This window comes from Balneola sp. (assembly GCA_003712055.1).
Taxonomy (GTDB): domain Bacteria; phylum Bacteroidota; class Rhodothermia; order Balneolales; family Balneolaceae; genus RHLJ01.
Window position 1 is genome coordinate 1 of the sequence record RHLJ01000002.1, and the last position, 115,343, is coordinate 115,343.

Sequence of the window (115,343 nt, forward strand, 5' to 3'; positions counted from 1 at the left end):
AAATTTAAACTGGTACAACGAGCTTTCGCCGTGATAAACCGTCAAAGCCCATATGTAGTAAGCCATCAATTTGCCGCTTAATACCGTCCTATATTTTACTTGATTTTGTCATAGAATGCGCAAGCATGTAATTAAAAACTGGTTCCAGCGTCTCGCTGGGCTCTTTTTGATCTGTATCGCACCTATAGTTTCTTGGTTTTTTTTGCGAACAGAAAAAAATATCACGGCAATTGACCATATTGCGATCTTATCTCCTTTCATAATTTTAATTATAATTCCAGCTATAGTGGTGCATTTGAATCAGAGAAGAGAAGTTCAATTTGGTCAGGTAAACCAATAGGTTTCTCAGCAGAGTTACGGAACAAGATTAATAAAGCAAAAAGATGAAGATTTATTTTACAATATTGAAAGTTGTGTTCTTCTTGTTTCTATTTTTAGAAGCTTGTTTCGGGCAGGAAAAAAAAGAAAGCGCATCAATTTATTTGGAGTACCCAAAAGAGATACTTGATTTTGCAACCGAAATTGATGTAAAACCTATAAGCAATGAACTATTCCAAAATCCAAGTATATATGGTGGGCAGGGCACCCCTTATTTATTCGATATTATAACAAGATCTTATAATACAACAACGGACTATTTTGATAACACTCCGAGACCAGCGAGTTTCCTTTTTTGGGGAATAAAAGAAGAACAGAAATATCTAATATTTGTAGTCGACTCAAAAAAAGATCCTTACGATGTAGAATATGAAATAAGGAGTATGATAAGCATTACTGATTATCTTGGTATAGACTTTGAATCTCTAGGAATAGATCCTGATTATAGTGGAAGTTTTGGAATGATTGCTTACGATGGGATTTTTGGGTTTAATAAAGATTTATCCGAGTTTAGGTATTTGACTGACAGAACCAGAAAAGGTCCAGAAGGCATCTTCCCTACTATTTTAAATGGTTCAGTACCAGTTATTATTTATGGAGAAGCGGCCATAACAGTACTTTACTATTATAAGAATGAGTGGTTAATATATGAGGAAATAGATATTTAGATTGCCGATCCTCTCCTAACTAGCCAAGCTACCTTTACTGAATTTATGCTGGAGGTGGATATTAAAATGAAAGTTATAACACTTCATCTCATTCCGAAGATCCACCTTCGGAATGCGGGGTGAGAAGCTCCAGCTTCAAAAGACAAGTAAGTACATATTCCCAAGTAGGGATTTGGGAATACGTTTAAGTTGGGATGGATCAGATAGAAAGAAGTATGTGTTCTAAGCTACTTCACCAATACCATTCTTCTTACATCAGCAAATTCACCAGCAGATATACGATATAGATACACCCCGCTTGGTAGCGCAGAAGCATCAAATGAGACGGAATGACTCCCACGAGTTTTAAACCCATTTTCGAGGACAGTTACCGATTGTCCCAGCAAGGTAAATACCTCAAGTTTTACTTCGGTTGCTTTAGGAAGTACATAGCCAATAGTAGTAGTAGGATTAAATGGGTTAGGATAGTTTTGCATTAACTCAAAAGTCGCTGGTATATCAGCAGCCTCTTCACTCGAAGTGAGCAGTACCTCTACCGATTCTGAGATCAGGACTCCAATCAATTCCATAGCTTCATCCACAAGCACCATTCGAACGGAATCAACGCCTTCAAGTGGACTAAAAGGTTCATCATAAACAAAAGTTTCCAGCGGACTAACCTCTATAGGATTCGTGCTTGTAATAACCCCACCGGAGCTATCAAGGTATTCAAGTTGAGCGTAGGCTTCATGAAACACTCCAAATGCACCTGTCAATCGTCCAATAGAAGGAGAATATTCAAAGCGGGTTGCGGCTCCTGCATTCGTAACCGACAAAACAGGTCCACCTTCGATTTTAGCGGCCCACCAGTCTTCGGTAAAGGTATAGTTGCCTCCATTGGCAGAAAGAGATACAATGGGGCTTAGTACTTCCACTTCCAGGTAATAAGGATTGTTATTAATCCACACCTCTACCCGCGCACCATCGTCCGGATATTCTGCTTCTTCATCAATCTGAAAAGTTTTCGCATATACATAATTCTCTCGTTCATCTACATAAGCAATCCAACCTATATGTGAGTCAGCAAAAATTTTCTTGGCCTCGGGCTTAAACTGAACTCCGTAAATGCCATCAGCTACTTCTCCAACCCAGGCTGAGGAATTGGCACTGATTTTAACTCCGTCATCTCCAAACAGACTATTGGGATTGATTGGGAAATACACCCAGAAATTTTCAAAATCAGTTTCTCCGGGATGATTAGTTATGTTTTGAGTTACATCCCACACGCTCCATTCTTGTGAGGAACTTCCTTCGTTTATGATTATTTGCTCAACCTTAACACGGCTAGTATTTCTATACATAGTTGTCCGGCGCTGGAAGCGTAAATCGGCTGCCCGCCATTGTTCTACAGGACTTGTTACTGTGATACTTATAGAATCTGAAGTAGCAGAAGTATCTGCTTCATAAACTCCAAAATCCAAGGTAGGAGGGGGAGGCCAGTTCCATCGGCTTTGAGGGGCTGGCCAGTTCTTGAAGCCGCCGAAATTAGGCCACTCAGAATTGGATTCCGGAGTGTAAGTATTGCCCAGCTCATCCGGATTTACAAAGATAGAAGAGTGGTTGCCAAGGTCATATTCCATAATTCGAGCACCAATAGCTGGAACGGTAGAAATAGAGATTAGACCATTATCCATTACCCATGCCTCCCACCCCCAATTATTATGGTTTTCCACCAGGTTGATATGTAGGCTATCCTGAGCTATGATAGGCATAGCAAGGAGAACCGCTAAAAGTAGAGTGAGAAGATGTTTGAGCATGGAGAAGACTATAATGATTTATTTTTTCTTTGTCATTTCTAGTCACTCAGATCCCGACTGGAGTCGGGAGAAGAGTCCTCATGATTAAACAATGGCTAGTTTCAGTTTGTGTGTATCCATCGCTTTGCTCTGGATGACAACTTTTCTTTTTCAAAATGGGCAATAAACCCACTCTAAAAACTTTTATACAGGGTTATTGGATTTAAAAAATCAATTCCGTTTCTTTGACGCATGCAATTCACTCTTGCACATAACATTGTTCGAATCCCGACTCCTCGGTTTCCGCGGCGGCGGTAATAGTTTACATAAGTCATATCCAGATATGGCGCCCATCCATCTCGAACGAACAATGTTAACTGCTGTGTATCATACAGCCCATTCACTCATTCACAATCATGTCCTTTATAAATATTCAATACGCAAATTCATCTCATTTTGGCTACGCCCAAGCCATTTGTGATCTGATTGAGGTAGCTGCTAAACAACGGGGAACAGGAATAGCGAAAAGGGAACCGGAGTACATCAAAACAAAGATGGAAAACGGGAATGCTGTTATTGCCCTGGATGGGGAAAATCTCGCAGGGTTTTGCTATATCGAAATTTGGGAAAACAAAAAATACGTGGCCAATTCAGGACTAATTGTACACTGGGATTATCGTGGGCAAGGGCTAGCAAAAAAGATAAAGGCTAAAGCCTTCGAGTTATCAAGGAAGAAATATCCTAATTCTAAATTATTTGGCATAACTACCAGCCTTCCTGTGATGAAGATCAATTCCGATTTGGGTTATCGCCCTGTTACCTTTTCAGAGTTAACTCAAGATGAGACCTTTTGGAAGGGATGCCAAAGCTGCCCGAATTATGATATCCTCACCCGCAATGAGAGGAAGAATTGCCTGTGTACCGGGATGCTTTTTGATCCGTCTCAACCCAACAAAAATCCAAAGCCAGTAAGAGAACAAAACATCAAGAAGTTCTATCGCTGGGTTAAACTTAAGAAACAGGCTTTTGGAAAAGCCTTCTCTAATGCAAAAACATTATTACTACCATGAAGAAAGTTGTACTCGCCTTTAGTGGCGGACTCGATACCAGTTATTGTGCCATCCACCTTGCAAAAGACTTAGGCTACGAGGTATATACCGCAGCTGTAAATACCGGGGGATTTGATGCAGAAGAGCAGAAAGAATTGGCAAAAAAAGCCAACGATCTTGGGATCAAAAACCACATCTGTATTGATGTAGAAGAGGAATTCTACCAAAAGGGAATTAAGTATCTAATAGCAGGAAATGTGCTTAAGAATCATACTTATCCTCTATCTGTAAGTGCTGAGCGAGTATTTCAGGCAATTGCTATTGCTGAATATGCCAAAGAGATTGGAGCAGAAGCTATTGCACATGGAAGCACCGGCGCCGGAAATGATCAGGTTCGTTTTGACCTGGTATTCAATGTGCTTGCACCTGAAATGGAGATTATTACTCCTATACGTGATCAAAAACTGAGTCGCGAAGAAGAAGTAGCTTACCTGGAAAAGCATGGTATCAGCAAGGAATGGACGAAAGCCAAGTACTCCATAAACCAGGGACTTTGGGGGACTTCAGTTGGAGGGGCTGAAACCCTTACCTCTCACAAATATTTACCAGAAGACGCATGGCCAACTTCTATAGTTAATGGTCAAGAGTTAATAGTTGAGATTGGTTTCCATAAAGGAGAACCAATAACCATTAACGGAGAATCATTAACTCCTGTTGAGGTTATAAAGAAACTAAATAACCTGGCTGCTCCCTATGGTATTGGTCGAGATATCCATGTGGGTGATACCATAATTGGTATTAAAGGAAGAGTAGGCTTTGAAGCGGCAGCTCCATTGATTCTCATTAAAGCACATCAGTTGTTGGAAAAGCATGTGCTGGGCAAATGGCAGCTTTACTGGAAAGATCAGTTAGGAGAATGGTATGGAATGCTAATGCACGAAGGCCAATTTCTGGACCCGGTCATGAGAGATATCGAAGCTTTTTTGGATCATACACAGAACAAAGTAACCGGTAAGGTATTTGTAAAACTGGAAGCCAAAAAGTTTGAGCTTCAGGGAATTGAATCAAATTTTGATTTAATGGCTTCTGAGTTTGGTCAATATGGAGAAATGAACCAGGGTTGGAGTGGAGAAGACGTAAAGGGCTTCACTAAAATCCTGAGTAATGCCACCCTCATACAACAAGGAGTGCAGGATAATGATTAAAGTAGGAATCATAGGAGGAGCCGGATATACTGCAGGAGAATTATTGAGATTGCTGGTTCATCATCCAGAAGTAGAATTGGTTTCGGTTGTGAGTGGGAGTCATGCCGGAGAAGCTGTTTCCAAAGCTCATCCGGATTTAGAAGGTGAAATTGAACTCATTTTTTCAGATACGCTCGATCAAAATGTGGAGGTTGTTTTCCTGTGTTCAGGACATGGGAAATCAAAAGGGATTGTGGAAGAAGGAATCATTCCCTCTTTAGCTAAAATTATTGATCTAAGTTCGGATTTCAGATTAAAAGGAGATCACAACTTTATATATGGATTACCTGAACTCAACCATGAAGAGATAAAATCAGCTAGATATGTAGCAAATCCGGGCTGTTTTGCTACATGCATTCAATTGTCTGTTCTGCCTCTCGCATCGGCCGGGCTTATTCAAGATTCAGTGCATATTTCAGCGATCACGGGAAGCACCGGCGCTGGTCAAAATCCAACTTCAACCACGCATTTTAGCTGGAGAAGTAATAATGCTTCGGTATATAAGGCATTCACACACCAACACTTGGGAGAAATCAAACAGAGTTTAGAACAACTTCAGCAGGATTTTGATCAGAAAGTTCTTTTTATTCCGATGCGCGGAGCTTTTACGCGTGGGATTTTGGCTGTTTGTTATACGGTAACTGATGCTTCTGAGCAAGAATTAAAAGCACTCTATCAGGATTTTTATGGTATCCATCCATTTGTGCAGGTTTCTGATTCAGAACCTGACGTGAAAAGAGTAGTGAATACCAATAAAGCCATGGTTCATGTGAGAAAGGAAGGAAACCAGGCTTTTATAATTGGAGTAATTGACAATCTATTAAAAGGAGCTTCAGGTCAGGCGGTTCAGAATATGAACCTCATGTTCGGTTTGGATGAAACCACCGGACTAAAACTTAAATCATCGGCTTTTTAACTATGTGTACCAATAATCATATTGCCATTTTGGGAGCGGGCAACTTAGGTGTTGCGGTGGCCAGAGGGCTCGCCAAAGAGCATGGTGAAGGCTGCATTATCCTTACCCGCCGACATACCTCAAAGCTTAACGAGTTAAAAGAGCAAGGTTTTGAGGTTACTTCAGATAATATACAGGCTGTAAAAAGTTCGAAGTATCTCATCCTATGCGTCCAGCCCAAACAGTTGGAGGGATTATTAAAGGAAATTGAGAGTGCTTTGGATCCGGCTCATCATGTGTTGGTATCAACGATTACCGGAGTTTCGCTTGAGCTTATCCAATCCTATGTTGAAAATGAATTCCCTATCATCAGAACGATGCCTAATACCGCAGCAGCCATTGCGGAGTCGATGACATGTATTTGTGCGAATGAACCTGGTGATGAACACCTTGAGGTTATTGAATCCATGTTTAAGTCATTAGGTGAAACGCTTATTATTGAAGAACGATTGATGAAAGCTGCTACGGTATTGGCAGCCAGTGGAATTGCTTTCTTTTTGAGATATATCCGAGCTGCAACTCAGGGAGGAATAGAATTGGGTTTTGAAGCTGAAGAGGCTCAAAAACTGGCAATGCAAACAGCACGAGGAGCAGCTTCATTACTAGTAGAGGGAAGCGCTCACCCTGAGAGAGAAATCGATAAAGTTACAACTCCACAAGGGTGCACCATTGCGGGGTTAAATGAAATGGAACACCAGGGACTAAGCTCAGCCCTTATTAAAGGTATCGTGGCTTCTTTCGAAAAAATAAATAGAATTACAGAATGAAATATCAGCAACTCAAAATTTTGATACATACACAGTTATACATATTTGAGCAAGATAAATTCCTCTCCTGGGAGGGGATTAAGGGGTGGGTCAAAAAATGACCAGGAAACCAGACATAATTCCATATAAAAAAGGGTTGGTCAAAAAGGCGCGACATCTAAGAAAGAACTCGACTCCCGGAGAAATAGAATTGTGGGTGGGCTTAAAAGGAAAACAAATTCTTGGGTTTGATTTTGACAGGCAAAAACCTATTCACACCTACATTGTTGATTTTTTTTGTAAGGAATTAAGACTTGCAATCGAAATTGATGGAGACAGTCATAGCTTTAAAATTGAGTATGATAACAAACGCGAACAAGTCTTAAATGACCTTGGAGTCAATATTCTGAGATTTTCAGAAACAGATGCTAAGAATAGTACAGATCATTGTTTGCTTGAGATCCAAAATTGGATTAAAAGAAACCCACCCCTGTCCCCTCCCATGGAGGGGAACTCTTATACTATAAAAGGGACAACGAAAAGATTCTATTGAAATAAACGAATGAAATTATTTGATGTTTATCCTCTATTTGATGTAGAACCGGTTGAGGCAGATGGCTGCCTGGTATTTGATCGCCAACACAATGCATACCTGGATTTTTATGGTGGTCATGCTGTGATTTCAATTGGCCACGGGCACCCTCATTATGTAGAAAGGATCTCCAAACAACTGGGAAAGCTTGGGTTTTATTCAAATTCTGTTCCTATTGCAGTACAAAAGGAACTCGCTTACAAACTTGGGCAAGCATCAGGTTATGCAAACTGGAATTTGTTCCTGGTAAACTCAGGGGCTGAGGCGATAGAAAATGCTTTTAAAGTAGCTTCGGCTTTTAACCAACGTAAGAAAATTCTTGCTTTCGATGGAGCCTTTCATGGAAGAACATCATTGGCTGTTGCTGCTACCGATAACCCGAACATTCTATTCCCGGTTAATGAAGGAGCAGAAGTTACCAGGTTATCTTTCGAAGATTTTGAAGCAACAGAAACGGCACTAACTCAGGGAGATTATTGCTGTGTGATTATTGAAGGCATCCAGGGAGTAGGTGGCATTGTTGAGCCCAGCGCTGAATTTCTGAAGCATCTCCGAACTATTTGCGACAACACAAATACAGTACTTATCCTCGACGAAGTACAATCAGGGTTTGGTAGAACAGGTAGGTTCTTTGCTCATCAACATGCTTTTGTTCAGCCTGATGTAATTACCATGGCGAAAGGAATGGGTAATGGGTTTCCGGTAGGGGGGATATTAATCGACCCAAAATTTGAATCTAAATACGGTATGTTGGGGACTACTTTTGGAGGTAACCATTTGGCATGCGCGGCTACTATTGCAGTTCTTGAAGTGTTAGAAAATGAGAAACTGATTCAGAATGCTCGTGAAGTTGGAGAGTATCTTATTCAGCAATTGTCGCATATCACACAAATTAAAGAAATTAGAGGACGTGGATTAATGATTGGGATTGAATTTGATGCTCCTGTTGCAGAAATGAGGAAGAGGCTTTTGTATGAGCAAAGAATATTTACAGGATCATCTTCTAATAAAAATACCATCCGTTTGCTTCCCCCATTAAACATCTCTACTAAAGAAGCGGACACCTTTATTGAAAGCCTGAAGGAGGTACTGAAGTGAATCACTTTTTGAGTAGCAAAGATCTCCCAAATCTTTCGGATGCTTTGTTGGAGGTAAAAGAAGTAAAAGCGAATCCCTTTGCTTGGAGGGAGCTTGGGAAGAATAAATCAATCTGTTTGTTATTTCTGAATCCAAGTTTAAGAACGAGGTTGAGTTCTCAGCGGGCTGCACAAAATCTTGGGCTGGATACGGTAGTGCTGGATATCAACTCGGGAGGTTGGAAGCTTGAGTTTGAAGATGGTACTGTGATGGACGGTGATAGTGCAGAGCATATTAAAGAAGCTGCTTCTGTAATTGGTTCTTATTTCGATATTGTTGCTATTCGGGCCTTTGCCAGCTTGAAGGATAAGCAAGCCGATTATGCCGAGCAGACGCTAAACGCATTTGTAAGCTACTGCGGGGTGCCTGTAGTAAATATGGAATCATCAACAGGGCATCCACTTCAGGCCTTTGCCGATTTGATCACCATCGATCAATACAAAGAAACGGATCGACCAAAGGTAGTATTAACATGGGCTCCACACCCCAGGGCTCTTCCCCAAGCTGTGGCAAATTCCTTTGTTGAATGGATGAGCATAGCCAACGTAGACCTCACAGTTACACATCCTGAAGGGTATGAACTAGCTCCTGAATATATGCACGGATTAACACCAGAGTATGATCAAAACAAAGCATTTGAAGGAGCTGATTTTATTTACGCCAAGAACTGGAGCAGTTTTTCAGAATATGGTCAGGTTTTAACAAAAGATTCTTCCTGGATGGTAAGTTCGGATAAAATGAATCTTACAAATAATGCTAAATTCATGCATTGTCTTCCTGTCCGTAGAAATGTAGTTGTACAAGATTCCGTATTGGATAGTACACAAAGTATAGTTATCGAGGAGGCGGCAAATAGGATTGTATCTATGCAAACAGTACTAAAAAAGATTTTGGAGGCTTTTTAAGAATGCATTCAGTAAAAGTGATAAAGATTGGAGGTAAGATCGCAGAAGATGATGCAAGTCTGGAGCGATTCCTTTACCAAATCTCACTTATGAGAGGGAAGAAAGTATTAGTGCATGGAGGCGGAGTAACTGCAACCAGAATAGCCGAAAAGCTTGGTATCGAATCGGAAATGATAGAGGGTAGGAGAATTACAAGTGCGAAAATGTTGGAAGTAGCTACGATGGTGTATGGAGGGCTTATTAATAAAAAGATTGTAGCAAAACTTCAGCAAAAGCATGTGTATGCTGTTGGGCTTACTGGCGCGGATTTAAATATTGTTCAGTCCATTAAAAGAAGTCCTGAACCTATTGATTTTGGATGGGTGGGTGATATTTCATCGGTAAATCATCGCGTTCTTACTAATATGTTGGAGTTGGATTGGGTTCCAGTACTGGCTCCACTTACTCACGATGGTAACGGGAATATGCTGAATACCAATGCCGATTCCATTGCTTCTTATGTAGCCAGGGCGCTATCTGAAAACTTTCATGTAGAACTTATTCTCTGTTTTGATAAGCCAGGTGTTATGAATGGAGATAAGGTTGTAACAGAAATGAATTTATACCTCTATCGTCATTTAAAAGGCCTTGATATTATCAATAATGGAATGATTCCTAAACTGGATCTTGGATTTAAGGCACTGAAAGCCGGGGTGAATAGAGTGACCATCAAGCATGCCGATGATATCAAGGATAGTACAAAAGGAACAAGGCTGGTGAAATGAGAGAGTCTATGAGTTCTAAATTAGCGATAGAGTTTTTAAAAAAGCTGATTGGGATTCAATCTTACAGCGGAGAAGAGCATGAAACGGCTTCTCTTATTGAAGAATATTTAAACTCTAACGGTTTTAAATCCCAACGAAGAAAGAACAATGTATGGGTATGGGCGGGAGAAAAAGAATCATCTAAACCAACGGTGCTTCTCAATTCTCATCATGATACCGTAAAAGCCACTTCTAAGTGGAGCTATGATCCTTTTTCACCAACTATAAAAGATGGGAAATTGATTGGCTTAGGAAGTAATGATGCTGGTGGCCCGTTGACAAGTTTGCTTCATGTGTTTCTCGAACTAGCCAAAAAGGAGCAATCTTATAACCTGGTGTTTTTGGCTTCTGCGGAAGAAGAATCTTCAGGGAAAAATGGAGTCCCTATTGTATTGGAAGAATTAGGACTAATTGATGTTGGAGTAGTTGGTGAGCCTACTTCTATGGATATGGCTATTGCAGAACGGGGACTGGTAGTGTTAGATGGAGTAGCTCATGGCAAAAGCGGACATGCAGCAAGAGGAGAAGGTGAAAACGCGATCTACAAAGCTATGAAGGATATCGAGTGGTTTAAGAGCTTTGAGTTTGATAAGAAGTCGGATGTACTGGGGAAAATTAATATGACCGTTACCCAGATTGAGGCCGGAACCCAGCATAATGTAGTTCCGGATGAGTGCCGTTTTGTGGTTGATGTCCGCCCTAATGAGCATTATTCAAATGAAGAAGTAGTTCAAATCATCAGAAAGTATATTAAAAGTGAAATAACTCCGAGATCATTGAATTTGAATGCCTCCGGAATTGATCCAAATCACCCCATTGTGCAGAAGGGAAAGGAGCTGAGTATTCGCAGCTATGGTTCTCAAACAATGTCGGATCAAGTGCATATGCCTTTTCCATGTATCAAAATAGGGCCGGGTGATACTCGTCGCTCGCATACTGCTGATGAATTTATTTATTTGAATGAAATCGAAGACGGGATAGAAATTTACCTTGAACTTTTGGACGGGTTGGAAATTAAATAGAATTGGAAAGTCCCCTCTTGGGAGGGGATTTAGGGGTGGGTCTTGTAGATTCTTCGCTCCGCTCAGAATGACAATTAAGAGTTATGAGTAGTAAAAAACTGTGGGAAAAAGGAATTAAAACAGACGCTCTTATCGAGCGCTTTACTGTAGGTATGGATCGTGAATTGGATCTAGAACTGGCTAAATATGACGTTCAGGGTACCATCGCACATATCACTATGCTTGAATCTGTAGGATTGCTTGAGAAGGAGGAATTAGAAGTCTTGGTAGCAGAGTTGACAAGAATTCAGGAAGAAGTTATTAAAACAGGACACTTTGAGATAGAAGAAGGAGTGGAAGATGTCCATTCTCAGATTGAGTTAATGCTTGTAAAGGTATTGGGAGATGTTGGGAAAAAGGTGCATTCAGGGAGATCCAGGAATGATCAGGTACTACTCGATATAAAACTTTTTTTGCGTGCAGAGCTTATTCAGATTGCATCTTTAACAAAAAAATTGTTTATAGCAATGTTGAAACAGAGTGAGGCTACCAAAGAAACCTTACTTCCTGGATACACCCATACCCAAGCCGCGATGCCGTCCAGTTTCGGATTGTGGTTCGGAGCGTTCGCCGAAAACTTGGTAGATGACCTCGTATTAGTTCAGGCTACGCATACCATTGTAAATCAAAATCCTTTAGGGTCAGCGGCAGGGTATGGTTCTTCCTTTCCCCTCGACCGATCCTTGACTACCCGCCTCCTTGGTTTTGATAGAATGAACGTAAACGTTGTGTACGCACAAATGGGGCGTGGCAAAGTAGAGCAAACTATGGCATTCGCTATGGCTTCACTAGCAGGTACACTCAATAAATTTGCCTCGGATGTATGTTTATATAACAGTCAAAACTTTGCGTTTCTTAAACTACCTGATGACCTGACTACAGGATCTAGTATCATGCCTCATAAGAAAAATCCGGATGTATTCGAGCTAATCCGTGCCAAAACAAATCTTATAAAGGCGCTTCCAGGCACTATTAATTCCGTACTTGCAAACCTTACTTCAGGATATCATCGAGATTTCCAGGTCTTAAAGGAAGTTCTTTTCCCGGCGATTAAAGAACTAAAAGACTGTCTTTATATCTCCGAATATGCTATCGATAAGATTATGGTTAACGAGGAGATCCTTGACGATCCAAAGTACAGGCTTATTTTTTCTGTTGAGGCCGTAAATGAATTAGTTCTTCAGGGTATTCCATTTAGAGAGGCCTATCAACAGGTTGCAAAAGAGATAGAAGAAGGAACGTTTGAACCTCCAAAGGAAGTCAAGCATACTCATGAAGGTAGTATTGGGAATCTTGGTAATGAATTAATCAAAGAAAGAATGGAGAAGGTGTATTCCGGATTTATCTCCATTTAGTTATGCTTGTAGAAGTCAGGTAATTCGATGAACATTTTATTTAATTCCAAGGAATTTTTGCGAGGAGTTCGAAAGCAGTATACTCATTGAGTAATCGTATCGACGAAGCAATCTCCACGAATACGACTCTATCACAAGATTGCTTCAGGACTAGCTATCGCTTCGCCCTTCGCAAAGACTTTTTTCTTTGTGAGACCTGTCTAAGCTCGAGATCGGTAGCTTGTATGGTTTTTCAGTCATAGATTCTAACATCTATAGGGATGTCTTAAGAAGTAAAATTAATTAAAGAGAGAATCTTCTCATTTTCTTTTAAGACTCAATTCTACACTTTATAGGCTCAATTATTATAACACTATGCCTATGAAGTACTTAAACCATTTTATCATAGCAATTTCATCGCTAGCTATTCTTTTATCAGCATATTCTGTGTATGAACCTTCCGATAAAGAGGAAAAAAGTTATGAGTACCTGAATCAAGAACTTGAAAATGCAAAAAGCTTTACGCTCGAGGTAATGGAGGCGATGCCGGAAGAAAACTATGGGTATAAGCCCGGAGAAGAGATGAGAACTTTCAGAGCTCAGGGTTTTCATATCGCCTACAGCCTGGAATGGTTTACCGCTCAGATAAAAAGAGAGCCTATTCCCTGGGAACCAGGTGATGAGGATAGACTAAGTAAGGAAGAGCTAATTGAATACACAGCAGCTCAGTTTGATGATTTCATAAGCTTTATTCAGGGAGCAGAAGAAAATGGACAACTAACGGCAGCAGTACTTAGAACACTACGTCATAATTCTCATCATAGAGGACAGATGGTAGCATATTTCCGGGCAAATGGTATGGCTCCTCCAGCATACCGATAAGCTAACGGAACTTATATTACAAGAAAGAACGCCAGGTGTTTAATCCTTCAAAAGCCGGGATCATACGGCTTCCATACCAACTGAACCACTCCCCATCAGTAAGCATTATTTTGCTGTTGGGTAAGTATGACTGGAGCTCCCGGATATGTTTTTCCCTAAATGGGAAGGGTTCACTACTCAATAGCACTAATTCAGGTGATAACCCAATTAACTCATCCATGGAAGTAGTTGGGTATCTTTTCTGCTCTTCAAACACATTTCTAAGGGCATAATGAGCCATTACATCATGGATGTAAGTGTCGTTTCCAATAGTCATCCAGGGATCTTTCCAGATAAAATAAGCTGTATTTATTGTGCTAGTGGCTCTTTCATGGTCCAGGAGCCCTTCAATCTTGGCTACCATTGCATTTGAAGAATCAGGCACGCCCAGTTTTTCTCCTATAAACCGAATGAATTTTAACCCTTCATCAATAGTACCAATATCAGAAAGTACTACTTCAACCTCCCTTTCCAGTATTTCAATATCAGACTTCCGGTTTTCTTCTTTATTAGCAATGATCAAATCGGGGTTAAGAGAGAGAATCTTCTCGATATTTGGGTTTTTAGTACCCCCGCAAATTGAAATAGTATTTACTCTATCTTCAGGATGTATACAAAACCGGGTTCGGCCAATAATCTGTCGATCCAGTCCGAGATCAAAGAGTAATTCGGTAAGGCTAGGAACCAGGCTGATAATTCTTTTGTATGCCATAACTGAAGATACAATACATAGCATAAATACCATCGAATGGAGCTTGGAATCTATACATTTGTTGAAAATACTCCCGATCTGTTAACGGGCAATACACTACATCCAGCTGAACGCCTTGCAAATCTGATGGAAGAAATAGAAGTAGCAGATCAGGCAGGTTTAGATGTTTATGCCATTGGAGAGCATCACAGGGAAGAATTTGTGGCATCCTCACCAACTACCTTACTGGCTGCTGCTGCTATTAAAACCACGAGTATCAAATTAAGCAGTTCGGTCACAGTGTTGGGTTCAGAAGATCCAGTTCGGGTATTTCAGCAGTTTTCTACTATTGACCTGCTTTCTAAAGGGAGAGCAGAGATCATCGTTGGAAGGGGCTCCTTTATTGAATCTTTTCCTTTGTTCGGTTATGATCTAAACGACTATGAAGAGCTATTTGAAGAAAAGCTTCAGCTCTTACTGGAATTAAGAGAAAAGGAAAAGATAACCTGGAGCGGAAAGTTTAGAGCCTCTATTGACGATCGTGGTATCTATCCACAACCATATCAAGAAAGGATCCCAATCTGGAGGGCAGTAGGAGGTACACCAAAATCAGCGTACATAACCGGCGCTCTGGGCTTACCTATGGCTCTTGCTATTATTGGGGGTTATCCGGCACAATTCAAACAGATTGCTGATTTACACCAGAGAGGGGCTTCAGAAAATGATCAGCCAAAGCAGAGGCTTAGCATCAACTCACATGGTTTTATTGCAGAATCTTCACAAGAAGCTTCAGACATTTCATTCCCATCTTTTAAACAGGTAATGGATAAAATTGGAAGAGAACGAGGGTGGTCTCCAATGAGTAGAGCTCAGTTTGATGCTTCCACAACTTTAGAAGGGGCAAATTTTGTGGGAAGTCCTCAGCAGGTAATTGATAAAATCATGTACCAGCATGAAATATTTGGGCACGACCGTTTTTTGATGCAAATGACAGTCGGCTCGATAGAGCACTCAAAGGTCTTAAAATCGATTGAGCTTTTTGCTACAGAAGTAGCTCCGGTAATACGGAAGGAACTGGCAGTTAAAAGCTAGAAGAACTGCTTGAGCAGAGCCTCAGCCTTGCCGATATATCCACCTCCAAAAAGGTTTACATGAACCAGAACAGGATAAAGATTGCACAGTTTGAGTCGCTCTTCATAACCTTTTTTCAAAGGGTATTCTTCATTGTATCCATTATAGAAATCCTGAGAAAAACCTCCGAATAATTTAGTCATAGCAATGTCCATCTCACGATGACCAAAATAGACTGCTGGATCATAAATACTGATCCTTCCATCAACTGTGAACATATAGTTACCAGCCCAGAGATCACCATGAAGTAGGGCGGGAGGTTCATCCGGGAAAACCACATAGGTATAATTCATTACACGATCGAAAATGGATAAAAACCTTTTAGGAAGTTTTCCGGAATCAAAGGCCATTTTGACCTGGGGTTCGAGGCGTTCCCTCATGAAGAATTCTAACCAATCAGCATGATACTTATTGGATTGAGGAAGCTTACCAATGTAGTTTGGTTCATCAAGCCCAAATAGTTCGTTCGATTTACAATGCAGTCTGGCCAACTGAACCCCGAACTCAAAAGAATTGCCCGTGTTTGATTCCTCAATAAATTCAAGGAGTAGAAAGGTATCCCCAAAGCCAATTACTTCGGGGATGTGAAGCTCTGAATTCGCTGAAACCAGGAGTTCTAGTCCAAGAGCTTCTTTTTCGAACATGTCAGCCGGAGTGTATGTATTCCACTTTAAGAAATACCGATCTCCTGAATCCATTTCAATCTTAACCGCCTGGTTTATATCCCCACCATGGAGAGCCTCCTGTTCAGCTACTCTTGAACCGGTTGCCTCTTCTATGGAAAACTGGATGGATTCAGGAATCACTTACCCGTACTTACACTTTTCCAAATACTACAATGGCATTATGTCCACCAAAACCGAAAGTATTGCTCATGGCGTAATTTACTTCCGCTTCTACTGGTTCTCCAGTAACGATATCAAGCCCTTCTGTTTCAGGATCCATATTATCCACATTAATGGTAGGAGGGATAATACTATGCTGAATGGCTTTTATACTGGCAATAGCTTCGGCTGCACCAGCAGCACCGAGAAGGTGACCAGTCATAGACTTGGTAGAACTAATTTTTGGTTTTGCTCCACTATCTCCAATTACAGCCTTAATCGCTTTCAGTTCACTAACATCTCCAACCGGGGTTGAGGTAGCATGAGCATTTATATAGCCTACATCAGAAATCGAAATACCCGCCTCTTCAAGGGCAAGTTTCATCGCTGTTTTTGCACCTAATCCTTCAGGGTGAGTGGCAGAGAGATGATAGGCATCGGCTGTACTTGCAGCACCTAGTACCTCAGCAATAATTGGTGCTCCTCTTTTCACTGCATGATCGTAATCTTCAAGAATTAATGCACCGGCTCCTTCACCCATTACAAATCCATCGCGATCTACATCAAATGGTCTGGATGCAGCTTGTGGATCATCATTTCTGGAAGAAAGTGCACGCATTATAGAAAATCCGCCCATCGCAGCCTGGGTAATAGCGGCTTCAGAACCACCGGATACAATTACGTCTGCTTTTCCTAAACGGATGTAATTAAAAGCATCCATCATTGCTGAATTCGAAGTAGCACAAGCAGAAATAACCGTTTGATTGATCCCCATCAAGCCATGCTTGATAGAAATAATCCCAGAGGCCATGTTAGGGATGGTCTTAACAATGAAATAAGGATTAAAGCGAGGCTCTCCACTTCCCCGGGCATAATCTATGACTTCATTTTCAAAAGAATCGAAGCCCCCAACACCGGTTCCCCAAATAACTCCCAAACGGGTGCGATCCATTTCTTCGAAATTAAGTCCGGATTCATTAATAGCTTGCTGTGCAGCAGTTAGTGCGTAAACTACATAAGGGTCATTTTTTCGGACTTCATTTCTATGCAGGAATTCCTGCGGGTCAAAATCCTTTAACTCGCAGGCGAACCGGGTTTTAAATTTTGAGGCATCCCATTTTGTAATAGGTCCGGCACCACTTTTCCCGCTTTTTAACGCTTCCCAGTAATCGTTTACATTATTTCCGATCGGAGTAACAGCTCCGAGACCTGTGATAACAACTCGTTTCATAAATACTTATTAGTAGGTAAGTTTAATTGATTATTTCTTTCAGGATAGAATTTTTTATCGCAGTGAAATCATTGCTTCCAGTTACTCTGGCAAGCTGAGTTCCTGCACACATGTTGGTTAGGATTTTTAGCGCTTCAATTTTTGCTGGAGCATTGAAGGAAAGTGACCCTTCCTCTCTGCCTGTATCAAGGGTATTTGTAATCCATTCGAGTACTCCATTTGTGAAGTTAGTGACTCGTTGCTGTATTTGCTCATCCATGGAGTTCCAATCGGTGGCAAAAGTCCCAATTACACATAGTTTTCCACTAACCTGTATAGAAGCGTAGAAGTTCAAAAACATTTTAATTTGATCAGAAGCACCTCGTGGGGCTGCTTTTTCAGTGAACCGTTGGAAGCTGTCTTCATGCCATTCTACAACAGCCTCAGCCAAATCCGTTTTAGCAGGGAAGTGATAGTGGATGGCTGCATTCTTCACATTTAATTGTTTGGAAATATCTGCATAGCTAAAGGCATTGTATCCTTTACTTCGTATTAATTCATCTCCAAGCTGAACGATGGTTTCCTTTGTTGAGCGCATATCTACTTATTAATCGGTAAGAAGATACTTATTAACTAATAAGTATTCAATCCTTGATTTCTGCTTTCAATTCATTAAGCAGAGCGATACTACTTCGTTCTAAAATTTGAAACACATTTTCGAATCCCTGTGAGCCTCCATAATAAGGATCGGGTACTTCCTTATTTCCTGGTTCAGGATCAAAATCTCTCATTAGAAACACTTTTTCGGTGAACCGATTCCTTCTATCCAACTCTTTAATGTTTCTGAGATTAGAAGAGTCCATAGCCAGGATTAAATCAAATTCTTCGAGGTCTGTGTATTCAAACCTTCTGGCAATAGAAGGAAGGTTTACTCCATGGTCTGCTGCAGTAGCCCTGCTTCTTGAATCGGCTCTTTCTCCGGTATGGTAGGCTGCAGTACCAGCAGAGTCGATATAAAAATAGAGCTCAAGTCCTGCTTCTTTAACTTTGTGGATGAAAATACCTTCCGCAGTAGGGCTTCGGCATATATTTCCAAGGCATACAAAACAAATTTTGTAGGGGTTTTCTTTAGTAATTGGTCGCAGGTATGAACTCATAAATTGTAATTCTAAAAGAGAATTTGAACTGTGGGGCCTAAGGTAACAAGCATTTTTTTAAAATTTGAGAGCACAAGCTTTTCTTGAAGTTTTCCTATATTTGGGGCTTACAATGATTCGCTTGAAAAAAGCACTCTATGACCAAAAAATTTAAGGAAATAAAACAACTGAATTATTCTCAAGCTGAGGTTGAGATTCAGAAGTGGTGGAGCGAGCACCTGATTTTTAGAAAAAGTCTGGAGAGCCGGGAGGATGGAATTCCTTTTACTTTTTTTGAAGGCCCACCTACTGCAAATGGTAAGCCAGGTATTCACCATGTAATGGGAAGAACGGTTAAAGATCTTTTTTGCAGGTACAAGACGCTTAAGGGATTTAAAGTTGAGCGAAAAGCTGGTTGGGATACTCATGGACTCCCCGTTGAAATTGAGGTAGAGAAAGAGCTTGGTTTGGAAGGTCGTTCTCAGGTAGAGGAATACGGAATTGCGGAATACAATGCCAAATGCCGAGAAAGTGTATTGAAGTACAAAGATCTTTGGGATGATCTTACTTCAAGAATGGGGTATTGGGTGGATCAGGAGAATCCATATATCACTTTCGAAAATGAATATATCGAATCGGTTTGGTGGGCATTATCTAAATTATTTGATAAAGGTCTGATTTATAAAGGCTACAAGATCCAGTGGTATTCTCCTGGGAGTGGTACGGTACTTTCATCTCACGAAGTTAGCTTAGGATACAAAGAAGCTCAGGATCCATCTATTTATGTGAAGTTTAAGGCAAGCGGGGAAGATAATACCTACTTCCTCGCGTGGACTACTACGCCCTGGACGACGATTTCTAATATGGCACTCACTATCAATCCAAATTTGGAGTATGCAAAAGTGGGCCATAATGGTGAGAACTACATTGTAGCAAAAGGGTGTGTTGAAAGAGTATTCGGGGAAGAATTTATACACATTGAAGATATAAGTGGTTTTAATTTATTAGGTCGCACCTATGACCCTATTTTTGATTATGCGCAAAAAGATATTGACCCTTCTGAAGCCTGGAAAGTAATTCCCGCTGATTATGTTACGATTGACGACGGGACCGGAGTAGTACATACTGCACCTGCTTATGGTGCTGATGATTACGATTCATGCCAAAAGGCAGGAATTCCTATGTTCAATCCCATTGACAGGGAGGGAAGGTTTACCGAGTTAGTACCGGATTTTGAAGGTCAATGGTTCAAAGATGCTGATAAGGAAATTGCAAGAGCCATCAAAGAAAAAGGGTTGATGTTCCGTCACGAAACGTATCTCCACAACTACCCATTCGATTGGAGAAAGGGTACACCGTTGATGAGTTATCCAGTTGAATCTTGGTTCATCAAAACCACAGATGTGAAGAAAAGGATGGTGGAACTAAATAAGACCATAAACTGGAAGCCTGAAAACACAGGTACAGGACGTTTTGGTACCTGGTTGGAAAATAACGTGGACTGGGCAATTTCCCGACAGCGCTACTGGGGAACTCCTATCCCTATTTGGCAAAGTGACAAAAATCCTGAGTATGTGGAATGTATCTCCAATATGAGGATGCTGCGAGAAAAAGCAGGTATTCCGGAAGACAAGGAACTGGATTTACATCGCCCGTACATCGATGAAATTACATGGCCAGCCCCTGATGGAGGTACCATGCGGAGAGTTCCGGACCTTTTGGATGTGTGGTTCGATTCTGGCTCAATGCCTTTTGCCCAGTGGCATTATCCTTATGATAATGACCATGAATTCAGCTATAACTACCCTGCAGATTTTATTGCTGAGGGTGTCGATCAAACGCGTGGATGGTTTTATACCTTGCATGCACTAGGAACTATGCTATTTAATGAGGTCGCCTTTAAAAATGTAGTTTCCAACGGTCTTGTGCTTGATGAAAAAGGCGAGAAAATGAGTAAATCGAAAGGGAATACGGTAGATCCTTTCGAAGTGATTGAAAAGTATGGGGCTGATTCTGTTCGATGGTATATGATGAGTAATTCATCTCCCTGGGACAATTTGAAATTCAGTATCTCCGGCTTGGAAGAGGTTCAGCGAAAATTTTTTGGTACACTAGTGAATACCTATTCATTCTTTGCTTTGTATGCCAATATTGATGGATTTAATTACTCGGGCAATCAAATTCCTATTCCGGATCGGCCTGAAATTGATCAGTGGGTGATCTCTCGCCTGAACACTGTTATTAAAAAGGTAGAAGAGTTCTTTGAAGATTATGAGCCTACCAAGGCTGCCCGTGAAATGGAAACCTTTGTGGAAGAGCTGAGTAACTGGTATGTGCGAAGAAATCGAAGGCGGTTCTGGAAGTCCGGAACTACGCTGGATAAAACAGCTGCGTATCAAACCTTATATGAATGTTTAAAAACAATCAGCCAATTAATTAGTCCTATTGCTCCGTTCATGGGTGAGTGGTTGTATCAAAGGCTGAATGAGGTTTCGAAACTGGATGAAGAATCGGTTCATTTGTCATTTTTTCCCACAGTGGAAGAAACAGCCATTTTCAAAAACCTCGAACATAAAATGGATATGGCTCGGTTGATTTCTTCTATTGTACTAAGAATTAGAAATCAAATTGAGGTGAATGTAAGACAGCCTTTAGCAAGAATTATTCTTCCAATTAAAGATGAGGTGGAGCGTCATGCAATACTTTCAGTGAAGGATATTATTCTCGAAGAGGTTAATGTAAAAGACATTCAGTTTGTTGATGATGATTCTGGCATCGTTCATAAAAGTGCGAAGCCTAATTACCCTGTCTTGGGTAAGCGTCTTGGGCCAAAAATGAAAGCAGTGGCATCGAGGGTGTCACAGCTATCAACCGAGGAAATCACCCTATTTGAAAAAGAAGGGTTTATTGATATTGACTTGGAGAATGAAACAATTCGTATTGACGGAGAAGGTCTTGATATTATTCGGACAGGTCTTGAAGGATGGAAGGTGGAAACCGAGCGGGGTTTAAGTGTGGCCGTGGATACGGAAATGACGGTTGAACTCGTTCAGGAAGGCATTGCACGTGAATTTGTGAATCGTGTTCAAAATATGCGCAAGGAAGCTGACTTTGAAGTAACGGATCGAATTGCAGTTGGAATTGATGCTAAAGATGAGCTAAAAGAGGCAGTAGTTTCGATGAGCGAATACATTAAGCAGGAAATTTTAGCTGAAGAGCTACAACTTGAAGACCTAAAAGTGGCAGACTTCACAAAAATTTGGGAAATTGGTGACAGTGATTGCACCATTTCGATTAGAAGAACGGTTAATTCTTAATAGATAACGACATGGCTAATAAAGCGGAACAAACTGAAAGAATATCCCCCTATAACGATAAAGAACTTGAATACTTCAAGCAGATCATCTTGAAGAAGAGAGCAGACGCTGATGAAGAGCTGCAAACATTGCAGCGTACTTTGAGAGAAAGTATGGAAAACTCTTCTGATGAATCCGCTTATTCATTTCATATGGCTGATGCCGGTACTGATGCTCAGGAGCGGGAAAAGACATACATGCTATTCAATCGAACCAAAAAGTTTGTAAAGTATCTGGACGACGCTCTAAAAAGGATCGATAATAAAACCTATGGGGTTTGTAAAGTGACTGGTAAGAAAATCTCTAAAGGGAGACTTGAAGCTGTACCTCATACCCAGTTAAGTATCGAAGCGAAATTAAAACGCCGCTAACCCCCAGAATTTGACACCCAAAAAACTTGCTGCTTTATTTGTTCCGGCAGTTTTAGTAATAGCGATTGATCAGCTTACAAAGTGGATCATACGCACTACTCCGGAGTTGCACCGCTATGATGTAATCGATGGCTGGCTGGCTTTTTACTATACCCAAAACGATGGTATGGCAATGGGCATTGATATTTTTTCGACACCAGTTGTAAGCTCTATTTCCATTCTGGCAACAATTGGAATCCTATCATACCTATTGTATACCATGGACAAATCGCCTGTAAAATACCTGATTTTTATGGGACTGGTTATTGGAGGCGCATTAGGGAATATAACAGACCGATTAACGATGGGTTTTATTGAGGGGTACGGGGGCTTGCTTGATGGACACGTGGTAGATTTCATCCACTTTAACCTCGAAATCAATGATTGGCCAGTATTCCCTTACATCTTTAATATGGCTGACGTAGCCATCTCTGTTTCCATTATCACGCTTCTGGTCTTCAATAAGCAGCTAATGCCGCATCATGAAGAAGAGGTTTTGGAAGAACCTGTTTCAGAAGAAGAATCTACTGTTGAAGAAACTCAGGCTCCAGTGGTAGAAGAGAAGCCACTAGAAGAGAAATAGCTTTATTTTTCCAAAGAAGTCTTATTAGGACTAAAAATATCCAGATCATCTTCAAAAGTGATCTGGTCCACAATTTCCAGACCGAAGCTTTTTATACCAATCCGTTTTACAGGATTATTCGTGAGCAGCTGTAATTTGCGAACCCCTAATGAACGTAGTATCTGGGCACCTACTCCGTAGTCTTTGGAGTCTCCCTTTTTGGGATTATTGTTAATTTCCTCTTGTTGACGAGGAAGTTTCCCATCCTGCATAGCCTTCAGAGTTCTAAGTTGATTAACCAACACAGAACCTCGCTGGTTACGGTTCATATAGAGCACAATACCCGTTCCCATTCGCTCAACTTGCAGCATTGCCTGATGTAGGAGTTCACTAGTATCAGCATTTCTGGCTCCAAAAATATCACCAATCAAATCGGAGGAGTGAACACGGGTTAGTACAGGCTCGTCTTTTGTCCAGCTTCCTTTTGTTAAAGCAAGATGGATATCTCCAGTAAGTGTTTCTTCAAAAGCGTGAAGGGTGAAGTCGCCATACATGGTAGGCATATTTACCTCCATCACTTCTTTTACCAGGCTCTCATTTTCATTCCGATAGGCAATCAAATCTTTGATGGTGACGAACTTCATATCAAATTCTTTCGCCATCTTTGCTAGATCAGGAACCCGGGCCATTTCCCCATTTTCAAGCATAATCTCACAAATTACGCCTACGGGTTGAAGTCCGGCTAACCTGGCCAAATCCAAAGCTGCTTCGGTATGACCAGCTCTTCGCAGTACACCGCCCTCTGCTCCTATAAGAGGGAAAATATGTCCTGGCCTTCGAAAATCTCCGGGTTTAGAATCTTCTTTTGTTAGTTCCAGTATGGTATTGGCGCGATCAGCGGCAGAAATTCCGGTGGTAGTAAGTCGTTTATGATCGATAGAAATTGTGAAATTCGCTTCATCAGGATCAGCCCCTTCAACAACCATATTATTAAGGCGGAACTTCTCTGCTACTTTTTTAGTGACGGGGACACAAACCAGGCCTCGACCATGAGTAACCATAAAGTTTATGGCTTGGGTAGTAGCCATCTCTCCAGCCATTAAAAAATCACCTTCATTTTCCCTGTCCTCATCGTCAACAACGATGATCATTTTGCCAGCCTTGATATCCTCAATGGCTTCGGGAATGGTATGGAAGCGAATATTGTCCAATTTACTTGCTACCCTTTTCTTTCTTTTCCGGTTTATTTGGATTTACATCAGTAATCGCATTTTTCAGGAAGCGGATTTTGACGTTACTTCCTACTTCTACTAATACAGAATCGTCTTCGATTGCATTTAGCACACCAATGATACCGGAAGATGTAACCACTTTATCTCCCTTTTTCATTTCAGAAACTTTACGTTGAATTTCTTTCTGACGCTGACTTTGTGGGCGAATGATGAAGAAATAGAATACCAGGAAAATACCCCCAAGAAAAACCAGGTTGATGAATCCACTATTTGGATCGTTAGGGTTTCCCATGAATAGAAATGCTAGTGTATGCATATGTAGCCGTAATTATGTGGTGTTTATTTAGCCTCGGAAGATAGGGAATAATTCAATGATCAATTAAGAATTGTTGAATTAAGACTCCCCTTCTAGTTCCTCATTATTAGCTAAGACATTTTTTATGCTCCTGAAAGTGTCTGATAGAAGCAATGCCTCTAACCCAGTTCAGGAATGATGAAATCTCTTTCCATTCTTGATATAATCTTCTAAAATCGGAGCAGGTTTGAATCTTGGTCCGAATTTCTCCGCGAAACCATTCAAGTGGTCAACAACCTGTTGTGCTCCCAATTGATCGATATATCTGAAAGGTCCACCAGTGAAAGGAGGGAAGCCCAATCCAAGGATGGCGCCTAAATCGCCATCGGTAGGAGATTTGAGAATTTCTTCTTGTAAACAATAAGCAGCTTCATTCACCATCATTAAAGCCATACGGAGTTGAGCTGTTTCAGCATCTATATTATTTCTCGAGCTTCCTCCAAAAAAGGAATAGATATCGGAATTGGGAGATTTCTTCTTTCCGTCATAGTTGTACAAGCCCTTTTTATTTTTGCGGCCAAGGAACCCGGCATCCATAAGCTCTTTGGCTTTTGTGGATGATTTTCCTCCCCGCGCATTAAAAACCGGGGACATGGTTTCACCTACGTGGGCACCTACATCAAACCCTACCTCGTCGAGTAAAGCCATTGGTCCTACCGGGTAGCCAAATTTCTTCATTACTTTATCCAGGAATTCAATAGAAGCTCCTTCTTCAAGCAAGAGCAAGGCCTCGTTCATATAAGGTGCCAAAATTCTGGTGGTGTAAAATCCGGGTCCGTCATTGACTACAATAACTGTTTTACCCTGCTTAACTCCAACCTCATAGGCAGTAGCAGTTACCCAGTCTGCGGTTTGGGGAGTAATAATGATCTCAAGCAAAGGCATTTTCTGAACCGGTGAGAAGTAATGCATTCCAATAATATTCTCGGGTCGTTTTGCTCCTTCTGCAATATCCACAATAGGCAGTGAGGAGGTATTGGTAGCAAAGATGCATCTGTCAGAAGTGATTGCCTCTACTTCAGCAACAATTCTTCTTTTGAGATCTAGATCTTCGAATACTGCTTCAATAACCAGATCAGCTTTTCCAAATACGTTATAAGAATCGGTTCCGGTTACTCGGCTTGCAATTTGATCTCGTTCAAAACGAGTAATGATTCTCTTTGAAGCTTTTTTATTTAGGCCATCCCAAATCACTTTTTCTCCTTTAGCAGCAGCTTCAGGAGTTTGATCTTTCAATAAGACGGAATAGCCACCTTTATTCACACTTACATCTGCAACCCCGGAGCCCATAAGTCCGGCTCCTAATACACCAATCGTTTTAATGGGCACCTGTTTTCCTTCCAGTGGATTCTTTTTTGCATCAGTCATTGCAAAGAAAAGATTGACTAAAGCTTTGGACTCGAAGGTTGCTCCAGCTTCGCCAAATAATCGGGCTTCATTTTCTAATCCCTTTTCCAGTCCTTTTTGGTAGCCATATTTGACAGAATCAATAATGAGTAAAGGAGCAGGGTAATTACCCTTTGTTTGTGCCAGGGTTTTCTTCCTTGCTTGAGAGAAGATGATGTTCCGGCCAATGGGATTGCTCTCCAATACTTTCTCTACAAACGATCTCCGATCTTTTCGGTTAACAGCGCCTCCTGCTTCAGAAATTTTATGAACAGCTTTGATTGCAGCTTCTTCAAGAGCATCTTTATGGGTGAGCTCATCTACCAGGCCAATTCTTTTGGCCGTTCTGGCATAGATATTCCCCCCTGTTAGCATATACCCAAGAGCTTTTTGAATACCGATGGTTCTAGGTAGTCGTTGTGTTCCTCCGGTACCTGGAATAACTCCAAGTTTAACTTCCGGGAGAGCCAGTACAGTTTTGGGATGGTTGGTAGCAATTCGGTAATGGCAGGCTAGAGATAGCTCAAGTCCACCTCCCATACAGCTTCCATGAATAGCGACAACGAAAGGTTTTTTAGAAGCAGTAATCTTATTTAAAATAGCATTTCCATCCGTGCTGAGTTGCTGCATGGCTTCTGCGGTATCTCGGACTTTAAACATCTCAATGTCTGCTCCAGCAATGAAATTGTTCTCTTTACCACTTATGAGGACAGCGCCATTTAATTCGTCATTTTGATGAAGCTCATCCAAAAAAACATCGAATTGCTCCATCATGGATTCGTCAAGCGTATTGACCTTTTCCCCTGGTTTGTCCAGGCTAAGAACAGCGACGGAGTTTTTATGAGTAATCGTTAAATAGCTCATTGGCCAGCCTCATACTTCTCAATGATCATAGCATGACCCTGTCCACCAGCGGCGCAAGCAGAAACCATGGCGTATTTACCATCTTCCCTATGCAAACGATTCACAGCAGTAGTAACCAGACGAGCCCCAGTGGCTCCAAATGGATGCCCTAAAGAAAGTGAGCCTCCCATAGTGTTGAGTTTATCCATAGGGATTCGCCCGATTGTGTTGTCCCTTCTTAGAGAAGACTCGTTAAAATTTTTAGATTCAAGTGCATTCAGCACCGATAAAACCTGTCCGGCAAAAGCTTCATGGATTTCGAATACATCAATATCATCCAGGCTCATTTCCATAGCGTCTAAAGCTTTTGGAATGGCATAGGCTGGCCCCAACAATAACTCCTCACCCGGGTCTTGAGACACAAAATTGTATTCTCTTAAATAGGCTTTTGGAGTAATTCCCATTGAAAGTGCGGTTTGTTCCTCCATAATAAAACATGCCGATGCTCCATCGGTAAGGAAAGAAGCATTGCCTGCTGTAATAGTGCCATGCGGTTTAATAAATGCAGGTCTGAGTTTAGCAAGTTTCTCCATCGATGTATCCCCTCTGAAACCATTGTCATGAGATACCACATTAAACTTTGGAGATATTTTAGCAGGGATAAGTTCATCATCTAGAAATCCTGTTTCAGTAGCTTTGGCTGCCAGGTGATGGGAGCGCATCGCATATTCGTCCTGATCATTTCTACTTACTCCAAATCGTGCAGCCATTCGGTCAGCACTTTGCCCCATCGTTTCTCCTGTCGAAAATTCAGCGATAGCAGGGAGTTCAGGCATTAAATCTTTGAACCTTAACCCTTTTAAGAATTTCAGGAACTCTACAGGAGATTTATACTTTCTGGCTTCCAATACTTTTTGCCGGAATTTCTTTTTAAATCGAACTGGAATATCCGACATGGTTTCAGTTCCGGAAGCTAATACAATCTTTGCCTGTCCTGATCGGATTAAATCAACACCGCTGGTAATTGCCTGGTTAGAGGAGATACATGCCATTGAAGCAGTAAATGCTGGGACGGTATTAGGAATCCCGGCTCCTAACGCACTTTCCCTAGCTACATTACTCGTTTTTACTTCCTGGATCACAGTGCCCATAATGACCCTGTCGATGGAAGCTGGATCAATAGGGTTTCTTGCTAATAATCCGGTTATAGCCATTCTTCCCAGGTCGTAAGCTAATAGGTCATTATAGTCTGTACTAGACTTTAAAAAAGGGATTCGGGCTCCATCAACAAAAACAGGAGTAAATGGATATTGATTTGTTTTGACCATGGTGTTCAGGGTATAGTTCAGGGGAAGTTAACAGTGTTAACTAAATAATCAACAATTGAATGTAAATTTCTTTGTCTCAAGTTGAAATAGTGGTATATTTGTCGCCCTTCTTAAGGGCGATTAGCTCAGTTGGTTTAGAGCACCTCGTTTACACCGAGGGGGTCGGGGGTTCGAGTCCCTCATCGCCCACATTAACAAAGGCTTCTTAAATGTTTTTTGAGAAGCCTTTGTTGTTTAGGAAAACCCAAATCATCTTCTCAACATCAACTGCATTTGATCTTCATCAAAGTAGCGGCTCTTCCACTTAATAGCCTTTTTTTCTGATCCATAGGTAACAAAACCAAACTTCTCATAAAGTTTCTTTGCATGAGCATTAGTAGGGATAACCGTAAGATTTATTTGTTCAATATCCTCAAGGAGCTTTACTCGATCAATGATTTCCTGGATCATCTGGCCAGCCAACCCTTGCTTGCGGTAATTGGGATCAACATAAATTCGAAAGAGGAGACCCTTATGCCTTAGTTTTCTTCGATTTTCTCCTTCTCTCCTAAAACTGGCTACACCAATAAGCTGGTCTCCATCGTAAGCTCCAATCGTAAAACTATCCTTAGTATTTTTGGTGGGAAACCCTTCAGGTTTGTCGTCCTCCGGGGTAATTCTGAAACTGTCTTCTGCCTCCACAAATCCTTTTCGAACAAGGATTTTATAGGCTTTTAATTCGCTAGAGAGCACTTCTTTGATTTCGGGCATAGTTGGATCAATTTTTAATCAAAGTATGAAGCCTCAGGAAAAGTTGAATCTCTTTTGTCATCCCGCATCGGAATACGGAATAACTAGAAAAGAATGGATTAGAACTTACACCATAAATTCTTTTGGATATACAACGGTTCCGCTTACTCCTTTCAATCCGTTCTCAGTAAGGGGAATAGCCATACAATTTTCTTTGGGAGCTTCGAACGGGAGTACAATTCCAAAAGTGTGAGCTTGCTGGTATCCAAACCTTGGATAATAATTTTCATGGCCCAGCAGAATGACAGATTGATAGCCTAATTCTTTGGCTCCAGAATGTGCATACTGTATAAGAGATCCTCCAATTCCCTTTCTCTGGTATTCAGGTAATACTGAAACAGGAGCCAGAGCTAATGATTTATAGGTTCGTTGAGTACTTTTTATAAATATCCTGGTTAATAAGATATGTCCAACTATGGTTGAGCCAATTTCTGCGACCAATGAAAGTTCAGGAATAAAAGCCGCTGAATGCCTTAATCGCTCAACAAGGAATTGCTCCTGGTGATCGCTTAACTCCTCTGTTGCAAATGCCTGTTCTATAAGCTCAAAAACTGCCGTATAGTCCGCAGGTTCTTCCTGTCGTATGATTAAATCCATGTACCGTAGCCCTTTCGTATTCTGCTGATGTTATTGATCAAGGAGAACCCAGAAAGAGATTTGTGACAATTAAATTGAATGTTAGTATGCCCAGAAGTTCTACACCTATCTGTATTGTTCGAAAATCTCAGTACTCACCCAATAAAGTTCTTTATTACTAGTGTATATAAAGTACTTGCTGTCTGGAGTAACATATGGGCATAACTCATATCGATCAGAAAGGGAAATGAAATCCGGAGCAAAGACAGTTGGTTCTAGGCTCGGCTTAGTTTCACTAAGAAGTAATATCGGATTAATTTGCTCATTGCTTTCAGAGCATGCCATGAAAAGAAAAAGAAACAGAGAAATAGTGAATATTTCATAGAGACAAAGTCTCAGAATTATAAAGAAAAATACTGTTCAAAAATGAATATAAAACTATTGCTTTTGATAAATATTAATATCATTAAATAAAAACACTATTTATTATTTAAAATAATATGTTATTATTTATATATAATTATTGTAGTAATATTTAAGAGTAGATATATAAATGGAAATAAAATTTGTTAAGCGCTCAGTTGTAAAATCCTCCAAAAAAAGATCATCAAAATTTCGTCCCTTATTTGAGGCTATAGAAAAATTAAAGCCCGGAGGTCAGGCAGTTGAGGTATCCTTCACTTCTGATAAAGATCTTAATTCGATGAGAACAGCCGTGTATCAGTTTTGCAGGCAAAAAAATTACAGTGTTAGAAGTAAGAAGGACGCGGTAAATAAAAAGATTTATTACTATCGCGATAAATAAACTGGAATAGGTGCAAGAGGGATTAATTTGTTGTAAATAGGATTTCCCCTTTCCAAGTCATTCGGTACATTCAAAAAAAATAATCGAACATGAGTGTTACCGAAATAGACCTTCCCCAACGATTAGTTAAAGAGCACGTACTTGAGCAATTCAAAGCAATTAGGGCTTTTTCTCATTTCATCACAGACCCGCTTGAGCCGGAAGATTTTGTTATTCAATCGATGGAAAATGCAAGTCCTACAAAATGGCACCTTGCTCATACCAGTTGGTTTTATGAAACCTTTGTTTTGGGTAAGTATAAAGCCGGTTTTGAAAGCCTTCATCCTCAGTACGCTTATTTCTTTAACTCATATTATTTACAAACCGGAGTTCCCTTTACAAGAGCCAACCGTGGTTTACTTTCCCGGCCAACGGTAAAAGAGGTATTTGAATACCGAGCTTATGTAAATGAACAAATGGAATCTTTCATTGATCAGTGTGATGAAGAAACCTGGTCACTGGTAGCACCAATCATTGAAATCGGGAATCATCATGAGCAGCAGCATCAGGAGCTTATTCTTACAGATTTGAAATACTTGCTTGCTCAAAACCCATTGTTACCAATTTATAGAGAAAGAGAAGTTCCGGAAGCTACACTGGTTGGCGAATTAACATGGACGGAATTTGAAGAGGGGTTGGTAGAAATCGGTAATAAAGGAAATGAGTTCACTTATGATAATGAGCACCCGCATCACAGAACTTTTGTTCAGGATTTTGAACTGGCGAACCGGTTGATTACCAATGGAGAATTTCTCGAATTTATGGAAGATGGTGGATATGAAAAGTCACCATTTTGGCTAGACGAAGGATGGTCTTCATTAAAAAAAGAAAACTGGGAAGCCCCTCTATATTGGTTTAAAAGAGACGGGGAATGGATGCAATTCACTCTTTCAGGAGCAAGGAAGGTTAGCATGAGTGAGCCGGTAACTCATATCAGCTATTTTGAAGCCGATGCTTTTGCTAGATGGAAAGGAGTACGTTTGCCAACCGAGCAAGAGTGGGAGCATGCCTGCAATGGATTAGAAGTTGCCGGTAATTTTGTTGATGAAAAAGCTTTTCACCCGATGCCAAATGAAGGTTCTGGTACCGGTTTAAATCAGATGTATGGAGATGTTTGGGAATGGACTATGAGTAGTTATTCACCCTACCCAAATTATAAACCTCTCCCAGGAGCTTTGGGTGAGTATAATGGCAAATTCATGGCTAATCAGTATGTACTCAGAGGAGGCTCATGTGCTACATCTAAATCACACATCCGAAAAACCTATAGAAATTTTTTCCATACCAATGCCCGATGGCAATTCAGTGGGATAAGATTAGCACGTTAAGGAGTATTAAAAGGAATATGGCGACCAATAAAGAAACCATGCTCAAAGAAGTTATGCATGGAATGAATCAAACACCTAAAGCCCTGCCCAGCAAGTATTTTTATGATGAGAAGGGATCACGATTGTTTGATGAGATTACAGAACTGGAAGAATACTATCCAACAAGAACAGAGCGGTTAATCCTGGAAGAAAACGTAGATAGTATTTCTGCGGAGCTGGGAGATAAAGTGCTGTTGATTGAACCAGGAAGTGGTAGCAGTGAAAAAACTAAAATTCTGCTCTCCAAAATGGATTCGATTTGTTGCTATATCCCTATAGATATTTCAGGAGATTATTTAGGTCAGGTTGCTGAAGGGTTGAGGGAAGAATTTCCAGGGATTGATATTCAACCCCTTGCTGTCGATTATACCCATCCTTTTGAGGTACCTGATATTTATAATTCATCCAGGCGGGTAGTATTTTTTCCAGGGTCAACAATCGGAAATTTCAAAAAGGGTACTGTAGTACGTTTCTTTGAGGTAATAGCTGATATTCTTGGAAAGGACGGAGCGATGCTGATTGGTGTTGATCTCAAGAAAGATGTTAAAGTACTGGAAGATGCATACAACGACGCAAGAGAAGTAACAGCGGCGTTCAATAAAAATATGCTCAAACATCTGAACAGAGAAATAGGAACTGATTTTGATCTGGATGCTTATGATCACAAAGCGGTTTGGAATCAGGAGGCTGGGCGGATTGAGATGAGGTTATATGCCAACAAACAGCATAGTGTAAAGGTAAATGGAAATAGCTTTGTTCTCGAGGAAGGAGAATTCATCCATACTGAAAACTCTCATAAGTACTCGCTATCGGAGTTTGAGGAATTAGTTTCCCCTTGGTTTAAGGTAGTTAAGGTTTGGAGTGATCAGAATAATCTATTTAGTGTTCAGTATCTCGAACCTGTCTAGTATTTAGTTAATGGTTATTAGTTATAAGGAAATAACCAATAACCATTAACCATTAACTAATAACCTTAACCTACCCCTCAACTCCAGCCCATTTTAGATAGAGATCCCTCACTTCTTCTATATGCTCATCAAGCGTTTCAATACTCCAATTAGAGGTATCAATAGATGGATGAAAGTGTGTCGTTAAGGTTCCACTTTTAGACATGATGGACCCTCCAATACTTAACTCGTTATTCCCCTCAAAATAGATAGGTACAATTGGGTACCCCAGGTCGATGGCCATTCTGAATGCTCCTTTTTTAAAAGGCCCAATTATTCCTTCATGTTTTCGGGATCCTTCCGGAGCAATCATCACGGAGCGATTATTCCTTTTTAGATGATTGTATGTCTTTTGAAGCGTAGAAACTGCCTTTTCACTATTCTGGCGTTTGATGAAAACCTGACCTGTTAATTTCCCCATTATGAAGAATATTGGAAAATATTGAAGTTCCCATTTAGCAACATATCGTAGTTTTGGGATTCCAAGTGCCATTAATGTAAGTATATCTAGTGTTGAGCTGTGATTGATGATATACATGGCAGGCTGGGTAAATCTGGGTCCATGATACTTTCTCTTGTAGTGTATCCCAATTACTTTCATTACAGGAATTGCAATAGCTGGAGCGAAACGCTGTACAGCTAGATCTCCAAGTCTTCCTCCCATAAATAAAACAAGAATGAATGAGATTGGAATGACAAGAATAAAAAGTAACGTAAAGAAAATTATTCCGACTATACTCCTTACGTATTCAATAAGCCTAATAGATCTACCCATTAAAAGGAAGGTGGAGATATCAGGAACAAAAGCCAAGTTTTTTTAGCGAAAGGCATCCGGAATATGCTCAATTAAAGGAGGGAGATTTTCTTCTTTAAGAATACTGATCACATCAAAACGAAGAGGGGAGTCGTGGGCATTATTTTCTATTACCCATGTTTCTGCCGCTTTGAAAACGTGGGCTACTTTTGCTTCCGTTACGTGTTCCAAAGGAGACCCAAACTTTGTGGATGAGCGCATTTTTACTTCCAGAAATACAATAAAGGAATCATCTTTAGCAATGATGTCAACTTCAGAATGCCCGGAGTAATAATTCCGGTCCAAAATTTCCCATCCCTTAGTTAATAAAAACTCACAAGCCAGGTCTTCTGCTTTATTTCCGATATGGCGATGAGTTTCAGTCACTGGGAGTTATTTTCTCTTTTATCGACTCCTTAACCTCCACCAATTTGACAAGCTGCTTCAAAAAGCCAAGGTTTTTCTTGTTGATATATGGAAGAAGTGCACTTGTGAAGCGCTCAAACATTTCGAGGAAGTCGTTATAGTTTTCGATTCGTTGTTTGAATTCCTGGCTTTCCTGGTCTTCGAGTCCCCCTGCTTCAAGGGTTTTAATGCATTCCTTAAGCTCTGCTCTAATGGGTGCTATTTCTTGTTGCTGCCGTTCTCTGATTATGGTTGAAACAATTTTCCAAACATCTGTTTCGGCTGAGTAATAGTCTTTTCGATCTCCTTCAACTTTAACTTTGTGAATGAGCTCCCAATCAAGAAGACGGCGCAGGTTCATATTTGCATTACCACGGCTGATGTCCAGTATCTCCATGATAGTGTCAGTATCCAGCGGATTTGATTCGGCATATAGAAGAGCATGGATTTGAGACATCGTCTTGTTGATCCCCCATGCAGAGGCCATGTCTCCCCAAAGCTTAACAAATTGATCAAGCGCTTTCTGGTAAGATTGCGAATGAGCCGGATTCATCTGGTTTAATTGTTAATTGATGGTAAGCAAGCTGATATTAAAACCTCCTGAAGTAACTTCAAACCGTAAGGTATGTGTCCCTTCCTCAAATTCATAAGAACCTACCTGAAGCTGCTGCCACGACTGATTTCCTCCTGTATTTTGAACAGATACTTCACTGCCAATTATTTGATTATTCAATTTCAGGCGGAAGCGGCCGGTATTTCCCGGAGAAGAAACTCTGGCGACAATATCGTACGTGCCGGTTGCAGTTACATTCACTGTATACTCCATCCACTCTCCGGTATCTATCCATCCAATATTATAATCTGTGGCCAGGTCGTCACTAGATTGAATATCTACACCATCGTTTCGGTATTCCCATCCCTGATTTCCGGTACTTTGAATCTCATCTCCGCTTACTCTTTTGTACGCGTTATCGAAATAGGAAATTCCATTCATACCGATATCATAGTTTACCATTTCAATGTTACCAGGGATATTTAACTCAGTGTAGGGAACACCTTCCGTGCCAAATGATGGTGAAAACAAAGAGGCGATCACATCCGGGCGAAAGGTGTTGTTTTCAATCTTTAAACCTTCTGCCATTTCAAAGAGACCATCTCGTGCTTCTGCTTCGGTTGGCCTTGGCCCCTCATCTTTCCAGTAAGCAACTACTTTATCGTAATTATCATTAGTTGGTGAAGAAAGAGGGGAGGTAATAGTTTCGAGTTTCTTATGTGTCCACCAATTCCAGCCAATGTTCAGGCCTTCCACTAATTGCACGGTTTCATAAAACCATCCATTTGAGTTCTCACCCGTTTCGCCGAGCCAGAGTGGTACATCGTACTGCTCTCTGATATTAAGCAGGTATTGGATGGTTCCCTGATCGGTTTCATTCCAATACTTATGGAATGCATAAACCATATTATCATCAAATGGGGGATAGAGGTAATCGAAAGTGGTAGCAAAGTAATTGCCTTCAATAAACAAGATGTGGTTTTGATCGATTGCTCTAATCGCAGTAACAGCCTGGCCGTAGAATCGAGCTAAATCGCGACCATCGTAAGGAGCAGGAGTTACTGGTTCGTTTATAATATCATAGCCTATAATGATATTTTCATCTTTATATCGTCGGGCGATTTTTTCCCAAATCTCGATGGCTATTGGCCAGTAAGTTTCACTTTCAGTCCAGAACCGGGCTTCACCATCGCTATCAGCAATTGCTCCATCGCTTTGAGCTCCGGGAGCAGCATGCATATCTAAAATTACGTCCACTCGATGACGCTTACACCAAACAAGTAATTCGTCAATACGCTCAAAACCTTCATCGATAAAACCACCTGCTTCAATGTCATAAAAAAGGTTGTAGTGAAAGGGGATTCGAACATGATCAACTCCCCATGCTTTCATTTCTTCTATATCCTGTTCGGTTACATAGTTGTCACGAAATAACTGCGTCCACTCCTCTGCACCACTTTCACCTATCAAGTCAGCAACCTGGTTGAATATTTCAGTAGCTCCTTCGCCAGCGGGATGAGTAATCCTGAACATATATCCTTCAGGAAGTAACCACCCTCCAAGACCAAAACCTTTAATTACTACTGGTTCGCCCTGACGGTTCAGGATTTGTTGTCCATCTGTTTTAAAAAAACCGGTTTCATTAAACCCATTTACATCATCGTCACCAGACGATCCGGTACTGGATTTACAGCTGCTAATGCTTAGTATTATTAGTACTAAAAAGAATGAATAGTGTAGTGCTCTCATAACAAATAAATTTCCTTCAAAATAACAAAGAAGGGATTAAATACCATCAAACGGCTTATTCTGAGGAATCGTTTTTGGAAGATTTTTCGGTAGAAGTTGAAGAGTTTTTTTCGGATGAGTCAGAAGCTTTTTCAGTGGTTGTTTTTTCTGAGGCTTCTTTTTTTCCTCCATTTTTATAATCAGTCACATACCATCCTTCGCCCTTGTAAACCACACCGCCTCCACCTGATACAACACGCCGAACTTTTTGCCCTGTTGTGGGGCAAGTGGTTAAAGGATCGTCACTCATTTTTTGAATGATGTCAAAAGTAGTACCGTCTTCTCGTTTGTACTCGTAAGTGGGCATGCTGATTTGCTGGTTTGAATAGTCAAAGTTTGCTAAATCTAACTAAAGGTTAGAATCGAGTACAACTTTTACTAAGGTTGAAGTTTTTTTATCACCCAGTTTTGACTATCCATCGTAAACAAGGTTCGATCATGAAATCTGGATTCACTAAATTCAAGGAACTCAATTTTAAGGGGATTAATTTTAAAACCACCCCAATGTTCCGGTACTGGAACTTCAGTGCCTTTTAGCTCTTCTCTTTTAGAATTGAATTGTTCAATAAGTTGATTAGTATCCGAAACAGGAGAACTTTGCTCCGATACAACACTAACTACTTTGGAGTCAAAATTTCGCTCTTCAAAAAAGCGTCCCGCTATATCAGCTTCCAATGGTTCAACGTCTCCTTGTATTCGGACCTGCCGTTCAGTTTCAGTCCACCAAAATGTAAGAGAGGCTTTTGGTATAGCTTTCAGTTCTAGCCCTTTTGAAGAATTAGTAGGTCCGGTTATAATGAAATTACCCTCATAAACAGCTTTTAGAGATACAAAGCGAGCATTTGGGTATCCATCCAATCCTATTGTTGAAAGGCAGCAAGCCGATGGGATTTGTACCGAGCTTTTGAAGAGTTCCTCTTTATACCACTCCTCAAATTTTGAAATAGGGTTCATTACTTAAGAGTAGCCAATCCTTGTTTAAATCTTTTCATTGCTTCCTCAAGTTCTTCCATAGAGGCAGCATAGCTCATTCTGAGTCCATTTGGTTCGCCGAATGCATCTCCGGGTACACAAGCCAATCCATACTCATCTAGCAGGTACATACATAACTCGGTTGAAGTAGAAATTTGTTCTCCACCAGGTGTAGCTGTGCCTAGGTATGCTGAGATATCCGGGAATACATAAAAGGCACCACCAGGAGTGAAGCAACTTACACCATCAATAGCATTTAAAGAACTTACCATAAAATCCCTGCGCTTTTTGAATTCATTCCGCATTGCAAACACTTCAGATAGGTCATTGGTATATGCAGCAAGTCCTGCTGCCTGAGAAATAGAAGATGGAGCGGAAGTTTCCTGGCTTTGAATTTTGGATACTGCTTTTACTATATCAGTATGTGCAGCTAAATAGCCAAGCCTCCATCCTGTCATTGCAAAACCTTTAGAGAATCCATTCACTACGATTACCCGATCCTTCAAATCCGGGGCAACATTCAGAATGCTTACATGCTCACCTTCAAATACGATGTATTCATAAATCTCGTCAGAGAGAACCTGAACGTCAGGGTATTTTCTTAATACAGCTGCCAAGCCTTCTAAATCCTCTTTGCTATAACAGGAGCCTGTAGGGTTTGAGGGCGAGCAAAGAATTAGTAACCGGGTTTTATCAGTTATTGCTTGCTCTAATTGCGTTGGAGTAAGTCTGAAATCGTTCTCAAAAGAGGTACGAACAGTTATTGCAGTACCTTCTGCCAGCCGAACCATTTCGGGGTATGAAACCCAGTAAGGAGCAGGTATTATTACTTCATCTCCTTTGTTTATGGTTGCAAGTATTGCAAATCCTACTGATTGCTTGGCCCCGTTAGAGCAGATTATTTGAGAAGGATCATAATCAAACTCATTATCTCGTTTAAGTTTAGCAGAAATTGCCTCCCTAAGCTCAGGAGTACCGGGATTCATGGTATAACCATGCTGGCCTTCATTAATAGCTTTTATAGCTGCTTCGCAAATGTAAGCAGGGGTTTTAAAATCCGGTTCACCAGCGCTAAGAGATACAATTGATTTTCCTTCTCTGCGGAGTTCTTTAGCTCGTCCTGTTACTTTTAGAGTAGCTGACGGCTGAACATTTTGTGCTCTTTGTGAGATCATTTAATGAAGACTTGTATTGAAATGAATGAGAGGAGGAAAATAGATAAAAAGGAAATAAGTGAATAGGAGCTTATTTATTTCCGAATTTATTTTTAAGTGCTTCGGACACATTTTCGGGGACAAACGATGATAGATCTCCACCCCAGTAAGCAACCTCTTTCACAAGGGAAGCGGAGATGAAAGTGAAATGCTCATCCGGCATTAAAAAAACAGTATCAACTGTGGGAGCGAGGCGCTTGTTCGTGAGCGCCATTCTAAATTCATATTCGAAATCCGAAATCTGTCGCACACCTCTGATCAGAGTATTTGCATTCAATTTTTGAGCATGGTTTACAAGGAGTCCGGTAAACTTGCCTACTTCAATATTTTGTGCCCATTCCTTATCAGCCAGGCACTCGTGTATTAATGCCAATCGTTCGTCTCCAGAAAAGACAGCATTTTTTTCCTTATTTACTGCTACAGTAACAATGACCTTGTCAAAAAGGTTAGTTGCACGCTCCAGGATATCGAGGTGACCAAAAGTAATTGGATCGAATGAGCCAGGGTATAACGCGATGTGTTTCATAGCTGATTTTTTTCTGAATCTACCGGATGCTTTTCAAAAATACTAACGGTAGTACGTCCATAGGCCTTACTAAAAAAACAATGTGGGTGATCTTTATAATTATGGTACTTGTCGTGTTCCAGAATAAACCAGCCTTCCTCACCTAGCCAGCTATTATCAAGAATCTGATTAATCATTTCATCCATCCAGGGATAGTTGTAGGGAGGATCGCAAAAGATGAAATCGTAAGGAATAGGATTCCCATTTAAAAACCGTTGTACATCTGATATTGTAGTTCTTACCTGAGCTTCTATACCAAATTCGAGAGCAGTCTTCTCTATGAGCTGGATATTTCTTGCTTCAATATCTACATAACTAACACTTTTCGCTCCTCTTGAAATAGCTTCAAAGCCAAGGCTCCCTGAACCTCCAAATAAATCCAGAACTACCGAACCATCAATGTATTTATAAGCTTCAATCTTATTAAAGATACTTTCTCTTGTTCGGTCAGTAGTAGGTCTTACGTCCATTCCTTTCGGAATTTCGAATCGCCTCCCTTTAAGTTTACCTGTTATGATCCTCATAAGTAATAAGTAAGGTTTCAATTTCTGTCATTTTGACCAGAGGGAGAAATCTAAAATTCCTTTTGCATCTTCAAAACCTTTAGATTTTTCAATCGCTTCGCTTCTTCGAAATGACAACACATTTTTAAAAGTCTAGAGAGAGTAATATGGCTGGAAACGCTGCAGCAAGGTCAAAACCATAAGTTTCTTCTTCTGCAACAACTCCGATTTCGTTGAGCGTATTCAGGTTAATTATTACTGAACTCTTATCCCAAAGACCGTGTAGAGTTTGTTCTACTTCATAGGTTTCATGGCCGAAAAGATAGATGTTCTCATGTAACCCTTTCATCCAGTTATTATGAAGAGTATGCTGAAGCCAGTGATAAGCTAAGTCAGCAATTTGATCAAATTTTATAAATGTCGAAGCTCTGAATTTTCCCAGAAGGTAAGAAGTGATTGAGATCACATCCTTATGGCATCCAATCATTAAGAAAGAGCCACCAGGTTTATTAAATGATGACCACTTGGTAGCTAGCTCAAAATCACTGGCGAACTCAGTGGTTCCAACTTTCTCGGTAAGTTGATCAAACCCTTGCATCACATTTCTGCGCCGGATACTTAAAAACTTGTATTCCGGTTTACTAACTGCATGCCAGGTGGGTTCAATATCTTTGCGATCAATTCCTTTCATAATGATGGCAAGATGATCTTCTCGCTCATCGGCATTATCATACACTACTTTTGGAAGAGAAGTCCAGCATTCGTAGCCTGGATACGTTGCCGAACGAACAGATTGCAGGTTATAATCTACACGCAGTTTTTCGAATGTGGCTTTAATATGCGGGAATTGTTCGGAATGCTGATTACTTATCGCATCAGCCACATCAAAATTGAAATCAAAACAACCTATACGCGATAGGTGTTTATCATTAGTCGGATCATTTATGGCATAAAAAAGCCGATCGGAAAAAAAACAAACACCTAAATTTGCAGATGCTTCATCCATTAATTCCAGTTAGGAGCGTTTCGCATCGTTGTTCTGGAAAGGCTGCCTATTAAATCGTCAGAATCAGGATCCTCTAACAAATAAAGAGGCGGGCGCAGGGTATCGTTTAAAGTATATGAAAAACGTTCACCAGAGCGCGGTGCCAGAATGATTGATTCCGGAGAATATGTTAATGGGGGAATTTGTTGGAACAGTGTATCTCCCATCGCTACCATTAAAGAATCGGTTTGTAAATAAGTAACAATACTATCTAAACCGCCATCAGTGGGAGGGAAGTGACCGAATTTAGCTTCGTACTGAACAAGAGCATCCTTAAGGGAAAGCATACGAGCTCGAACTCGTTCAGTCTCAGCCTGGCGTTCTTCAACAATCTTGTATGGAGTTACTATAGAATCATATAACCACCATGATAGAGCAAGTATAACAACCCCAAGTACTACACTTAAAATTTTGTTTCGAGTATCAATATTCATCTGAAAAGAAAGATAATTAGTTAGTGTATTCTGTGAAAAACGAATGAAGAAAATACACGCACCCCTTTATAGATGCAACCTAGATGAATAAACCAAAAAATAACACAACAATAATTTAACTTATACACATTCTTTACGCCCGAATAATAAAATCTAAAAAACTGTTGGATTGAATAAGCAGATTTTAAGACTGGCTGTACCAAACGTCATCAGCAATCTGTCTGTCCCTCTTTTGGGGGTTATCGATACCGCAGTAGTTGGCCATTTAGAACACATTTACTATTTGGGAGCTATCGCAGTTGGTAGTATCATATTTGATTTTATTTTTTGGGGCTTTGGATTTCTTAGAATGGGGACCACTGGTTTGGTAGCTCAGGCATTTGGTGCTGGTGACGAACGGGAAACTCGTATTTTGTTAATAAGGGTGTTGTCAGTCGCGGCTATAGCCAGTGTATTAATCCTCTTATTACAATATCCCCTAATAGAAATTTCGCTTTTAATAGTGAATGCAAGTCCGGAAGTAGAAGCTTATACCCGCTTGTATTACCACATCAGGATTTTTGCAGCGCCTGCTACGCTAGCCTTATTCAGTATCAATGGCTGGTTCCTGGGTATGCAAAACTCAACGTATCCAATGATAATCACCATAGTGCTTAACATCTGCAATATTGGGCTAAACCTGTTGTTCGTATTCCAGTTTGGGATGAATGTGGATGGGGTGGCATGGGGAAGTTTAGTTGCCAGTTATATAGGATTATTACTGGCCATTCTACTGTACAAGAAAAAATATTCAACCCTTAGTTTGAGCGTGAACATTTTAGAAATATTTAAAACGAATGAACTGTATAAGTTCTTCTCAGTTAACAGGGATATTTTTATCCGGACTTTATGTCTCATTTTCTCTTATGCGTTCTTCACAGCTAAGTCCGCAGAGTCAGGTGATATTGTCCTGGCAGCCAATACTATCCTCCTTCAGTTATGGTATATTAGTGCTTATGGAATAGATGGATTCGCTTTTGCAGCGGAAAGTCTGGTTGGAAGATTTACAGGGGCAGGGGATACTAAAAAACTAAATCAGTCTATTAAATACAGTATCCTTTGGGGGCTTGGAATAGGAATTGCTTCTACATTGGTTTATGCACTTTTTGGAAAAGGTATTATTACCCTGTTTACGGACAAATCAGAGGTGATTCAAGCCGCAACGATTGTATTAACATGGACAATTATAGCTCCATTAATCAATAGTATCTGTTTCATATGGGATGGAGTTTATATTGGAGCTACCGAAACAGTTATTATGCGTAATTCAATGTTGATTGCAACAATACTTTGTTTCCTTCCGGCATATTATATAGCTGAGCCACTTATAGGAGGGCATGCACTTTGGTTTGCTATGACTTTTTTCATGTTAGTGAGAGGAGTTACGCTTACTGCTTGGGCTCCTAAACGAATTTTCTTACCATCTATAACAAATCCATATCTGAAGCAATGAAATTTATCTTATTACTCAGACATGCAAAATCGAGTTGGAGTGACCCGAGCCTGGATGATTTTGATCGACCTCTAGCAGGAAGGGGAATTAAGGATGCACCACGAATGGGGAAATACTTAAAAAAATCTGGTTATAAACCAGATTATATAGTCTCTTCTCCGGCTGCAAGGGCAGTACAAACAACCCGGCTATGTACCGAAGCAATGAAGCTTGATGAAAGTATTATTCGATGGGATGAAGATCTCTACTTCGAATCCGTATTAAATTACATTGAAGCCGTTCAGAGTGCACCAGAAAATGCAGATACTATGATGGTTGTTGGTCATAATCCGTTAATGGAAGCTACAGCAACTGCTTTAAGTGGGGGGCGTGATACTACTGCATTTCGAATTCCAACGGCAGGTCTTGTTTGCCTTGAAAGTTATGCGGTTCGCTGGCAGGATATTAAACCTGGGACATGCCAGGTGAAATGGATGATGATCCCAAAAGTATTAAGAGAAATTATTGACTAGAAACTAAGTCAACACCAAGCTCAAGCTCAGATGAGAGAGACGAATTCTGCACAGTTTCAGATAATTTTTGGATGATGTAGGAGCTTTTTAACGTTGGTAAATAAGAAGCTTCCTGTGAATAAATATAATGGCCAATTACTGATTCCGAAATTTCTTCTGTAACCAGGCCAATAACCTTTCCTTCAGAATCTAAAATAGCTGCCCCTGGAGCTTTACCAGAAAAATCGTTTGTGGAATAAAATAGATTCTTATTTCTACTCCTTTTGTTTCCATTAAAGCTTCCAACATTATAAGATAATGTAGTATTTGCATCTGGCTTTAATGTTCCTCCGCTTCTTTCCATTTGAGCTTTGATAAATATCTGTTGAGCAGGAAACAGGTAGGCATAATGCCGGATGAAATTTTGCTGAGCAGTTTCATTAGAGAATGTGATCTCTTCCAAAAGCATGTACAATGGATCAGAAACAAACTGATAATTCCTTATTAAAGAGGATGCTTTTTCGATATTAAATAGAAAGGAAGATGAAAGCACATTATCAACATATTCATCAATTAACGTGGACAACTGATCTGATTCCGCATCATTGAAAAGATCGAAGATTATAAGTGGTTGCTGATCTTCTGGGAGATTCTTCATTTGAACCAAGAACTTTTTAAGCATTTCTAGTTCAGCATTTACATCAATTTGGTCAAGTACCTGCTGGTGATTCTGAAGTACAGCAGATTCGGTAATTCTTGAATTTTCAGTTCTGGTCAAAAACTGTTGATACCCTATTATGAGATTATCTAGTAAACTAAAATTGCTGAAATACCTGGTTATGTATAACAAATCACCTGTTTGTTGAGCAATATCATAAGCCTGGTTTATATAAGTAAAAACTGCTTGATAAGAAGTAGGCAGGCTCGTGTCAGCATTAACCCAATCCATGTAAGCTTGATCCTGGGTATTAATAATTTGAAGTAAATCATTTTCCTCAATCTGTGACTGAGCCTGGTTATAAAATTTCAGATTCTGAGCCACAGAATATCGGTTTGCTACAGAAGCAAGGGATCTGTTGGTATTAAGTTCGGAGAGTGAATCCTCTTTTTCTAAATAGATTTCAAGAGAAGAAACGATGTATGGGTTTACATTTCGATTATAGAACTGGATTGCTCGTGCTGTTTCCAGACGATAAGTGGCATTAGGGAATCCAAGAGCTGTTAAAGATTCAGTAGACTCAGGTGATTTCTCTGATAGCTCGAAGTGATAAGTAGGTTGATAAGGAACATTATCATTTCGATAGCCAATTAAAGAACCATCTTGGGCAGAATATGCACGAAGCAATGCGAACTCATTTTCTATTGTCGAAATAAGATGTTCACTATCAGAAGCAATTGAAGCATTAATTGAAATAGGGGGTACATGTACAAGTCGGACATCTCTGATAATTGTGTAAACGGTCATAATTTGACGGTTCCCAGAAAAGGAATCTTTAATTTCTACAAGGATATCTGTCCTGTTTCCTCTTTTCTCATTAATTAACCGCGTTTTTTCATCCCTTATAGATGCATAAATTTCAGTATTGGAACTTAATTCGGTTATGTTTTTTTGGATTTGATCTGTTACATCAATTTGCTCTATCTCAATCAGTAGGGCTATACCTTCCATTGGTATTTCGGTTGATTTCGAATCAGCAGTAAAACCTTCTTCAAAAAGAGCTTCATTCTCCGTACTGCTTTTTGTAGATAGGTACTCTAGAGCAGTAGAATAATTCGTTAAGAAAAGCCCCTCTTCCGAAATAAAGAATCCATTATTAGTGTGCGAGTTTCCTTTATATACTTTTGCTAAGGCTGTATAAGATCCTTGATCATGAGGAAACTCATTTTGATAGATAGGGATAATCCCCTCATTATAAGTTTCTGGAACTCTGCTACAGTTAGCTAAAAAGAGGCAAATTGATGCTATGAGGATTAATAATCGCATAGAAAGATGTTACTCAAAAGTAGTGTGGGATTCACTATATTTAAAATATTCTAAGTTAAGCACTAAATCACACTGTTAATAAATATGAATTACACGCAAAATTTTTTCTACCTCTGTAAAACACCACTAAGTGCAGAAGGACCGTCGGATGTTGAAATTATTACTAAGGCAGAGAAGAATGAGGATTTTCCTCGTGTTTTTAAAGAGTTTGAAAAACTTAGATCTCATGCATTCAATAAAGATAATATTTATAGTGTAGTTAGGGCTGACGATATTTTTGAGCTTATAAGAACGTCGAGCGACAAACTTGCTAAAGAAGAGGCCTATGAAAAAGCACAACCAGAGATTATTACTAATCTCCAACACAGGGTTATGCAAGGCAAAGATGCTAATGCGAAAGCTATACTCAAAGAGGTTTATGATATAGAGGCCTAGTAGGTAAGTCATAAATTTAGCTCAATTCTCGAATGAGATTAATTTAATAAACCGCCTTAAAGGGCGGTTTTTTTATGACATTATCTTATAATTGGAAAACAATGTTAATTAACTAATTAAGGAGATATGGAAGAATTTGATTTCGATATGGAAAACATACTCGGTCTGGTTACAGAGTATGGGATAGCATTGATTAAGTCGATAGTAGTTCTCGTCATTGGTTTATGGATAGTAAATATGATCACCAAATTGGTGAAGAGAATATTGTCCAAAAGCAAAGTTGACGAATCGCTCAGTTCTTTTTTAAGTAGCTTGGTTTCGATCTTGCTGAAAGTAATGGTTTACATTACAGCAATTGGCTTGCTTGGTGTACCAATGACTTCTTTTGTTGCGATTCTTGGTGCTGCCGGTTTAGCGGTAGGTTTGGCACTATCTGGGACGCTTCAGAATTTTGCAGGGGGAGTAATGATTCTTCTGTTTAAACCTTTCAAAGTGGGCGACTTTATAGATGCCCAAGGGTACACCGGAGCAGTAAATGCTATACAAATATTTGTGACTGTTCTTACTACCCCTGATAATAAAACTATTATTATTCCAAACGGCCCATTGGCTACTGGGTCATTGACAAATTTTTCTACTCAAGAGACAAGAAGAGTAGATTGGACATTTGGTATTGGATATGGTGATGATGTAGACAAAGCATACGAAGTCTTAAAGCGCCTTATCTCTCAGGATGAACGCATTCAGTCAGATCCCGAACCATTTATGGCGGTTTCTGAACTGGCTGATAGTTCTGTAAACATCGTTGTTCGGGTTTGGGTAAATGCAGAAGATTATTGGGGAGTTTACTTCAAAATGAATGAGGAAGTTTATAAAACCTTTGATAAAGAAGGACTTAACATTCCTTTCCCACAAACCGATGTACATTTGCATAAGGTTGACTAATTCTTAAATAAAAAAGCCGGTTCAAAACCGGCTTTTTTATTTTTAGGAAATAGCGCAATTGTTGCTTAAGCAGTAATAGTTATGTTATCTTGAATTCTTTCAAAAAAAGTAGTCGTACGTAGCAAATTAAGAACAATTGGAAAGGAAGGTAGTCGTGACTAACCTGGAGCAAGAAAACCCGGAAAAAGAAAATTTAAAAGAGGATGCGGTTGATCCTACCGCCGAAAACGAGCAAATATCGGAAGAGCCTGTTGAGAGTTCTGATACAATAGCTGAAGAAGATTCTGAAGATAGTACAGAAGAGAAGCAGGTAGAAGCGGAGACAAATACCGAAGAACAGGTTGCGACTAGAACAGAAGATTCCAGTGAAGAGGTACTTGAAAATCAATCCAAAGAAGAAGCTACTTCTGAAATAGAAAGTTCAGAAGAAAATGAATCAGAAACTCCAGTAGAAGAAGGTGCATCTGAATTTTATACTGACATTCTAAAAAAAGCAGAAGAATTCATAAGTCAGGATGACTGGGCATTTGTTTCAAATGAGTTGGCAAATCTTGCACTTCATATTGAAGAAGGGCCTGATCCAAATATGGACGATGCCAAAGAAGCCGTAAAGAAGTTCACTTCTCTACGCGAAGAATTCGAAACCAGAAAAAAAGCTCACTATGAGGAGCTCAATAAAAAGAAGGCAGAAAATCTTGAGAAGAAAAAAGCCCTTATAAAGGAGTTTTCTGACATCATCAATGGAGAGAAGTGGACGGCTACCAAAGAGGTAGGGCAGATTAGAAATAAATGGGAGTCTATAAAAGTTCTCCCTCAAGGAGAAGTTGAAGCACTAAATGAACGCTTTGATTCGCTTTTGGAAGAATTTGAAAGCCACAAAGTAGACCGCTTGGTTAAAAAGCTTCAAAAAGAGGAAGAGAATCTGACATTGAAGCTTGTGATACTTGAAAAGATGGATGCACTCAATGCAAAAATTGATGATAGTGCTGACTTCGATTCTTTAAATAAGGAGTTTCATGATTTGCTTCTCCAATGGAGGAAAGTAGGTCGAGTGCCAGTTGAAAAAAACCAGCATATCTGGGATCATTTTAATGAGGCTCAGGACGCCTTTAGTCAACTAAGATTAAAGCACGATAGCGAGTATCGAAAAGCAGTAGAAAAGTCTTTAGAGAAAAAGCAGAAGCTCATAAAAGAAGCAGAAGCTTTAATCGATGAGAAAGACCTGGCCATTGCTGCACGAAAAGTAAACAAGCTCCATAACCAATGGAAGAAAACCGGCAATCTCCCCCAGAAAGAGGAGAATGAGCTTTGGGATAAATTCAAACATGCTACCGATGCTTTTAATGAGAAGAAATCAGATAACATTGAGGTTTTAAGAGGTCAGGAACAAGAGAACCTTGACAAGAAACTTAGTCTGATTGAAAAAGCAATATCGATTCAGGATATGGAAAGTTTTGAAGAAGGCCATCAAGCTATGCAGCAATTAATGGATCAGTGGAAGGCTATAGGTCCTGTGCCGCGCAAAAAATCATCCAAGATCTGGAAACAGTTTAAAAGTGCTATGGATGGTTTTTATGATAAAAGAAGAGAGTACTTCAAAGACGTGAGGAAAGATCAAAAGGAAAACTTAACTCTAAAGAACGAGCTACTAGCTAAGCTCAAAGAGTTGTCGGAAAGTGATGATGCAGCCTTAGCTGTAGAAGAAGCGAAGAAAATTCAGGTCGAGTTTAAAAAAGTGGGGCATGTTCCACTGAAATTCAAAAATAAAATCTGGAAACAATATCGGGAGGTTTGTGATATCATTTATGAGCGATACCGATCATCGGGCGCAGATTTAGGAATGGAGCGAAAACTGGCATCACAAGGAATTGATCCCGCAAACAGAAAAGAGATTATTAAGTATCAGAAACAATTGGATCCTCTTTTAAAAGAAATTTCCAGACTTGAAGCCGAACTTATTCAATATCAGGAGGCTACTACTTATTTCAAGCCGTCTAATAAAAGCAATAAGTTATTGGATGACCTTCACCTGAAGATCAATAAGACCGAAACTGAAATATCTGAAAAGAAAACACAGGCAAGTCAGTTGAGGACGAAAATAGGTGCGCTAAAGTCTTCTGGTACTGAGGAATAACAGACCTAAGGTTTTAAGTGTGCTTTTTTTTTTCAATCTTAATGCAAATAGGTGAGCTATTTAATAGGCTAAGTAAAAACTTCTACAGAGCGTAATTAACTGTGATTTTTTGAGCGCAAGTATAAACATAAAGTTTTGGGGTGTGCGAGGGTCGACCCCGTGTGCTAACGCCGAGAATATGAAATATGGTGGTAATACTACCTGTCTTCAAATTGAAGCTGATAGTATACCTGATCTTTTGATTGTTGATTGCGGAACTGGTTTGAGAAATCTCGGTAATAAATTAACCGAAAGTGGTAATGGCAGTAAAGGCAGGATATTCATCACACATCCACATTGGGATCACCTGCAAGGCTTTCCTTTTTTTAAACCTTTCTATGAACTAGATAATTGGTTCAGGGTTTACTTACCTCCACAAGATGAAGTTGGCTGTAAAGAAATTTTACAGGGTCATATGTCCAATACTTTTTTCCCTGTCACTATCGATATGTTAGAGGCAGATATGGATTGCGAAACTTTTTATCCTGGAAAGCTAGAGTTTGAGGGTTATTCAGTTGATTACATCTGGGCTAAGCATACAGTAAGTGCAGCAATGTTTAAGTTTGAAATTGGGGGTAAGGTCATTGTATTTGCTCCTGATAATGAATTGCCAATCGATACTTCTTCAGAGTCACTTTCTTTTATAGAGACGTTTAAAGAATTTGTGAAAGGGGTGGATGTACTAATACATGACGCACAATTTAATTTAGAGCAGCATAAGGAAAGAAAAGGGTGGGGGCATTCCTGTTGGGAAAATGTGCTTGAGATAACAAAAGGATTGGATATCGGTAAGTTAATTCTAACTCATCACGACCCTGATAGTACTGATGACTATTTATCTGAGCTTGAGGACAAATTAAAGAAAGAGTACAAATCAAATTATCAGGAAATCAGTCTCGCAAAAGAAGGTCAAATAATACAATTACCCTTATAGGTTATTTCACTCATTTGTGACACTTCTTGTTTTAAGTACCAATATTTTTGGGTTCAAATTTTCTCATAGATAATACAAGTGGAAAGGAAGCTTATTCTTTTTGTTAAGAACCCTGAATTCGGAAAAGTAAAAACCAGACTAGCCAAGACTATTGGAAAAGAAAAAGCTCTTGATGTCTACCAATCACTAATTCGGTATACCAAAAAAATTGCGGAACCCTTATCTGTAGAAAAAGAAGTTTGGTATTCCAACTTTATCGAGAATAAGGATATATGGGATGAGGCAGGATTTCAAAAAAGATTACAAAGAGGAAATGACCTGGGAAACAGGATGAGTTTTGCGTTAAGTCAAAGTGTTACCAATGGCGGCTCAAAAAGGGTGGTTATAATTGGGAGTGATTGCGCTGAACTTGATACTGATACGATTGAAAGTGCTTTCGATCTGCTAGAAAAGTACTCACTCGTAGTCGGTCCTGCGAAAGATGGAGGTTATTATCTGATTGGCATGAATCAATTTTATCCTGAATTATTTGAAGAGATCGAATGGAGTACTGAAAACGTGTTGGAGCAAACGTTGTCAAAAGCAAAGACTGCCGAAATCAGTTACTTTTTGTTAAAAGAATTGAACGATGTAGATACAAAAGAAGATTGGGTGTTAGTGAAAGATAAATTATAGGTATTAGATTTATGCTCAGTATTATTATCCCTGCGTATAACGAAGAAGAATCGCTGCCCCAATTACTAAGCTACCTAACGAGTTGTTGTAAGAAAACCGGGGTAAAATTTGAAATACTTGTAGTAGATGGAGGGAGTACTGATCAAACGAATAAAAAGGCGTTAAAAGAAGGAGCGTTAGTAATTTTTAGCTCAAAACGAGGGAGAGCCAAACAAATGAATCTTGGCTCAAAACAGGCCAAGGGAGAAATTCTATATTTTTTACACGCTGATTCCTATCCGCCGGAAACCTTTGCTCAGGATATTACAAAAGCAACAAAAGAGGGTTCGGCAGCGGGGTGTTTTCGTTTAGCTTTTGATGATCAGAATCCATTATTGGCTTTTTATGCCTGGTTCACCCGTTTTGATATCAACATCTTTCGGTTTGGCGATCAGAGTCTTTTTGTAGAAAAAAAAGCTTTTGAAGAAGCAGGAGGATTTGATGAGCAACTTGTAGTGATGGAAGATCAGGAGATTGTGTCTCGCCTTAAATCGAAATATAAATTCAGTATTCTCCCAAAAAATGTAAAAACTTCAGCTCGAAAGTATCGGCAAGTTGGAGTTATTAAGCTTCAACTGATTTTTACTGCAATCTTAACTGGTTATTACTTAGGCCTTTCGCAGGATAAATTAGTGAACTTTTATAAGCGTATGGTTGAATAGAGAGTAATGTTATGGAAGTGTAAATATTGAGTTGGGAACTAGGCGGTTTTTTTGCAAGTTGCCTATCTTAGTGAAAATTAATGTTTGATATTTGAAGTACATCCTGACTCTTATAACGACGCTTTTGTTAGCAACGTCGTTATCTGCACAAGCATCTTTTGAAAGGGCAGAAGCTAATATAGGTACGCTGAGCTTGTCTCTTACCAATTATGGTACAATTGGTAAGCCGGACGTTAGAAATAACCCTGAAGGTGGGGCAAGTATGCGTTTCCCAAATGATACCGGAACAGAGCACCTCTTTGAGGCAGGGATATGGATAGGCGCAGATTATAATAACTCGGGGATTCGGGTATCTACTGCTTCGGTAACAACTAGTGGTGGATACTCCAGAGGTGCTGCAGGGTTTGAGTTTACTGGGGATCTCCCCTTATCTCGTAGAAGTACAAATCCTAATGATGAATTTTTCTCTCCGTTCTCAGTAGGTGAGCAGGATATCATTGCACAATTCACTGATCAGAGAAGAACCATTAATGGGACTCCTATTAATGGGCACGATACGCCACTTTATGCTGATGTTGTACTTGAAAGTTATAACTGGGCATTTCCTTTTACTGAGAACTTCAGCATCCTACGTTATGATATAACCAACAATAGTGGTCTGTACGCCTCTGCTGTACCCTGGGATAGCGTATTTGTGGGTATGTACGCCGATTTAGTGGTTAGAAATGTAAATACTGCTACTGAAACGGGCGGGGCTTTCTTCAACAAGAATGGGATTGGTTATATCGATTCACTTTATACCGCATATGCTTTTGATGCTGGTTCGCCAGACAACCCTTCAATCAATACATATGGTGCCATGTCGATTATAGGAGCTGAGTACAGGGGAGATTATTACCATCCATCAAATCGAGAATACCTACAGTCGGAAGGGAAAAGAGTGCCTTTTGTCGATCCTAGTTATTGGTTATTCAGTGCTGGTACCGGGATTTATGATAGCCCAAATGATGACCTCCAAAGATACGAAAGGATGTCTACCGTCTTTCCTATGGATTCAACAATTGGTGGGACAACTGTAAGAGAGCAATTAAGAACCGATGGGCAAACCGCAAATGGTAACTATATCTCCTTCATGTCTATTGGACCATTTCCTGAAGTGTTACCTGGTGAAACTATTACTGTTTACTTTGTTTTTTCTGCAGCCTTAAAACCGGATGAGTTCCAGGGGCAGGCATTTAAGAAGACTGACAACGAAGAATCCAGAGCAGAATTGGTACAAACTATTAATTCGGCAAACAGGGTGTTTCAGGGAGAGGATAAAAATAACAATGGGATTTTGGATCCAGGAGAAGATACTGATGGAAATGGGGCGCTTACTCGTTATCTATTTCCTACCCCACCTGATAACCCAAAAGTTAGGGTAGAACTTGAAGCGGGTAAGGTTACGCTTTATTGGGACAAGACTTCAGAGCGCTCAGTCGATAGGGTTTCCGGAGAAGTAGACTTTGAAGGATATAAAATTTATAGCTCAGATTTGGGGGAAGACATTAATCCAAATGCCCGCCCGATCAGAGAGTTTGATATTCCTGGAAATGAGAATGGCTTTAATACAGGTTTTGATGAAATTCTTTTAGAAGAGCCTATTAATTTCAATGATGGAGATACTACCACCTATTATTATGCCTATGAAATAGACGGGCTTTTGAGTGGTTGGCAATATGAACTATCTGTTACCGCATTTGACAGGGGAAGTGAAGTATTTGAAGTAGAAAGTCTTGAAAGCAGTCCAAATGTAAATGCTGTGCGAGTCTTTCCGGGAACTCCTGTAAATACAAATTTCGGGAGAGATGGAGTTGAATACGAAGTAGGTGTGTATCCGAATCCATACCGGGTTAATGCGGCCTGGGACGGTACATTAGAAGGGGAAAGAAAACTATACTTCTACAATTTACCAGCCAAAGCAGAGGTAAGAATTTATACCGTAGCTGGTGATATTATTTCAGAATTTACTCACGATTCAGAAACCTACACAGGTGATATTGGCTGGTTTTCCAGTTTTAGTGATGATCCAAGGGTATTAGCTGGAGGAGAGCACGCCTGGGACATACAGTCAAATGCGAATCAAATCTTAACCACGGGTTTATACCTGTATACCGTGAAAGATGTAGCATCAGGAGAGATACAAACAGGTAAAATAGTAATCATTAAATAAACTACTAAACTATGAAAAGACTGATACAAAGTATCTTAATTTTAACCGTCCTTTTGGTTCCTGCGTTAGCACAGGCTCAGCAGGATATTACAATCAGCGAGTTAAATACTTATGATGATTTGACCGAGTTCTCTGTAGCAGGAATTGAAGGTCACCCTCTTGCAGGTGTTGATGTTCGATTTACTGCTGTTGTTGTTTCTTATCCAAAAAGTAGTGGACTTTCAAATCCACAGGATAACGACAGTGATGGAGAAATTGATGGTATTAGCCGAATTCACATTTTCATAACCGATACCTCTGCAACTGCAATGGGTCGTGCTGGAATGTCAATTCAAATTGTAGAAACTAACTATACATCGGTTGACTTTTTGACTAGAGGTGATGTGGTAACACTCACTGGTTCTCTAGGTTATTTTAACGGTACAGCTCAATTTGATGTTGAGACTGTAGATTTGTTAGGTAGCGTAAATTCAGAGTTTCCTCAACATGCTGATCTTCTGGACCCATGGGAAATCAGCGTAGCTGATATTAATAACTTTGAAAATAGTGCGCTTTCCATGGACATAGCAGCTTATCAGGTATATAACGGTTCCTATGTTAAGTTCTCAAGCGCTACTGTAAGTAACGTTACTGTAGGCGATAGAAATAGTGGAGGTCGTTCTGATTGGGCATTAAACGAAGGTGGTTCAAGAATCTACATTTATGACACATCACTTCGCTTGAGAAATGATCACGCTATTGGTAGCGAGGGATATTTAATTGACTACAATGCACGAAGATTAGATAGCCTTGATGGAGAATTTGTTCCTCCTGTAGCTGGTGCTAATGTAGATGTTAGTGGATTCATTACTTACAACGGCGACGATCCGGATGGATTAGTTCCTAGTGGTAATGGTGCCCTTGGTGTTAACCCTTTCGAAGATGGAGTAGTTTGGTTAAATAACTCCCGATTCGTGGATGGTGATGACCTTGGTGGTGGTACTATTTTCAGCTGGCCTAATGACATTATCTTAAACGGTCTTCCTCCGGTGTTCTCAAATGTATTCCTATCTGATTCTACCGTTACTTCTGAAGATGCAGTTACAGTTACTGCTACTATTGTAGGAGTAGACGATAAAACGGTTACAGGAGTAGAATTAATTTATACCGCAGGCGGAGAAACAGATACACTTGCTATGACTACTAGTGGTAGCGATGTATACACAGCTACTCTACCAACTTTTGATGGTGGTACTGCTGTAAACTTTGTTATTGAAGCTACTGATAGCGATGGGCTTGTTGGTGTTTCCCCACTTTCCGGAACATACTCATTCTTTGTTGAAGGCGATGCTGTTACTTCAATCGCTGCCATTCAGGAAACTGCAGATGGCCTTGCAGGAGATAGCCCGCTAGCAGGAGTAGGAACAGTATCTGCAGAAATCACAGCAACTGTTACAACAAGTGCAATTGAGGATGGATACATTACTATTCAGGATCGTGCGGCTGCCTGGTCTGGAGTATTTGTTGAAGAAGAAAACGGAATGGAAGGTCTTGAAGCCGGAGATGTGGTTTCTATCACTTCTATGTCTGTATCTGAATCATTTGGTGTAACTACAGTTACAGTAGAAGAGTTTACTACTCTTTCTCCAAACACCATGATGGATACTTTAGCTATTACGGGCCTTCTTACTCAGGATGTACTTGCTAACTTTGAAGCTTACGAAGGTGTGCTTATTACCTTTGATGATGTAAAAGTTACAACTAACCAGGCTGACGGTGGTGCTGACTTTGGCGAGTGGGAATTTGGATCTCGACAAGGTGGCGGAGCTGCTGATACTCTTGAAGCCGGAGATGGACTACGATTTGATGATCGTTCTTCAAGATTCAGCTCAACTATAAATGAGAATATCAAAACCGGTGCTGTTCTAGAATCATTAACTGGTACACTTTACTTCTCATTCGGAAACCCAAAAATGGTTGGTGGAAACCCTGATTGGTTTGTAAGTGATGATTTCACATTCCCATTCAGAACATTTGCACTTGAAGCTCCATCTGATGGCGCTACTGTAGTTGTGGATAGTGATATCGCTCCTGTATGGGAACCTACTTCTGACTTTGACGGAAACGATGTGAGTTACGAGTGGGTACTTTACTCTGCTGATACTACTACTGTACTTGCAGCACTTCCTTCTGACAACAATGGTGCTGATACCACAGTCACGCTTCCATTTGCTACCGTTGATGGATTATTAGCAAGCCTTGGAGTAGAAGTTGGACAAACTGCAGATGTAGTTTGGAATGTGCGAGTAACAGACGGTACTGTTGACACTGTTGAAGTTTCAACGTTCAGCAACGGTGAATTCACTCCTGTTTATTATGCGTTAACTCTTGAGCGTGCTCTTCAAACTTCTAACGAAGATGAATTCGGTACTCCAAAAGAGTTTAGCCTCGAACAAAACTATCCTAACCCATTCAACCCAAGCACAAATATCAACTTCAGCTTACCACAATCAGCAAAAGTAAGCCTAGTAGTATATGATATGCTTGGAAGAAAAATTGCCACACTTATTGATGGAGAGCAGCTAAATGCGGCTAACCATTCTGTAAGATTTGATGCCTCTGCGTTAGCAAGTGGTATGTATATTTATCGAATCGAAGCAGGTTCGTTTGTAAGCACCAGAAAAATGATGCTTATTAAATAATTCAACACAATCACCAGCTGTTGTAAAAGCAGCTGGTGATTCATTTTTTACTTTTGAAAAATTACACCTACATATTTCTCTTATTCATCCTGAGTTTGACTTTCAACTCATGCGAAGATTCTATCTCAGGTGATTTTAATGAGAACCAGGCTCCTTCAACTTTTTTGACCATTGAACAAATAAACCGCGAAGGTGACTTCAGGCTTTCCAGCCAAATTGAAATAACTTGGTGGGGAGTTGATAGCGACGGTTTTATTACTGGCTATGAATACGCGATTAATGATACATCAGAAAATAGTTGGACATTCACCACTCGAACTGACAGCACTTTCATACTTCCGATAACTGAAGGATTAGCTGAAGATGATGTATTATTCAAAGTTAGAGCCATTGATAATGATAATGAGAGAGACCCCGTTGGAGCACGATTAGTTTTTCCAATTGTTAATACTTCACCTCGGGTTTCACTGAATTTGACAGAAACACCACCGGATAGCTTGTTTTCGATAGCAAGTTTTGGCTGGTCAGTTAGTGATTTAGACGGTTTAGGAAATATATCAAGAACAGAAATTGCAGTTAATGACACAACAAGTGGGTGGGTAGACGTTCCTTTCTCACAAGCAGACGATGGACGTTTGTTTATATCTCTCGAATTTGACAACAGAACACCCGGTACAAAAGAAGCCGATTTATATATAGGAAGGAGCTACTCAAGAGGAGTGGATGAAAATAATGTACCTATTACTGTTCCTAATATAGAAATTGATACTGAAAACACGTTTTATGTTCGAGCTATTGATGCTGCAGGAGCCAGAAGTAATGTGGAGTCAATCTCCTGGTATGTAAAGCCTCAGAATTCAAATGTATTGTTTATTAATGATGATGGGTCTTCTAATTCACTTACCAAGCAAGCAGCACATTTGGTATTTCTTGATGAGATTGGTATTACTCCTGACCTATGGCTTATAAATACGGGTGAGGTTACACAAGATAAAATTGCATTATCGGATCAATTTCCCACTGTAGTTGATCCTACGTTAAAAAATACCTTGGCAAAATGGGATCATATATACTGGATCTCTGAAGATATTGACAGAAATATCACATACGCATTAGATATTACTTCCGAATTTTTTGCAGAAGGAGGAAGCATGTTTGTAAACATTCCGATGAAAGGTATAAGCCAACGTGATGAGATATTTAATTTCCTTCCGGTAGATTCTATCGGCTATTTTGATGAAGGTAGTATACAAACTGGTTTTGTGATCAATACAAATTCTGATATAGTTCCCGAAGATGGGGTCTCAGATGTTGTGGCCAGAACTCAAAGTAGGCAAGTGGGCGTATTTCCAATAAAGCCTATTGCCGGAAGTACTCCACTTTACACGACTGATTTCCGAACAACTACTCTTATTGGTACTACTCTTGATTACACACGATTTGAAAACATCGCTGTAGAGAATCAGGAAGGAAATCTGATTTACTTAAGTATGGATTTAACATTGATAAATCAGAATGGAAATGTACCGGAATTACTCCAGGATTTGTTAATCGGCAGGCTGAACTTTAATCAATGATGGGTATGAAGAACACAAAATTGCTTTTCGCCCTACTTTTGGGTCTGATAACTGTAACTCCTTCTTTTGCTCAAAATACCGGGAATATTTCCGGGGTTGTAACAGAAGATGGAACCAATGAGACATTACCAGGGGTAAACGTCAGAATTGTTGGTTCAAATTTTGGAGATGCCACAAATGTAGATGGCCAGTTCAATATTAGGAATATTAGGCCCGGTGAATATACGGTTGAGTTTACATTTATTGGGTTTCAGGTTGTTCAGGTTACGGGAGTAAGAGTAGTAGCTGGTGAAACAACAGAGTTAAACCAGGCAATGAAAGAGCAGGTCCTGGAATCTGATGAAGAGATTTTAGTAATTGGTGAAAAACCGATATTTGATGTAGAGAAATCAAATACTTCTATTACCATTTCAAAGGCTGATTTAGAGGCAGCACCCATTCAGCGTGTTGAAGATGCTGTTTCACTTCAATCTGGCGTAGTAAAAGATCCAACGGGTCTGTACATCAAGGGTGGTAGAGCCTACGAAACAGGGTTTGTGGTTGATGGGGTATCAGCGCAAGACCCATTAGCAGGGACTGGTTTTGGATTGGATTTGGGATCCAACTCATTCAGCAATGTCGAAGTAATTACTGGTGGGGTTGGAGCTGAATATGGCGATGTGACTTCCGGAGTTGTAGCAGTACAAACTCAAAATGGTGGCGAGAGATTCGAAGGTAACTTCACTCATAAAAGAGATAATACGGGCTCAAATAACCTCGACAACCAGGCCAATTTCTTTTCTGATGTGTATGAATTCAATTTGGGAGGCCCTGGGATTATTACTGAAAAATTACTTCCTGCTCTAGGGATTGATTTGCCAGGTACCTTCACATTTTTTGCTACTGGTCAGATAAGCTTAACAGATGGCTATACAAAGCTTTCTGCAAACCAGATTTCATCCTCTATTACCAATAGTGATTTTTGGTCTCCAAGACAGGGTAATCGTTGGAATGGAATGTTTAAGCTAACCTACAATATTAAGCCTGGTATGAGAATGCAGGCTGCCTATCAGCGTTCTCTAACAATTAACCAGAATACCCGAATGCTTCAGATTACCGGAGCAGATACGCAAATCAGACCAGGTTTCCAGTTTGCGTTTTCTGATGGATTCCTGGATAACGCAAATACCTATACCCACGATAGTAACCTTTCTTACATAAAGTGGACACAGACCTTATCTCAAACTGCTTTTTATGAAGTTCAGTTTAGCCGTTTATTTACCCGGCTCAGAGCGGATGCAAACGGAAGAGACTGGAGGCCTTTAAATGTAGACAGTGAATTTGATCCGGAAAGTATTGTAACTACACCTGCACAGGAATTTGAAGGAACCGATGACTTTACCTATGTGTTGGCAGGGCCTGGATATTTCAATAATGGTGGTATCGCAACACTATGGCACGATCATTTTGCGGAAGAACTAACACTTAAAACTTCTATAACCAAATTTTTTGCAGACAGGAAAAATCAAATTGTAGCGGGTTTCGAATTTAAGTTTAACGACTACCAGTGGATTGATATCACCCGTCCTTGGATTGGTGCTCCAATAGAGATTAGCGAAGGAGTAGTATCCGAAACATTCAGAGTAGGAGAGACCTTTGATGCCTGGAGGGTTAAACCAAAGCGAGGCGCGTTCTTTATTACGGATAAGGTTCGATATAATGGTTTAATTGCTAATATTGGCGCTCGAATCGAGTACTGGGCTCCCGGAAAATATGTAGATGATGCAGTAAATGACGCTCTCGATGAAAATATAATTTCTACCATTCCTGATTTTGTAGCTCAGGACTATATTGATAGCAGTGTTGAGATTTTTGGGCTAAGATATAAGTTCAGGTTCCTTCCTAAAGTAAACGTTTCTTTCCCTGTACGGGAGAACCAGGTACTGTTTTTCAATTATGGTCATTCAACCCGACTTCCGCATCCTAGTTTTGTGTATGCCGGATTGGATCCTTTTTTACAAGACCAGTCAGATTTGCCTGATCTTGGAAACCCCAACCTGGATCCTGAAGTTGATATCTCCTATGAAATTGGTTTGAGAAACCAGCTTACTGCAGACGATGCATTTAATGTTTCTGCTTTCTGGAGAGATAAATATGACTTTGTAACTTCACAAACGATTCGTGTTGCGGATGTGGATGGCCGAGATGTTACTAAAGCTTTTCGGGTTAATGGAGACTATGCAAGATCTCGTGGTATTGAGATGTCATACATCAAAAGATATCGGGATCTGTTACGTGGTCAGCTTTCATTCACTTACTCAAGAGCAGAAGGCTTGAGCTCTACGAACGACGAGAATTTTGAATCCATTAATGCAAGCCAGAATATTGGTGCTAACGTTGAGACCCCACTTGCCTGGGATCGCCCATTCGATATCAAAGGGAATGTAACCTTCACCTATGATAGATCTCAGCCTTTATTTGATTTGCCTGCATTTAATCAGTTTCAAATGTTCTTATCCGCTGTTTGGAGAAGTGGTACCCGCTACACTCCAACTGAGCTTGTAGGTTTTGAGAGGAACCCCGTTACCGGAGAGCAGAATTGGAGACCTATATATGAGCGTGTTGATGACCCTGCACAAAGGTTTAGCAGGGTAGGTCCTGCCTGGTTCTATATGGATTTTAATTTCCGCAAATGGTTTGAAGTGAACGGAACCAGGGTTGCTGCATTCGTTGAAATTACGAACTTACTTAACAACAGAAGTTCTGTGATTGTAAATCCGGTTACAGGCGAAGGTTACAAAGAATATCCAACCAGTCAGGCTGAACTTGTTGCTTTGCGGAATGATCGCAGTTACGACGTTCCTAGCAATGTTAGGGATCCAAGATATATTGATCCTACCGACAACAATCTACCGGCTTACGACAATCCGGCAAACTATATTGAACAACGACACATAATGGTGGGCTTCTCGGTTCAATTCTAGAATGAGATTAATGAATAAACATATCAATATTTGCCTGCTCCTAATCTGTGTGTTGCTATCCGGTAAAGCAAAGGCACAGAGTTTTGGCGAGGATAGGGCAGGAACAGAAAGTTTTCAGTTCACAAAAATTGCCGTTGATCCCAGAAGTGCAGCAATGGGGAATTCTAATATGGCTGATGCTACGGATGCCTCTAGTTTGTATTGGAATCCGGCGCTTTCAACTAAGCTTGATGGCTCTAGTTTGATGGTGAATCACACTGCCTATTTTGCGGGAATCAATGTAGATTATATCAGTTACGTACATCGGCTCGGAAATTTTGCAATTGGTGGAGCGCTGCAATATTTAGGTTCTGGAGAAATTCGGGAAACTACCGAATTCCAACCCTTTGGTACCGGAAGATTTTTTAGTACTCAACATATCTCATTAGGCGTGTCTGGTGCACATCAGGTAACGGAACTATTTAGCTATGGAATTACACTAAAGCTTCTTACTGAGAGAATAGAAGAAGTTAGCTATAGCACCGGAGCAATCGATTTTGGTTTTCACTATCTGGTAGGTACAACCGGACTTAGATTTGCAGTCGGAATAAATAACTTTGGTCTCGACGCTGACCCAACAGGTTCAACAACCCGTGAGAACCTAAACGGTGTAGAAGAAGTTGAACCAGATGAAAGTTCATCGCTTCCTACCCGTTTCCATATAGGTGCTGCTTATGATCTATATGAAAGTGAAAGTTCGAAGCTTGTTGTAACCGGTCAGATTACAAACCCAAGTGATAATTCAGAGCGATTTAATATCGGAACGGAATATGCATTTATGGATCAATTCTTTGTACGTACTGGGTATGAGTTTGGAATTGAAGAACGAAAAATCCCGAGTGTAGGCGGGGGAATAAAATTAGACTTTATGAGCCGTATACTAAGGGCAGATTACGGATATACTCTATATGAGCGTCTTGGCCCCATTCACCGAATAGGAGTAAGCTTCGAACTATGAGAACTTCTGCTATAACATATCTACTATTATTACTGTTGGCATTAACTTCAGCTTCGGCATGTGATGCTATTTTTAGTTCAAAATCAGATTCTGAAACCGATGAGATTTTTGAAGAAGGTCGTATCGATCCTACCCTTGAAAATGTAGACGGGTATGCGCCAGTACTACCATTTTGGGGAGGCTTTGATGCACCTACCGATGTTCATGTAGGTTTTGACGAATTTGTATATGTAACCGATGCCGTTGGGGTACATCTGCTTGATCGGGCTGATTTATCACCAAGGGTAACGATCCCTTTAAGGGGAGCGGTAGCAGTTACCCAGGATCGATTGCTGAATATATATGTAGCGGCAAGAATTGATACTGTGGTGGAATCAATTGATCCCGGGATAACATGGGATTTACCAGCTGTTTATAAAATCAAGAATTTGAACGGTGTGGGCCCAATTCAGTATGTCGATACCCTGATTTTTCCTTTTGATGATGCCAGTTTAAGTACCACCGCTGCACAAAACTCTAGGCTGAACAGGAGCCTTTCTGTCAATTATGAAAATGTTGAAATAACGGGTATCTCTGTATTAGGTGATAATTCGATATATGTGACCAGAAGAGGTCCTTTTTTAGAGTCTGATCAGGTAGCTGCTCCGGACAATACGGTACTTGAGTTTCAGCGTATTGTAGACGGGGGTGTGCGCACCGATAAGATGAGAAACGTTCGTCAAATTCGAGCATTAAGCCCTAGCATTCCTTCACTAAGAAGTGGAATAGGTATCAGCTCCATTTCAAGTTTCGTTTCTCCTCCACAGCGAGATAGCTTCACAGAGGATAGAAGCTTTATGATTACCCAGGCAGACCAGAGCAGGGATATCCCATTTAGGGTGCTTTGGATTAATGCTGTTGAAACGGTAGATGGATTGATCTTCGAGCAAAACTCAGAACTATTGGCTCAGGATACATCACAGGCTGATGGGTTTATGTACGACCCGAATAAGTTCATGCTTCCTGAAGACATTACTTTCGGGGGAGATGACGACAGCTATATTTTTGTGGTAGATGCATTAACCGATTCGTTATACCAATTCCAGTTAAATGGTCAGGAAGGAGTTCCCCCACCCGCTGGTGCTGAAGATCAAACACGTCAAGTTCTGGTTTCTTTTGGCGGGAATGGTTCTGGGCCTAAGCAGTTTAATATGCCTAGCGGGGTAGCCTATTTTAATCGAGTTATTTACGTAGCCGATAAAGGAAATAATCGTATTTCCCGATTTAAGCTTACTTCAGACTTTGAATAATTTACAAGGATGAAAAAAGTCATCCTTGTAAATGTTAGAGAATTCAGTGATAATTCCCAGTACTTGGGATGTGATGAACCCAATCAAACTTCCTGTCTCTAGGTCATCCTGAACTTGGTTCAGGATCTTTGCAAGGAGTCGTTTTATGAAACGTCTTATATAATAGGAACAAGGATGCCTGTATTGTCAAAGATCCTCAGAGTGATGAAGAGGTGCAGATAACAGGAGTAGGATTATGGAGAAAGACTATAATACTAACAGGAAAGAGTATTAGCAGGCAATATGAGGTTAGCCTTTTCTTAAGATCCCGAATCAAGTTCGGGATGACTAATAGGTGGAATAGAGTGGGTTGAATGCTACCAAAACTACCATCGAATTATCTACCATCTATGGTCCTGAATCTTTTCTATTTTAATTTGGATTGCATCTAATGTGAGAGCACTAGATATTCTCAAAAATCTCAGACGAAAAAACTCACTCAAAGAATTATGGCATACGTTGTTACCGAGCCCTGTATCCAATGTAAATACACAAACTGTGCTTCAGTTTGTCCTGTTGACGCTTTCCGTGAAGGCCCGAACTTTTTAACTATTGATCCCAATGAATGTATCGATTGTGATGCATGCGTTTCAGAATGCCCGGTAGAGGCTATCTTCCCTGATGATGAAGTGCCTGATAAGTGGGAGCATTACATTGAGCTTAACGAGCGTTTAGCCGAAGCCTGGGAAGACAATATCATCAATGAAACGAAAGATGCTCTTCCTGATGCCGATGAATGGGCAGAAAAAGAAGACAAGCTTGGTGACCTTATTGAAGAGTGGTAGTTAGTTAATCGTTATTAGTTAATAGTTACGGACACCAATAACTAATAACGATTAACTCTTCCCATACTGAGAGAATTTTCTTACATGACCTCTTCCCTAAAAATAATGGGCATACTTAATGCCACCCCTGATTCTTTTAGTGATGGAGGAAAGTTTGATAAGGTGGATTCTGCAAAGCAGCGCATATCAATGATGATACAGGAAGGAGCAGATATCATAGATATAGGAGGAGAATCTACCCGACCCGGATCTGACCCGGTTTCTGAAGAGGAAGAGCTTAATCGGGTGATTCCCATTCTTAAAGCAACAGTTCCAGAATTCAAGAATGCTACTTTTTCTATTGATACCACAAAATATGAGGTGGCGAGCCAGGCATTGGATCTGGGAGCTTCTATTATAAATGATGTGAGTGGTTTGGAAAGAGAACCTCGGTTTGCTGACCTTGCGGTGGAGTATGATGCCGCTTATGTACTTATGCATGCCCAAGGTGATCCTAAAACCATGCAGGAAAATCCAACCTATGTGGATGTGGTTGATCAGGTGATGGAGTTTTTTGATAAAAAGATTAAGGAGCTTACTGCAAAAGGAGTAGCAAAGATTATCCTGGATCCCGGAATTGGTTTCGGAAAAAAGCTCCATCACAATCTTTCTTTGATTGCACACCTTGACAAATTCAAAAAATTTGGCTTCCCTGTATTAGTTGGAGCTTCCAGGAAATCAATGATCGGACAGATTCTCGATAACAGACCGACTGATGATCGCTTAACCGGAACTATTGCTGTTCACTACCATTCATTAATGAATGGAGCAGATATCTTAAGAGTTCATGATGTGAAGGAAGCCTCCGATTCAATTCGTATATTCGAGGCGATTCAATCACAATCTTAGACGGAGCACCCCTTTGATACCCATTGGGTTTTTAGATTTCGGTATTATGGATTTTATCGAAACCCTGCTTATTGCAGGGATTCTGGTATACCTGTATCAATGGATTAGGGGAACCTTTGCAATTCAGGCCGGGATTGGAATTGTGCTCCTGGTGATTGTGAACCTGGTGATAAGGGTATTAGGCTTTACCACACTCGATTTCATTATGAGCGGGATTATGAACGTGGGTATCCTGGCTGTGTTTATCATCTTCCAGCCTGAGATTCGAAAACTCCTCTATCGCCTGGGAACAAACACCAGCCTTGATCGCTTTTTTGCTCGCTCCAGCTCTGATGAAATGATAGACGAAATTATTGAAGCGACTAAAACCTTATCCAAGGAAAAGATTGGAGCTCTTATAGTTTTCGCTCGTACATCTGGCTTGCAGGATATTATCGATGGCGGGGTAGAAGTTGATTCCAAAATCAAAAGCGAGTTAATCGTAACCATCTTTCGAAAAGAAACTCCGTTACATGATGGAGCGATCATTATTCGTAATAACCGAATTGTAGCGGCTAGTGCCTATCTCCCTATCTCTCAAAATCAGAATATAGCCCAGTCATTTGGAACCCGTCACCGCGCGGCTGTAGGAGTATCCGAAATCAATAATGTATTTGTGCTAGTGATTTCAGAAGAGACAGGTCGTATTTCTATCTCTCGTAACGGCTCTTTGACCAGTGGTCTTACTATTCAAAAACTTCGTGCCGAAATGGAAGAAACCTTCGGCTCTCAAAAATTCGAAGAAGAAGTTGGGTTCAGTGCTCCTCAGACTGAGATTAATTTGAAGTAAAGCTTCACTAAAGATTAATTACAAGGTTCAAATTTATTCCCAGGTTGCTTGGTTTAAACTCTGAGGGGGAATAATCAAAATTTCCTCCATACGCATCTAACCCGGGATAGTCCTCATGCCACTGCTCATAAGGGTGTACATCACTAGCTAAGCTCGTTAATGCCATATTATAGAATGGAGCAAATTCCCAGGTAACTTTTTCAAGGTGAAAAGCTATTCCAAAGCTTAATGTGCCACTTAGCGCGTAATTGTTTAATGAGATATCAGATTCTGGATCGGGATGTGTCTTTGCCCGGTTTAAGTGATTTATAAATCCAAACTCTGCGAAGAAGGAGCGGGTATTAGCTCGATCATTCAAAATTAAATGAGCTTTAATTGGAATGTTTATAAAAGAAAAATTTCGATCAAAATGTAAGGTTCTGGTGGGTCCACCTTCTCCAACTTGATAGATTTCCCGGTATGTGTTGCTATTATATGAAACTCCGCTTATGAGAGAAAAGCGTTTAAAAAGGGGAGCTCTAAACTCAATTCCAAGTCCATAGCTAAAACCACTAGAACTACCGGTAGTTGCACATCCCTCAATACATTGATCAAGTTGTCGAGAATAAAAAGTAGAAGGGAGATCAAATGCACTGGTGGAGGTTATTACTACTAACTTGAAAGCTTCATCCGAAGAAGACTCCTGAGCAAAAGAAGGCCTGAATAACACTAGTATGAATAGAAAGAATAGAAAGTTTTTCATATGAAGTTTCACTGATTCAATAATTATTCATTCTAGTTAAAATGTAATTGCAGACTTATTATTACATCCAAAAAACGAAAATCGTACCTTCTGGGTTAGAAAACCGTTTCCACGAAAGAAATTGACTCCCATGTCAGATAGTAACGAACTACGAAAGCAAGGTCGAACCAGTCCTGAAGGTATTCATATTCAAACGTTATATGATGAGCAGGATGTGAATGATCGAAAGGTAAATGCAGGCGAAGCAGGTGCTTTCCCATTTACCCGCGGGCCTTATCCTACTATGTATACTCAACGTCCATGGACGATCCGTCAATACGCCGGATTTTCAACGGCAGAGGAATCCAACCAGTTTTATCGGAAAGCTCTTCAAAAAGGCCAAAAAGGGTTAAGCGTAGCTTTTGATTTGGCAACGCACCGGGGATATGATTCGGATCATCCACGGGTAGTAGGAGATGTAGGGAAAGCGGGCGTAGCTATCGATTCAGTAGAAGATATGAAGATTCTATTCGATGGCATTCCCTTAGATAAGATGTCGGTTTCGATGACCATGAATGGCGCGGTTATTCCTGTGCTAGCAGCCTATATTGTTGCAGCAGAAGAGCAGGGAGTTTCTTTAGAGCAACTTAGTGGTACCATTCAAAATGATATCCTCAAAGAGTTCATGGTACGGAACACCTATATCTACCCTCCACAACAATCCATGAGATTGGTTTCGGATATCATCGCATTTACTAGCGAGTTTATGCCCCGCTTTAATTCTATTTCTATCTCGGGCTATCATATGCAGGAAGCTGGAGCTGATTCGGCACTGGAATTGGCATTTACGTTAGCGGATGGATTGGAATATGTGAAAACAGCGGTGGAAAGTGGTTTGGATGTAGATGCTTTTGCGCCACGACTTTCTTTCTTTTTTGCGATCGGTATGAACTTCTTGATGGAAGTAAGTAAGCTTAGAGCGGCACGGACACTTTGGGCAGAGCTAATGAAAGAGCATTTCTCTCCAAAGAACCCAAAGTCGATGATGCTACGGACGCACTGTCAAACTTCAGGATGGTCACTAACTGCACAAGACCCGTTAAATAATGTGGTTCGAACTACCATCGAAGCAATGGCAGCAATATTGGGAGGAACTCAATCATTGCACACTAATAGCTACGATGAAGCCATTTCACTTCCCACAGAAACTTCATCCAGGATAGCAAGGAATACGCAAACCATAATCCAGGAGGAAACAGACATCACCCATACCGTAGATCCTTTAGGAGGTTCTTATGCGATTGAGTCAATGACTCATGATCTTAAAGAAAAGGCCCGCGCTATCATCAATGAAGTGATGGAAATGGGAGGGATGGCAAAAGCTATTGAAGAGGGATATCCAAAGCGTAAGATTGAAGAAGCGGCTGCTCTTAAACAAGCTGGGATTGATAAGGGAGATATCACCATTGTTGGAGTGAATAAATATGTAAATGAAAAGGAAGATCCGGTCGAAATTCTGGATATTGATAATGCCGAAGTACGTAACAAACAGATCGAACGCTTAGACGAGATCAAAGCGAATAGAGATAATCAGGAAACTAAACAAGCCCTGGTTGCTCTAACGGAAGCAGCTAAATCGGGTGAGGGAAATATTTTGGCCCTTGCAGTTGAAGCCACACGCAGAAGAGCAAGTGTAGGAGAGATTTCTACTGCTCTTGAAGTAGCCTGGGGACGGCATACAGCCAACAATCAAACCATAAGCGGAGTGTACGAAAGCGTGTACAAGAACGATAAGCACTACAAGGAAATTAAATCCAAAATTGAGACATTTGCTGAAGAGGAAGGTCGGAGGCCGCGAATCCTGGTTGTGAAAATGGGGCAGGATGGTCATGATCGTGGAGCTAAAGTAGTAGCTACCGCATTTGCCGATATGGGCTTTGATGTGGATGTTGGCCCTCTTTTCTCAACTCCTTATGAAGCAGCAAAACAAGCCATTGAAAATGATGTGCACGTAATTGGGGTTTCAACTCTGGCTGCGGGTCATAAGACTTTGATTCCTGAGCTTATCGGTATTCTAAAAAAAGAAGAAGCAGGCGAGATTGTGATTGTGGCGGGGGGAGTAATTCCGGTACAGGATTATGACTTCCTGTATGAAGCAGGAGTCTCTGCAATCTTTGGGCCCGGAACAAATATTCCAAAAGCAGCCTCGACTGTGATTGAAGAAATCAAAGCAAAACATGCATGACCGTTGAAGAACTTGCACAAGGTATCAAAGAAGGGAAGCGAAGGCATCTGGCTAAAGGTATAACCCTTGTTGAAAGTAATCGTGAGGAAGACCAAGAAGAAGCTCGCAAGCTTTTCGAACTACTTAATGCTAACTACGATACCATTCGAGTTGGAATTTCAGGGGTTCCGGGTGTAGGTAAGAGCACCTTTATAGAAACGTTGGGAAACCTATTAGTTAATTTGGGGCATAAAGTAGTGGTCTTAGCCGTTGATCCGAGCAGCCCTACTTCGGGGGGAAGTATTTTGGGCGATAAAACCCGAATGGAAACCCTTGCTAATGATGATCGAGCCTTTATCCGGCCATCACCTACAGCCGGAACTCTTGGAGGAGTAGCTAAAAGAACACGTGAGTCGGTATTATTATGCGAAGCAGCCGGATATGACGTCATTCTAATCGAAACGGTAGGAGTGGGGCAAAGTGAGTATGAAGTGGCTTCTATGGTCGATTGTTTTCTTGTAATGATGTTGCCAGGTGCAGGAGATTCCTTGCAAGGTATAAAACGTGGGATCCTGGAGATCACGGATATTCTTGTAGTAAATAAGGCAGATGGAGATCAAGAGAGGTTAGCTCTTAAAGCAAGAGATGAGTACGAGCAGACCTTTCGTCTTCTTCAACCCAAGTATGAAGGGGTTTCGGTTGAGTTTTTAGCCATAAGTGCTCTTGAAAAGAAAGGAATAGAAAAGGTATGGGAAGCCGTTGAAGGTCTTGTTTCGGTTCTTAAGGAAAAGAACTTGTTCAATAAACTTAGGGAAGTGCAGAACCTAAATTGGTTCAAGAGACTAACTGAAGATGAGATATTAAAACAGCTTTGGAATACTTCAAAAAACAAGGAAGTAGCAAAACAACTTGAAAAAAGAATTATCGCTAAAGAAATTTCCCCGTCTTCTGCTGCGTTTGAGATGATCTCAAAAATTCGAAATAAATAAAAAAGCCCACCTCAAAACAGAGGCAGGCTTTATTTGGTCAGGATATATTATTTAATAAGGGTCATTCTCTTATTTATGGTTTGACCATTATAGGTTAACGAGTAGATATAAATTCCACTGGCTACGTTAGTTGCATCCCAGGTTACCATATGTTCTCCAGCGTTAAACATTCTATTAGCAACAGTCGAAACTAATTGACCTGTTGAATTATAGATGTTCAACGAGACCTGTCCATTTTGAGGAATACTAAATGAGATGTTAGTACTTGGGTTAAATGGATTTGGATAATTGTCGTAAAGAACAACAGATTCAGGTGTATCTGTAACCTCGGGTTGGTTTCCGGTACTAACTACCCATTTACTTTTTGGTAGGCTGGTGGTGAATTCACTTGCAGGTACATACACAGCATAGTCGCGTGCTCCTGCCTCAACATATACGCGACCATCAGAATACACATAGGTGCTATCATCTGTCTCTACGTTTACCAAATAGGAATTAGCCCAGATATCAGTACCAGTAGTGTGATCAACCCAAAGCCCTTTAGTGGATGAGCTGTTGTCGTTGATCACTATGATCGCTCCTGTTTTAGTTCCGTTACCATTTCTTCTTGCAACATACACATCCGCCGCGTCACTGGATGGATAAGGATTTCCATCAGCACTTAGAACTTCGGTTGTTCCACCGAGATAGTTCTTTCGAATATGAATCAGGTTATCGATATCATCTCGAAGGCTGGATGGAGCCTGAGTTGTATAGGAGCTACTGTGAGCATCTTCTTGTAATGTGCCATAGTAATGAGAGTAAAAGACCGTTGGTCTACCTTCGTGAGTTAAGGTATAAGCATAAGCCATATCCCAATCACTGAAGACCCATTTATCATGCTCTTTACCAGTATCGTGATTGTCTACAAAAGTAACTACGCTGGTACCTGAGAGGGCATACCCTTCGGTATTTCTAATCATACCAGCATGGTCAAGTGTAGCGGTAATATCAGCTGTTCCGGCTGTATTATTAACGATATCATTCAATGAAAACTTTAATGGGAAATCGAAAGCATCAACATCAGCTCCTGTAGTAGTTGTACTAGTAACGGTAGAGGTACCGTTGCTAACATTGGTTACCCAGGAATGAATAGAAGAAGCGTTCCCCCAGTATTCACCTACAATAAAGCGTTGACTTCCATTAAGAAGGGGAAGGTTGTTTACCCAATCGGCAACAAAAGTCTCCTGGAATCCACGTACAAAATCCAGTCTGAAACCATCAAACTCGATTTCATCGGCCATCCAATACCCCCAATCTTCAAGTCGACTAACTACGGTGGCGTCGAAAGTGTTTAAGTCATTCCCAAAGAATTTGGTATTTGTTATGATTTCATCATTTCCAGGGTATCCTAACCAGTCGTTGCTGTCAACCGGATGAAAATGATCATGATTCCATGAGTAGTTCGGCTCTCCGGTTCCGGTATGAGTAACATAAGAAACTCCGGTAGCGGTATGTGCTTCAAGAGTAGTATTTGCAAGATTGCTTCCACTAAACCAGATAGCAGAAGGGTAGTATCCATTGTTTTGGTCTGCCCATTGCCATTCCCAGTTTCCTCCTGAATCAGTTCCTTCTTTTCTTGCGGTGATCTGTATTACTATATCCGCAGAACTGGATAGAGTGATTTCATATTCATCAATATCTCCGGACGAATTTATGTGCCCTCGCACCGTGGTTCCTGAAGATGAAACGGTATTATAGTTACCACCTCCATCATTATTTTCTGATTCCCAAACAGTAGTGCTTGAGGCGCCGCCTCCCGTCCAGTCGATCATAACATCATAACCACGTTCGGTATAGCTGGCTCCAAAGTCGAGGTTATAACCTGATATTTGGATATAGTAAGTTCCAGTAGCAGCACTGGGGATAACCCAGGTTATTTCATTGGTTGGATAGGATTGATACTGCGTTCCGTTTATATAGGCTTCATCAAATACATATTGTTTCACATCGGGATTTGACTCCATATCATTCGATGACCCATAATAGTCTCCATCTGTGTACATATGATTGAGAACCATATCTGCGTATACCTCAATGCCATTATTGTGCATAGAGTCTATCATAGCTTCCAGCTCGGCTCGGCTACCAAATCTGGTTTCGGTGGTTCCCTTTTGATTGTAATTGCCTAGGTCGTAGTGATCATAAATCCCATAACCCATATCGTAGATACCAAAATTTCCTTTTGATGGCGAAGGAATCCACATTCCTGTGAAACCGGCATCGGAAAGGCTTTTTGATTTGCTTGCCAGTGAATCCCACCAGCTTCCGTTAAAGTTTGATGCGTCAACAGGTACATCCCAGTAAAAGGCCTGCATCATTACATCATCTTGTGCTTGGCTAAAATTTGAGAAGCTGAACATGATTACTAATAGCATTCCCAGTTTTATCTCTTTCATTTTTCTCCTTGTTTAGTGACTCTGTTATTTATTATGTAAGCGCTTTCATAAAGATTTAAAAAAAACGCTACTAAAATGAGTACACTCGGCGCTAAATGTTTCAAAATTTATACTTTTATAAATTTACGCTTAAGATTTACGTCAAATATGAAGCGGAATCGCTATGTTTTCTAAAAAAGAAGAAGAGAAAATAATTTTAACAGAATAGAAAAAATCAGTTAGCTACCTTTAGGGCGAAAACTGCGGATTATTCTGGGAGAGCTGTTCTATACTAAGCAGTAATTTGATGTTTAGAGAGCTTAAATGAATTTCGAAAAATCTGACTTTTTAATAGTAAAAAAGCGCTTACAGTTGTATATTTTCGATCCGCTGAAATCCTGAACAAAAGAAAAGAATGAATCAAGTAGAACAATCCCTTCCTCCTTTAACCCAGCTTACCGAAGATGAACAAATGCTCAAGGAAGCAGCGGCTGATTTTGCTAAGAGTTCTATTGTTCCATTAATACATGAAATGGATGAAAACGCAAAATTAGATTCGGGTTTAATTAAAGAGTTTTTTGAAATGGGTCTTATGGGGATTGAAATCCCTGAAAAATATTCCGGAGCTGGGGGAACTTTTATGATGTCCATAGTTGCCATCGAACAAATCTCCCGTGTAGATGGATCTGCGGGTGTATTTATGGATGTGCAAAACACCCTCGTTAATAATGCATTTATCCGCTATGGATCTGATGATATCAAGGAAAGATATCTTCCACAGCTAGCTACTGAGAAAGTTGGTGCTTATTGCTTATCCGAAGCTGGTTCTGGTAGTGATGCTTTTGCATTAAAAACTACCGCAAAAGAAACAGATAGCCATTTTATCCTTAACGGCTCTAAGCTTTGGATCACCAATGCTAATGAGGCAGATATCTTTTTAGTATTTGCCAATGTAAATCCTGAATTAGGGTATAAAGGTATTACAGCCTTTGTTGTAGAACGAGGAATGGAAGGCTTGTCCGTTTCTAAAAAAGAAAACAAGCTTGGTATAAGGGCTAGCTCTACTTGTGAGGTGTTACTGGAAGACTGTAAAGTTCCAAAAGAGAATATACTTGGGGAGTATGGTAAAGGATACAAAGTTGCCATTGAGACACTGAATGAAGGGCGAATTGGTATTGGTGCTCAAATGATTGGTATTGCCCAGGGAGCGTTTGACGCTACCATTGATTATGTGAAAGAAAGAAAGCAATTCGGCAAAGCTATTTCTGATTTTCAGGGAGTTCAATTCCAGCTTTCCAGAATGGCTACTGATATCGAAACCGCACGGTTACTCGTTTACAATGCAGGAAGAATTAAAGAATCTGGTCAACCGTTCCTTAAGGAAGCAGCTATGGCCAAGTTCTATTCTTCAGAGGTTGCAGAACGAGTTTCTTCCATGGCTGTCGATCTCTTCGGTGGTTATGGATACGTGAAAGAATATCCTGTCGAAAAATTTTACCGTGATGCAAAGATCGGTAAGATTTACGAAGGTACAACGAACATGCAGCTGAGCACTATTGCGAAGTTGCTACTTCGATGAGTGAGTGAGGAAGGGGGAGTTTCGGCTCCCCCTTTTTTATTTCGACTTGGCACATCTAAAGCCCAGATCCGATGCCCGAACATCATGCAGTGTGCCGGTTCTCCAATACGTTCTTGTTGTTGAAGTCAGTTCACCAAAACTCCCTCCTCTGATAATTCTGATCCCGTCTGTCTTATGGTTATGCAGTTGATCGGGCATACTATAGAATTGGTAAAACTCATCAACCCATTCAAATACATTACCGCTCATATCATAAAGCCCAATATCGTTTGGAAGACGTGATCCAACTCTAAAAGAAAAGTTAATATTCGAATCTCTTGTGATGGCATAATGCTTTAAAGAATCGACATTATTTGTACCAGCATATAATTGTTTTTTCCCAGCCGATCTGGCGGCGTACTCCCATTCTATTTCCGAGGGTAAGCGGTAGCCCAGGCTTTTACAAAAAGCTAAAGCCTCATCCCAGGTAATATTAACAACCGCTCGGTCCCCTCTTCCGTACCCTCCATCGTCAGGAAGAGTTAGACCTTTTGATTCGGCAAACTGGTCATATTTTTCGAATGTGATTTCATATCTGCTCAGGTAAAATGAACCTATGGTGACCTCATGAACGGGTAGTGCATCTGTATTTCGTTCTTCAATAACATCTCCCAGTATAAAAGATCCACCTTGTATATGAACCATTTCAGGTTGATAAGGCTTTGAGCTTTTTAGAAAGAGAGAACAGCTAGAGAGAAGGATAAGAATGGAGGAGAAAAGTAAGGGTCTAGGGTTCATTAAATACTAATTAGATAGTATTAGAATACGATTATTTTCATAAAGATGGAATGAAAGCTAAATTCAGATAGTTATAATCGAGTAAGAATATCATCTTAGATAAGCTAAGTAATTGATAAGTATGAGTATTTTGAATAAAGAAATTCTGGAACATTTAAGAGAACTTTCTAAGGATGAAAGTTCATTTTCCAATTTAAAGGAATTATTTGCCGAGTTAGAGAAAAAAGCGGTTAGTTATAAATTCCAGCTTGAGCTACTTGAAAACGCAATTCGCAACGATTACGATTCCATTCTTATCACGGAATTAGACCTTGAAAAGCCAGGTCCGAAAATTGTATATGTGAATGATGGTTTCACTGAAATGACTGGCTACCTTCCTGAGGAAGTAATAGGTAAAACTCCAAGAATACTTCAAGGTCCTAAAACCGATCGAGCTATCCTTGATCGACTCAAAAGAAGGTTAATCGAAGGTCAGGCGTTTTTTGGTCATAGCATTAATTATCGTAAAGATGGTACAGAGTTTATAAACCAATGGGATATTCATCCTCTATTCAATAAAGAAGGAGAAGTAACTCATTGGGTATCCTATCAAAGGGATGTAACGGAGAAAAAGGAAACAGCAAAAGCTATCTTCAATACAGATTTTGATGAATTACTTAGAAGAGCCGAAGAATTCACACTCAAGTTCTCCTATGCTGAAGATGGATTAACAATTACTTGTAAATACATTACTGAAGGTTTTGAAGACCTTACCGGACTTAACAAAGAAATCATTTTCAATGAAGGGATAAGTTCAGTTCTTCATGATGATGACAAGGATAAGATCTCTTCTGCACTAAAAAGAGCTTTTAATGGAGAATCACTCACTGAGTACTGTAGATACAGGACTTCTGAAGGCGAATATCTTCCTGTGCTTCAATCATTCAAACCAATAATGGATGATGATATCGGTGAAGTTGGTTCAGTTAAGTCTGTTGCTAAGCTAGAACTCAAAGAAAGCTAATCGGTTTTTTGAAATTTTTCAGCCCTAACTAGCAAGTTGGGGCTTTTTTATTTCTGTATATTTGGTTCATGAATATCATTGAGAAACAAGATCGCATTGCTAGGGAGTTCAACCTTTTTGAAGATTGGACAGAGCGATACAAGCATATCATAAAATTAGGTTCAAAACTTGAGCCATTACCTGAGAAAGACCACATTGATGAAAACCTGGTTAAGGGATGCCAAAGCAAAGTTTGGCTTACAGCTTCTCTTGAAGAAAATAAGGTTATTTTTAAAGCGGATAGTGATGCAGCAATCACGAAAGGCCTCGTTTCTTTAATGGTTCGTTTTTACTCGGGGCACACTCCGGATGAGATTATTCAAACAAATCCGGATTTTATTTCCAGGATTGGAATGGCTGAGCATCTTTCCCCTACGCGGGCAAATGGATTAGCTTCTATGGTTAAGCAGATGAAGATTTACGCTATGGCCTTTAAGACCAAGTTAGCGTCTTAAGAATTTCCAGATATTAAATTCTTCTTCATAATATCTTTCACACCTGGAGATACTGAGTCATCCAGATGATCAATTACCCCTTGTTGATCTTCTTTTGACCGATTCTGATTGAATTTGAATTTTCCTTCAATGGTTTTGATCTCAATTTCAATGCCTACAATAGCCTTAAGAAGACTTTCAAATTTGTGTTCACCCTCTTTTAGCGACCAATCGGTTTCTATTTGCGATTCATGATATTGGGTTAGCTGAGTAACCATATTGGCTAGTTCGTTGGTATCTTCGATTATTTTTGGAGTACCATAAATATGCACGGCCGAATAATTCCAGGTAGGTACGGTTTCTCTTTGTTTATACCATGACGGGCTGATGTAACCATGTGGTCCGTGGAACACGCAAAGTACTTCTCCCTCTTCATTTATTTCTGCCCAATGTTTATTAGCCCTAGCAAAGTGAGCAATCAGAGTACCTCTATCTCCACGTTTTCTATCCAATAGAAATGGCAGATGCGTGGCCTGGTCTTTGGCTTCATGGCTGCTAAACAAAATTCCAAAGTTGAATTCTTCTATAAAATCGAAAAGGATAGCCTCGTTTTCTTCCTTAAATGAGGAGGGTATGTACATAGTTGATCTTAGGTTTCTTTTTAAAATTAACTTCGTTTTATTTTTTGCTTACTCAAAATGTCCCGGATAGAAAAGTATCTTTGTTATCTAGGTGAACATTAATTCATACTAAGGAGATAACATGAATAAATATATGCTAATTCTTTTTGAGAGCGACAATGCCTATGATGACTTCTCACCTGAAGACATGCAAAAGGAAATTGAAGTACACGGACAATGGATACAAGAACTAGGAGATCGATATGATTCCGGTGAGCCACTTCATCCTGAAGCAAAAACCATTAGGGGAAAAGATAAAGTAGTTACTGATGGTCCTTTTATAGAAGCCAAAGAACTGGTAGGTGGTTTTTATCTAATCAATGCAGAAAGTTTGGATGAGGCTACCGAGATTGCAAAAGGATGCCCCATTTTAAGATTAGGTGGGAAAGTAGAAGTTCGTGAGATCATGAAGTTCTAGTGGAAAAAACAGAACCACATACCGCATCTAATATAGTAGAGCATCTTTTTCGGCATCAGTCGGGGAAGATGTCTGCTATTTTAACCCGCATTTTTGGATTTAAAAATGTTGATCTGATTGAAGATATAATCCAGGAGACTTTTCTGTCTGCTATTAAGACCTGGGGTCTTAAAGGAGAACCAGAAAACCCGGAGGCATGGTTAATGCTTGTTGCAAAGAATAAAATCATAAACGAGCTAAACAGGAAAAAAAGACATGCTGAAAAAAGAGAAAAGATACATTTTGAACAGGCTGAAGAAGAGATCGATGAGCTGTTTTTAGATCATGAGATTAAAGACAGTCAGTTAAGGCTATTATTTGCCTGTTGCCACCCGGATTTAAAACCCAAGGCTCAGATTATGCTTACACTCAAAGTAATGTCTGGTTTTGGGGATAAAGAAATAGCCAATGCATTGCTCATGCAACCAGAAGCTGTCAAGAAAACCATTTTTAGAGCAAAGCAGCAGTTAAAAGAAAAACATGATACGATCGGTATTCCTTTCTTATCAGCTGTTACTGGTCGGTTGGATATCGTACTTACCATCATTTATCTCATGTTTAACGAGGGGTATAAAACAACGAGAGGAGATCAGGTTATTAATGAAGAGTTGTGTTATGAAGCAATTCGACTAAGCCTTCTTTTGGTGGAGGTGAAGAATATTGATCAAGGTAAAATCTATGCGCTACTGTCATTAATGTACTTCAGTTTAGCTCGTTTTCCTTCAAGGGTGAATAGTCTTGGAGAAATGATAGAAATAGGTGAGCAAGACCGCTCCAAATGGGATCAGGAATTAATTGAAATGGGACTTCATTTTCTCAAAAAATCACGGCAAAGTTCTGAGTTAAGCAGGTATCATCTGGAATCCACAATAGCTTCTATACATTGTACAAGCGATTCGATGGAAACAACAGATTGGAATGTGATTTTATATTGCTATCAAAAACTTCTTGTCCTGAATGACTCTTTTGTAGTTCGGCTTAATCACGCAATTGCATTAAGTCGAGTTGAAGGGTTTCAGAAGGGTGTTGAGATACTTAAGCAAATGGAGGAGCACTCGAAGTCATCAAGGAGGTCTTTATTATATGCCGCAATAGCAGAAATGAATATGCAGCTTGGGAAATATGATATTGCCAAATCATATTATCAGGTTGCACTTGATCAATCGGATGTTAATTCTGATCGGGCTTTCATTGGAAAAAAAATCCTCGAATGTGATAAGAAAAACATTCAGAATAACTAAGTTATAAAAAAAAGAGAGCCACCCCTTTCACAGGGTAGCCCTCGCCAATAAACCTAACCAACTTTTCTGGGTATTTCGGGTGTTACAAAATGGCGCTATGGGCACCTTTTTTGTCTCTCTTTTTAAACGAGATTACTATGCATGTTTTGTCTTTCCCTATAATTTCGATAGATCCATGCAACTGGCGAATCAATACTGAGATCAATTCCGAAGCAAGCCTGTCTTCTTTTTTGTTCATGAAATCAAATAAGCTCCTTCCATAAGGCTCACAAATAGTGATTACAAACTGCTCTTCAAGTACACTTAGATTAAAAGTGACCGTATTGTTTGATCCGGGATTGGAATTTCCTCTTAATGCAATCAGGTTTGATATCTCATGGAGTAACATGCCGCATGGAACAGCCTGATTTACATTCAGCAAGATTGATTGGCTTGTTTCAGAAATAAATTCTAACTCGGAAGATTTAGAAAAGGAAGACGCCAGATCGGACACATATTTCTGAAAATCAATTCTTGTGAAATCCTCATTATCATATAGTAATTCATGGATTTTGGCTATGGAATGAATTCGGGATTGAGTAAGTGAAAGTTGTTGCTTTGCAACTTCATCTGAGGAGTAAAAATTCTCAAGGCTTATAAGACCTGAAATGATAGCCAGGTTATTTTTTACCCGGTGATGGATTTCCTGAAGAAGGATTTCATTTTCTTTAAGCTGATCTTCAATAACCTTTCGGGTATGATGCTGCTCCGAGTGATCAACATAAATACAGAATATCGAAGCAATTTCAGTTTCTGAGTCATTCCAAATTGGGAACATACTCATGATAACCGGAATTTGTTTTCCTGTTTTGGTATATCGGAACCCTTCGAGGCTTACTTCTTCTCCTGAAATAACTTTTTCTATGATCTGTTCAGCTTCAGTTATTTCAGTTTCGCTAACAATTAAATCAGGTAGATATTTGCCTTTAGTCTCGAAATCCTGGTACTCAAAAACAGTTTCAAAGCTTTTATTGGTTTCTTGAACCTTACCTTCTATATCTAACAAGGCAATAGCATTAGGGCTCGAATTGAAGAGCTTTCTAAAAAAGCGTTCCTGTTGTCGGATGGTAGTTAAGTCTCTGAAGCTAAGAATAGAGTGACTGGTTCCATCCTCTCCTTTAACAACTCTATTTTTTAGTTCGACTAAAACCTTCCGGCCGGTTTTAGAAATAAATTCAAACTCCCCATGGTAAAAGTTGTTCTTATCTCTTTTAGTAATTACTTCAATGACTTTGGGGTCAGTAGAATCAATTAGGAATTCCCTTTTTTGCCCAATTAATTCTTCAGCATTATAACCCAGCATTTTGCAAGCAGCGGGATTGGCATTGAAGATTTTACCATTTTGTTCAGCGATAATGATTCCATCCAAACTGTTTTTGAATTGATCTTTATACCTCTCTTCGCTTAGATGAAGGCGAACGTTACGATCTGTAAGATTACTTTTCGCTTCCATCTCATCACTGATATCTTCATTAACAAGTAGGAAATATTCCTTTTCTTCCAAAGCTGAAATAGTGAGGCAAAACCATTTTTGGCTATCAAGAGTAACCGGGTAAAGCACTTTAACTGACTCATTCTCACCCGTCAATACAGATTTATAGGCAATGATAAATCTAAGGGCATAATCGTTATTCATACTCAGTGGATATTGCAGAATGTTGAGTACATTCTCACCCAATAAAGGGAAGGCCCATTTTTCCTCAACAAGTTCTCTAAGAGAAGTCCACTTTGCATTATGAGCAACAATCTCACCTGACTCATTTACTATAGCTACCTGTCCTGGTAATGCGGAGAGAACCTGTTGGCTTACTGAATTAAGCTCGAGAGTACTGGAAAAATGATTAGAGCGTATCATGGTTGCATCGTTTTATTTTACGACACAAAATTACCGCTCTTATTTGCTCCAGATAACCCGTCAAATGCCTAATTTTAAAATTAGGCGTTTTCACCTATGTATCTAAATAGTCTTTAATAAAGGGAGTAGAATTGTTAGGGAAACTTGAATTAAAGGCTATTTAAAAAGCTCGTTTTCAAGAGCAAATTTCACCAAACCAGCTGTATTTTTAGCACCTATTTTCTGGAGCAGATTTCTTCTGTGAGCATCTACCGTTCTAACACTTATGAATAGTTTTTCTGCTATCTCTTGATTAGTGAATTCATCAACTATCAAGCGAAGAACATCTTTCTCTCTGTCAGTGATCTGCATACTTATGTCGGAAGCTTTTTTACTTAGTACGGGGTTTACCATATCTCTTAGAATAGATTGTGCTGCCTCTTCGCTAAAGTAATGACTGCCTTCTACGATTTTATGTATCGCAAGTATGAGTTCTTGCTGACTGGAACTTTTAAGGATATACCCAGAGGCTCCAACTTCAATCATCTTACGGATATGGTGTTGTTCATTCACCATCGTTAATGCAAGGATTTTAATATTTGGGTTGGTTTTTTTTATTTCTTGAGTAGCCTCGATGCCATCCATTATGGGCATATTTATATCCATAATAACAAGATCAATTTTATGCTCGGGGGCACTGATTTGTTGAATGGCTTCTTGCCCATTACCTGCTTCGCCTACAATAACTATATCAGGGTCATTAGCAAGGAGAGACTGTATTCCATCTCTTACAATTTTATGATCATCAACAATGAGTATGTGGATGTTAGCCATAGAATGTATTCGCTTATTAATTGCTGAGGGGGACACTCACAGAAATTAGCGTTCCTTTTTCCTTTCTTGTTTCGATATCAAAAATACCTCCCATAATAAAAACTCTGGTTTTGATACTCCTGAGCCCAAGCCCTGAGTTAAAGTCGGAACTCGAACCGTCGAAACCCACTCCATTATCTTCAATGGTCAGCATCAAATCAAATTTATCCTTTATTAACTGGATAGACACTTTAGTGGCGCCTGAGTGTTTTACAATATTGGCCAGGCATTCCTGAATGATTCGATAAATATTAATCTGCTTTTTCTGAGAAAGATCTTCCTTTTCTATGTTGCTGAAATAATTAACGTCGATTTCTGTATTACTTTCAATATCATTGACTAATTCCTTTGCCGCAATTGCAAGCCCATAATCCTCAATAACCTTTGGCATTAAATTATGGGATAGAGTCCTTGTTTCGACCATGGCTTGCTTTAGATAGGAAATGGCTTTATCGAATCGTTCGAAGTCTTCATTGCTAAATGTTTCCAGCTTATTTCGGAGAGAATCGAGGTTCATATAGGTGGCGGCTAAGTACTGGCCAATTCCATCATGTAATTCCTGCGCCAGTCTTATTCTTTCTCTGTTTTCTCCTTCAACAAAAGCAGAGAATACCTTTTCTTCCGCTTTTCGTTGGGCAGTAATATCTTTTATAGTAGCCATACGGTACTCTTGCCCAAAATAACTGATCTGAGCAGTGGTTACTTCAACATAGATCTCTTCACCCGACTTGGTAATGTTTCTCCATTCGGCTGTTGGAGCAGGTTTGCCATGGTATTTTTTTGCTCGTTCAATTACCCGTTCCATTTCCTCAGGTGGGTGTATATCAAACATAGATACACTTGTGATTTCGTCTTTCGAATACCCATATAGTTTTAGTGCTGCGTCATTCGCTTCAACAAATTTCAATGTGATTGGATCAAATATGGACTTGGGCATCGGGCTTTCATGGAAGAGTATCCTATACTTTTCCTCTGAGTCTCGAAGAGCAATTCGTTGGCTTATGTCATCAGAAATATTAACAAGAGCACCAACTAGTTCAATAGCCTTACCTTTAGTATCACGAATAAAGTATCCTTTATCCAATACATGAATGACGTCTCCATTAGGGTGTTGAATTCTGTATTGATAGTCCCAATGTGTACGCTTCGAATTTTTTTGCTTCTCAAAATATTCATCAAGATTTGCCAGATCTTCAGGATGTATTAAAGTTTTAAGCCATCCAAAATTATGCCCTATTTGTTCTGGCTTAAAACCAAAGTGAGTTTCCCATCCACGGCTCCACCAAACAGAATCGTTTATCAAATCCCATTCATAAAGCACATCGTTGGTAGATTTAGAGATAAGCTCGAATCGTTTCTGTTCCTTTGAAAGTGTGTCTTCAATTCTTTTCTGTTGTTCGAGGTCTATGCCAATCCCTACACTGATATTTTCGTTTAAGGCGACTCTCGCCCATCGCTGAGTTCGTTTGTTTCCTGATTTTGTAGAAACCTGAAATTCGCCCCATGTACCGTCAAATTTACTCGCTACAAGCTCTGCTTCTTTTCGTTCCTGTTCATCCTTTATGAATGTTTCGAGAATTGGAAGTCCGGAAACCTCCACATTCGTCCATCCTAGAATGCGTTCAAATTCATCATTAATTCGAACAGATTTATCGATCTTATTAAACATGATCAAAAGCACCGGAATAGAATTAAACATTCTTGAAAGGAGCTGGTTCGTTTCTTTCGGGTTGTACTCGATCATGATTAGAGATTTATTGCCGTTTAGCCTACAAAGAAACTATATCTGTTGCAACAGTATCTGTTTTAATAGTATATCGTTGACTTAAAAAGGAATTTTTGGAGGTATCAGTCATTTTAATCCAAGAACTTAGATTAATTCTATGTAAATAGGATTGTGGATAATCTTAAGCAGAAAGAGGGCTTAAAAGCCCTTTAAAGAGATATTTATTGAAAACTAAGTACTTGTGGATGTATATTTGGTAGTATAATTATGTAGTCTTTCTAAATAATAATGTGGAAAACTTGTTTTTTTTCCGCATACTTGGTGTTCGATTTTAATCATCTATAAATAAGGCTAAATAAATCCTATGGGGTTTAAATATGATCGGGATAACAAAAAAATGGCTGCTTACCATTTGGATTGCTATCTATGGAGTAGTAGCATATTCGCAGACCTTACCGGGGCAATCGGTAGCACCTGATATACAGGAGGAAGCGACCAAGTACGAGAGATACTATGAAGTAGTATTAGATAATGCTTTATCAGATTACTATAAAGCTGGTACTTTTATAGTAGATGTGAAAGCAACCTTAGAGCGTGTTTTGGTTCCAACAGGTTATGAAGTAGTAGAAGGGGAAGAAGCTATTCAAATCGAGAACCTTCCTGGATTACCTTTTATCCCGCCAAACCTCAGAGGATCCACACAACCAACTAGAGACAGTCTTAAAGCCTCAGGGTTTGATACAAGGTTTCGACTTACCAATCTCAATATCAAAGTACTTGTAGATACTTCATACAGCGATGAGGATGTAGAATTTGTAGAAGAAGCAGCATCCTTAATTTCAAACGCGGACCGTTTTAGAGGTGATATTGTTTCTGTTGAAAAGAAAGTATTTCCAAGAAATGCCAGGGCTATTGAACAGGATGAACAAAGAGCACCTCAAAATAATGCTCAGGATGATCAGGTGGAACGGATTCAGCCTCAAAATGAGGAAGAAACTCAGGAAGCAGAGAAAAGAATATTTTTAGGAATCGACTGGAATAATCCTGCCCATCTTATGTATGTAATTGCAGGCCTCGGAGTACTTCTTTTGATTGCATTACTATACGCAATTATGAAAAGTCCCAAAAAGGAGGAGCAGCCTCTCTATCCATATCCAATGTTTGATCCTGCTGGAATGCAACAAGCAACTGCAGAAGAAAAAGGGATTCCTACAGGGCCGGATGCAAAAACATTAGCCTCTTTCGAAGAGGACAAAACTTTTATCACAAATGCTGTAATTAGTAGCCCAAGAGTAGTTGCTGATTTAATTCAGCAGTGGATAGCCAGTGACGATGAACAAGGTGTAATTCGTTCAGTAAGAGGATTGACAAGTGTAGATGAAAAGCTTTTAAATGTGTTAGAACCACATCTTGAGGTGGATACATTTGAAACGCTACGATTTGCCTCCGTGAATCTGGACGCAATTCCTATTGATGAGCGGATTGAAGAAGTAAAGAATTTTCGTAGAAGTGTACAGCAAATTAAAGTGGCTCAGGATTCTTCCGATTCAGGATCAAACTTATTCGACTTCGTATACCAGCTGACAGATCAACAACTTCTTCATTTAATGAAAGAAGAATCAGATGAAATGGTAGCAATACTATTGGCTCAGGTTGCAGGTGAAAGAGCTGGAGCAATTCTTCAAAAGCTTGATGATCAAAAGAGGATTTCCATTCTCCTGAAGATGGGTAAGATCAATAATATTCCTATTTCGGTGTACAAGAAAGTAGCTTCTCACTTCTCCAATAAAGCATTATCTGTATCAGATATGAAGTACGTAGCTGCGGATGGTGTTGATAGCATACTTACTACCATTGAAACATTGCCTCTTTCCGAGCAAGACAATTATGTGCGTTCGATAGCTGAGCAGGATCTCAATCTGGCCAAGAGGATCAAAAAGTTCTTCATTGGTTTTGATGATTTACCAAAAGTGAAAGACGAATTTGTACAGGGAGCTTTGGAAGAAGTTCCTACAGAAACTATCATATTAGCACTTAGAACTGCTCCAGCTGCTGTACGAGAAAAAGTATTACGAGTGAGACCGAAACGGGAGCAGCAGCTTATTCTTTCTGAAATACAAAACCCAACCGAGGCAACTACAAGAGAAATTGAGGATGCTCAAAAAGTAGTGTTGTATTCAGTTCGGCGTAAAATGAAAACAGAGGGGTAGGTACATGAAGAAGTTCTTAAGTGCAGTGCTTCTAGGTTTCTTTTTCGTTCTGATAAGCTCTTCAGGAATATTATATGCTCAATCTTTTGAGTCCGGAGATCCCTATTTAATGGACCAAATTATGGAGGATATGGAGGAACAATTAAATGATGTTCCTGCCAACATTCGACGAATTGCTGTTTACAAGATCAACTATAGTTCCCTTCGTTTCACAAATGAGGAAATAGAGTATATCCGATCTGAAATAGAGTATGCCTTTCGACAATACGCGGGACTTACCGTTTTATCTCCACCCGAATTAGAGCCAAACGATAAAATGAAAATCGTTGGCAGCGATAGCACACTCCAGATCCTGAACATCAGGGGGAGGTCTTTGGCGGATGTCTCACCGGAAATGCTCCTTGAGATTACAGAAAAATATGGAGTTCAGGGTTTGGTAGAACTTTCAGTTCAACGCAGAAGTCCGGAAGGTTTAGTAATCGCATTGCGTATGATGAATCCTCAATCTCGGGAGATCGTGTGGACTAAGAGTTTCGTTTCTAACAAAAAGCCGGTAGTAGTAGAGGTTGAAAAAGGGAAAACCAGTCTTATTAATTTAGTAGTAGGTAGTAGAGTTGGGAATAATATCTTCACTCCTGATAGTTTGGCTGCAAGAGATTCCAGTTTTGTTGCTGGCGATAGTGTTCTATCAGAAATAGTCGTGAATATTGGGGCCACTTATACATATCGCCAACCATTAAACAGTGATAACAGCGCCTATTTAGGATTTACTGGCGGTTTTCATGCGCTTCTTCCAAGAGAGGTGGATGAATTTGATATGACTCTCATAGAGTTTGGTATTACATATTATCAAGCTGTAGGAAAAAAGATAGAAGACATTAATGCATATAGAGTAGCTTTCTACTTAAATGGGAATATTCAATTTCCTCTTGGAAAACCTGAAGGACAGATGTTCTCTGCCAATCCGGGACTTCTCCTAAATTTGACACAGAATTTAGGTGTGGCGGTTTATAGTCAAATTACCCTTTCTGGCGAGACCATCACTTTAGATAACACTCAACAAGTAACCTTTGATAAACTAAGCTATGGTATCCAGGGAATTATACGCTTCTAAGTGGGTAGCACTACTTTTGGTTAGTGGGCTGCTTGTTTCAGGTGGATGTGCCTCCTCGGAGAATCTTTCAGCTGAAAATGGAACAACTCCTTCAACTCCTCAGCAACAAGAGAATAGGGCAACAACATCAAATGATGGCGATGAATCATCAGGGGAGAATGATATCATCGTAACCTATACAAACAGAAGTTCAAATATTCAGATAAAACTCGATCCAAAAAAAGATCAATTTTATATGGATTTGAGTGGGATGACTCCACAGGAAAAAGATTCAGTGGTGGTAAAAGATTCCACGCTTATCAAAAATCGCGCTATAGATATCCAGACTTTATTATCTAGCTACAGAAAAGCGCAGGATTTATTCTATTTAGGAGAATATCGTCAGGCATTAGAAGAAGTAGACAAGACGATAGAAATTCAGGAGACGGCAGATGCTTATGCACTCAAAGGAACGATCTTCTTCATGTTAGAGAATATTACAGCAGCCCGGGCTAATTGGAACAGGGCGGTGCAGATGGATCCGAATATTCCGGTTCCAAGTATTCCGGAATTAGAAACGCTAATTGATGAAATAAGGGGCGAAGGTAATTAATTATGAGGCTTTCACTAACTAATTTATTAGGGGTAATATTTAGTGTTGGGATGTTGGTTTTTGGGATAACCGAAATTACTGGAACAACTACTGTGATTAACTCTATCCCTGCATTATCTGATTACCGGTTTTTAAATCTACCGAGTTTATTCATTGTTATGGGCGGTGTACTAAATGCGGTATTCATAACCTATCAGCCCAGGTATGTAGGAAAAGCATTCGGGAGTATTTTTCTGCTTTTTAGCCAGTCAAAAACCACGGCAAAAACACTGGTAAATGATTTGGAAAGCATCCTTGACTGGAATGATCAAATTAAAGCAAACAGGGTACAGGCGCTTATAAAGCTTGAAGAGGAGCATGCTGAAGATGTTTCTGGCTATTTGTTTTCCTTGTTAAGTACCAACTATACCAATGAAGATATCCAGGAGTTTGGAGCAAACCATGTGGAAGAGCAGTATTTCCGAAAAATGGTAGTGGTAGATGTATTAAGAGCAATGGGTGGAGCAGCACCATCATTCGGGATGTTTGGAACCCTATTTGGGCTCGTCGTGATGCTTGGTCAACTGGAAAATCCATCGGGTATGGGACCGGGTTTGGCAGCTGCTTTGATAACCACTTTATATGGTATCTCTTTGGCACGATTTATTTTTTACCCGATCGCAGAAAAAATTAAGAATATCACCCAGATGAATAAATTCAGGGAATACTTTATTTTGGAAGGCATTTTGATGATAAATGATAAAAAATCGTCGTTCTACATTCAGGATAAGATGAGTACTTATCTACAACGGGATTTCAAAAGGAATAAAAGCGAAGGCTAGCATTCGATTAAATGCTCTCGCGAAAAAACATATCGCCCTTACAGAACCAGGAAGAGCATACTGAGGATCAAGACTGGTTGCTCACTTACAGTGATATGATCACCCTGCTATTGGCATTTTTTGCTATGCTGATTGCGGTGTCTTATGTAGATCTGAATCTTTGGGAACAGATGAAGCAAGGGTTACGTTCAGAGATTAGCAAAGAGGAAAATGTTCGGACTCCTCTTGCGGAAGTAAAACAGGATCTGGACTCCCTTCTTGCTACTGAAAAACAACAAGGTTTGGTGGATATCACTTTAGATAAAGATGGGATAAAACTCTTCTTCAATAGTAGCTCCTTTTACAATTCAGGAGAAGCTAACTTGCTTCCAACGGGTGAAGGGATTATCGATAAGGTAACTCAGGCTATGAATGCCCTCGATTTCTATAAATTCAATGTAGATGTGGAGGGCCATACAGATAATGTTCCCATCAATACCCCGGTTTATCCATCTAACTGGGAATTATCGGTTGCACGTGCTTCCGGGGTTGTAAAGTATTTTATTGAAGAAGGAATAGAAGGAGATCGGTTAAAGGCGTCTGGCTATGCTGACACTAAACCAGTGGTGCCACACCAGGATGGTCAGAGGCAGGATATCATAGAAAACCGACCATTGAACCGTAGGATTGTAATCAGGATCTATTACCAGCTTAGCCAGCTTTAAATCATGATATGGCTGAGAAGAATCTATCCCATTTCGCAGTGATTTTTGGAGTAGCCAACCCTGAGGAAGCGGCTACATGGTATCAAGATAAATTAGGTTTTGAGATTACCTTCAAATGGGGCGATCCTGTCGAATATGTGGTAACAAACAGAGAAAAAAGTGTTTCCATCCATTTCTCTAAAACAGATAAAGAGATGAAAAACTCAATTTATGTGTTTTGTTATGATGTGGATAAGGTGTACGAGGAACTCAAAACAAGGGGGCTCGAGAAGATGGGAGTGCCTGAAGATCAGGAATATCAAATGAGAGATTTTGAAGTGAGAGATCCTTATGGAAACCAAATTGTTTTTGGGACAGGAAGCGACTGAGAACAGTCAAATTCAGTGTTTTTTGATGTACAGCTATTTTTATCGTCATTGAATAAAGAACTGTAACTATTTTTGATCGTCCGGGTATTACCTCTGCGCAACTAACACTTGGAAATGGGAAAGCAAAATTTTAAATCCGGAAAACAATCCTTCGACCTCGATGATTTTATCGAGGAACAGTCACAAGATAGCCTCGATGTGGAGTTTGAAAAATCAGAAGGGATTGCTCGAAAAACCATAGGATGGTATATATTTGGGGCCTTTCTGGTAATAGCTGCCATTTTCTATGCCGTCAATCCTTTTTCCAGTACCATTGAGTCAGTGAAGGGCTTTGTTGCAAATGAGGTAATTCAAACCGTGCCTGAACCTACAGCAACGGCAGTTGGCGAGGGTACCGCTACAGCGACTACTATTAACAGCCCTTTCCTTGAGTACATAGGCGAATTGAAAGCTATTGATGTGAGTGATGATGTAACCGTTAATGGATTTGAGCTACTTTATGATGCAGGGGTGCCAGTAGAATTTGTGGAACTAATAGATGACTCGGATCTTTTCGATGACTTGTCGGCTAATGCGATATTGACTTTATATCAACAGCAGATACCAAACGAATATTACCAGAGAGCTGGTCAGGCAGATATTTTTGATGATTTATCTGCGAATGCATTTCTGACCATTTACAATTCTGATGTCCCTTTGGATTATATAGTTAGCCTTGGAAATTCAGACGCATTTGATGATTTATCTGTGACAGCGATGATTAGGTTATATGAAGGCAATTTCCCTGCCGAGTATGCTAAACAAATAGGAGATGCCGATCTATTTGATGATTTCTCAGCTAGTGGAATACTCGCACTATACAATTCCAGTATCCCTCTTAGTTACATACAAAGTCTTTCTGCTACTGATTTGTTTGATGAGATTTCTGTAAATAATCTTATCAGTCTATATAACTCCAACATTCCTATGGAATACATGAATGCAATGGGAAATTCTGGGGTATTTGATGATCTATCAACCAATTCGGTACAAACACTTTATAATGAAGGAATTCCAGCTTCTTTTTACGGAGAGCTAGGCCAGCTTGGCTTAGATGATTTAAGTGCCAATCAAGTGGTTCAGTTGTTTAAAAGAAGTGACTTAGACTAACAATTAAAAAGTAAAAGTTATGATACAGCGATTAATATTACTTGCCCTTGGAATCGGAGCTGGAAAGCTGTTGCTGGATATTTTTGCAGCAGCAGATGAAGAACAAGAAGATCATAAACACCCGCCGATAAATCATGACTTTCTCATAAATCAGGATCAAGAGGAGTTTGGGTTTTCTGTGCTAAAAGGAAAAATCACCCGAGCGATAAATAGCATTAAAAAAGAGTCAAAGAAATTTAAAATCGGAAAGACTGGTCATCCTGGTAAAAGGATGGGTTCTCATTCAGGATTTGATGAGATGTTTCTTTTATGCTCCAGCTCTGATGAAGAATTGATTAACGAACTAGAGAGCTATTACACAGCCAAGTATATAGATGATCCAAAGAATGAAAACGAAAAAGTAGGGAGCGCTGGTGATGCTAAAACTAAGGATGGTCAATATTATTTATATGTAATAGTACAGTCCTGATTTTATTCATCTTTAATATTCGTACTACCACCAAGCCATTTAGCTTTTCAAAAGAAGTGATTTAGAGTAAGGACTCCAAAATTGCTACAGGCTTCACCGAGCAGTATATTTGTGCTAAAGTTTTAGCATGAGAATCAGAGCAGAAGTATCCAGTCCATATATAGTCGAAAAAGATCACAAGATTGCTGAGCTAGCAAATGCTCTATCACATCCACTAAGAGTTGCCTTGGTTAGATACCTGGACGAAAAGGATAAAGGAGAGGGACTCGATAATGTGACTTGCAATAAAGACCTGGTTCAGATGTTTGACTACTCCCAATCCACAATGTCTCAGCACGTAAAGGTATTACGTGAGTGCGGGCTTTTCCTAACAGAGAACAAAGATAAGTTCACTTTATACTACCTAAACCGGGATATGATGGAACAATTCTCGGATTTTATCTCGTCCTTTACCGCAGATAAGTAACATATTTACTGAAGTCTCTGAACCTAATCTTATAAATCGTAATTAGGCGATTTATAATTTGCTTCTGACTTTCTCTTTATTCTATATTCGTATATCGTAAATAAGCGATATATAAATGAATTCAACAAACCTATTTCCAGTTGCAATTATAGGAGCCGGACCAATAGGGTTGGCAGCTGCAGCTCATCTTAACAAAAGGAACCAGCCATTTATCATTCTCGAATCGGGGATGGAGATTGCGGATAGTGTACGAAGTTGGGAGCATGTTCCAATGTTCTCTCCCTGGAAACTCAACATTGATAAAGCTTCAAGAGAACTATTAGCAAGGTATAACTGGAAAGAACCAGGGTTAAATCGAATCCCAACGGGCAAAGAGTTAATCGAAGAATATTTACTACCTCTTTCAGAAACCAAAGAGATAACACCATTTATTAGGCTTAGTTCGAAAGTGATTTCTGTAACAAGAAAGAGGATTAGCAAGCTTAGAAATCTTGGTAGGGATTCAGCTCCGTTCATGTTAAGGGTTGAAACAGATGATGGAGTCAAGATTGTTGAAGCGAGAGCAGTAATAGACGCTTCGGGAACCTGGAAAACACCAAAGCCTTCAGGGGCAGATGGTCTTCCAGCAATCGGAGAGGAATTACTGGGAGATAAAATTTTCTATGGTATTCCGGATGTTCTTGGAAAAGAAAAAGACAGGTATGCCGGTAAGGATGTTGCTGTTATTGGTGGAGGACATTCAGCTATCAATGCTTTGCTGGAACTTGCAGATTTAAAGAAAGAAAACCAGGAAATGAACCTAACCTGGATACTTACTAAAGCCAGGGTTGAAGATGCTTATGGCGGTCTGGATAATGATGAGCTTCCTGGAAGAGGAAAAGTAGGCCAAAGGGTGAAAGAACTGGTAGACTCAAATGAAGTAGATGTTCTTACCCCTTTCTTTGTAGAAGAGATGGAAAGAAAAGGGAATAAAGTAGCCATTCATGGTGATTCATTAGGCTCTACTAATTCTATTATGGTTGATGAAGTCATAACTGCAACTGGTTTAAAACCTGATATAAGCATATTCAGGGAATTACGAATAAACCTTGATCAGGCAACAGAAAGTCCCGTTAAGCTTGCCCCTTTGATAGATCCAAATATTCATAGCTGTGGATCTGTACGTCCTCATGGCGAAGCCGAGTTAAGTCACCCGGAAAAAGATTTTTATATAGTAGGAATGAAAAGCTATGGAAGGGCTCCAACATTTTTATTAGCCACGGGATATGAACAAGTAAGATCAGTAGTGGCAGGTCTTTCTGGTGATTTGGAAGCAGCAAGACAAGTTCACCTGGAATTACCGGAGACAGGAGTATGTGGAGTACCCGCGGGCGTTGATCCTAATAGTGTTAAAGCAAATGAGGATGCCGAATCTTGTTGCAGCTAAGCGTAATATGATATGAACGCAAAAAAAAGAGGTCAGAATCATAGTTTTGCTACTCGTTCAGTTCACTCTGGGAGTGACCTAAATAATCATTTCGGAGCTATATCCATACCGATATACAATGCTTCAACATTTAGCTTTCCAGATGCTGAACAAGGCGCTGCTATTCACGAAGGAGAAATTAAAGGGTATTTCTACAGCAGAATCAATAATCCAACCCAGGAGGTATTGGAAAGAGCATTAGCAGAGTTAGAGGAAGGAGAGTCGGCCATAGTTTTTTCATCCGGGATGGCAGCTATATCAAACACCATACTTACATATTTGAAAAAAGGAGATCACTTGATAGCTCCGCGTTCTATATATGCCTCCTCAAGAGGTCTTATGGACTATCTAAGATCTAATTTCAATATAGACGTAACCTATGTTGATGCTACCGATTCAACTTCTTATGAAGGAGCAATCAAAGTTAATACAAGACTCTTGTATATCGAATCTCCTTCCAATCCTACACTAGATATAACCGATATCTCCAGGGTAGTTGAAATCGCAAAAGACTTTGGATTATCAACCGTAATGGACAATACCTTTGCCACTCCATTCAATCAAAATCCGTTGAGCTATGGGGTGGATGTAGTTATTCATAGCATGACCAAATACATTGGCGGTCATGGAGACTTGCTTGGAGGAGCTGCTATTGGCAGTAATGAATTCGTAAGAAAATGCAGATGGAAGGTGAACAAATATTTCGGAGCGGTTCCATCCCCACATACAAGTTGGATTGCACATAGAGGGATCAAAACATTAGCGCTAAGGATGGAAAGGCATAATGAAAATGCCGCTACAGTAGCTGAGTTTTTGGAACGGCATCCTAAAGTATTGAAAGTTCACTATCCCGGATTAGAATCACATCCCCAGCATGCACTTGCTAAAAAGCAGATGAGAGGATTTGGAGGGATGATTTCGTTTGAAGTGGCTGGGGTAGAAGAAGGAAGAGCCCTGGTAAATAATGTGGAGTTATGTACCCTTGCTGTTTCACTTGGAGATGTAAGTACTCTGATTCAACATTCGGCCTCTATGACCCATGCATCTGTAGACCCAGATACTAGAAGGAAAACAGGGATAAGTGATGGGCTAATTCGCCTTTCGGTAGGTATTGAGGACAAGGATGATATAATAATGGATTTGGAAAAAGCCCTTGAGGAGGTATAAGATGGATAATGAAATACAAAAGATGATCTCTGCTCTTTCTTACACCCCCGACATTCTAAAAGATCTCATCAAAGATATTCCGGAACCGGAAAGAAAAAAGAGAAGTAGGCCAGGTAAATGGTCCATTCATGAGAACGCCTGTCATTTGGCTCAGGCTGAAAAGATGATAAACCAACGGTTTGTGATTTTCACTGAGGAAGAACAACCAAAATTTGATCCTTATTTACCGGGAGACACCGTGAATGATAATGGTTTAATTGACCTGGATTTAGAAAAAGAAATGAGTTCGTTCAGAGAGCTTAGAAAATACACGGTAGCTATGCTACGGTTTTTCAGCCCGGAAGATTGGGAGAAGGAGGCTAGCCATCCTGAGTACTACCGGTATAATCCAAAAATTTTGCTGAGGCATACCCTGATGCATGATCACTTCCACATGTATAGAATAGAAGAGTTATGGTTGACCAAGCCTGAATTCTTATGAGTACAGTTGAAGTACTCAAAAATCCTATCGAACCTTTAACATGGGTGTTAGGAAGTTGGAAGGGGCAGGGGAATGGTGGTTTTCCGACACTTAGTCCCTTTGAGTACATGGATCATATACACTTTAAGGTTATTGAAGAAGCGTTTGAAACCGAACCCCTTATTCACTTTGAAGAGATAGCATGGGTAATAGAGAGTACAAGGACAACCTTCAAGCACTGGGAAACAGGATATTTTAAACCAGCTCCGGATGGAAGAATACAGTTATATATCTGCCATAATACGGGCAGAATTGAAATCACTTATGGTTCTTATTTAGAGCTGGATCTGGAAAAAAGGTCTTTCGAATTAGAATTCGAAAGTAATTTTATTAGGAATGATGAAGGAACAATAGCTACTATGGCCAGCAAACGAGTACTAATTTATGATGGAAAAAAGCTTAAGTATAATCTGGAAATGTCAACCTCCGATGTGTCGTCACTTAGTAGTCACCTAACTTCTGTATTAAAATCAGTTGAAGAATTATAGCAGCTTTAACCTGGTATTACATGTGTTTATAGGCTTTTGCGTGATAGTGTGGGGGTCATCATATGTAGCTGTTCAAATTGGCCTGGAAGATTTTTCTCCAAGTCAATTAGCTGCATATAGGTTTACAGTGGCTTCAGCTGTACTACTCCCAACGTTGGTGTTTAAAAAAATCAGTGTACCGAAGCCAAAAGAATGGCTTTATATACTGGCTATAGCGTCAGCCGGGATTGTTATTTACCACATTGCTCTTAATTACTCCTCGGTGTATTACCCGGCCACCAGTGTAAGTTTCGTGGCTAATTCTATGCCAATATTTGCCATAATTATTGCTACGCTTTTTCTGGGTGAGCAAACATCTCTGCTAGGCTGGATTGGAGTATTGCTGGCTATGATAGGTATTGGTCTGTTAAATTATGAGGGACTAAGGTCGCTCGATTTAGAAATGTTGATGTTGATTATAATTCCAATATCGTCCGCCGTTTTCTTTGTGTTTCAAAAGCCTTTATTGAAAACGCTTAGATCCTATGAGGTCATGTTCTATTCTATTTTAGTTGGAACATTAGTGTTGTTGGTCCTTGATCATTCATTCCTAATAGTAATTCCTAAAGCTGCAATTTCAACAAACCTGGCGGCCATATATCTTGGGCTTATACCTACAGCGATAGCATTTAACCTTTGGGCCTATGTACTAAGCAAACTAGAAGTTTCTTATACCTCCAGGTACCTCTATTTAGTCCCGGTCTTCACCGTGTTTTTTTCATTCATCATTCTAAATCAAATTCCGAAACAGAATGTATTATTGGGAGGGGGTATCATTCTTTTTGGAGTCTATCTTTCACAACGTAAATAACCATATTATGAAGTACTACCTGCTAATTTTTATAGTCCTGATTACCACTTCTGCCACAATGGCTCAATCAAATAGCGTGCTAACTACTCTGCAAGATCAGGTAGATGCATTTAATGAAAGGGATGTAGAACGACTTGCCAAAAACGTTTCTGAGAACTTTAAATGGTATTACCTGGGGTCTGATACACTTATGCTGGAGGTGGAGGGGAGACAAAATTTCCAACAAGCAATGGAAGGCTATTTCAGTTCTTTCTCATGGGTGGAATCAAACATCACAGACTATGTTGTGATTGGTAATCGAATCACTTTTAAGGAAGAAGTAAGCTATAGAACTCAATCCGGGGATATCGCAACATCTTCATCTATGGGTATCTATGAAATAAAAGATGGAGTAATAACGCGCGTCTGGTACTTCCTTGATTGATGTCTTTTCTACTTAATGATTTCCATTTCAGATGCTTCAGTGATACGAATAAAACTGTTCGAGCGAATAGAAGAGTACCTGTCAATCGTTCCGGATGGCCAGTAAACGATCACAGAATCAATCATCAAGCTAGTATCCAAACCAAAATGAATTCTATAGTCATTCTGACTTGCATAACCAGTAACAGGGTATACCCATCTTCGCTGAACTAAGCCATTAGCATACAATTCTACTTTTGCTCCAATACCATAAGAGTTACTCTCCTGACCAACCAGGTTAATTTGAATCCAGTTTTTTCCAGATGTTGTATTCTCCAGAAACTGATTTGGTTCATCGCCAGCTCCCCAATTTGCTACATAAAGATCCAGGTCTCCATCATCGTCAAAGTCAGAGTGGGCTACACCAGCTGAAGTATCCGAAACCAATGTCGAGAAATCTAGCGTGTCTCTTACATAGCCACCTTCTTGATCATTTATATAAAGGAAATTCCTCATCTCCGGTCGATATGTACCATTGGCTATAAAAAAGTCTAAATAGCCATCATTATTAAAATCTCCCCAGGTATTCCCTTTTGAAGCACCACCTAGTTGGAAGGAGATAGGGCCTTTTTCCTCCAGGGTGAAATTTCCATTCCCATCATTATTATAGAGATAATTCTCCTTGTCAAAGTTGGCAATAAAGATGTCCATGTCCCCATCATTGTCATAATCTGCCCAGCTAGAACCATAGGAATATCCCACATCTGTAGTAAGGTGGTCCGTATCGTCTTTTTCAAACGTCCAATCTCCTTTATTAATAATAAAAGCATTGGGTTGACGGGCATTAATAAGGATGAAATCAGGTAACCGATCATTATTGGCATCACCTGTGGAACATGCTCTTCCCGGACCAGCATCATCACTAATCGGATTATTTCGAATTTCTACAAAGGAGTCATCCAGATCATTTCGGAAAACACGATTTTTGTTGTTTGCGTCATAGCCTATAGTCATTACATCCAGATCCCCATCCAGGTCAAAATCAGCCCAGCATGCCATTCCCGAACTTACGCCATTTACAAGAGGGTGCTCCTCAATTCTTTGAAAGTTACCATCACCTATATTTTCAAATAAAAAATTGTCCTGGGATCCCCGGTTTGAGATATATACATCCAGGTCCCGATCATTATCAATGTCCACCCAATTTATTCCCTGCGAGTCTCCTCCAATAGAAGCAATTAACCCCGGAGCGGAATTATAACTTTCTGATAGCTTCCTAAATTGACCATTACCCTGGTTCATATAAAAGCTATTCCATTGGCCACCTGAATTGCTTACATACAAATCCGGATCCCCATCATTGTCGAAATCTCCCCAGGCTACTCCCCTGGATTGACCTGCATCAATACCTATTCGTCCATCAGTATTAGGAACAAAAATGCTGCTATTATTTTCGGGGTTAGTGCAACTGGCACATATGATTACTAAGAGAGATAGTAGTACGAGTAAATTTTTCATATCGCCAATTTACGATAAACGAATAATAATCCAAATGCTTCAATAATTACTGATGTTAAATAATTTTTCGAGCTGAATAAGGACTAAAATGTGACGATTGCTATTAGTTTGGATATGGAATTGCAGGGAACCATTCTTTTTTCTTTTTTAGTAGGTGAAACTAATAGGGTACTATTGAATTCCTTCTTCCAAACTACCAATAGCTTTACAGCTTATTCTATAGAGCACTGGGTGCTTTTGATAAGCTTCTTCCTATTCGTGGTGGTGTTTATTCGTTCAGTAAGGAAGAAGCCAGAGGAAAGGCAAAGGAAGATCTTATTGGGCGTAGCAATTATCCTCACCATTGCTCAATTAGCAAAAATACCTCTGAATCTATATACCGGGATATTTGAAGTTACGAGAGATGTCCCTCTTCACATGTGCAATTTTCTACCCTTTATTATGATTTGGGTATATGCAGCAAAAAGCAGGGTAGTTTGGGCCACTACGTTCTTTTGGGTGATCCTTGGAGTTTCCCAGGCAAATTTTACTCCAACAGTAGAGAATTCTCTATTCTATTATGATGCCATTCGATATTGGCTTGTCCATCTGTTTCCTATTCTCCTGGCCTTGTATCCAGCGATTGTCTGGAAATGGACCCTCGAATTAAAAGATGTGGTAAGAACAGTAATAGCACTAAACGGGGTAGCAATCATTATCTATTTCATCAACCTGGCTCTGGGTAGCAATTACCTGTACATCATGGAGAAACCGCCAGGCACTACCTTCTTCAGCATTCTCCCTCCCTGGCCGACTTACATCCTAGTTCTGGAAGCAATTATTGTGTTATGGTCCCTCATGTTATGGGGAGTGTTTTGGGTTATTAAAAGGGGCAAGGTTAGTTCCGTAGCAGAGCTACGGAACTAGGTTAATCCCCAAAAGTCGCATTGCTTCTTCTGTATCTACCCAGGCAAATTCAGGTGCAGCCTTATCTCTTTCCAGCCGGGAGACAACTTTCTCGACTAATTCATATAGGGCTTCGGTCTCAAGACAAATCACTTCCATAAAAATAAAGATTTTAAAGTGTGACGACTATTCTTAGGTAGGAGCTAGAAAAGCTTAGATAAAACTCCTATCAGAGAGTCAGACCTCTCTCAGAGTAGTTCCTTACAAAAAAGATGATTTTATTTTATTAATTAATAATTGTTTATTACTTAGAGCAAATAGAATAAGGGTTAAAGTGTAAATATTAAGTTATGTCCGATAATGAGGAATTTGATCAAACACGATTAAATCAATCTAAAGAAGACTTAGAAAAGGAGAAGCTGAAGCTTGAGATTAAAAACCTAAAGCATCCATATAAGACGACACTAATTGTAACTCTATTTACACTTTTAATTTCAGGAATAATAAATCTCGAACCAATTAAGAGAGAGGTTGAGTTAAGAAAATTAGAAAATCAGATAGCTGAAATTGAGTTGAAATCGAGAGAAGATGATTTGTCAGTTAGAAGAGAAGAGTTCTTAAATGATAGTTTAAAAATGGTCCAGGAGATCGAGTATTTAAAGGTTGAACAAGAATTGCAGCGAGGTAAAAATATCGAGTTAGGTATACTAATATCTAAAAAAGAAGATAGCTTAATAGAATTAGGCTTGGCAATAGATTCGCTAGAGACAGATCTAAAATTTTCAATCGTTGATACCTATGTAAATGATATAAAGGAAAATTTTCTAGGAACACCATCCTTTAGATACCTATTTGAACTATTGAATAGTGATATATCTATTGAATCTAGGCTCGACCAGGCAATTGAATCAGAAACCCGCCTTAAAGAAAAAACTAGACTGTTATTACTGAAGTATCGAGATAATTTGGAAGAGCTCGACGAAACTCTTCTAGATTTTATATCTGAATATCCTGATAAAGTTGATAACAAATATTACGCTGATCTAATTCAAGTTATGCCATTCCTAAAACCATATATTCCGGTTTTTTTTGAGGAAATTATTGTCAAAAAAATGCAAGGTGACCTCAAAAATTTAGACGAAAGGGAGTTTCTAAAATCAATTAATGGAGATTTAAAATTCAAATATAGTCTACCATTCGTCGGAGGGACTACCGATCTCAAAGACTTTTCAAAAGATATAGCAGAATCAATTCGTGACTCATCCACGGCAATTGATTTCAAGAATTACATTTCTTACACGGCAAAAAATAAACTTGAAGAACCGATAATTTTTTATGGTTTAGTTCTTTATGAGCTTGAGGCTTTATTATATGTGAATCCCTGTCACTATACCTACTTAATTGGACTCGAAATATTAGAAAACGGTGATAATCAATTTGCTCAAGACTATTTCAATTTTTCGTATTCAAACACTTTCACAAGAATTGGATTAAACTATTCGATCAATCCACCTAATGAGTTGAATATGGGCGCCTGGAGAAATTGGACAGAACAAAACAGTCAATTTGAATCTCCTCAAGTTAAATGTGAATAGTCTTCTAAATAATTAACTAATTAGCAAAACGATGAAAAATAGATTTAGTTTTGAACCAGATATTGAAAGTCAAAATTTACTTCTAAGAGCAGTAAAACGGAATAAACTAAAAGATGCTCAGAAAGCCATAGAAGAAGGTTTTGATGTTAATCATCAAGATGATAGAGGAGCATCAATACTTATGTGGGCTACTTATAAAACTAACCTTGATTTTATAAAGTATCTTATTTCAAAAGGTGCGGATTATACATTAAAAGGAAGAATAGATGTAGCACCAGCAATATACTATGGAAGTATAATGGGTATTGCAGCTGGGGAAAGAAAGCATGAGATGTTGCGGTATTTTATAGAGGAGTTGTCAATAGATGTCAATGATAAGGAAAATGAAAGCGGTGGGTTTCCTGGATGGACTGCATTACAGTATAGTATAGCAGTGAACGACTTAATTGCAGTTAGATATTTATTGGGGAAAAAAGCAGATCCAAATCCAGAATATTATAGAACATCATCGCTTTATGACCCAATTAAAAATAATAACATAGAAATGTTTGATCTATTGATTAAACATGGGTCGATTATTTATGATACACCTGAAAAGTCTTCTATTTATGTCGCTAGTGCACATGAAAACAAATATTTTTTAGAGATTATTTTAATGAAGGGTATTGATCCAAACCTTAGATCAGTAATGAAAAAATTTACTCCATTAATGTTTGCAGCATCAAATAATAGAATCAATAATTGTAAGGTATTAATAGAATATGGAGCTAAGAAAGATTTAGAATCTTATACTGGGCAAACAGCTTTAACTATGGCTAAGAATGCAGGAAATACAAAGATTGTAAAGTTTTTAGAATCCATATAAGCAAATCAAAGAGTGGTCCTATATATACTCTTATGAAGAGAATTTTATATTAATAGTATATTAATTGAAACTTTGATTTTTTTAGCAAAAAGAAAGCCTGCTATAAAATGAATTATAACAGGCTTTTAGCTAAGTACACCCGAGAAGATTCGAACTTCTAACCGCCTGATTCGTAGTCAGGTACTCTATCCAGTTGAGCTACGGGTGCATTTTGGAAAGACTCCAAAGATAAAGACTTCTGAATCTTTGAACAATATCAAATTAGCTTTTTCAATCCGGTCTCAATTGCTAGATTAACCAGCGCATTCACAAATCCGGATTCTTTTGGCAAGTTTTGATTTATGGTCGGCACTGATAGTAGTAGGGGTTCTGCAGGGAATCTTTGTACTGGGCCTTTTCTTTATCAGACAGGAGTTCAAATCAAATACTCAATGGTATTTACTGGGAATTGTGCTGGTATTCTTCTGGCTTCAGCTGGAATTCCTGTCTATCCGGTGGCCTTATACCATTGACAGTATGCTGTTTTATGGGACAAGATTGGGTTCCTGGTTCATTATTGGGCCTTTGCTGTTTTTATATACTGATTCATTTATCAATAAAGAAAGAACTAAGTTTGCAGGCATACTTCATTTCCTTCCATTCATCTTTTTTGTACTAATCCTTCCATTATTCTATGCTGATTTCTTCAGTTTCCGTCAGATTCACTATGGCATGCTTACCGTCTTCGACAGTTTTAACAGGGAGCCGATAAGCTCAATCCAATATGTTTATTCGGTCGTATTCGTAGCTCAATTCATTCACCTGTTTATTTATTTGGTCATCAGTTTGAGGAAGGTTCGGAAGTATGAATCAAAGTTAGCTGATACATACTCTTCCTACCAGGAATCTGAACTTAGATGGTTGAGGTTTACCATTTACTCCTTGTTAGGTATTCTCGTTTTGGCATCCGTCTTTTTGGTGATCTTTTTCCTCACGCTGGTATACCGTCGGCACCTGGATTATATCTATGTACTACCCATGAGTTTTTTAATGTATATCATCGCCTACAAACTGATGGGAGCAAATTTCACTATTGTTGAGCCCAGTTCTAAGTACCAGACTTCTTCTTTAAAAGAAGAGGCTGCTAGTAAGTACGCGGAGCAAATAAAAGAGTATATGATTTCCCAAAAGCCCTATTTAAAAAATGGCTTAAAGCTCGTTGATTTAAGCCAGGACTTGGAGATACCTGCCCATCATATATCGAGAGTGATTAATGAGAAGTATGGTCAGAACTTCCATGATTTTGTGAATGGCTATAGAGTAGAGGAAGCAAAGTCACTAATGAAAGAATTGAAAAAGCCTACGTTGCTTGAGATCGCCTTTTCTGCAGGCTTCAATAATAAAACTTCTTTCAATAACGCCTTCAAAAAATTCAGTAATTCAACTCCTTTTGCCTACCGAAGAAATTTACATTCCTAAACAATTTTGTAGGTAAGAATTATAAGGGTTGACGATTTTACGGCTCGATGCCGGGATCATGATGCATCAATTAATTCAAAAAATAGATCATCATGAAAAAAGCATCACTCATACTATTACTCTTTACACCATTTATACCCGGTTCAGTATACAGTCAAAGCTATACAGTAGATGCCGGGCATACTGCGATTACTTCGAAAGTAATGCGATTTGGGGTTATTCCGGTTCTTGGAAGATTTAACGATGTGTCGGGCTCTATCTCCTATAATCCTGGCTCGCCGGAAAATACTTCCGCAACTATCACCATTAAAACGGGAAGCTACGTGGCCAATAATGTGGATGGTGAAGAAGCTGTAATGAGCGATGCTTTTCTAAATGTAGCATCTCATCCCGAAATGATATTTGAGGTAACAAAACTGGTTGGGAAAGGAGAGGGTTTAATGGCTACAGGCACATTGACTCTTCATGGCACAACCAAGGAAGTAAGTATACCGGTATCTATTACTGGGCCAATGATGGATTTACCTACCAGGAAACAATCTATCGGTATAGTAGGCAGCCTTACTATAAACCGGCTCGATTATGGAGTGGGTCAAGAGATGAAGCTACCAACAGGGTTGGAGATAATTGGTAATGATGTGGTGATTGAGTTTTATGTACTTGCACTGGCTGACTAAACTGATAGGATGTCTATGTTGCTACATATTCCTGAGCGGGCAGGTGTTCGCCCAGGAAATTCTATTATCGCCAGCTAATACCACTATTGAGTTCGAGATTAAGCACCTCAGCGTTCTTACAGTCAAAGGGAGCTTCAATGAGTTTAGCGGGAGTCTGGTTAAAAAAGATGATTTCTGGATGATATCCGGGACCGTAGCTTCAACAACCATCAATACCAACAATGAAAAGAGAGATGAAACCCTTCGCACCGACGCCTACTTCGATGTAGAGAAATATCCCCAAATTACCTTTGAAGGAACTGGTGATCAGATCGAAGATGGGCTCAGGATAACGGGGTTACTAATTCTAAAAGATCTCAGTGCTGAACTATCTTTTCAATTGCTCGAAAAGGATCAACAACTTATCTCTGAGGAAATAAAACTCTCTCGAAAAGAAATCGGCTTGAGTTTTGATTCCATGGATATGCTCATTGGGGATGAGGTCATTATTCAAATAACGATTAATGAAGGCTTGAAATAAAGCGTATATGTCATCCTGAACTAGTTTCAGGATCTGTAGTGCCTTTTTCGTTGATTAAGCTTTTGCTTTATCAACGTATCTATCTTTACAGATCCCGGGACCTGTGCTGAACTGGATTCAGTATCAAGTCCGGGATGACCTAATCTCTTCCTGAATTGTGAAAGTTTGTATTTCAGGATGGTTTAGTACATTCAGGGTAATACATTCCGAGTGATAGATATCGGTTAACCCAAACGGAGGTAGAATGAAAAAAACAGTGATGTTGCTATTAGGAGTTCTTCTGATAGCACCTGGAAGCCTATGGGCTCAAAGAGATAAATCGGATGAAGACGGAGAAAAGGACAAGTTTACGGAACTCATAGAGGATGCCGAACACTTTGAAGGTTTCTTTGATCTTTATAAGAAAGATGGCAAGCTTTATATGGCCATTACAGAAGAGGACTTGAACAAAGAATTCCTCATGAATTTCGAAATTTCGCAAGGAATCGGTGCTTCAGGAGTATTTGGAGGTACAATGCTCAATATTTTTGAAGGACTATTAGTATCTCTCGAAAAACATGAAGGAAAGATATTCCTGGTTAAAAAGCCTCATCGATATACGGCAGAAGAAGGCACACCACAAGCTAATGCGGTAGAGCTTACCTTTGGAAATTCAGTAATGGAAACAGCTAAAGTAGAGACAACCAACGATGATGGTGTTATGCTCATCGATGTGTACTCCTGGTTTGTTTCAGATATGTCTCAGGTAAGTAACCGAATCAAGAATGCCGTTGCGTCAAGACCGGGGACACCAGGAAGAGCTTCTCTTGATAAAGGGAAAAGCTATATGTCAGAGGTGAAATCTTTTCCAAAGAACACCAATATTGAGGTGAAACTTACCTTCAATAATCAGGAAAGGGGAGCCCCTCGAACAGTGCCTGATTCCAGATACATCCCGGTTGGAGTTCATTATAGCCTTGTTGAACTACCAGAAGTACCCATGAAGCCAAGAATGGCGGATATGAGAACAGGTTATTTTATGACCGTTCACAAAGATTTCACCAGTGATGACGAGGAATTTTTTAGAAGATATATCAATAAGTGGAGATTGGAATGTGCGGATGAACCTGATGAAAATGGGTTATGTAATCCGGTAAAGCCGATCACTTATTACATCGATCATAGTGTTCCCGAAGAATACCATCAGGTGATGATGGATGGAGTACTTGGTTTTATTCCTGCATTTGAAGCTGCAGGATTCAAAAACGGAATTGCAGTAGATATGCTTCCAGAAGATGCAGATGCTGAAGATATTCGCTATGCAACACTTCGTTGGAATGTATCTGATCAATCCGGGTATGGAGCGATTGGTCCTTCCGTAGTTGACCCTAGAACCGGAGAAATCCTGGATGCAGATATGCTTTTTGAAGCAAATATGGTTCAAAACTGGAAACGTTTTTACAGAGCCAATATAGATCCTATTCAATCTTTCAACGAAATGTTTGAGATGAGTGAAGAAGAATCTATAGCTATGCAAAATGGAGCGGAAATGGCTTCTATGGCAGCTGAAATTGGAGCTCAGGCAATGCTTCTTCGAACGGCGTTAATTGCACGCGGAGAACTGGAGGCCGATGATCCAGTACCAGTAGATTATGTGAACCAGGCTATGTTCCGTGTAACGATGCATGAGGTTGGGCACACTCTTGGTTTGAGACATAACTATCGCTCTTCTGCAGATACACCTTTCGATAAGCTACATGACAAGGCTTATACCGAGGAAAATGGATTAGCCAATTCCGTAATGGAATATGTAGGAATCAATATTGCTCCTCCGGGACAAGAACAAGGATACTATTACACGCCTGGAGCAGGTTCCTATGATAAGTGGGTAATTGCTTTTGGATATACTCCTGATGATGAACGAGCTGTAGAGCTAGCTCGGGAGTCTGCATTAGAGGGTAATAAATACGCTCCCGATGAAGATGCGCGGGGATCTGCAGCACTTGATCCTCATGTAAATGTATATGATTTATCGGATGATCCACTGCGTTGGGGTAAGGAAAGATCTGAGTTGATCAAAGGAATTTGGGCAAACCTTCCTGATCATGTTCTTGCTGATAACGTACCTTATTTTGAGGTTACTGATGCTTTCCAGGTTCTGCTTAGCCAATACAGCAGAGCAGTTGGAACCGGTGTTAAATACATTGGTGGTCAACATCATTATCGAGATCATGTGGGCGACCCGGGAGCTCGTGAGCCATTTGTAAATGTTCCAAGAGCAAAGCAGCTTGAAGCTCTTGATTTCATTATCGAATCGGTATTTGATGAAGATGCTTTTGGATTACCACAAGAGGTGTATCAAAAGTTTGGTGCCGATAGATGGAGCCACTGGGGTAACACTAACACCTATGGTGGAAGGATTGATTACCCATTACATCAAACACTTTCTGGTTTCCAGGCTGCGATGTTGAACCAGCTTACTAACCCTGCCAAGCTTTCAAGAATGAGAGATGGGGAAGTAAAGTTTGGAACAGAAAATGTAGTTACCATTCCGGAAATGATGGGTGAATTATCTTCTTCGGTATGGAGTGAAGTTTGGAGTGCACCTGGTACGAACGTGAGTAGTTTACGTCGTGATTTACAGCGAGCTTATATCGATAGAATGGCAACGTTAGTAACCGATGCACCAAATGGTACTCCTGCTGATGCTCGTTCAGTTGCTCGTCTTGAGCTTATGAACCTGAAGTCTAGAATAGATAGAAGACTTAGCCCTCCGTTTAGCTTTGATAGCTATACAGAAGCTCATTTGCGTGAAGTTCAAGCAAGGATTGACAGAATCCTGCAAGCAGATATGGACTTGGAAAACTAATCCCTCACGTCATTCCGCAGCGAAGGCCGGAATCTAGATTTAGATTCCGGCCTTCGCTGCGGAATGACCTCTTAAGGGTTGTAATTGCTATTTTAGCTTGAACTTTTACGTTGATCTGTAGCAACAAAAAAAGCCCCTTCGCTTAGCGAGGGGGCTTTTTTATTAATGAGGTGATACTAAATATTAGTATCTGTATTCATCGGATTTGTAAGGTCCTGTAATAGGAACTCCGATATACTCAGCTTGTTCTTCAGTAAGTACTTCAAGCTCAACACCAATTTTAGCAAGGTGTAGTCGAGCTACTTTCTCATCAAGAGATTTTGGAAGTACATGAACTTTACCTGATTCAAACTCCTCCGGTCGGTTCCATAATGCGATTTGAGCAATGGTTTGGTTGGTGAAACTATTGCTCATCACAAAGGATGGGTGACCAGTAGCATTACCAAGGTTCATTAATCTTCCCTGGGAAAGAAGAATCAACTGATTTCCATTTTCAAGGGTAAAAATATCAACCTGAGGTTTAATATTTTCTTCCTGAGCATTTGCCTTCAACCAGGCTACATCAATCTCATTATCAAAGTGACCAATGTTTCCAACGATTGCTTTGTCTTTCATTGATTCGAAGTGTGCTCCGGTAAGAATGTCTTTGTTACCTGTAGCAGTTACAATAATATCAGCTCTTGGAGCAGCCTGATCCATTCTTTTTACCTCGAAACCATCCATTGCGGCCTGAAGGGCACAGATTGGATCAATCTCGGTAACAATAACTCTTGCTCCGGCGCCTCTTAGAGAAGCAGCAGTACCTTTACCTACATCACCGTAACCAGCAACAACAGCTACTTTACCAGCCATCATTACATCGGTAGCTCGGCGAATAGCATCTACTGCAGATTCTTTACAACCATACTTGTTGTCGAATTTAGATTTGGTTACAGAGTCATTCACATTGATCGCAGGAAGAGGAAGTGTTCCGTTTCTTTCACGCTCAATTAGTCGAAGAACACCAGTAGTGGTTTCTTCAGAAATACCTTTGATTCCGGATACTAATTCTGGGTATTTATCCAGTACCATGTTGGTAAGGTCTCCACCATCATCAAGGATCATGTTCAAAGGCTGACCATCAGGGAAGAAAATGGTTTGCTCGATACACCAGTCAAACTCTTCTTCATTCATTCCTTTCCAGGCATATACAGGAACTCCTGCATCAGCGATAGCTGCAGCTGCATGATCCTGAGTTGAATAAATATTACATGATGACCAGGTAACTTCAGCGCCAAGCTCAACCAGTGTTTCTATTAAAACAGCGGTTTGAATGGTCATATGAAGGCAACCTGCGATGCGAGCACCTTTTAAAGGCTGCTCAGCTTTGTATTCCTCGCGGATTGCCATTAGACCTGGCATTTCGGCTTCAGCAAGCTCGATTTCCTGACGTCCAAATTTAGCAAGGCTTATGTCTTTTACCTTATAGGCCAATTTTTCTTCTACTTGTTGCATATTGTTTTTTCTATGAGTCTTTATTGTCTTCTATAATCGTTTTGGCTTTTAAATAATCGCCTTCAGTACCAGCCGAACCTAGTTCAGCCTTGATAAAAAATCCTTGTGGGTCGAAAAATACCTTAAATGGAATCCCCAGTGAAATAACCTCTGCTCCAACATCATAAGAGTCTAGAGCGAATTCAAAATTGTAACCTGTTTGTTCGATAAACTCGTTTATTTCTGCTTCTTCATCAGCAGTTAATGTGTTAACAGCCAATACTTCGAAATCATTTCCATATTCCGCTTTCAGAGAGTCCAGTGCCGGGAAAACCATAAGACAAGGGCTACACCAGGTTTCCCAGAAATCAATCATCACTACTTTGCCTTTATAATCAGATAAATAGACATCATTTCCTTCCATGTCCTTAAACTTGGCACGTTGTAATACTGACTCAAGGCGTGCTTCTTCTTCACTAAGCTCACGTGGATTTTGCATTTTATTTTCCGCACAAGCAGAGAATACAAACAGGGCTATTAAAAATAATATTGAGAGGTTCTTCTTGTTCATAAATAGTTTTTTAAAATAGATAGCAAAGATAAGGCATATTCCTCAGAAAAGTGTAATTGGCATTGGTTAACGGGCTGATAATCTTCTTCTTTTAACAAGCTTTTTAAGGATGTCCTTTTTTAGAAGGAACCGTATCTTTGGCGATGCAAAATTCTACAGTGGCTAATACCATATACGACTTTACAATTGTGGGGGCTGGGATTGTAGGCTTATCTACTGCCTACAAATTATCATTATCATTTCCGGATGCTAAAATCCTGGTATTAGAGAAAGAGCAAAAAGTGGCAGCTCATCAAACCGGTAAGAACTCAGGGGTTATTCATTCGGGTATTTACTATAAGCCAGGCAGCTATAAGGCCAGAAATTGCAAAGACGGACGCTACCAGCTGGTTGAGTTTTGTTCAGAACATGGTGTAGCCATGGACATTTGTGGAAAAGTAATTGTAGCTACCGAAGAAGAAGAGCTTCCACGTTTAGAAAAAATTTATGCACGTGGGGTGGAGAATGAGATCGAGGGCATCAAAAAAATTGATTCTCAGGAATTAGCTGAAATTGAACCTTACGTTTCAGGAGTAGCTGCTATCCAGGTACCTTGTGCTGGCATCGTTGACTTTGCCGGAATGTGTGCAAAAATGAAGGAGTTACTGGAAGCCAATAAAGGAGAGGTAAAGTTTGGCCAACGTGTAGAGCGAATTATGCAAACAAATGGGGTAGCACAAGTTGTTACTTCAAAGGAAAGCTTCACGACCAAATATGTGATCAATTGTGCAGGGTTATATTCCGATCGGGTTGCTAAGTCTGCTGGCGTTTCATCTCCTGTACAAATCGTCCCTTTTAAAGGGGAGTATTATGAACTGAAAGAGGACGCCGAATATCTGGTAAACCATCTCATCTATCCGCTACCTAATCCTGAGTTTCCTTTTTTAGGGGTTCATTTTACCAGGATGGCACTTGGAGGTATTGAGTGTGGTCCAAATGCAGTATTTGTATTTAAAAGGGAAGGGTATGAGAAACTGGCATTTGACCTGGAAGAGGCTTTTGAATCGTTGACCTTTCCGGGTTTCTGGAAGATGGCATCCCGCCACTGGCAGATGGGCCTGGATGAATATAAGCGCTCTTTTTCAAAAGCGGCTTTTGTAAGAGGACTTCAGAAACTAATTCCTTCTGTAAGGGAAGAGCATCTCAAAAATGCACCTCCTGGTGTACGTGCCATGGCGCTATTACCTAATGGGGAAATTCTTGATGATTTCCATTTCGAGGTTGCTCACAATCAAATTCACGTGCTTAATGCGCCAAGTCCTGCTGCTACTGCTGGGCTGGCCATTGGTGATGAAATTGTATCAAGGGCTAGTACAGAGTTCGGTTTATAACTCAAGAATAGCATCCCAAAGCTGCATATTCCTATCCTTGTTTTTAATAAGAATGAGCGGCAGGTACTGATCTCTGTCTATAAGTGCTTCTGTAGTACTTCCTAATACAAATGCGGAAAGGGTATTTCGTCCACGAGAGCCCATTACCACGGCATCAATCTGATTCGAAAAAGAAAAACGATTAATCATATAAGGGATGCTGTCGTTCTTCTTTAGCTTGTAATGCATTTCGAAAGAGGAGGGATCGATATCATTTTCTTTAAGGAATAATGAAAGCTCCTGCTCAGCATTTTTTTGGAGTTCGTTAGCAAACTCATCATAGCTAAGCCCCGTTTTGAAATAACCGCTTGGCATTTTCATGATATGAAGGCCAACCACTCGCATATCAGGTTGATCCTTAATTACATTGAGCGCAAACTTTAGTGACATATAACTATTTCTGGAAAAGTCGATGGGCACTAATAGAGAGCAAATATTTTCAGGTATAGTTGGAGGAATAAGTGCTATTGAGCAAGTAATAGATCGAGCTATTTTTTGCAGGAATGTAATCTCAGAGTCGTGTAAATCACTACGGTTGATGACGAGCAAATCAATATCATGCTCCCTTACAAATTTACCAATGGTTTGAAGCTTCACTCCATCCGAGATTTGAATATCAATCGATGGAGCTTTTTGAATATTCTCGTATTGAGAGATTTTTTCTTGAATAGCTCCTTTTAACGATTCATCAACTGGAGCAATAAGCCCCGGATATTTTTCTACTAGTTTTTTAGGAACATCCAGGTTGTCGGTAACATGCAAAAAAGTAATCGACTCAAATGAAACCACGTTGCTCATGCGGTTAACATATTCACAAACCACATCATCGTGGTCATTTAGTTCCATTAATACCAGTAAGTTCTTAATTGAGTACATAATTTTTTGAAATAGAATCGCGTGTTAGACGCTATAAAATAATTCGGAAGGATTAATAAGCAAGTGCTTAAAGTTAAGGGTATATCAAATGTTAAACACTTAAATGTTTCTCATGGAAAAGAGGCATTTAAAAGTCATCTGCCACGCTATTTATATCTATATGGCTCAAATGTCGCAAAACTACACAAGTTTACCGGAATTTTACTACCGCTGACTCAGTTAGAATGGGTATCTATGTAATGTGTTATAAACCGATTTGTAACATGTGCACACAATTAAAATCCTATTAAGAAATTGGATAGCTAATTCCGTTAGACTAAATTGATATCCCACAATACATTATTAGAATTATGAAGAGAAGCTACTATTTATTACTTGTTTTGTTCCTTAGTTCATCTCCGCTATTGGCTCAAGTCGATTACGAAGAATCCATACAAACTATATTTACTGCTCAATGTAATAGCTGTCATAATGTAGGACAGAACACATTTAACTCAAGTTCTTATACAGCTGTAATGGCCAGTACCAGTGCTGCTGATAAGTATAACCAGAGGCATGTAATCCCGGGTGATGAAGATGGTAGCCCATTAGTTGATAAAATTGAGGCAAACCCGCAACATGGTGCTAGAATGCCCATAAATGGAGAATTAACTTCAGATCAAATCAACTTAATCAGACAATGGATTTCAGAAGGAGCAAATGAAGTAGCGACCAATTCAGAAGAAGAGATAGGTCTTCCTGACGAGTTTAAGCTGGTAGGAAATTTCCCGAACCCATTTAATCCGGGAACACAGATTGAATTCGATGTTCCTGTTTCTTCCCAGTACACCATATCTATTTATAGCGTACATGGACGTTTAATATCAGAATTAGTAGGTACCGTATCGCCAGGGAGAGCACAGATCGCAGTAAATCTTTCCAATGCCCCAACAGGAATTTATTTATACAGGGTTACTGCATTGGCTAACGGTTCTTCTACCTTAATAGGAATCGGAAGAATGACACTGATTAAATAATTCCTCCTTTTTAGTCATCCTGAGCATACTTACGAAGGATCTGGTCGGGTAAAATCCGTTGAGATTCTTCGGCAGTAGCCTCAGAATGACAAGTGAGTTTTTAATTCTTAAAGGTGCTTCTCTCAATAAGCTCACGAGCGCTATTTAGCGCTGATTCGGAAATATCCGCACCACTCATTAAGCTGGCTACTTCGCGGATATGGTCTTCCTGCGAAAGTTTTATAATGGTTGAGGTGGTACGTTCTTCTCCTTCACTCTTAGCTACTTTATAATGATGGTGTGCCTGGCTGGCAATTTGTGGTTGATGAGTGATAGCAACAATCTGACAAACATTCGATAACTTTCTCATCGATTGTCCCACTTTTTCAGAAATCTCGCCGCTGATTCCGGTATCGATTTCATCGAAAATCATAACAGGAAGGCTTTGCTCCTGAGCAAGAATAGTTTTTAGCGCCAGCATTACCCGGCTCACTTCTCCACCGGAAGCAATTTTAGCAAGTGGTTTAGGTTCTTCACCTTTATTGGTTGATATGAACATCCGAACTTCATCACATCCGGTTTCCAGACAGTCAATTAGAGCCCCTTCAATTTCTACCCAACCTGAAGTGGAATGCAATAAATCTACTTTGATATCTAACGTTGAGTTAGGAATGCCGAGTGATGAGAGTTCCTGTTTAATCGAAGCCCCGAGCTTTTCAGCGACCTGTACTCGTTGTTGATGGAGCCTCAAGGCCGAATCAGCCAATTTGAGCGATTGTTCAGCAATGTTCAGTTCCAGCTTTTCGATTTCAAGATCGAAATTATCGGCAATAGAAAGTTCATGCTGGATTTCATTCAGGTAGCTGATTAAACCTGGAATATCCCGTTGGTATTTCTTTTGAAGTCGGTTTAGCTCTGCTTGTCGATGACGGAGTTCTTCTAACCTAAGGGGATTGAATTCGATATTGTTTCGGTATCTCTCAGCAAATTGAACGGCTTCATTTATACTCACCCGTGCTGCATTTATTTCTTCCAGATAGCTTTCGAACTCGGGCTCAATTCGGGTAAGGTCTTCAAGGTTCAGTTTAAGATGGTTTAATACCTGCAGAATATTGGATTCATCACTTTCCGCTAATTCAGAAATAGCCGCCGCTTTTTGATCCAGTACCTCGGCATTATCCAGAAGGTTCATCTCATTAGAAAGATCTTCTTCCTCATCTGGTGAAAGTCGGGCTTCTTCCAACTCTTTAACTTGGAAACGATAGAGCTCCGTTTTCTCCTGAAGATCGTCTTCCCTTTTCTTGAGGGATGAAAGCTCTTGCTTTAGCAGCTTCATTTTTTCAAAATCGGATTGGTAGTTCTCTAAATAAGGAGCTATATCTCCAAAGCTATCAACCATACCCAAATGATGTTCTTCTTTAAGCAGGAGTTGATGATCATATTGACCATGTAAATCCACAAGAAGGTCTCCTGCTTCCTTAAGTAGCTTAATACTAACCGGAGTATCATTTATAAAAGCCCGACTCCCGGTTTCCCGAATCTCCCTTCTCAATATTTGATAGACCCTGAATTCAATTTCATGGGCATCCAGAAGGTGTTTGAGAGCAATATTATCGCCTGATTTGATCGTAGCTTCTACAATAGCTTTTGGAGCACCTCTTCGTATGACATCAGTATCAGCGCGCTCACCAAGAATCATATTTAGCGCCCCGATGATAATCGATTTTCCTGCGCCAGTCTGACCAGTTAAAATATTCAATCCCTCTCCAAGCGAGATCTCAAGCTCGTCGATGAGTGCAAAGTCTTTGATGTACAATGATTGGATCATTGGTTAGAAATTAGGAATTAGGAATTTTGAATTAATAATCCTTCTCACGAGTAGTTTTGATTATTGAAGTAAGGATGTTAATGATTTGTTCGATATCATATAAATAAGAATTCACATCACTTTCGGTTATGGTACTATGCTTAAGGAGTCGTAGCCAATATCTGGTTTCTCGAGCTTCTTTTAAGGATATGGATAGCTTATGTGCAAAATCTTTTCTTGAGTAACCGGCAATTGCCTCCTCAATATTGGCTCCAATACTTGTGCTGCTTCTTAGTAACTGTTTGGAAAGTACATATTCTCGTTCATCTTGTAGTTTCTTACAGAGTTCAATGATCTGTAATGCGAATTGAAAACTTTTCTTTTGTATTAGGTTATCTTTGGGCATTATTGGAGCAATTCATAATTCAAAATTTCTAATTCCTAATTGTTAGAGACAATAGAAATCAATTCCTTACAAAAGTTTTGAGCGAAGAGAAAAAGACCATTTATAATTTCAAAGTACCGGCAGGACAGCAGGAATCGATTCGGTTGGATGCCTACATCACCAGCTTTGTAGAAAACGCAACGCGAAATAAAGTTCAAAAAGCCATTAAGGATGGATATGTATCCGTGAATGGAAAGCAGGAGAAGGCTTCTTATAAAATGCTTCCAGGAGATGAAATCTATATTGAGTTGCCTATTGCTCCACCACCCGAAGCCAAAGCCGAAGAAATTGAATTAGATCTTGTATTCGAAGATGATGACCTGATTGTAGTGAATAAAGAAGCAGGCATGGTTGTTCATCCGGCTTATGGAAACTGGACAGGCACCCTTGTGAACGGGCTAATGCATCATGTAGAAGAATTGGGAGGAGAGGAAGAAGAGGAGAACCTACGACCAGGAATTGTACACCGCCTGGATAAAGATACCAGCGGCTTATTAGTCGTAGCCAAAAATGATGAAACACTTGCCACTCTTTCGGCCAAGTTTGCTGAAAAGGATATAGAGCGCACTTACTGGGCTATTGTATGGGGAACACCTTCAGAGGAAGGAACTATTGAAGGAGATATTGGGCGTTCCAAACACGACCGAAAATTAATGACGGTTCTTCCGTCAGGAAGAGGAAAGCATGCCGTAACTCATTATAAAGTGCTGGAATACTTTGACTATCTCAGCCTGATTGAAGTGAAGCTGGAAACAGGGAGGACCCATCAAATTCGGGTGCATTGTGCACATATTGGGCATCATGTTTTCGGAGATCCCACCTATGGAGGTACTTCTGTCCGATATGGCCCAAATACTGGTCAGCGGAAAGTGATGTTCCATAAACTCATTACTGGTTTAGGTCGGCAAGCTCTTCACGCCAAAACACTAGGTTTTGATCACCCAAGAACAGGGGAGATGGTTCAGTTTGATTCAGAGCTCCCGGAAGATTTCCAACATGTTTTGGATACGTTGAGGGAGAAGTGTAAGGCGGAGTACTAGGAATATTCTACTTATTAATTAATTCTAGCTAATACCTCCTTTTACAGTGATTTAATTCTCAAATGAAATCTGACCCAGTCCTCAATCCCCTCCGGCGGAGGGGAGGCTGTTTTCCAAAGTTCTAATTTAAAGGTAGAGTTGTTTTTTACAGCTACAAACTAAATAAACAAGTTCCCCTCTTGGGAGGGGAAAGGGGTGGGTTAAGTTCTAATATAGATGTAGTTCTTTTTTTAATTACAGTATCGAAGCCCTTGTATTCTATCCGGTGGTATTTCTATAATCACTTTTTATTCTTGAATGGTATTTATCGTGCATGCCTTCTCCGTTCAGGATATTCGGTACAAACTTCTCAATTCTGGCTACCCGCGTTTTTGACTGTTTAGGTTGGGAAAAGTGAATGATATAGCCACGTTGCCGCCCGGGAGTTAATGACTCAAAGGCATTCTTAAACATAGGGTCTTCATCCATCTTAGATTGAAGCTCTTCAGGGATAGGCTCCGGGTTTTGTTTGAACTCTACTTGTAAACCTTTCTTTTCTATCTCAATGGCTTGCTGTATGTATTCCTTTAAAAAATGCTCCACCTCAATGATTTGATCTACACTGGTGAACTTTATATATCGGGCAGATTGGGAATTTGGACCGGGTTTGGTGAGCAGGTTATGGGGGTCTTCGAGTAGAACTCCTTTAAAGAAACTTATAACGGCTGCATCCTTAAGTGCGCTCACCATCAATACATTCTTATGATCTACAGTATAACAAGGGGCTCCCCACTTTAGCTCCTCGTTAAGTCCACATTCAAGCACAATCATCCGAAGGGTTTTCAACTCCTCCTGCCAGTCATTTACCTTGCAATCCGGAGTACCTCCATATTCGCATCGCATGCAGCCATCAACGAGGTATTTGTCGATTTGAGGGTTCATATTTAGAATCAACTATTTTACACAACGTAATTCGTTAGTTCTAAAAATCAAAAAGGAGACTATAAAGCCTGGTCTTTTACTGACTACTCCGATGATTATAACTCAACACCTCACTAATTTTCCATGCCTCATTTTCTAATACCCAAACATGGGTAAAATCAGCCGTGCTGGTATAAATGTCTTCCTTTCCCTCTTCCCTTAGATAGAAGTGATGCACTCCTTTTTGAATGGCTGCATATAATACCCCATTATTATAAAGAGGATAGGCCACTAAGCTATTAGCTTCTAATTTGCGAATGGGCTTTTGTCCCTGACCAGCACAAATGTATTTCTCGGTATTATTAAGGAAAATGCTTTTATCCTGGAAGCCGCTTTGATCATGAAAAAACTTCAGATCGTCACTAATAGTCTTGTCAAGGTAAGTGATATCACACTGGTTAAAAGCTTTCTCAAAGAATACACTGTCTTGTACCTGAAGGGTTTTAAATAACTCCGATTGTACATTTAATTGAGCCTTTAATGCGGTTGGGGTGGCAACAAAGAATAAAAAGAAGAATAGTCTGTACATGGCTTTTGAAGTGAGTTTTAAATCAGATTCCCTTACCAGTTATAACATCAGATGTTGCGAATTGGTTTTAACTCTTCCTATCCATTATTCACTTTACAATCCGCTGTGCTCACATTTCCTTTTTTATTCTCTCATAA

General features: G+C 39.8%; 108 protein-coding genes and 2 tRNA genes (1 of these 110 running past the window's edge). 69 read left to right on the plus strand and 41 right to left on the minus strand.

Features of this window, described 5'->3' with window-relative positions; genetic code table 11:
* Window positions 1–383: 383 nt before the first annotated feature.
* Window positions 384–1,046, plus strand: a complete 663-nt coding sequence (locus ED557_04940; protein RNC84340.1) for a hypothetical protein — start codon at window positions 384–386, stop codon at window positions 1,044–1,046.
* 227 nt (window positions 1,047–1,273) lie between these two features.
* On the opposite strand, the gene ED557_04945 is transcribed toward ED557_04940, so the two are convergent.
* Entirely contained in the window at window positions 1,274–2,842 is a 1,569-nt protein-coding gene (locus ED557_04945; GenBank protein RNC84341.1) for a T9SS C-terminal target domain-containing protein, read from the minus strand.
* 395 nt (window positions 2,843–3,237) lie between these two features.
* On the opposite strand from ED557_04945, the gene ED557_04950 reads away from it, so the two are divergent.
* From ED557_04950 to ED557_05000, 11 genes are all read left to right on the plus strand, one after another.
* Window positions 3,238–3,891 carry an N-acetyltransferase gene (locus ED557_04950; GenBank protein ID RNC84342.1) on the plus strand — a complete coding sequence of 218 codons (654 nt, stop codon included), beginning with the start codon at window positions 3,238–3,240 and terminating at the stop codon, window positions 3,889–3,891.
* Entirely contained in the window at window positions 3,888–5,075 is a 1,188-nt protein-coding gene (gene argG / locus ED557_04955; GenBank protein RNC84343.1) for an argininosuccinate synthase, read from the plus strand. Before ED557_04950 ends, argG begins: the two co-directional genes overlap by 4 nt.
* Complete coding sequence (locus ED557_04960) at window positions 5,068–6,030, plus strand: N-acetyl-gamma-glutamyl-phosphate reductase (GenBank protein RNC84344.1); 963 nt, start codon at window positions 5,068–5,070, stop codon at window positions 6,028–6,030. Before argG ends, ED557_04960 begins: the two co-directional genes overlap by 8 nt.
* Window positions 6,031–6,032: 2 nt before the next feature.
* Window positions 6,033–6,836 (plus strand): pyrroline-5-carboxylate reductase, encoded by an 804-nt coding sequence (proC, locus tag ED557_04965; protein ID RNC84345.1) that lies wholly within the window; start codon window positions 6,033–6,035, stop codon window positions 6,834–6,836.
* A 97-nt stretch (window positions 6,837–6,933) separates the two neighbouring features.
* Window positions 6,934–7,368, plus strand: a complete 435-nt coding sequence (locus ED557_04970) for an endonuclease domain-containing protein (protein ID RNC84346.1) — start codon at window positions 6,934–6,936, stop codon at window positions 7,366–7,368.
* A gap of 9 nt (window positions 7,369–7,377) precedes the next feature.
* On the plus strand, window positions 7,378–8,505 hold the full coding sequence (locus ED557_04975) for an aspartate aminotransferase family protein (protein RNC84347.1): 1,128 nt from the start codon (window positions 7,378–7,380) through the stop codon (window positions 8,503–8,505).
* Window positions 8,502–9,449 (plus strand): N-acetylornithine carbamoyltransferase, encoded by a 948-nt coding sequence (locus tag ED557_04980; GenBank protein RNC84348.1) that lies wholly within the window; start codon window positions 8,502–8,504, stop codon window positions 9,447–9,449. Before ED557_04975 ends, ED557_04980 begins: the two co-directional genes overlap by 4 nt.
* 2 nt (window positions 9,450–9,451) lie before the next feature.
* On the plus strand, window positions 9,452–10,213 hold the full coding sequence (gene argB, locus ED557_04985; GenBank protein RNC84349.1) for an acetylglutamate kinase: 762 nt from the start codon (window positions 9,452–9,454) through the stop codon (window positions 10,211–10,213).
* The gene (locus ED557_04990) at window positions 10,210–11,274 is read left to right on the plus strand and encodes a M20/M25/M40 family metallo-hydrolase (protein ID RNC84350.1); all 1,065 of its coding nucleotides are present in this window, start codon (window positions 10,210–10,212) and stop codon (window positions 11,272–11,274) included. Before argB ends, ED557_04990 begins: the two co-directional genes overlap by 4 nt.
* Before the next feature lie 83 nt (window positions 11,275–11,357).
* Window positions 11,358–12,668 (plus strand): argininosuccinate lyase, encoded by a 1,311-nt coding sequence (gene argH, locus ED557_04995; protein ID RNC84351.1) that lies wholly within the window; start codon window positions 11,358–11,360, stop codon window positions 12,666–12,668.
* Window positions 12,669–13,022: 354 nt separating this feature from the next.
* Entirely contained in the window at window positions 13,023–13,529 is a 507-nt protein-coding gene (locus ED557_05000) for a DinB family protein (GenBank protein ID RNC84352.1), read from the plus strand.
* 16 nt (window positions 13,530–13,545) lie between these two features.
* On the opposite strand, the gene ED557_05005 is transcribed toward ED557_05000, so the two are convergent.
* On the minus strand, window positions 13,546–14,280 hold the full coding sequence (locus tag ED557_05005; protein ID RNC84785.1) for a hypothetical protein: 735 nt from the start codon (window positions 14,278–14,280) through the stop codon (window positions 13,546–13,548).
* 36 nt (window positions 14,281–14,316) lie between these two features.
* On the opposite strand from ED557_05005, the gene ED557_05010 reads away from it, so the two are divergent.
* Window positions 14,317–15,351, plus strand: a complete 1,035-nt coding sequence (locus tag ED557_05010; protein ID RNC84353.1) for an LLM class flavin-dependent oxidoreductase — start codon at window positions 14,317–14,319, stop codon at window positions 15,349–15,351.
* Here ED557_05010 and ED557_05015 read toward each other — a convergent pair.
* From ED557_05015 to ED557_05030, 4 genes are read right to left on the minus strand one after another with little or no spacing between them, the layout of a single operon-like run.
* Complete coding sequence (locus tag ED557_05015; protein ID RNC84354.1) at window positions 15,348–16,196, minus strand: ketosamine-3-kinase; 849 nt, start codon at window positions 16,194–16,196, stop codon at window positions 15,348–15,350. The two genes, ED557_05010 and ED557_05015, sit on opposite strands and share 4 nt — an antisense overlap.
* 10 nt (window positions 16,197–16,206) lie before the next feature.
* Complete coding sequence (fabF, locus tag ED557_05020) at window positions 16,207–17,445, minus strand: beta-ketoacyl-[acyl-carrier-protein] synthase II (GenBank protein RNC84355.1); 1,239 nt, start codon at window positions 17,443–17,445, stop codon at window positions 16,207–16,209.
* A gap of 22 nt (window positions 17,446–17,467) precedes the next feature.
* Window positions 17,468–18,022, minus strand: a complete 555-nt coding sequence (locus ED557_05025) for a TetR/AcrR family transcriptional regulator (protein RNC84356.1) — start codon at window positions 18,020–18,022, stop codon at window positions 17,468–17,470.
* Window positions 18,023–18,068: 46 nt separating this feature from the next.
* Window positions 18,069–18,581: a low molecular weight phosphotyrosine protein phosphatase gene (locus tag ED557_05030; GenBank protein ID RNC84357.1), complete on the minus strand. Its 513-nt coding sequence runs from the start codon at window positions 18,579–18,581 to the stop codon at window positions 18,069–18,071.
* A gap of 137 nt (window positions 18,582–18,718) precedes the next feature.
* Here ED557_05030 and ED557_05035 point away from each other — a divergent pair, with 137 nt between their 5' ends.
* The 3 genes from ED557_05035 to ED557_05045 are packed head-to-tail and all read left to right on the plus strand — an operon-like array spanning window position 18,719 to window position 22,909.
* Complete coding sequence (locus tag ED557_05035; GenBank protein RNC84358.1) at window positions 18,719–21,877, plus strand: isoleucine--tRNA ligase; 3,159 nt, start codon at window positions 18,719–18,721, stop codon at window positions 21,875–21,877.
* Between the two features lie 11 nt (window positions 21,878–21,888).
* Window positions 21,889–22,287 (plus strand): molecular chaperone DnaK, encoded by a 399-nt coding sequence (locus tag ED557_05040; protein ID RNC84359.1) that lies wholly within the window; start codon window positions 21,889–21,891, stop codon window positions 22,285–22,287.
* A 10-nt stretch (window positions 22,288–22,297) separates the two neighbouring features.
* Window positions 22,298–22,909, plus strand: a complete 612-nt coding sequence (locus ED557_05045; GenBank protein ID RNC84360.1) for a signal peptidase II — start codon at window positions 22,298–22,300, stop codon at window positions 22,907–22,909.
* Window positions 22,910–22,911: 2 nt separating this feature from the next.
* Here ED557_05045 and ribB read toward each other — a convergent pair whose 3' ends face one another.
* The 4 genes from ribB to ED557_05065 form a co-directional block, all read right to left on the minus strand.
* Window positions 22,912–24,039 carry a 3,4-dihydroxy-2-butanone-4-phosphate synthase gene (gene ribB, locus ED557_05050; protein RNC84786.1) on the minus strand — a complete coding sequence of 376 codons (1,128 nt, stop codon included), beginning with the start codon at window positions 24,037–24,039 and terminating at the stop codon, window positions 22,912–22,914.
* A gap of 61 nt (window positions 24,040–24,100) precedes the next feature.
* Complete coding sequence (yajC, locus tag ED557_05055; GenBank protein RNC84361.1) at window positions 24,101–24,436, minus strand: preprotein translocase subunit YajC; 336 nt, start codon at window positions 24,434–24,436, stop codon at window positions 24,101–24,103.
* 168 nt (window positions 24,437–24,604) lie between these two features.
* Window positions 24,605–26,725, minus strand: coding sequence for a fatty acid oxidation complex subunit alpha FadJ (locus ED557_05060; protein ID RNC84362.1), 2,121 nt, complete (start codon window positions 26,723–26,725; stop codon window positions 24,605–24,607).
* Window positions 26,722–28,032: a thiolase family protein gene (locus tag ED557_05065; GenBank protein RNC84363.1), complete on the minus strand. Its 1,311-nt coding sequence runs from the start codon at window positions 28,030–28,032 to the stop codon at window positions 26,722–26,724. The genes ED557_05060 and ED557_05065 overlap by 4 nt, the downstream gene beginning before the upstream one ends.
* 114 nt (window positions 28,033–28,146) lie before the next feature.
* Here ED557_05065 and ED557_05070 point away from each other — a divergent pair.
* A tRNA-Val gene (locus tag ED557_05070) sits at window positions 28,147–28,221 on the plus strand.
* A gap of 60 nt (window positions 28,222–28,281) precedes the next feature.
* Here ED557_05070 and ED557_05075 read toward each other — a convergent pair.
* Window positions 28,282–28,782, minus strand: coding sequence for a GNAT family N-acetyltransferase (locus tag ED557_05075; protein ID RNC84364.1), 501 nt, complete (start codon window positions 28,780–28,782; stop codon window positions 28,282–28,284).
* 105 nt (window positions 28,783–28,887) lie between these two features.
* On the minus strand, window positions 28,888–29,418 hold the full coding sequence (locus tag ED557_05080; GenBank protein ID RNC84365.1) for an N-acetyltransferase: 531 nt from the start codon (window positions 29,416–29,418) through the stop codon (window positions 28,888–28,890).
* 532 nt (window positions 29,419–29,950) lie between these two features.
* Here ED557_05080 and ED557_05085 point away from each other — a divergent pair.
* The 3 genes from ED557_05085 to egtD all read left to right on the plus strand — a co-directional run bounded on the left by ED557_05085 (window position 29,951) and on the right by egtD (window position 32,516).
* A complete protein-coding gene (locus ED557_05085) occupies window positions 29,951–30,202 on the plus strand; it encodes a hypothetical protein (protein RNC84366.1) in 252 nt (83 codons plus the stop codon).
* An 89-nt stretch (window positions 30,203–30,291) separates the two neighbouring features.
* Window positions 30,292–31,569, plus strand: a complete 1,278-nt coding sequence (locus ED557_05090; GenBank protein RNC84367.1) for an ergothioneine biosynthesis protein EgtB — start codon at window positions 30,292–30,294, stop codon at window positions 31,567–31,569.
* Between the two features lie 38 nt (window positions 31,570–31,607).
* Window positions 31,608–32,516, plus strand: coding sequence for an L-histidine N(alpha)-methyltransferase (gene egtD / locus ED557_05095; protein RNC84368.1), 909 nt, complete (start codon window positions 31,608–31,610; stop codon window positions 32,514–32,516).
* Window positions 32,517–32,586: 70 nt separating this feature from the next.
* Here the strand turns inward: egtD and ED557_05100 are convergent, their stop codons facing one another.
* From ED557_05100 to ED557_05150, 11 genes are all read right to left on the minus strand, one after another.
* Window positions 32,587–33,330: a 1-acylglycerol-3-phosphate O-acyltransferase gene (locus tag ED557_05100; protein ID RNC84787.1), complete on the minus strand. Its 744-nt coding sequence runs from the start codon at window positions 33,328–33,330 to the stop codon at window positions 32,587–32,589.
* Between the two features lie 42 nt (window positions 33,331–33,372).
* Complete coding sequence (locus tag ED557_05105) at window positions 33,373–33,735, minus strand: YraN family protein (GenBank protein RNC84369.1); 363 nt, start codon at window positions 33,733–33,735, stop codon at window positions 33,373–33,375.
* A complete protein-coding gene (locus ED557_05110; protein ID RNC84370.1) occupies window positions 33,728–34,306 on the minus strand; it encodes a hypothetical protein in 579 nt (192 codons plus the stop codon). The genes ED557_05105 and ED557_05110 overlap by 8 nt, the downstream gene beginning before the upstream one ends.
* Before the next feature lie 12 nt (window positions 34,307–34,318).
* A complete protein-coding gene (locus ED557_05115) occupies window positions 34,319–36,055 on the minus strand; it encodes a carbohydrate-binding protein (GenBank protein RNC84371.1) in 1,737 nt (578 codons plus the stop codon).
* A gap of 55 nt (window positions 36,056–36,110) precedes the next feature.
* Entirely contained in the window at window positions 36,111–36,401 is a 291-nt protein-coding gene (locus tag ED557_05120) for a zinc ribbon domain-containing protein (protein ID RNC84372.1), read from the minus strand.
* Window positions 36,402–36,472: 71 nt separating this feature from the next.
* Complete coding sequence (gene pdxH, locus ED557_05125; GenBank protein RNC84373.1) at window positions 36,473–37,048, minus strand: pyridoxamine 5'-phosphate oxidase; 576 nt, start codon at window positions 37,046–37,048, stop codon at window positions 36,473–36,475.
* Entirely contained in the window at window positions 37,048–38,241 is a 1,194-nt protein-coding gene (locus ED557_05130; protein RNC84374.1) for a pyridoxal phosphate-dependent aminotransferase, read from the minus strand. Before ED557_05130 ends, pdxH begins: the two co-directional genes overlap by 1 nt.
* Before the next feature lie 70 nt (window positions 38,242–38,311).
* Complete coding sequence (locus ED557_05135) at window positions 38,312–38,806, minus strand: pantetheine-phosphate adenylyltransferase (protein RNC84375.1); 495 nt, start codon at window positions 38,804–38,806, stop codon at window positions 38,312–38,314.
* Window positions 38,803–39,369 (minus strand): 16S rRNA (guanine(966)-N(2))-methyltransferase RsmD, encoded by a 567-nt coding sequence (rsmD, locus tag ED557_05140; protein ID RNC84376.1) that lies wholly within the window; start codon window positions 39,367–39,369, stop codon window positions 38,803–38,805. The genes ED557_05135 and rsmD overlap by 4 nt, the downstream gene beginning before the upstream one ends.
* A gap of 124 nt (window positions 39,370–39,493) precedes the next feature.
* Window positions 39,494–40,354, minus strand: coding sequence for a hypothetical protein (locus ED557_05145; protein RNC84377.1), 861 nt, complete (start codon window positions 40,352–40,354; stop codon window positions 39,494–39,496).
* Window positions 40,354–40,827 carry a hypothetical protein gene (locus ED557_05150; GenBank protein ID RNC84378.1) on the minus strand — a complete coding sequence of 158 codons (474 nt, stop codon included), beginning with the start codon at window positions 40,825–40,827 and terminating at the stop codon, window positions 40,354–40,356. The genes ED557_05145 and ED557_05150 overlap by 1 nt, the downstream gene beginning before the upstream one ends.
* Before the next feature lie 169 nt (window positions 40,828–40,996).
* Between ED557_05150 and ED557_05155 the strand changes: the two genes are divergently transcribed.
* Entirely contained in the window at window positions 40,997–42,319 is a 1,323-nt protein-coding gene (locus tag ED557_05155) for an MATE family efflux transporter (GenBank protein ID RNC84379.1), read from the plus strand.
* The gene (locus tag ED557_05160; GenBank protein ID RNC84380.1) at window positions 42,316–42,831 is read left to right on the plus strand and encodes a histidine phosphatase family protein; all 516 of its coding nucleotides are present in this window, start codon (window positions 42,316–42,318) and stop codon (window positions 42,829–42,831) included. The genes ED557_05155 and ED557_05160 overlap by 4 nt, the downstream gene beginning before the upstream one ends.
* Here the strand turns inward: ED557_05160 and ED557_05165 are convergent.
* The gene (locus tag ED557_05165; protein ID RNC84381.1) at window positions 42,821–44,794 is read right to left on the minus strand and encodes a hypothetical protein; all 1,974 of its coding nucleotides are present in this window, start codon (window positions 44,792–44,794) and stop codon (window positions 42,821–42,823) included. The genes ED557_05160 and ED557_05165 overlap by 11 nt on opposite strands.
* An 84-nt stretch (window positions 44,795–44,878) precedes the next feature.
* Between ED557_05165 and ED557_05170 the strand changes: the two genes are divergently transcribed.
* From ED557_05170 to ED557_05240, 15 genes are all read left to right on the plus strand, one after another.
* Window positions 44,879–45,229, plus strand: coding sequence for a hypothetical protein (locus ED557_05170; protein RNC84382.1), 351 nt, complete (start codon window positions 44,879–44,881; stop codon window positions 45,227–45,229).
* A gap of 126 nt (window positions 45,230–45,355) precedes the next feature.
* The gene (locus ED557_05175; protein ID RNC84383.1) at window positions 45,356–46,174 is read left to right on the plus strand and encodes a mechanosensitive ion channel family protein; all 819 of its coding nucleotides are present in this window, start codon (window positions 45,356–45,358) and stop codon (window positions 46,172–46,174) included.
* A 163-nt stretch (window positions 46,175–46,337) separates the two neighbouring features.
* A complete protein-coding gene (locus tag ED557_05180; protein ID RNC84788.1) occupies window positions 46,338–48,308 on the plus strand; it encodes a DUF349 domain-containing protein in 1,971 nt (656 codons plus the stop codon).
* A gap of 178 nt (window positions 48,309–48,486) precedes the next feature.
* Window positions 48,487–49,281: an MBL fold metallo-hydrolase gene (locus ED557_05185; GenBank protein RNC84789.1), complete on the plus strand. Its 795-nt coding sequence runs from the start codon at window positions 48,487–48,489 to the stop codon at window positions 49,279–49,281.
* A 78-nt stretch (window positions 49,282–49,359) separates the two neighbouring features.
* Entirely contained in the window at window positions 49,360–49,956 is a 597-nt protein-coding gene (locus ED557_05190) for a glycosyltransferase (protein RNC84384.1), read from the plus strand.
* Between the two features lie 11 nt (window positions 49,957–49,967).
* Window positions 49,968–50,657: a glycosyltransferase gene (locus tag ED557_05195; GenBank protein RNC84385.1), complete on the plus strand. Its 690-nt coding sequence runs from the start codon at window positions 49,968–49,970 to the stop codon at window positions 50,655–50,657.
* A 91-nt stretch (window positions 50,658–50,748) separates the two neighbouring features.
* Entirely contained in the window at window positions 50,749–52,869 is a 2,121-nt protein-coding gene (locus ED557_05200; GenBank protein RNC84386.1) for a hypothetical protein, read from the plus strand.
* A 1,952-nt stretch (window positions 52,870–54,821) separates the two neighbouring features.
* Window positions 54,822–55,550 (plus strand): T9SS C-terminal target domain-containing protein, encoded by a 729-nt coding sequence (locus ED557_05205; protein RNC84790.1) that lies wholly within the window; start codon window positions 54,822–54,824, stop codon window positions 55,548–55,550.
* Between the two features lie 95 nt (window positions 55,551–55,645).
* Complete coding sequence (locus tag ED557_05210; protein ID RNC84387.1) at window positions 55,646–57,127, plus strand: hypothetical protein; 1,482 nt, start codon at window positions 55,646–55,648, stop codon at window positions 57,125–57,127.
* Window positions 57,128–57,132: 5 nt separating this feature from the next.
* Window positions 57,133–60,090: a TonB-dependent receptor gene (locus ED557_05215; GenBank protein RNC84791.1), complete on the plus strand. Its 2,958-nt coding sequence runs from the start codon at window positions 57,133–57,135 to the stop codon at window positions 60,088–60,090.
* 52 nt (window positions 60,091–60,142) lie between these two features.
* Window positions 60,143–61,087 carry a hypothetical protein gene (locus ED557_05220; GenBank protein ID RNC84388.1) on the plus strand — a complete coding sequence of 315 codons (945 nt, stop codon included), beginning with the start codon at window positions 60,143–60,145 and terminating at the stop codon, window positions 61,085–61,087.
* On the plus strand, window positions 61,084–62,376 hold the full coding sequence (locus ED557_05225; protein ID RNC84389.1) for a hypothetical protein: 1,293 nt from the start codon (window positions 61,084–61,086) through the stop codon (window positions 62,374–62,376). Before ED557_05220 ends, ED557_05225 begins: the two co-directional genes overlap by 4 nt.
* A gap of 488 nt (window positions 62,377–62,864) precedes the next feature.
* Window positions 62,865–63,200, plus strand: coding sequence for a DUF3470 domain-containing protein (locus ED557_05230; protein ID RNC84390.1), 336 nt, complete (start codon window positions 62,865–62,867; stop codon window positions 63,198–63,200).
* A gap of 105 nt (window positions 63,201–63,305) precedes the next feature.
* The gene (folP, locus tag ED557_05235) at window positions 63,306–64,088 is read left to right on the plus strand and encodes a dihydropteroate synthase (protein RNC84792.1); all 783 of its coding nucleotides are present in this window, start codon (window positions 63,306–63,308) and stop codon (window positions 64,086–64,088) included.
* A 13-nt stretch (window positions 64,089–64,101) separates the two neighbouring features.
* Window positions 64,102–64,917, plus strand: coding sequence for a TIGR00159 family protein (locus tag ED557_05240; protein ID RNC84391.1), 816 nt, complete (start codon window positions 64,102–64,104; stop codon window positions 64,915–64,917).
* A 7-nt stretch (window positions 64,918–64,924) separates the two neighbouring features.
* On the opposite strand, the gene ED557_05245 is transcribed toward ED557_05240, so the two are convergent.
* Window positions 64,925–65,659 carry a hypothetical protein gene (locus ED557_05245; GenBank protein ID RNC84392.1) on the minus strand — a complete coding sequence of 245 codons (735 nt, stop codon included), beginning with the start codon at window positions 65,657–65,659 and terminating at the stop codon, window positions 64,925–64,927.
* 130 nt (window positions 65,660–65,789) lie between these two features.
* Here ED557_05245 and ED557_05250 point away from each other — a divergent pair, with 130 nt between their 5' ends.
* Together ED557_05250 and meaB are read left to right on the plus strand one after the other, a co-directional pair.
* The gene (locus tag ED557_05250) at window positions 65,790–67,883 is read left to right on the plus strand and encodes a methylmalonyl-CoA mutase (protein ID RNC84393.1); all 2,094 of its coding nucleotides are present in this window, start codon (window positions 65,790–65,792) and stop codon (window positions 67,881–67,883) included.
* Complete coding sequence (gene meaB, locus ED557_05255; GenBank protein ID RNC84394.1) at window positions 67,880–68,851, plus strand: methylmalonyl Co-A mutase-associated GTPase MeaB; 972 nt, start codon at window positions 67,880–67,882, stop codon at window positions 68,849–68,851. Before ED557_05250 ends, meaB begins: the two co-directional genes overlap by 4 nt.
* 47 nt (window positions 68,852–68,898) lie before the next feature.
* Here meaB and ED557_05260 read toward each other — a convergent pair whose 3' ends face one another.
* A complete protein-coding gene (locus ED557_05260; GenBank protein ID RNC84395.1) occupies window positions 68,899–71,289 on the minus strand; it encodes a T9SS C-terminal target domain-containing protein in 2,391 nt (796 codons plus the stop codon).
* Window positions 71,290–71,683: 394 nt separating this feature from the next.
* On the opposite strand from ED557_05260, the gene ED557_05265 reads away from it, so the two are divergent.
* A complete protein-coding gene (locus ED557_05265; protein RNC84396.1) occupies window positions 71,684–72,847 on the plus strand; it encodes an acyl-CoA dehydrogenase in 1,164 nt (387 codons plus the stop codon).
* Window positions 72,848–72,883: 36 nt separating this feature from the next.
* On the opposite strand, the gene ED557_05270 is transcribed toward ED557_05265, so the two are convergent.
* Complete coding sequence (locus tag ED557_05270) at window positions 72,884–73,531, minus strand: hypothetical protein (protein ID RNC84793.1); 648 nt, start codon at window positions 73,529–73,531, stop codon at window positions 72,884–72,886.
* 214 nt (window positions 73,532–73,745) lie between these two features.
* On the opposite strand from ED557_05270, the gene ED557_05275 reads away from it, so the two are divergent.
* Both ED557_05275 and ED557_05280 read left to right on the plus strand, forming a co-directional pair.
* Window positions 73,746–74,627, plus strand: coding sequence for a PAS domain S-box protein (locus tag ED557_05275; GenBank protein RNC84397.1), 882 nt, complete (start codon window positions 73,746–73,748; stop codon window positions 74,625–74,627).
* Between the two features lie 68 nt (window positions 74,628–74,695).
* Window positions 74,696–75,121, plus strand: a complete 426-nt coding sequence (locus ED557_05280) for a SufE family protein (protein RNC84398.1) — start codon at window positions 74,696–74,698, stop codon at window positions 75,119–75,121.
* Here the strand turns inward: ED557_05280 and ED557_05285 are convergent.
* Window positions 75,118–75,741: an FMN-binding negative transcriptional regulator gene (locus tag ED557_05285; protein ID RNC84399.1), complete on the minus strand. Its 624-nt coding sequence runs from the start codon at window positions 75,739–75,741 to the stop codon at window positions 75,118–75,120. The two genes, ED557_05280 and ED557_05285, sit on opposite strands and share 4 nt — an antisense overlap.
* Window positions 75,742–75,862: 121 nt before the next feature.
* Between ED557_05285 and ED557_05290 the strand changes: the two genes are divergently transcribed.
* Together ED557_05290 and ED557_05295 are read left to right on the plus strand one after the other, a co-directional pair.
* A complete protein-coding gene (locus ED557_05290) occupies window positions 75,863–76,198 on the plus strand; it encodes a hypothetical protein (protein ID RNC84400.1) in 336 nt (111 codons plus the stop codon).
* Entirely contained in the window at window positions 76,198–77,478 is a 1,281-nt protein-coding gene (locus tag ED557_05295) for a sigma-70 family RNA polymerase sigma factor (protein ID RNC84401.1), read from the plus strand. Before ED557_05290 ends, ED557_05295 begins: the two co-directional genes overlap by 1 nt.
* A gap of 82 nt (window positions 77,479–77,560) precedes the next feature.
* Here the strand turns inward: ED557_05295 and ED557_05300 are convergent, their stop codons facing one another.
* The 3 genes from ED557_05300 to ED557_05310 form a co-directional block, all read right to left on the minus strand.
* A complete protein-coding gene (locus tag ED557_05300; GenBank protein ID RNC84402.1) occupies window positions 77,561–79,372 on the minus strand; it encodes a PAS domain S-box protein in 1,812 nt (603 codons plus the stop codon).
* 156 nt (window positions 79,373–79,528) lie between these two features.
* The gene (locus tag ED557_05305; protein ID RNC84403.1) at window positions 79,529–80,185 is read right to left on the minus strand and encodes a DNA-binding response regulator; all 657 of its coding nucleotides are present in this window, start codon (window positions 80,183–80,185) and stop codon (window positions 79,529–79,531) included.
* Window positions 80,186–80,201: 16 nt separating this feature from the next.
* The gene (locus ED557_05310; GenBank protein RNC84404.1) at window positions 80,202–81,968 is read right to left on the minus strand and encodes a PAS domain S-box protein; all 1,767 of its coding nucleotides are present in this window, start codon (window positions 81,966–81,968) and stop codon (window positions 80,202–80,204) included.
* Window positions 81,969–82,327: 359 nt separating this feature from the next.
* On the opposite strand from ED557_05310, the gene ED557_05315 reads away from it, so the two are divergent.
* From ED557_05315 to ED557_05385, 15 genes are all read left to right on the plus strand, one after another.
* Window positions 82,328–84,160, plus strand: coding sequence for a hypothetical protein (locus tag ED557_05315; GenBank protein RNC84405.1), 1,833 nt, complete (start codon window positions 82,328–82,330; stop codon window positions 84,158–84,160).
* A 4-nt stretch (window positions 84,161–84,164) separates the two neighbouring features.
* On the plus strand, window positions 84,165–85,274 hold the full coding sequence (locus ED557_05320) for a hypothetical protein (protein ID RNC84406.1): 1,110 nt from the start codon (window positions 84,165–84,167) through the stop codon (window positions 85,272–85,274).
* On the plus strand, window positions 85,246–85,866 hold the full coding sequence (locus ED557_05325) for a tetratricopeptide repeat protein (protein ID RNC84407.1): 621 nt from the start codon (window positions 85,246–85,248) through the stop codon (window positions 85,864–85,866). Before ED557_05320 ends, ED557_05325 begins: the two co-directional genes overlap by 29 nt.
* A gap of 2 nt (window positions 85,867–85,868) precedes the next feature.
* Window positions 85,869–86,687: a hypothetical protein gene (locus ED557_05330; protein ID RNC84408.1), complete on the plus strand. Its 819-nt coding sequence runs from the start codon at window positions 85,869–85,871 to the stop codon at window positions 86,685–86,687.
* A gap of 11 nt (window positions 86,688–86,698) precedes the next feature.
* Window positions 86,699–87,391, plus strand: a complete 693-nt coding sequence (locus tag ED557_05335; protein ID RNC84409.1) for a chemotaxis protein MotB — start codon at window positions 86,699–86,701, stop codon at window positions 87,389–87,391.
* An 8-nt stretch (window positions 87,392–87,399) separates the two neighbouring features.
* Window positions 87,400–87,759: a VOC family protein gene (locus ED557_05340; protein RNC84410.1), complete on the plus strand. Its 360-nt coding sequence runs from the start codon at window positions 87,400–87,402 to the stop codon at window positions 87,757–87,759.
* Window positions 87,760–87,873: 114 nt separating this feature from the next.
* Window positions 87,874–88,908, plus strand: coding sequence for a hypothetical protein (locus ED557_05345; GenBank protein RNC84411.1), 1,035 nt, complete (start codon window positions 87,874–87,876; stop codon window positions 88,906–88,908).
* A gap of 19 nt (window positions 88,909–88,927) precedes the next feature.
* The gene (locus ED557_05350) at window positions 88,928–89,377 is read left to right on the plus strand and encodes a hypothetical protein (GenBank protein ID RNC84412.1); all 450 of its coding nucleotides are present in this window, start codon (window positions 88,928–88,930) and stop codon (window positions 89,375–89,377) included.
* Window positions 89,378–89,504: 127 nt separating this feature from the next.
* On the plus strand, window positions 89,505–89,843 hold the full coding sequence (locus tag ED557_05355; GenBank protein RNC84413.1) for an ArsR family transcriptional regulator: 339 nt from the start codon (window positions 89,505–89,507) through the stop codon (window positions 89,841–89,843).
* 115 nt (window positions 89,844–89,958) lie between these two features.
* Window positions 89,959–91,269: a glutamate synthase gene (locus ED557_05360; GenBank protein RNC84414.1), complete on the plus strand. Its 1,311-nt coding sequence runs from the start codon at window positions 89,959–89,961 to the stop codon at window positions 91,267–91,269.
* A gap of 12 nt (window positions 91,270–91,281) precedes the next feature.
* Entirely contained in the window at window positions 91,282–92,475 is a 1,194-nt protein-coding gene (locus tag ED557_05365; protein ID RNC84415.1) for a PLP-dependent transferase, read from the plus strand.
* Between the two features lies 1 nt (window position 92,476).
* Window positions 92,477–92,956, plus strand: coding sequence for a DinB family protein (locus ED557_05370; GenBank protein ID RNC84416.1), 480 nt, complete (start codon window positions 92,477–92,479; stop codon window positions 92,954–92,956).
* The gene (locus tag ED557_05375) at window positions 92,953–93,483 is read left to right on the plus strand and encodes a DUF1794 domain-containing protein (GenBank protein ID RNC84417.1); all 531 of its coding nucleotides are present in this window, start codon (window positions 92,953–92,955) and stop codon (window positions 93,481–93,483) included. The genes ED557_05370 and ED557_05375 overlap by 4 nt, the downstream gene beginning before the upstream one ends.
* A 304-nt stretch (window positions 93,484–93,787) precedes the next feature.
* Complete coding sequence (locus tag ED557_05380) at window positions 93,788–94,333, plus strand: hypothetical protein (protein ID RNC84794.1); 546 nt, start codon at window positions 93,788–93,790, stop codon at window positions 94,331–94,333.
* Window positions 94,275–94,757 (plus strand): nuclear transport factor 2 family protein, encoded by a 483-nt coding sequence (locus ED557_05385; protein RNC84418.1) that lies wholly within the window; start codon window positions 94,275–94,277, stop codon window positions 94,755–94,757. Before ED557_05380 ends, ED557_05385 begins: the two co-directional genes overlap by 59 nt.
* Window positions 94,758–94,765: 8 nt before the next feature.
* Here ED557_05385 and ED557_05390 read toward each other — a convergent pair whose 3' ends face one another.
* On the minus strand, window positions 94,766–96,253 hold the full coding sequence (locus ED557_05390) for a CRTAC1 family protein (GenBank protein ID RNC84419.1): 1,488 nt from the start codon (window positions 96,251–96,253) through the stop codon (window positions 94,766–94,768).
* A gap of 174 nt (window positions 96,254–96,427) precedes the next feature.
* On the opposite strand from ED557_05390, the gene ED557_05395 reads away from it, so the two are divergent.
* From ED557_05395 to ED557_05405, 3 genes are all read left to right on the plus strand, one after another.
* A complete protein-coding gene (locus ED557_05395; GenBank protein ID RNC84795.1) occupies window positions 96,428–97,159 on the plus strand; it encodes a TIGR02206 family membrane protein in 732 nt (243 codons plus the stop codon).
* 329 nt (window positions 97,160–97,488) lie between these two features.
* On the plus strand, window positions 97,489–98,733 hold the full coding sequence (locus ED557_05400) for a hypothetical protein (protein RNC84420.1): 1,245 nt from the start codon (window positions 97,489–97,491) through the stop codon (window positions 98,731–98,733).
* A gap of 31 nt (window positions 98,734–98,764) precedes the next feature.
* Window positions 98,765–99,598: an ankyrin repeat domain-containing protein gene (locus ED557_05405; GenBank protein ID RNC84421.1), complete on the plus strand. Its 834-nt coding sequence runs from the start codon at window positions 98,765–98,767 to the stop codon at window positions 99,596–99,598.
* Between the two features lie 134 nt (window positions 99,599–99,732).
* Here the strand turns inward: ED557_05405 and ED557_05410 are convergent.
* Window positions 99,733–99,806 (minus strand) — tRNA-Arg (locus ED557_05410).
* A gap of 116 nt (window positions 99,807–99,922) precedes the next feature.
* Here ED557_05410 and ED557_05415 point away from each other — a divergent pair.
* The 4 genes from ED557_05415 to ED557_05430 all read left to right on the plus strand — a co-directional run bounded on the left by ED557_05415 (window position 99,923) and on the right by ED557_05430 (window position 105,101).
* Window positions 99,923–101,056 (plus strand): AraC family transcriptional regulator, encoded by a 1,134-nt coding sequence (locus ED557_05415; GenBank protein RNC84422.1) that lies wholly within the window; start codon window positions 99,923–99,925, stop codon window positions 101,054–101,056.
* A gap of 92 nt (window positions 101,057–101,148) precedes the next feature.
* Entirely contained in the window at window positions 101,149–101,733 is a 585-nt protein-coding gene (locus tag ED557_05420) for a polyisoprenoid-binding protein (protein ID RNC84423.1), read from the plus strand.
* Window positions 101,711–102,253: a hypothetical protein gene (locus ED557_05425; GenBank protein RNC84424.1), complete on the plus strand. Its 543-nt coding sequence runs from the start codon at window positions 101,711–101,713 to the stop codon at window positions 102,251–102,253. Before ED557_05420 ends, ED557_05425 begins: the two co-directional genes overlap by 23 nt.
* Window positions 102,254–102,497: 244 nt before the next feature.
* Window positions 102,498–105,101, plus strand: coding sequence for a DUF5117 domain-containing protein (locus ED557_05430; GenBank protein ID RNC84425.1), 2,604 nt, complete (start codon window positions 102,498–102,500; stop codon window positions 105,099–105,101).
* 183 nt (window positions 105,102–105,284) lie between these two features.
* Here the strand turns inward: ED557_05430 and ED557_05435 are convergent, their stop codons facing one another.
* Window positions 105,285–106,595, minus strand: a complete 1,311-nt coding sequence (locus ED557_05435) for an adenosylhomocysteinase (GenBank protein RNC84426.1) — start codon at window positions 106,593–106,595, stop codon at window positions 105,285–105,287.
* Between the two features lie 10 nt (window positions 106,596–106,605).
* Complete coding sequence (locus tag ED557_05440; GenBank protein ID RNC84427.1) at window positions 106,606–107,145, minus strand: TlpA family protein disulfide reductase; 540 nt, start codon at window positions 107,143–107,145, stop codon at window positions 106,606–106,608.
* Window positions 107,146–107,315: 170 nt separating this feature from the next.
* Here ED557_05440 and ED557_05445 point away from each other — a divergent pair, with 170 nt between their 5' ends.
* Entirely contained in the window at window positions 107,316–108,515 is a 1,200-nt protein-coding gene (locus tag ED557_05445) for an L-2-hydroxyglutarate oxidase (protein ID RNC84796.1), read from the plus strand.
* On the opposite strand, the gene ED557_05450 is transcribed toward ED557_05445, so the two are convergent.
* Window positions 108,510–109,430, minus strand: coding sequence for a universal stress protein (locus ED557_05450; GenBank protein RNC84428.1), 921 nt, complete (start codon window positions 109,428–109,430; stop codon window positions 108,510–108,512). The genes ED557_05445 and ED557_05450 overlap by 6 nt on opposite strands.
* A gap of 350 nt (window positions 109,431–109,780) precedes the next feature.
* On the opposite strand from ED557_05450, the gene ED557_05455 reads away from it, so the two are divergent.
* Window positions 109,781–110,446 carry a T9SS C-terminal target domain-containing protein gene (locus ED557_05455; protein ID RNC84429.1) on the plus strand — a complete coding sequence of 222 codons (666 nt, stop codon included), beginning with the start codon at window positions 109,781–109,783 and terminating at the stop codon, window positions 110,444–110,446.
* Between the two features lie 100 nt (window positions 110,447–110,546).
* On the opposite strand, the gene recN is transcribed toward ED557_05455, so the two are convergent.
* Window positions 110,547–112,253: a DNA repair protein RecN gene (gene recN / locus ED557_05460; protein ID RNC84430.1), complete on the minus strand. Its 1,707-nt coding sequence runs from the start codon at window positions 112,251–112,253 to the stop codon at window positions 110,547–110,549.
* 31 nt (window positions 112,254–112,284) lie between these two features.
* The gene (locus ED557_05465; GenBank protein RNC84431.1) at window positions 112,285–112,638 is read right to left on the minus strand and encodes a four helix bundle protein; all 354 of its coding nucleotides are present in this window, start codon (window positions 112,636–112,638) and stop codon (window positions 112,285–112,287) included.
* A 38-nt stretch (window positions 112,639–112,676) separates the two neighbouring features.
* Between ED557_05465 and ED557_05470 the strand changes: the two genes are divergently transcribed.
* Window positions 112,677–113,717, plus strand: coding sequence for an RluA family pseudouridine synthase (locus ED557_05470; protein ID RNC84432.1), 1,041 nt, complete (start codon window positions 112,677–112,679; stop codon window positions 113,715–113,717).
* Window positions 113,718–113,975: 258 nt separating this feature from the next.
* Here the strand turns inward: ED557_05470 and ED557_05475 are convergent, their stop codons facing one another.
* The 3 genes from ED557_05475 to ED557_05485 all read right to left on the minus strand — a co-directional run.
* The gene (locus tag ED557_05475) at window positions 113,976–114,638 is read right to left on the minus strand and encodes a hypothetical protein (protein ID RNC84433.1); all 663 of its coding nucleotides are present in this window, start codon (window positions 114,636–114,638) and stop codon (window positions 113,976–113,978) included.
* A 76-nt stretch (window positions 114,639–114,714) separates the two neighbouring features.
* Window positions 114,715–115,206 carry a nuclear transport factor 2 family protein gene (locus ED557_05480; protein RNC84434.1) on the minus strand — a complete coding sequence of 164 codons (492 nt, stop codon included), beginning with the start codon at window positions 115,204–115,206 and terminating at the stop codon, window positions 114,715–114,717.
* Window positions 115,207–115,315: 109 nt separating this feature from the next.
* Window positions 115,316–115,343 carry the 3' portion of a hypothetical protein gene (locus tag ED557_05485; protein ID RNC84435.1) on the minus strand. The gene runs 1,364 nt beyond the window's last position, so 28 of the gene's 1,392 nt are visible here — the last part of the coding sequence; its start codon lies off the right edge, out of view; it ends in the stop codon at window positions 115,316–115,318.

What these genes read in the sequence shown, in the direction of transcription:
- ED557_05475 (RNC84433.1), bottom strand. Translation starts at nt 114,638, where the DNA reads ATGAACCCTCAAATCGACAAATACCTCGTTGATGGCTGCATGCGATGC.
- ED557_05185 (RNC84789.1), top strand. Translation starts at nt 48,487, where the DNA reads ATGAAATATGGTGGTAATACTACCTGTCTTCAAATTGAAGCTGATAGT.
- ED557_05465 (RNC84431.1), bottom strand. Translation starts at nt 112,638, where the DNA reads ATGCCCAAAGATAACCTAATACAAAAGAAAAGTTTTCAATTCGCATTA.
- ED557_05115 (RNC84371.1), bottom strand. Translation starts at nt 36,055, where the DNA reads ATGAGAGCACTACACTATTCATTCTTTTTAGTACTAATAATACTAAGC.
- ED557_05165 (RNC84381.1), bottom strand. Translation starts at nt 44,794, where the DNA reads ATGCGATTATTAATCCTCATAGCATCAATTTGCCTCTTTTTAGCTAAC.
- ED557_05330 (RNC84408.1), top strand. Translation starts at nt 85,869, where the DNA reads ATGAGGCTTTCACTAACTAATTTATTAGGGGTAATATTTAGTGTTGGG.
- ED557_05290 (RNC84400.1), top strand. Translation starts at nt 75,863, where the DNA reads ATGAATAAATATATGCTAATTCTTTTTGAGAGCGACAATGCCTATGAT.
- ED557_05065 (RNC84363.1), bottom strand. Translation starts at nt 28,032, where the DNA reads ATGGTCAAAACAAATCAATATCCATTTACTCCTGTTTTTGTTGATGGA.
- ED557_05130 (RNC84374.1), bottom strand. Translation starts at nt 38,241, where the DNA reads ATGATCTCACAAAGAGCACAAAATGTTCAGCCGTCAGCTACTCTAAAA.
- ED557_04960 (RNC84344.1), top strand. Translation starts at nt 5,068, where the DNA reads ATGATTAAAGTAGGAATCATAGGAGGAGCCGGATATACTGCAGGAGAA.
- ED557_05245 (RNC84392.1), bottom strand. Translation starts at nt 65,659, where the DNA reads ATGAAAAACTTTCTATTCTTTCTATTCATACTAGTGTTATTCAGGCCT.
- ED557_05380 (RNC84794.1), top strand. Translation starts at nt 93,788, where the DNA reads ATGCCAATATTTGCCATAATTATTGCTACGCTTTTTCTGGGTGAGCAA.
- ED557_05135 (RNC84375.1), bottom strand. Translation starts at nt 38,806, where the DNA reads ATGAAACACATCGCGTTATACCCTGGCTCATTCGATCCAATTACTTTT.
- ED557_05340 (RNC84410.1), top strand. Translation starts at nt 87,400, where the DNA reads ATGGCTGAGAAGAATCTATCCCATTTCGCAGTGATTTTTGGAGTAGCC.
- ED557_05150 (RNC84378.1), bottom strand. Translation starts at nt 40,827, where the DNA reads ATGAATATTGATACTCGAAACAAAATTTTAAGTGTAGTACTTGGGGTT.
- ED557_04940 (RNC84340.1), top strand. Translation starts at nt 384, where the DNA reads ATGAAGATTTATTTTACAATATTGAAAGTTGTGTTCTTCTTGTTTCTA.
- fabF (RNC84355.1), bottom strand. Translation starts at nt 17,445, where the DNA reads ATGAAACGAGTTGTTATCACAGGTCTCGGAGCTGTTACTCCGATCGGA.
- ED557_05100 (RNC84787.1), bottom strand. Translation starts at nt 33,330, where the DNA reads ATGGGTAGATCTATTAGGCTTATTGAATACGTAAGGAGTATAGTCGGA.
- ED557_05110 (RNC84370.1), bottom strand. Translation starts at nt 34,306, where the DNA reads ATGAATCCGGCTCATTCGCAATCTTACCAGAAAGCGCTTGATCAATTT.
- ED557_05160 (RNC84380.1), top strand. Translation starts at nt 42,316, where the DNA reads ATGAAATTTATCTTATTACTCAGACATGCAAAATCGAGTTGGAGTGAC.
- egtD (RNC84368.1), top strand. Translation starts at nt 31,608, where the DNA reads ATGCTCAAAGAAGTTATGCATGGAATGAATCAAACACCTAAAGCCCTG.
- ED557_05270 (RNC84793.1), bottom strand. Translation starts at nt 73,531, where the DNA reads ATGGTTCATATACAAGGTGGATCTTTTATACTGGGAGATGTTATTGAA.
- ED557_05120 (RNC84372.1), bottom strand. Translation starts at nt 36,401, where the DNA reads ATGCCCACTTACGAGTACAAACGAGAAGACGGTACTACTTTTGACATC.
- ED557_05430 (RNC84425.1), top strand. Translation starts at nt 102,498, where the DNA reads ATGAAAAAAACAGTGATGTTGCTATTAGGAGTTCTTCTGATAGCACCT.
- ED557_05085 (RNC84366.1), top strand. Translation starts at nt 29,951, where the DNA reads ATGGAAATAAAATTTGTTAAGCGCTCAGTTGTAAAATCCTCCAAAAAA.
- ED557_05060 (RNC84362.1), bottom strand. Translation starts at nt 26,725, where the DNA reads ATGAGCTATTTAACGATTACTCATAAAAACTCCGTCGCTGTTCTTAGC.
- ED557_05315 (RNC84405.1), top strand. Translation starts at nt 82,328, where the DNA reads ATGATCGGGATAACAAAAAAATGGCTGCTTACCATTTGGATTGCTATC.
- ED557_05400 (RNC84420.1), top strand. Translation starts at nt 97,489, where the DNA reads ATGTCCGATAATGAGGAATTTGATCAAACACGATTAAATCAATCTAAA.
- argH (RNC84351.1), top strand. Translation starts at nt 11,358, where the DNA reads ATGAGTAGTAAAAAACTGTGGGAAAAAGGAATTAAAACAGACGCTCTT.
- ED557_05010 (RNC84353.1), top strand. Translation starts at nt 14,317, where the DNA reads ATGGAGCTTGGAATCTATACATTTGTTGAAAATACTCCCGATCTGTTA.
- ED557_05005 (RNC84785.1), bottom strand. Translation starts at nt 14,280, where the DNA reads ATGGCATACAAAAGAATTATCAGCCTGGTTCCTAGCCTTACCGAATTA.
- ED557_05215 (RNC84791.1), top strand. Translation starts at nt 57,133, where the DNA reads ATGAAGAACACAAAATTGCTTTTCGCCCTACTTTTGGGTCTGATAACT.
- ED557_05325 (RNC84407.1), top strand. Translation starts at nt 85,246, where the DNA reads ATGGTATCCAGGGAATTATACGCTTCTAAGTGGGTAGCACTACTTTTG.
- recN (RNC84430.1), bottom strand. Translation starts at nt 112,253, where the DNA reads ATGATCCAATCATTGTACATCAAAGACTTTGCACTCATCGACGAGCTT.
- yajC (RNC84361.1), bottom strand. Translation starts at nt 24,436, where the DNA reads ATGCATACACTAGCATTTCTATTCATGGGAAACCCTAACGATCCAAAT.
- ED557_05170 (RNC84382.1), top strand. Translation starts at nt 44,879, where the DNA reads ATGAATTACACGCAAAATTTTTTCTACCTCTGTAAAACACCACTAAGT.
- ED557_05145 (RNC84377.1), bottom strand. Translation starts at nt 40,354, where the DNA reads ATGGATGAAGCATCTGCAAATTTAGGTGTTTGTTTTTTTTCCGATCGG.
- ED557_05335 (RNC84409.1), top strand. Translation starts at nt 86,699, where the DNA reads ATGCTCTCGCGAAAAAACATATCGCCCTTACAGAACCAGGAAGAGCAT.
- ED557_05080 (RNC84365.1), bottom strand. Translation starts at nt 29,418, where the DNA reads ATGGATTTAATCATACGACAGGAAGAACCTGCGGACTATACGGCAGTT.
- ED557_05075 (RNC84364.1), bottom strand. Translation starts at nt 28,782, where the DNA reads ATGCCCGAAATCAAAGAAGTGCTCTCTAGCGAATTAAAAGCCTATAAA.
- ED557_05420 (RNC84423.1), top strand. Translation starts at nt 101,149, where the DNA reads ATGAAAAAAGCATCACTCATACTATTACTCTTTACACCATTTATACCC.
- argB (RNC84349.1), top strand. Translation starts at nt 9,452, where the DNA reads ATGCATTCAGTAAAAGTGATAAAGATTGGAGGTAAGATCGCAGAAGAT.
- ED557_05265 (RNC84396.1), top strand. Translation starts at nt 71,684, where the DNA reads ATGAATCAAGTAGAACAATCCCTTCCTCCTTTAACCCAGCTTACCGAA.
- ED557_05435 (RNC84426.1), bottom strand. Translation starts at nt 106,595, where the DNA reads ATGCAACAAGTAGAAGAAAAATTGGCCTATAAGGTAAAAGACATAAGC.
- ED557_04970 (RNC84346.1), top strand. Translation starts at nt 6,934, where the DNA reads ATGACCAGGAAACCAGACATAATTCCATATAAAAAAGGGTTGGTCAAA.
- proC (RNC84345.1), top strand. Translation starts at nt 6,033, where the DNA reads ATGTGTACCAATAATCATATTGCCATTTTGGGAGCGGGCAACTTAGGT.
- ED557_05250 (RNC84393.1), top strand. Translation starts at nt 65,790, where the DNA reads ATGTCAGATAGTAACGAACTACGAAAGCAAGGTCGAACCAGTCCTGAA.
- ED557_05090 (RNC84367.1), top strand. Translation starts at nt 30,292, where the DNA reads ATGAGTGTTACCGAAATAGACCTTCCCCAACGATTAGTTAAAGAGCAC.
- ED557_05310 (RNC84404.1), bottom strand. Translation starts at nt 81,968, where the DNA reads ATGATCGAGTACAACCCGAAAGAAACGAACCAGCTCCTTTCAAGAATG.
- ED557_05230 (RNC84390.1), top strand. Translation starts at nt 62,865, where the DNA reads ATGGCATACGTTGTTACCGAGCCCTGTATCCAATGTAAATACACAAAC.
- ED557_04975 (RNC84347.1), top strand. Translation starts at nt 7,378, where the DNA reads ATGAAATTATTTGATGTTTATCCTCTATTTGATGTAGAACCGGTTGAG.
- ED557_05375 (RNC84417.1), top strand. Translation starts at nt 92,953, where the DNA reads ATGAGTACAGTTGAAGTACTCAAAAATCCTATCGAACCTTTAACATGG.
- ED557_05040 (RNC84359.1), top strand. Translation starts at nt 21,889, where the DNA reads ATGGCTAATAAAGCGGAACAAACTGAAAGAATATCCCCCTATAACGAT.
- meaB (RNC84394.1), top strand. Translation starts at nt 67,880, where the DNA reads ATGACCGTTGAAGAACTTGCACAAGGTATCAAAGAAGGGAAGCGAAGG.
- ED557_05385 (RNC84418.1), top strand. Translation starts at nt 94,275, where the DNA reads ATGTATTATTGGGAGGGGGTATCATTCTTTTTGGAGTCTATCTTTCAC.
- ED557_05355 (RNC84413.1), top strand. Translation starts at nt 89,505, where the DNA reads ATGAGAATCAGAGCAGAAGTATCCAGTCCATATATAGTCGAAAAAGAT.
- ED557_05280 (RNC84398.1), top strand. Translation starts at nt 74,696, where the DNA reads ATGAATATCATTGAGAAACAAGATCGCATTGCTAGGGAGTTCAACCTT.
- ED557_05425 (RNC84424.1), top strand. Translation starts at nt 101,711, where the DNA reads ATGTACTTGCACTGGCTGACTAAACTGATAGGATGTCTATGTTGCTAC.
- ED557_05455 (RNC84429.1), top strand. Translation starts at nt 109,781, where the DNA reads ATGAAGAGAAGCTACTATTTATTACTTGTTTTGTTCCTTAGTTCATCT.
- pdxH (RNC84373.1), bottom strand. Translation starts at nt 37,048, where the DNA reads ATGAACCCTATTTCAAAATTTGAGGAGTGGTATAAAGAGGAACTCTTC.
- ED557_05480 (RNC84434.1), bottom strand. Translation starts at nt 115,206, where the DNA reads ATGTACAGACTATTCTTCTTTTTATTCTTTGTTGCCACCCCAACCGCA.
- ED557_05360 (RNC84414.1), top strand. Translation starts at nt 89,959, where the DNA reads ATGAATTCAACAAACCTATTTCCAGTTGCAATTATAGGAGCCGGACCA.
- ED557_05390 (RNC84419.1), bottom strand. Translation starts at nt 96,253, where the DNA reads ATGAAAAATTTACTCGTACTACTATCTCTCTTAGTAATCATATGTGCC.
- ED557_05300 (RNC84402.1), bottom strand. Translation starts at nt 79,372, where the DNA reads ATGATACGCTCTAATCATTTTTCCAGTACTCTCGAGCTTAATTCAGTA.
- ED557_05285 (RNC84399.1), bottom strand. Translation starts at nt 75,741, where the DNA reads ATGTACATACCCTCCTCATTTAAGGAAGAAAACGAGGCTATCCTTTTC.
- ED557_05035 (RNC84358.1), top strand. Translation starts at nt 18,719, where the DNA reads ATGACCAAAAAATTTAAGGAAATAAAACAACTGAATTATTCTCAAGCT.
- ED557_05345 (RNC84411.1), top strand. Translation starts at nt 87,874, where the DNA reads ATGGGAAAGCAAAATTTTAAATCCGGAAAACAATCCTTCGACCTCGAT.
- ED557_05350 (RNC84412.1), top strand. Translation starts at nt 88,928, where the DNA reads ATGATACAGCGATTAATATTACTTGCCCTTGGAATCGGAGCTGGAAAG.
- ED557_05405 (RNC84421.1), top strand. Translation starts at nt 98,765, where the DNA reads ATGAAAAATAGATTTAGTTTTGAACCAGATATTGAAAGTCAAAATTTA.
- ED557_05450 (RNC84428.1), bottom strand. Translation starts at nt 109,430, where the DNA reads ATGTACTCAATTAAGAACTTACTGGTATTAATGGAACTAAATGACCAC.
- rsmD (RNC84376.1), bottom strand. Translation starts at nt 39,369, where the DNA reads ATGAGGATCATAACAGGTAAACTTAAAGGGAGGCGATTCGAAATTCCG.
- argG (RNC84343.1), top strand. Translation starts at nt 3,888, where the DNA reads ATGAAGAAAGTTGTACTCGCCTTTAGTGGCGGACTCGATACCAGTTAT.
- ED557_04990 (RNC84350.1), top strand. Translation starts at nt 10,210, where the DNA reads ATGAGAGAGTCTATGAGTTCTAAATTAGCGATAGAGTTTTTAAAAAAG.
- ED557_05320 (RNC84406.1), top strand. Translation starts at nt 84,165, where the DNA reads ATGAAGAAGTTCTTAAGTGCAGTGCTTCTAGGTTTCTTTTTCGTTCTG.
- folP (RNC84792.1), top strand. Translation starts at nt 63,306, where the DNA reads ATGGGCATACTTAATGCCACCCCTGATTCTTTTAGTGATGGAGGAAAG.
- ED557_05275 (RNC84397.1), top strand. Translation starts at nt 73,746, where the DNA reads ATGAGTATTTTGAATAAAGAAATTCTGGAACATTTAAGAGAACTTTCT.
- ED557_04950 (RNC84342.1), top strand. Translation starts at nt 3,238, where the DNA reads ATGTCCTTTATAAATATTCAATACGCAAATTCATCTCATTTTGGCTAC.
- ED557_05175 (RNC84383.1), top strand. Translation starts at nt 45,356, where the DNA reads ATGGAAGAATTTGATTTCGATATGGAAAACATACTCGGTCTGGTTACA.
- ribB (RNC84786.1), bottom strand. Translation starts at nt 24,039, where the DNA reads ATGATCATCGTTGTTGACGATGAGGACAGGGAAAATGAAGGTGATTTT.
- ED557_05030 (RNC84357.1), bottom strand. Translation starts at nt 18,581, where the DNA reads ATGAGTTCATACCTGCGACCAATTACTAAAGAAAACCCCTACAAAATT.
- ED557_05195 (RNC84385.1), top strand. Translation starts at nt 49,968, where the DNA reads ATGCTCAGTATTATTATCCCTGCGTATAACGAAGAAGAATCGCTGCCC.
- ED557_05440 (RNC84427.1), bottom strand. Translation starts at nt 107,145, where the DNA reads ATGAACAAGAAGAACCTCTCAATATTATTTTTAATAGCCCTGTTTGTA.
- ED557_05025 (RNC84356.1), bottom strand. Translation starts at nt 18,022, where the DNA reads ATGCGCTCAACAAAGGAAACCATCGTTCAGCTTGGAGATGAATTAATA.
- ED557_05260 (RNC84395.1), bottom strand. Translation starts at nt 71,289, where the DNA reads ATGAAAGAGATAAAACTGGGAATGCTATTAGTAATCATGTTCAGCTTC.
- ED557_05225 (RNC84389.1), top strand. Translation starts at nt 61,084, where the DNA reads ATGAGAACTTCTGCTATAACATATCTACTATTATTACTGTTGGCATTA.
- ED557_04945 (RNC84341.1), bottom strand. Translation starts at nt 2,842, where the DNA reads ATGCTCAAACATCTTCTCACTCTACTTTTAGCGGTTCTCCTTGCTATG.
- ED557_05205 (RNC84790.1), top strand. Translation starts at nt 54,822, where the DNA reads ATGGTTGGTGGAAACCCTGATTGGTTTGTAAGTGATGATTTCACATTC.
- ED557_05365 (RNC84415.1), top strand. Translation starts at nt 91,282, where the DNA reads ATGAACGCAAAAAAAAGAGGTCAGAATCATAGTTTTGCTACTCGTTCA.
- ED557_05000 (RNC84352.1), top strand. Translation starts at nt 13,023, where the DNA reads ATGCCTATGAAGTACTTAAACCATTTTATCATAGCAATTTCATCGCTA.
- ED557_05370 (RNC84416.1), top strand. Translation starts at nt 92,477, where the DNA reads ATGGATAATGAAATACAAAAGATGATCTCTGCTCTTTCTTACACCCCC.
- ED557_05305 (RNC84403.1), bottom strand. Translation starts at nt 80,185, where the DNA reads ATGGCTAACATCCACATACTCATTGTTGATGATCATAAAATTGTAAGA.